General features: G+C 68.6%; 117 protein-coding genes, 1 tRNA gene and 6 pseudogenes (2 of these 124 cut by a window edge). 88 read left to right on the top strand and 36 right to left on the bottom strand.

The window, feature by feature from the left end; all coding sequences use genetic code 11:
- The 7 genes from rpmB to VC184_RS15500 all read left to right on the top strand — a co-directional run.
- Positions 1–213, top strand: the 3' portion of a protein-coding gene (rpmB, locus tag VC184_RS15530; protein WP_005051771.1) for a 50S ribosomal protein L28. Its footprint begins 24 nt before the window's first position; the window shows 213 of its 237 coding nt (coding positions 25–237); its start codon lies off the left edge, out of view; the stop codon is at positions 211–213.
- Positions 213–383: a 50S ribosomal protein L33 gene (rpmG, locus tag VC184_RS15525; RefSeq protein WP_005051772.1), complete on the top strand. Its 171-nt coding sequence runs from the start codon at positions 213–215 to the stop codon at positions 381–383. The genes rpmB and rpmG overlap by 1 nt, the downstream gene beginning before the upstream one ends.
- A 4-nt stretch (positions 384–387) precedes the next feature.
- On the top strand, positions 388–693 hold the full coding sequence (rpsN, locus tag VC184_RS15520; RefSeq protein ID WP_112617610.1) for a 30S ribosomal protein S14: 306 nt from the start codon (positions 388–390) through the stop codon (positions 691–693).
- Between the two features lie 171 nt (positions 694–864).
- On the top strand, positions 865–993 hold the full coding sequence (locus tag VC184_RS15515) for a hypothetical protein (RefSeq protein ID WP_258524735.1): 129 nt from the start codon (positions 865–867) through the stop codon (positions 991–993).
- A 2-nt stretch (positions 994–995) separates the two neighbouring features.
- Complete coding sequence (locus VC184_RS15510) at positions 996–2,147, top strand: alpha/beta hydrolase (protein WP_323986814.1); 1,152 nt, start codon at positions 996–998, stop codon at positions 2,145–2,147.
- 211 nt (positions 2,148–2,358) lie between these two features.
- Positions 2,359–2,646, top strand: a complete 288-nt coding sequence (locus tag VC184_RS15505; RefSeq protein ID WP_036304753.1) for an HU family DNA-binding protein — start codon at positions 2,359–2,361, stop codon at positions 2,644–2,646.
- Positions 2,647–2,766: 120 nt separating this feature from the next.
- Positions 2,767–4,743 (top strand): cytochrome c oxidase assembly protein, encoded by a 1,977-nt coding sequence (locus VC184_RS15500; RefSeq protein ID WP_112617617.1) that lies wholly within the window; start codon positions 2,767–2,769, stop codon positions 4,741–4,743.
- A gap of 6 nt (positions 4,744–4,749) precedes the next feature.
- Here the strand turns inward: VC184_RS15500 and VC184_RS15495 are convergent, their stop codons facing one another.
- Entirely contained in the window at positions 4,750–5,877 is a 1,128-nt protein-coding gene (locus tag VC184_RS15495) for a hypothetical protein (protein ID WP_323986813.1), read from the bottom strand.
- 42 nt (positions 5,878–5,919) lie between these two features.
- Here VC184_RS15495 and VC184_RS15490 point away from each other — a divergent pair, with 42 nt between their 5' ends.
- Complete coding sequence (locus tag VC184_RS15490) at positions 5,920–7,299, top strand: ATP-dependent DNA helicase (protein WP_323986812.1); 1,380 nt, start codon at positions 5,920–5,922, stop codon at positions 7,297–7,299.
- Positions 7,300–7,308: 9 nt separating this feature from the next.
- Here the strand turns inward: VC184_RS15490 and VC184_RS15485 are convergent, their stop codons facing one another.
- Positions 7,309–7,986, bottom strand: coding sequence for a biliverdin-producing heme oxygenase (locus tag VC184_RS15485; RefSeq protein WP_323986811.1), 678 nt, complete (start codon positions 7,984–7,986; stop codon positions 7,309–7,311).
- Positions 7,987–8,057: 71 nt separating this feature from the next.
- A complete protein-coding gene (locus tag VC184_RS15480) occupies positions 8,058–8,366 on the bottom strand; it encodes a DUF2470 domain-containing protein (RefSeq protein ID WP_323986810.1) in 309 nt (102 codons plus the stop codon).
- A 180-nt stretch (positions 8,367–8,546) separates the two neighbouring features.
- Between VC184_RS15480 and VC184_RS15475 the strand changes: the two genes are divergently transcribed.
- The 17 genes from VC184_RS15475 (at position 8,547) to VC184_RS15395 (ending at position 29,098) form a co-directional block, all read left to right on the top strand.
- The gene (locus tag VC184_RS15475; RefSeq protein WP_282501668.1) at positions 8,547–9,692 is read left to right on the top strand and encodes a serine hydrolase domain-containing protein; all 1,146 of its coding nucleotides are present in this window, start codon (positions 8,547–8,549) and stop codon (positions 9,690–9,692) included.
- A gap of 297 nt (positions 9,693–9,989) precedes the next feature.
- Positions 9,990–11,687 (top strand): ABC transporter substrate-binding protein, encoded by a 1,698-nt coding sequence (locus tag VC184_RS15470; RefSeq protein ID WP_323986809.1) that lies wholly within the window; start codon positions 9,990–9,992, stop codon positions 11,685–11,687.
- A 1-nt stretch (position 11,688) separates the two neighbouring features.
- On the top strand, positions 11,689–12,663 hold the full coding sequence (locus tag VC184_RS15465) for an ABC transporter permease (protein ID WP_274179472.1): 975 nt from the start codon (positions 11,689–11,691) through the stop codon (positions 12,661–12,663).
- The gene (locus VC184_RS15460) at positions 12,660–13,658 is read left to right on the top strand and encodes an ABC transporter permease (protein WP_323986808.1); all 999 of its coding nucleotides are present in this window, start codon (positions 12,660–12,662) and stop codon (positions 13,656–13,658) included. The genes VC184_RS15465 and VC184_RS15460 overlap by 4 nt, the downstream gene beginning before the upstream one ends.
- 17 nt (positions 13,659–13,675) lie before the next feature.
- Positions 13,676–14,539 carry an ABC transporter ATP-binding protein gene (locus VC184_RS15455; RefSeq protein ID WP_323986807.1) on the top strand — a complete coding sequence of 288 codons (864 nt, stop codon included), beginning with the start codon at positions 13,676–13,678 and terminating at the stop codon, positions 14,537–14,539.
- A complete protein-coding gene (locus VC184_RS15450; protein ID WP_112617626.1) occupies positions 14,536–15,426 on the top strand; it encodes an ATP-binding cassette domain-containing protein in 891 nt (296 codons plus the stop codon). Before VC184_RS15455 ends, VC184_RS15450 begins: the two co-directional genes overlap by 4 nt.
- On the top strand, positions 15,423–16,712 hold the full coding sequence (locus VC184_RS15445; protein WP_274179469.1) for an alpha/beta fold hydrolase: 1,290 nt from the start codon (positions 15,423–15,425) through the stop codon (positions 16,710–16,712). Before VC184_RS15450 ends, VC184_RS15445 begins: the two co-directional genes overlap by 4 nt.
- On the top strand, positions 16,709–18,151 hold the full coding sequence (locus VC184_RS15440) for an aminopeptidase P family protein (protein WP_323986806.1): 1,443 nt from the start codon (positions 16,709–16,711) through the stop codon (positions 18,149–18,151). The genes VC184_RS15445 and VC184_RS15440 overlap by 4 nt, the downstream gene beginning before the upstream one ends.
- On the top strand, positions 18,118–20,901 hold the full coding sequence (locus VC184_RS15435; RefSeq protein WP_323986805.1) for a beta-L-arabinofuranosidase domain-containing protein: 2,784 nt from the start codon (positions 18,118–18,120) through the stop codon (positions 20,899–20,901). Before VC184_RS15440 ends, VC184_RS15435 begins: the two co-directional genes overlap by 34 nt.
- Positions 20,898–21,800, top strand: a complete 903-nt coding sequence (locus VC184_RS15430; protein WP_112617629.1) for a dihydrodipicolinate synthase family protein — start codon at positions 20,898–20,900, stop codon at positions 21,798–21,800. The genes VC184_RS15435 and VC184_RS15430 overlap by 4 nt, the downstream gene beginning before the upstream one ends.
- 53 nt (positions 21,801–21,853) lie before the next feature.
- Positions 21,854–22,855, top strand: coding sequence for a proline racemase family protein (locus tag VC184_RS15425; protein WP_274179465.1), 1,002 nt, complete (start codon positions 21,854–21,856; stop codon positions 22,853–22,855).
- Positions 22,852–23,829: an ornithine cyclodeaminase family protein gene (locus VC184_RS15420; protein WP_323986804.1), complete on the top strand. Its 978-nt coding sequence runs from the start codon at positions 22,852–22,854 to the stop codon at positions 23,827–23,829. The genes VC184_RS15425 and VC184_RS15420 overlap by 4 nt, the downstream gene beginning before the upstream one ends.
- Entirely contained in the window at positions 23,826–24,536 is a 711-nt protein-coding gene (locus tag VC184_RS15415) for a GntR family transcriptional regulator (RefSeq protein ID WP_112617632.1), read from the top strand. Before VC184_RS15420 ends, VC184_RS15415 begins: the two co-directional genes overlap by 4 nt.
- A complete protein-coding gene (locus tag VC184_RS15410) occupies positions 24,533–25,699 on the top strand; it encodes an NAD(P)/FAD-dependent oxidoreductase (RefSeq protein WP_282501662.1) in 1,167 nt (388 codons plus the stop codon). Before VC184_RS15415 ends, VC184_RS15410 begins: the two co-directional genes overlap by 4 nt.
- Entirely contained in the window at positions 25,696–26,004 is a 309-nt protein-coding gene (locus tag VC184_RS15405; protein WP_274179462.1) for a (2Fe-2S)-binding protein, read from the top strand. The genes VC184_RS15410 and VC184_RS15405 overlap by 4 nt, the downstream gene beginning before the upstream one ends.
- Positions 26,001–27,608 carry an FAD-dependent oxidoreductase gene (locus VC184_RS15400; protein WP_282501660.1) on the top strand — a complete coding sequence of 536 codons (1,608 nt, stop codon included), beginning with the start codon at positions 26,001–26,003 and terminating at the stop codon, positions 27,606–27,608. Before VC184_RS15405 ends, VC184_RS15400 begins: the two co-directional genes overlap by 4 nt.
- On the top strand, positions 27,605–29,098 hold the full coding sequence (locus VC184_RS15395; protein ID WP_282501659.1) for an aldehyde dehydrogenase (NADP(+)): 1,494 nt from the start codon (positions 27,605–27,607) through the stop codon (positions 29,096–29,098). The genes VC184_RS15400 and VC184_RS15395 overlap by 4 nt, the downstream gene beginning before the upstream one ends.
- 96 nt (positions 29,099–29,194) lie before the next feature.
- On the opposite strand, the gene VC184_RS15390 is transcribed toward VC184_RS15395, so the two are convergent.
- Positions 29,195–30,064, bottom strand: a complete 870-nt coding sequence (locus tag VC184_RS15390; RefSeq protein ID WP_274179459.1) for a MurR/RpiR family transcriptional regulator — start codon at positions 30,062–30,064, stop codon at positions 29,195–29,197.
- A 126-nt stretch (positions 30,065–30,190) separates the two neighbouring features.
- Between VC184_RS15390 and murQ the strand changes: the two genes are divergently transcribed.
- From murQ to VC184_RS15370, 4 genes are all read left to right on the top strand, one after another.
- On the top strand, positions 30,191–31,096 hold the full coding sequence (gene murQ / locus VC184_RS15385) for an N-acetylmuramic acid 6-phosphate etherase (RefSeq protein WP_323986803.1): 906 nt from the start codon (positions 30,191–30,193) through the stop codon (positions 31,094–31,096).
- A 69-nt stretch (positions 31,097–31,165) separates the two neighbouring features.
- Positions 31,166–32,701, top strand: a complete 1,536-nt coding sequence (locus VC184_RS15380) for a PTS transporter subunit EIIC (RefSeq protein ID WP_323986801.1) — start codon at positions 31,166–31,168, stop codon at positions 32,699–32,701.
- 15 nt (positions 32,702–32,716) lie between these two features.
- The gene (locus VC184_RS15375) at positions 32,717–33,799 is read left to right on the top strand and encodes a MupG family TIM beta-alpha barrel fold protein (RefSeq protein WP_323986800.1); all 1,083 of its coding nucleotides are present in this window, start codon (positions 32,717–32,719) and stop codon (positions 33,797–33,799) included.
- Positions 33,800–33,920: 121 nt separating this feature from the next.
- Complete coding sequence (locus VC184_RS15370; RefSeq protein WP_112617644.1) at positions 33,921–34,919, top strand: LacI family DNA-binding transcriptional regulator; 999 nt, start codon at positions 33,921–33,923, stop codon at positions 34,917–34,919.
- A gap of 68 nt (positions 34,920–34,987) precedes the next feature.
- Here the strand turns inward: VC184_RS15370 and VC184_RS15365 are convergent, their stop codons facing one another.
- The 4 genes from VC184_RS15365 to VC184_RS15350 form a co-directional block, all read right to left on the bottom strand.
- Positions 34,988–36,142, bottom strand: coding sequence for a DUF4232 domain-containing protein (locus VC184_RS15365; RefSeq protein ID WP_323986799.1), 1,155 nt, complete (start codon positions 36,140–36,142; stop codon positions 34,988–34,990).
- Positions 36,139–36,597: an alanine:cation symporter family protein gene (locus VC184_RS15360; protein WP_323986798.1), complete on the bottom strand. Its 459-nt coding sequence runs from the start codon at positions 36,595–36,597 to the stop codon at positions 36,139–36,141. The genes VC184_RS15365 and VC184_RS15360 overlap by 4 nt, the downstream gene beginning before the upstream one ends.
- Before the next feature lie 70 nt (positions 36,598–36,667).
- Positions 36,668–37,075 carry a GNAT family N-acetyltransferase gene (locus VC184_RS15355; protein WP_323986797.1) on the bottom strand — a complete coding sequence of 136 codons (408 nt, stop codon included), beginning with the start codon at positions 37,073–37,075 and terminating at the stop codon, positions 36,668–36,670.
- Positions 37,072–37,635, bottom strand: coding sequence for a pyridoxamine 5'-phosphate oxidase family protein (locus VC184_RS15350; protein WP_323986796.1), 564 nt, complete (start codon positions 37,633–37,635; stop codon positions 37,072–37,074). Before VC184_RS15350 ends, VC184_RS15355 begins: the two co-directional genes overlap by 4 nt.
- A 152-nt stretch (positions 37,636–37,787) precedes the next feature.
- On the opposite strand from VC184_RS15350, the gene VC184_RS15345 reads away from it, so the two are divergent.
- Positions 37,788–38,189 (top strand): arsenate reductase ArsC, encoded by a 402-nt coding sequence (locus tag VC184_RS15345; RefSeq protein ID WP_274179451.1) that lies wholly within the window; start codon positions 37,788–37,790, stop codon positions 38,187–38,189.
- A 96-nt stretch (positions 38,190–38,285) separates the two neighbouring features.
- On the opposite strand, the gene VC184_RS15340 is transcribed toward VC184_RS15345, so the two are convergent.
- Both VC184_RS15340 and VC184_RS15335 read right to left on the bottom strand, forming a co-directional pair.
- On the bottom strand, positions 38,286–38,801 hold the full coding sequence (locus tag VC184_RS15340; protein ID WP_181574245.1) for a septum formation family protein: 516 nt from the start codon (positions 38,799–38,801) through the stop codon (positions 38,286–38,288).
- A gap of 86 nt (positions 38,802–38,887) precedes the next feature.
- Positions 38,888–39,187, bottom strand: a complete 300-nt coding sequence (locus tag VC184_RS15335) for a DUF4406 domain-containing protein (protein WP_323986795.1) — start codon at positions 39,185–39,187, stop codon at positions 38,888–38,890.
- Positions 39,188–39,274: 87 nt separating this feature from the next.
- On the opposite strand from VC184_RS15335, the gene VC184_RS15330 reads away from it, so the two are divergent.
- The 3 genes from VC184_RS15330 to VC184_RS15320 all read left to right on the top strand — a co-directional run bounded on the left by VC184_RS15330 (position 39,275) and on the right by VC184_RS15320 (position 41,545).
- Complete coding sequence (locus VC184_RS15330; RefSeq protein WP_323986794.1) at positions 39,275–39,940, top strand: DeoR/GlpR family DNA-binding transcription regulator; 666 nt, start codon at positions 39,275–39,277, stop codon at positions 39,938–39,940.
- Positions 39,941–40,056: 116 nt separating this feature from the next.
- Complete coding sequence (locus tag VC184_RS15325) at positions 40,057–40,941, top strand: SDR family oxidoreductase (RefSeq protein WP_323986793.1); 885 nt, start codon at positions 40,057–40,059, stop codon at positions 40,939–40,941.
- A 19-nt stretch (positions 40,942–40,960) separates the two neighbouring features.
- Positions 40,961–41,545, top strand: a complete 585-nt coding sequence (locus tag VC184_RS15320; RefSeq protein WP_323986792.1) for a DUF1269 domain-containing protein — start codon at positions 40,961–40,963, stop codon at positions 41,543–41,545.
- A 46-nt stretch (positions 41,546–41,591) separates the two neighbouring features.
- Here VC184_RS15320 and VC184_RS15315 read toward each other — a convergent pair whose 3' ends face one another.
- From VC184_RS15315 to VC184_RS15300, 4 genes are read right to left on the bottom strand one after another with little or no spacing between them, the layout of a single operon-like run.
- Complete coding sequence (locus tag VC184_RS15315) at positions 41,592–41,822, bottom strand: helix-turn-helix domain-containing protein (RefSeq protein ID WP_323986791.1); 231 nt, start codon at positions 41,820–41,822, stop codon at positions 41,592–41,594.
- Positions 41,819–42,433: a hypothetical protein gene (locus VC184_RS15310; protein WP_323986790.1), complete on the bottom strand. Its 615-nt coding sequence runs from the start codon at positions 42,431–42,433 to the stop codon at positions 41,819–41,821. The genes VC184_RS15315 and VC184_RS15310 overlap by 4 nt, the downstream gene beginning before the upstream one ends.
- Positions 42,433–43,083, bottom strand: a complete 651-nt coding sequence (locus VC184_RS15305; RefSeq protein WP_323986789.1) for a hypothetical protein — start codon at positions 43,081–43,083, stop codon at positions 42,433–42,435. Before VC184_RS15305 ends, VC184_RS15310 begins: the two co-directional genes overlap by 1 nt.
- Entirely contained in the window at positions 43,083–43,844 is a 762-nt protein-coding gene (locus VC184_RS15300; protein ID WP_323986788.1) for a hypothetical protein, read from the bottom strand. Before VC184_RS15300 ends, VC184_RS15305 begins: the two co-directional genes overlap by 1 nt.
- Positions 43,845–44,018: 174 nt before the next feature.
- On the opposite strand from VC184_RS15300, the gene VC184_RS15295 reads away from it, so the two are divergent.
- A complete protein-coding gene (locus VC184_RS15295) occupies positions 44,019–46,544 on the top strand; it encodes an ATP-dependent Clp protease ATP-binding subunit (RefSeq protein WP_112617660.1) in 2,526 nt (841 codons plus the stop codon).
- Positions 46,545–46,712: 168 nt separating this feature from the next.
- Complete coding sequence (locus VC184_RS15290; protein WP_274179443.1) at positions 46,713–47,462, top strand: gamma-glutamyl-gamma-aminobutyrate hydrolase family protein; 750 nt, start codon at positions 46,713–46,715, stop codon at positions 47,460–47,462.
- A 149-nt stretch (positions 47,463–47,611) separates the two neighbouring features.
- Here the strand turns inward: VC184_RS15290 and VC184_RS15285 are convergent, their stop codons facing one another.
- A complete protein-coding gene (locus tag VC184_RS15285) occupies positions 47,612–48,496 on the bottom strand; it encodes a transglutaminase family protein (RefSeq protein ID WP_323986787.1) in 885 nt (294 codons plus the stop codon).
- Positions 48,493–51,012: a circularly permuted type 2 ATP-grasp protein gene (locus tag VC184_RS15280; protein ID WP_323986786.1), complete on the bottom strand. Its 2,520-nt coding sequence runs from the start codon at positions 51,010–51,012 to the stop codon at positions 48,493–48,495. The genes VC184_RS15285 and VC184_RS15280 overlap by 4 nt, the downstream gene beginning before the upstream one ends.
- Before the next feature lie 137 nt (positions 51,013–51,149).
- On the opposite strand from VC184_RS15280, the gene VC184_RS15275 reads away from it, so the two are divergent.
- The 3 genes from VC184_RS15275 to VC184_RS15265 all read left to right on the top strand — a co-directional run bounded on the left by VC184_RS15275 (position 51,150) and on the right by VC184_RS15265 (position 52,952).
- A complete protein-coding gene (locus VC184_RS15275) occupies positions 51,150–51,593 on the top strand; it encodes an amino-acid N-acetyltransferase (RefSeq protein WP_323987781.1) in 444 nt (147 codons plus the stop codon).
- A 45-nt stretch (positions 51,594–51,638) separates the two neighbouring features.
- Positions 51,639–52,307, top strand: coding sequence for a hypothetical protein (locus tag VC184_RS15270; protein ID WP_269268249.1), 669 nt, complete (start codon positions 51,639–51,641; stop codon positions 52,305–52,307).
- 237 nt (positions 52,308–52,544) lie between these two features.
- Entirely contained in the window at positions 52,545–52,952 is a 408-nt protein-coding gene (locus VC184_RS15265; RefSeq protein ID WP_323986785.1) for a dehydrogenase, read from the top strand.
- A gap of 111 nt (positions 52,953–53,063) precedes the next feature.
- Here the strand turns inward: VC184_RS15265 and radA are convergent, their stop codons facing one another.
- From radA to VC184_RS15250, 3 genes are all read right to left on the bottom strand, one after another.
- Positions 53,064–54,428 (bottom strand): DNA repair protein RadA, encoded by a 1,365-nt coding sequence (gene radA, locus VC184_RS15260; RefSeq protein ID WP_323986784.1) that lies wholly within the window; start codon positions 54,426–54,428, stop codon positions 53,064–53,066.
- Between the two features lie 162 nt (positions 54,429–54,590).
- Entirely contained in the window at positions 54,591–55,547 is a 957-nt protein-coding gene (locus VC184_RS15255; RefSeq protein ID WP_114588768.1) for an L-lactate dehydrogenase, read from the bottom strand.
- Positions 55,548–55,579: 32 nt separating this feature from the next.
- Complete coding sequence (locus VC184_RS15250; RefSeq protein WP_323986783.1) at positions 55,580–56,359, bottom strand: SDR family oxidoreductase; 780 nt, start codon at positions 56,357–56,359, stop codon at positions 55,580–55,582.
- A 100-nt stretch (positions 56,360–56,459) separates the two neighbouring features.
- Here VC184_RS15250 and VC184_RS15245 point away from each other — a divergent pair, with 100 nt between their 5' ends.
- A complete protein-coding gene (locus VC184_RS15245) occupies positions 56,460–57,311 on the top strand; it encodes a helix-turn-helix transcriptional regulator (RefSeq protein WP_323986782.1) in 852 nt (283 codons plus the stop codon).
- Positions 57,312–57,314: 3 nt separating this feature from the next.
- Here VC184_RS15245 and VC184_RS15240 read toward each other — a convergent pair whose 3' ends face one another.
- The gene (locus tag VC184_RS15240; RefSeq protein ID WP_282501631.1) at positions 57,315–58,703 is read right to left on the bottom strand and encodes an MFS transporter; all 1,389 of its coding nucleotides are present in this window, start codon (positions 58,701–58,703) and stop codon (positions 57,315–57,317) included.
- A gap of 71 nt (positions 58,704–58,774) precedes the next feature.
- Between VC184_RS15240 and VC184_RS15235 the strand changes: the two genes are divergently transcribed.
- From VC184_RS15235 to VC184_RS15210, 6 genes are all read left to right on the top strand, one after another.
- Positions 58,775–58,865 (top strand) — tRNA-Ser (locus VC184_RS15235).
- Positions 58,866–59,023: 158 nt separating this feature from the next.
- Positions 59,024–59,938 (top strand): hypothetical protein, encoded by a 915-nt coding sequence (locus VC184_RS15230; RefSeq protein WP_323986781.1) that lies wholly within the window; start codon positions 59,024–59,026, stop codon positions 59,936–59,938.
- Positions 59,935–60,918 carry a M23 family metallopeptidase gene (locus VC184_RS15225; protein WP_114587658.1) on the top strand — a complete coding sequence of 328 codons (984 nt, stop codon included), beginning with the start codon at positions 59,935–59,937 and terminating at the stop codon, positions 60,916–60,918. Before VC184_RS15230 ends, VC184_RS15225 begins: the two co-directional genes overlap by 4 nt.
- A 22-nt stretch (positions 60,919–60,940) precedes the next feature.
- On the top strand, positions 60,941–61,327 hold the full coding sequence (locus tag VC184_RS15220) for a single-stranded DNA-binding protein (protein ID WP_114587657.1): 387 nt from the start codon (positions 60,941–60,943) through the stop codon (positions 61,325–61,327).
- A 24-nt stretch (positions 61,328–61,351) separates the two neighbouring features.
- A complete protein-coding gene (locus VC184_RS15215) occupies positions 61,352–61,651 on the top strand; it encodes a hypothetical protein (protein ID WP_162815384.1) in 300 nt (99 codons plus the stop codon).
- 119 nt (positions 61,652–61,770) lie between these two features.
- Positions 61,771–62,178 (top strand): thermonuclease family protein, encoded by a 408-nt coding sequence (locus VC184_RS15210; RefSeq protein ID WP_271175006.1) that lies wholly within the window; start codon positions 61,771–61,773, stop codon positions 62,176–62,178.
- 12 nt (positions 62,179–62,190) lie between these two features.
- Here the strand turns inward: VC184_RS15210 and VC184_RS15205 are convergent, their stop codons facing one another.
- Positions 62,191–62,478 (bottom strand): hypothetical protein, encoded by a 288-nt coding sequence (locus VC184_RS15205; protein WP_114587654.1) that lies wholly within the window; start codon positions 62,476–62,478, stop codon positions 62,191–62,193.
- Between the two features lie 86 nt (positions 62,479–62,564).
- On the opposite strand from VC184_RS15205, the gene VC184_RS15200 reads away from it, so the two are divergent.
- A complete protein-coding gene (locus VC184_RS15200) occupies positions 62,565–62,927 on the top strand; it encodes a hypothetical protein (protein WP_407667119.1) in 363 nt (120 codons plus the stop codon).
- Between the two features lie 24 nt (positions 62,928–62,951).
- Here VC184_RS15200 and VC184_RS16370 read toward each other — a convergent pair whose 3' ends face one another.
- From VC184_RS16370 to VC184_RS15185, 3 genes are read right to left on the bottom strand one after another with little or no spacing between them, the layout of a single operon-like run.
- A complete protein-coding gene (locus tag VC184_RS16370; RefSeq protein ID WP_404568994.1) occupies positions 62,952–63,152 on the bottom strand; it encodes a hypothetical protein in 201 nt (66 codons plus the stop codon).
- The gene (locus tag VC184_RS15190; protein ID WP_114587653.1) at positions 63,149–63,754 is read right to left on the bottom strand and encodes a cadmium resistance transporter; all 606 of its coding nucleotides are present in this window, start codon (positions 63,752–63,754) and stop codon (positions 63,149–63,151) included. Before VC184_RS15190 ends, VC184_RS16370 begins: the two co-directional genes overlap by 4 nt.
- Positions 63,751–64,077 carry an ArsR/SmtB family transcription factor gene (locus VC184_RS15185; RefSeq protein ID WP_205289221.1) on the bottom strand — a complete coding sequence of 109 codons (327 nt, stop codon included), beginning with the start codon at positions 64,075–64,077 and terminating at the stop codon, positions 63,751–63,753. The genes VC184_RS15190 and VC184_RS15185 overlap by 4 nt, the downstream gene beginning before the upstream one ends.
- A gap of 119 nt (positions 64,078–64,196) precedes the next feature.
- Between VC184_RS15185 and VC184_RS15180 the strand changes: the two are divergent.
- The 19 genes and pseudogenes from VC184_RS15180 to VC184_RS15090 form a co-directional block, all read left to right on the top strand.
- Positions 64,197–64,499, top strand: a pseudogene (locus tag VC184_RS15180) (Dyp-type peroxidase); the annotation flags it as partial.
- A 354-nt stretch (positions 64,500–64,853) separates the two neighbouring features.
- Positions 64,854–66,734 carry an alkaline phosphatase gene (phoA, locus tag VC184_RS15175; RefSeq protein WP_269268770.1) on the top strand — a complete coding sequence of 627 codons (1,881 nt, stop codon included), beginning with the start codon at positions 64,854–64,856 and terminating at the stop codon, positions 66,732–66,734.
- A gap of 208 nt (positions 66,735–66,942) precedes the next feature.
- Positions 66,943–67,389, top strand: a complete 447-nt coding sequence (locus tag VC184_RS15170) for a hypothetical protein (RefSeq protein WP_162815388.1) — start codon at positions 66,943–66,945, stop codon at positions 67,387–67,389.
- A gap of 88 nt (positions 67,390–67,477) precedes the next feature.
- Positions 67,478–68,146: a DsbA family protein gene (locus VC184_RS15165; protein WP_114587702.1), complete on the top strand. Its 669-nt coding sequence runs from the start codon at positions 67,478–67,480 to the stop codon at positions 68,144–68,146.
- Between the two features lie 26 nt (positions 68,147–68,172).
- Positions 68,173–69,165, top strand: a complete 993-nt coding sequence (locus VC184_RS15160; RefSeq protein ID WP_240309648.1) for a flavin-containing monooxygenase — start codon at positions 68,173–68,175, stop codon at positions 69,163–69,165.
- Between the two features lie 13 nt (positions 69,166–69,178).
- Entirely contained in the window at positions 69,179–69,895 is a 717-nt protein-coding gene (locus VC184_RS15155) for a copper resistance CopC family protein (RefSeq protein ID WP_114587700.1), read from the top strand.
- Positions 69,896–69,937: 42 nt separating this feature from the next.
- Positions 69,938–70,090: a TFIIB-type zinc ribbon-containing protein gene (locus tag VC184_RS15150; RefSeq protein ID WP_210006405.1), complete on the top strand. Its 153-nt coding sequence runs from the start codon at positions 69,938–69,940 to the stop codon at positions 70,088–70,090.
- 64 nt (positions 70,091–70,154) lie between these two features.
- A complete protein-coding gene (locus VC184_RS15145) occupies positions 70,155–70,637 on the top strand; it encodes a signal peptidase II (RefSeq protein ID WP_274220503.1) in 483 nt (160 codons plus the stop codon).
- 14 nt (positions 70,638–70,651) lie between these two features.
- The gene (locus tag VC184_RS15140) at positions 70,652–70,969 is read left to right on the top strand and encodes a DUF6804 family protein (RefSeq protein ID WP_114587711.1); all 318 of its coding nucleotides are present in this window, start codon (positions 70,652–70,654) and stop codon (positions 70,967–70,969) included.
- Positions 70,966–71,562: a TlpA family protein disulfide reductase gene (locus VC184_RS15135; RefSeq protein WP_114587699.1), complete on the top strand. Its 597-nt coding sequence runs from the start codon at positions 70,966–70,968 to the stop codon at positions 71,560–71,562. Before VC184_RS15140 ends, VC184_RS15135 begins: the two co-directional genes overlap by 4 nt.
- On the top strand, positions 71,559–72,332 hold the full coding sequence (locus VC184_RS15130; protein ID WP_114587698.1) for a cytochrome c biogenesis CcdA family protein: 774 nt from the start codon (positions 71,559–71,561) through the stop codon (positions 72,330–72,332). Before VC184_RS15135 ends, VC184_RS15130 begins: the two co-directional genes overlap by 4 nt.
- Complete coding sequence (resB, locus tag VC184_RS15125; protein ID WP_114587697.1) at positions 72,313–73,992, top strand: cytochrome c biogenesis protein ResB; 1,680 nt, start codon at positions 72,313–72,315, stop codon at positions 73,990–73,992. The genes VC184_RS15130 and resB overlap by 20 nt, the downstream gene beginning before the upstream one ends.
- The gene (locus tag VC184_RS15120) at positions 73,989–74,927 is read left to right on the top strand and encodes a cytochrome c oxidase assembly protein (RefSeq protein WP_323986780.1); all 939 of its coding nucleotides are present in this window, start codon (positions 73,989–73,991) and stop codon (positions 74,925–74,927) included. The genes resB and VC184_RS15120 overlap by 4 nt, the downstream gene beginning before the upstream one ends.
- Positions 74,928–74,981: 54 nt before the next feature.
- A complete protein-coding gene (gene lnt / locus VC184_RS15115; protein ID WP_269268796.1) occupies positions 74,982–76,589 on the top strand; it encodes an apolipoprotein N-acyltransferase in 1,608 nt (535 codons plus the stop codon).
- Positions 76,590–76,765: 176 nt separating this feature from the next.
- A complete protein-coding gene (gene ccsB / locus VC184_RS15110) occupies positions 76,766–77,767 on the top strand; it encodes a c-type cytochrome biogenesis protein CcsB (protein ID WP_323986779.1) in 1,002 nt (333 codons plus the stop codon).
- An 85-nt stretch (positions 77,768–77,852) separates the two neighbouring features.
- A complete protein-coding gene (locus tag VC184_RS15105; RefSeq protein WP_323987780.1) occupies positions 77,853–79,832 on the top strand; it encodes a cytochrome c oxidase assembly protein in 1,980 nt (659 codons plus the stop codon).
- Between the two features lie 118 nt (positions 79,833–79,950).
- Complete coding sequence (locus tag VC184_RS15100; protein ID WP_210006400.1) at positions 79,951–80,337, top strand: ArsR/SmtB family transcription factor; 387 nt, start codon at positions 79,951–79,953, stop codon at positions 80,335–80,337.
- The gene (locus VC184_RS15095) at positions 80,337–81,275 is read left to right on the top strand and encodes a cation diffusion facilitator family transporter (protein WP_114587694.1); all 939 of its coding nucleotides are present in this window, start codon (positions 80,337–80,339) and stop codon (positions 81,273–81,275) included. Before VC184_RS15100 ends, VC184_RS15095 begins: the two co-directional genes overlap by 1 nt.
- Before the next feature lie 105 nt (positions 81,276–81,380).
- Entirely contained in the window at positions 81,381–81,971 is a 591-nt protein-coding gene (locus tag VC184_RS15090; protein ID WP_323986778.1) for a vitamin K epoxide reductase family protein, read from the top strand.
- A gap of 182 nt (positions 81,972–82,153) precedes the next feature.
- Here the strand turns inward: VC184_RS15090 and VC184_RS15085 are convergent.
- Positions 82,154–82,381: pseudogene (locus VC184_RS15085) on the bottom strand (heavy metal translocating P-type ATPase); the annotation flags it as partial.
- Between VC184_RS15085 and ccsB (VC184_RS15080) the strand changes: the two are divergent.
- The 5 genes from ccsB (VC184_RS15080) to VC184_RS15060 all read left to right on the top strand — a co-directional run bounded on the left by ccsB (VC184_RS15080) (position 82,341) and on the right by VC184_RS15060 (position 86,674).
- Positions 82,341–83,135 (top strand): c-type cytochrome biogenesis protein CcsB, encoded by a 795-nt coding sequence (gene ccsB, locus VC184_RS15080; RefSeq protein WP_323986777.1) that lies wholly within the window; start codon positions 82,341–82,343, stop codon positions 83,133–83,135. The pseudogene VC184_RS15085 and the gene ccsB (VC184_RS15080) overlap by 41 nt on opposite strands.
- 123 nt (positions 83,136–83,258) lie before the next feature.
- The gene (gene cmtR, locus VC184_RS15075) at positions 83,259–83,618 is read left to right on the top strand and encodes a Cd(II)/Pb(II)-sensing metalloregulatory transcriptional regulator CmtR (protein ID WP_114587692.1); all 360 of its coding nucleotides are present in this window, start codon (positions 83,259–83,261) and stop codon (positions 83,616–83,618) included.
- Positions 83,615–85,534 (top strand): heavy metal translocating P-type ATPase, encoded by a 1,920-nt coding sequence (locus VC184_RS15070; protein WP_114587691.1) that lies wholly within the window; start codon positions 83,615–83,617, stop codon positions 85,532–85,534. Before cmtR ends, VC184_RS15070 begins: the two co-directional genes overlap by 4 nt.
- 61 nt (positions 85,535–85,595) lie before the next feature.
- Positions 85,596–86,069 carry a signal peptidase II gene (locus tag VC184_RS15065; protein ID WP_228176924.1) on the top strand — a complete coding sequence of 158 codons (474 nt, stop codon included), beginning with the start codon at positions 85,596–85,598 and terminating at the stop codon, positions 86,067–86,069.
- Positions 86,066–86,674: a cadmium resistance transporter gene (locus tag VC184_RS15060; RefSeq protein WP_114587689.1), complete on the top strand. Its 609-nt coding sequence runs from the start codon at positions 86,066–86,068 to the stop codon at positions 86,672–86,674. The genes VC184_RS15065 and VC184_RS15060 overlap by 4 nt, the downstream gene beginning before the upstream one ends.
- A 196-nt stretch (positions 86,675–86,870) precedes the next feature.
- Here VC184_RS15060 and VC184_RS15055 read toward each other — a convergent pair.
- Positions 86,871–87,313: pseudogene (locus tag VC184_RS15055) on the bottom strand (cobalt transporter); the annotation flags it as partial.
- Positions 87,310–87,629, bottom strand: a pseudogene (locus VC184_RS15050) (ArsR/SmtB family transcription factor). The pseudogenes VC184_RS15055 and VC184_RS15050, both read right to left, overlap by 4 nt.
- A 133-nt stretch (positions 87,630–87,762) precedes the next feature.
- Here VC184_RS15050 and VC184_RS15045 point away from each other — a divergent pair.
- The 8 genes from VC184_RS15045 (at position 87,763) to VC184_RS15010 (ending at position 95,949) form a co-directional block, all read left to right on the top strand.
- Positions 87,763–88,044, top strand: a complete 282-nt coding sequence (locus VC184_RS15045) for a metal-sensitive transcriptional regulator (protein ID WP_114587688.1) — start codon at positions 87,763–87,765, stop codon at positions 88,042–88,044.
- 30 nt (positions 88,045–88,074) lie between these two features.
- Entirely contained in the window at positions 88,075–88,398 is a 324-nt protein-coding gene (locus VC184_RS15040) for a heavy-metal-associated domain-containing protein (protein WP_114587687.1), read from the top strand.
- Positions 88,395–90,659: a heavy metal translocating P-type ATPase gene (locus VC184_RS15035; RefSeq protein WP_114587686.1), complete on the top strand. Its 2,265-nt coding sequence runs from the start codon at positions 88,395–88,397 to the stop codon at positions 90,657–90,659. Before VC184_RS15040 ends, VC184_RS15035 begins: the two co-directional genes overlap by 4 nt.
- A 41-nt stretch (positions 90,660–90,700) precedes the next feature.
- Positions 90,701–92,842, top strand: a complete 2,142-nt coding sequence (locus VC184_RS15030; RefSeq protein WP_407667118.1) for a heavy metal translocating P-type ATPase — start codon at positions 90,701–90,703, stop codon at positions 92,840–92,842.
- A 33-nt stretch (positions 92,843–92,875) separates the two neighbouring features.
- Entirely contained in the window at positions 92,876–93,307 is a 432-nt protein-coding gene (locus tag VC184_RS15025) for a DUF6153 family protein (RefSeq protein ID WP_114587685.1), read from the top strand.
- 94 nt (positions 93,308–93,401) lie between these two features.
- Entirely contained in the window at positions 93,402–94,016 is a 615-nt protein-coding gene (locus tag VC184_RS15020; protein ID WP_114587684.1) for a DUF305 domain-containing protein, read from the top strand.
- 400 nt (positions 94,017–94,416) lie between these two features.
- Complete coding sequence (locus VC184_RS15015) at positions 94,417–94,821, top strand: four-helix bundle copper-binding protein (protein WP_323986776.1); 405 nt, start codon at positions 94,417–94,419, stop codon at positions 94,819–94,821.
- 42 nt (positions 94,822–94,863) lie between these two features.
- Positions 94,864–95,949, top strand: coding sequence for a F510_1955 family glycosylhydrolase (locus VC184_RS15010; RefSeq protein ID WP_323986775.1), 1,086 nt, complete (start codon positions 94,864–94,866; stop codon positions 95,947–95,949).
- Positions 95,950–96,377: 428 nt separating this feature from the next.
- Here VC184_RS15010 and VC184_RS15005 read toward each other — a convergent pair whose 3' ends face one another.
- Complete coding sequence (locus tag VC184_RS15005) at positions 96,378–96,803, bottom strand: hypothetical protein (RefSeq protein WP_323986774.1); 426 nt, start codon at positions 96,801–96,803, stop codon at positions 96,378–96,380.
- 17 nt (positions 96,804–96,820) lie between these two features.
- Between VC184_RS15005 and VC184_RS15000 the strand changes: the two genes are divergently transcribed.
- Entirely contained in the window at positions 96,821–97,216 is a 396-nt protein-coding gene (locus tag VC184_RS15000) for a MarR family winged helix-turn-helix transcriptional regulator (protein WP_323986773.1), read from the top strand.
- A 156-nt stretch (positions 97,217–97,372) separates the two neighbouring features.
- Here VC184_RS15000 and VC184_RS14995 read toward each other — a convergent pair whose 3' ends face one another.
- Both VC184_RS14995 and VC184_RS14990 read right to left on the bottom strand, forming a co-directional pair.
- Entirely contained in the window at positions 97,373–97,768 is a 396-nt protein-coding gene (locus VC184_RS14995) for a hypothetical protein (protein ID WP_323986772.1), read from the bottom strand.
- A gap of 148 nt (positions 97,769–97,916) precedes the next feature.
- A complete protein-coding gene (locus VC184_RS14990) occupies positions 97,917–98,231 on the bottom strand; it encodes a DUF7882 family protein (RefSeq protein WP_323986771.1) in 315 nt (104 codons plus the stop codon).
- Between the two features lie 178 nt (positions 98,232–98,409).
- On the opposite strand from VC184_RS14990, the gene VC184_RS14985 reads away from it, so the two are divergent.
- The 3 genes from VC184_RS14985 to VC184_RS14975 all read left to right on the top strand — a co-directional run bounded on the left by VC184_RS14985 (position 98,410) and on the right by VC184_RS14975 (position 100,229).
- Positions 98,410–98,760 carry a hypothetical protein gene (locus tag VC184_RS14985; RefSeq protein WP_323986770.1) on the top strand — a complete coding sequence of 117 codons (351 nt, stop codon included), beginning with the start codon at positions 98,410–98,412 and terminating at the stop codon, positions 98,758–98,760.
- Positions 98,761–99,349: 589 nt separating this feature from the next.
- On the top strand, positions 99,350–99,481 hold the full coding sequence (locus tag VC184_RS14980; RefSeq protein WP_323986769.1) for a hypothetical protein: 132 nt from the start codon (positions 99,350–99,352) through the stop codon (positions 99,479–99,481).
- 103 nt (positions 99,482–99,584) lie between these two features.
- The gene (locus VC184_RS14975; RefSeq protein ID WP_323986768.1) at positions 99,585–100,229 is read left to right on the top strand and encodes a hypothetical protein; all 645 of its coding nucleotides are present in this window, start codon (positions 99,585–99,587) and stop codon (positions 100,227–100,229) included.
- Between the two features lie 385 nt (positions 100,230–100,614).
- Here VC184_RS14975 and VC184_RS14970 read toward each other — a convergent pair whose 3' ends face one another.
- Positions 100,615–101,874 carry a phospholipase D family protein gene (locus tag VC184_RS14970; RefSeq protein WP_323986767.1) on the bottom strand — a complete coding sequence of 420 codons (1,260 nt, stop codon included), beginning with the start codon at positions 101,872–101,874 and terminating at the stop codon, positions 100,615–100,617.
- A gap of 85 nt (positions 101,875–101,959) precedes the next feature.
- Here VC184_RS14970 and VC184_RS14965 point away from each other — a divergent pair, with 85 nt between their 5' ends.
- Positions 101,960–103,603, top strand: coding sequence for an Eco57I restriction-modification methylase domain-containing protein (locus tag VC184_RS14965; protein WP_323986766.1), 1,644 nt, complete (start codon positions 101,960–101,962; stop codon positions 103,601–103,603).
- Positions 103,604–103,625: 22 nt separating this feature from the next.
- Positions 103,626–104,357, top strand: coding sequence for a recombinase family protein (locus VC184_RS14960; RefSeq protein WP_323986765.1), 732 nt, complete (start codon positions 103,626–103,628; stop codon positions 104,355–104,357).
- 69 nt (positions 104,358–104,426) lie between these two features.
- On the opposite strand, the gene VC184_RS14955 is transcribed toward VC184_RS14960, so the two are convergent.
- From VC184_RS14955 to dld, 3 genes and pseudogenes are all read right to left on the bottom strand, one after another.
- Entirely contained in the window at positions 104,427–105,167 is a 741-nt protein-coding gene (locus VC184_RS14955) for a hypothetical protein (protein ID WP_114587679.1), read from the bottom strand.
- A gap of 92 nt (positions 105,168–105,259) precedes the next feature.
- A pseudogene (locus VC184_RS14950) lies at positions 105,260–105,706 on the bottom strand (IS5 family transposase); the annotation flags it as partial.
- 122 nt (positions 105,707–105,828) lie between these two features.
- Complete coding sequence (gene dld / locus VC184_RS14945) at positions 105,829–107,544, bottom strand: D-lactate dehydrogenase (RefSeq protein WP_013161533.1); 1,716 nt, start codon at positions 107,542–107,544, stop codon at positions 105,829–105,831.
- A gap of 424 nt (positions 107,545–107,968) precedes the next feature.
- On the opposite strand from dld, the pseudogene VC184_RS14940 reads away from it, so the two are divergent.
- The 3 genes and pseudogenes from VC184_RS14940 to VC184_RS14930 all read left to right on the top strand — a co-directional run.
- Positions 107,969–108,268 (top strand): annotated as a pseudogene (locus VC184_RS14940) (ISL3 family transposase); the annotation flags it as partial.
- A gap of 86 nt (positions 108,269–108,354) precedes the next feature.
- Complete coding sequence (locus VC184_RS14935; protein WP_114306374.1) at positions 108,355–109,005, top strand: GntR family transcriptional regulator; 651 nt, start codon at positions 108,355–108,357, stop codon at positions 109,003–109,005.
- On the top strand, positions 109,002–110,237 hold the full coding sequence (locus VC184_RS14930) for an MFS transporter (RefSeq protein ID WP_282502648.1): 1,236 nt from the start codon (positions 109,002–109,004) through the stop codon (positions 110,235–110,237). The genes VC184_RS14935 and VC184_RS14930 overlap by 4 nt, the downstream gene beginning before the upstream one ends.
- 93 nt (positions 110,238–110,330) lie before the next feature.
- On the opposite strand, the gene VC184_RS14925 is transcribed toward VC184_RS14930, so the two are convergent.
- Positions 110,331–111,113: an acetoin reductase gene (locus VC184_RS14925; RefSeq protein ID WP_155049184.1), complete on the bottom strand. Its 783-nt coding sequence runs from the start codon at positions 111,111–111,113 to the stop codon at positions 110,331–110,333.
- Positions 111,114–111,445: 332 nt separating this feature from the next.
- On the opposite strand from VC184_RS14925, the gene VC184_RS14920 reads away from it, so the two are divergent.
- On the top strand, positions 111,446–111,874 hold the full coding sequence (locus VC184_RS14920; protein ID WP_323986764.1) for a hypothetical protein: 429 nt from the start codon (positions 111,446–111,448) through the stop codon (positions 111,872–111,874).
- Here VC184_RS14920 and VC184_RS14915 read toward each other — a convergent pair.
- Positions 111,860–112,058: the 3' end of a DUF6226 family protein gene (locus VC184_RS14915; protein WP_282502649.1), read on the bottom strand. 476 nt of this gene lie beyond the right edge of the window; only the last 199 of its 675 coding nucleotides appear in the window; its start codon lies beyond the right edge, outside the window; the stop codon is at positions 111,860–111,862. The genes VC184_RS14920 and VC184_RS14915 overlap by 15 nt on opposite strands.

Here is a 112,058-nt window from a genome sequence, read left to right as displayed (position 1 = left end):
GGAGCAGTTCCCGGCTTCGGTCACAACATCTCGCACTCGCACCGCCGGACGAAGCGTCGCTTCGACCCGAACGTGCAGAAGAAGACCTACTACGTTCCTTCGCTCGGTCGCAAGATCACGCTGAACGTGTCGGCTAAGGGCATCAAGGTCATCGACGCCCGCGGCATCGAGTCGGTCGTCAAGGACCTCATCGCGAAGGGTGTGAAGCTCTAATGGCGAAGAAGGCTCAGGACGTACGTCCGATCATCAAGCTCCGTTCGACCGCCGGTACGGGGTACACCTACGTGACGCGTAAGAACCGTCGCAACAACCCCGACCGCATCGTGCTCAAGAAGTACGACCCGGTGATCCGCAAGCACGTCGAATTCCGAGAGGAGCGCTGATCTCATGGCTAAGAAGAGCAAGATCGCGCGCAACAACCAGCGTGAAGAGGTCGTCGCCCGCTACGCCGAGAAGCGTGCCGAGCTGAAGAAGACCCTCGTCGACCCGAACGCGACCGACGAGGCCCGCGAGGCTGCCCGCGTCGGCCTGCAGAAGCTCCCGCGCAACGCGTCGCCGGTCCGCATCCGCAAGCGTGACGCCATCGACGGTCGCCCCCGTGGCCACCTCTCGAAGTTCGGCATCTCGCGCGTTCGCTTCCGCGACATGGCGCACAAGGGCGAGCTGCCCGGTGTGACCAAGTCGAGCTGGTAAGCCAGCCCGCGTAAAGCACCTCGAGCTGGTAAGCCAACCCGCGTAGAGCACCGAAGCCCCCGTACCGATTCGTCGGGACGGGGGCTTCGTCGTTCCCGCGCGACGCCTCCTCGGGGAAGAGCCGTGCCGTCCACGGGAACGGGCGTCCGTGACAGCGGCTACGGTCGGAGGATGGACGTCAGCTCGATGATCATGGGTGGCGCGATCGCGTCGGTGATGTGGATCGTCTTCGTGCCGTGGTCGAAGCTCCGGCGGCTGCGCGAGCTCGACGAGCGCACCGGGCGAACGGACGGAGACTGACCATGCCGCTCGATCCGTTCTTCGCCGAGCGGCTGCGCACGCACCGGCGGTACCTCCTGCGTCAGGCCTGGCGGTCGGTCACGTCGGCGGTGGCCGAGCGGATGCCGCGGATGCCGCGGTCTCCCGCCGCCGAGGGCGTGCCGGGCACCGCGCCCGCGGCGACGTCCGCGGCGGCAGCATCCGCATCAGCGGCGCGCCCCGAGCCCGCGCCGACCCCCGCGCCGACCCCGGCTCCCGCCAAGCCCGCCGGCAAGCGCCCGCTCACCCTGCGCGAGCGTCACCGCAAGGCGGCGCTCGCCTGGGACCGCCAGGAGCTCCGCACGGTCGGTACACCGGGACCCGGGATCGCCACGTCCGAGCACGTCGTCCCCGTGGCCGGATACCCCGACGTGCGCGTCCGGGTCTACCGTCCGAGCACCGTGGCCGAGGGACAGCCTGCGCCGGCGTGCCTCGTCTTCGGCGGCGGGGCGTTCCGTATCGGCGGCATCGACTACCCGACGGCGGATGCCGCGTGCCGACGCCGTGCCGAGGCATCCGGGGTCGTGCTGATCGCGGTCGACTACTCGCTCGCGCCCGAGCATCGCTATCCGACCCAGATCGAGCAGGCGTACGCCGCGTGGGAGTGGCTGCACGACGAGGCGGCGACGCTCGGCATCGACCCGGACCGCGTCGGCATCTCGGGGTCGTCCGCGGGCGGGAACATCGCCGCCGTAGTGACGCTCATGAACCGCGACCGTGCGCGGCTGCCGGTCGCCGTGCAGATCCTCGAGGTGCCGGTGACCGACCTCACCGGGCGGTTCATCGATCTGCGCGCGACCTACGCGCTCGGCATCCCGGCCTTCATCGCGCTGCGCGAGCTCGTCTCGGTCGCCCGCACGTACCTCGGCGACCGCTCGCGCGCGCGCGAGTCGTACGCGTCGCCGATGCGCGCCGATTCGCTCGCCGACCTGCCGCCGGCGGTCATCCTCACGGCCGAGTACGACCCGTTGCGCGGCGACGGTGCGGCCTATGCCGCGAAGCTTCGCCGCGCCGGCGTGGCGGCGAGTGCGACCCGGTACCTGGGCGTCACGCACGACACCCCGATCTTCGTCGGAGCACTTCCCGCCGCGCGTCGCTGGGAGGCGGAGGTCGTCGCCGCCCTCCGGCGGATCTGACCCCCGCGAACGTCACATCCGTCCCACGCGCCCCGAAAACGGGCGACACGCCGGGTGAAAGCGGCCCCCGAAGCCGGTAAATCCGCGAAATTCCGCGGAATCCGCGTATATTCGGGACCGGTCGAACGACCAACCGTGGGACGCGAGTCCCCCGGGAACCACCCACGCTGTCGGCGGCGCGTCCGTCGTCCGCCGTCTGGAGGACAACCCTATGGCTGACAAGTCCATCACCAAGACCGAGCTCGTCGCGAGCATCGCCAGCGCCACCGGTCAGAGCCAGGCCGCCGTCTCGGGCGTGCTCGACTCGCTCTTCACGACCGTCTCCGAGGCCGTCGCCAAGGGCAGCAAGGTCTCGATCCCGGGCTGGATCGCCTTCGAGCAGGTCGACACCGCCGCTCGCACCGGCCGCAACCCGCAGACCGGCGAGGAGATCAAGATCGCCGCGGGCAAGCGCGTCAAGGTGACCGCCGGCTCGAAGCTGAAGGCCGCCGTCAAGTAATCGACGACGATTCACCGGAGGGGGATGCCGTACGGCGTCCCCCTCCGTCGTTCCCGCCCCGCCCGCCGGGGACCTCGCGCCTGCGAGGCTCAGACCTCCCGGCCGCCGTAGGCTGGTGGGGTGGAATCCCGAGCGCAGCGTCTCGCCGGACCGGCGATCCTCGCTGTGTCGGCTCTCATCGTCGTCCTCATCGGCCTCGCGGCCGGAGGCGGCGCCGCACCGCTGCAGCTGCTCGACCCGGGACCGGTCGTGCGCTGGGGCCTGCCGATCATCAAGCTCGTCGTCAATCTGGCGGCAGCCGGCATGGTCGGTTCCCTCGTCGTGGCGCTGTTCGCCCTGCGCGCAGGCGAGCGCCCGTTCGACACGGCCCTCGACACCGCGTCGATCTCGGCGGCGGTCTTCACCGTCGCGAGCGCCGGCACCGCGTTCTTCACCTTCCTGAACCTCCTGGGCGCAGCTCCGAGCGCGAGCGCGGAGTTCGGCCAGCAGCTCGGCCGGTTCCTCGTCGACACCGAGGCCGGCCGCGCCTGGCTGCTGACGACGATCGCGGGCGCGGTGCTGACGGTGCTGACGTTCGCCGTCCGCGGCTGGACCTCGACGCTGATCGTCGGCATCCTCGCCGCCGCATCCCTCATCCCGATGGCGACACAGGGGCATTCGGGCGAAGAGGCGAACCACAACATCGCGGTCACCGCGCTCGCCCTGCACATCGTCGCCGCCGCCGTCTGGCTCGGCGGTCTGCTGCTGCTCGTGATCATCCGGCCCGTCGTCGACCGTGCCGACATGGTCGCCGTCGTGTCCCGGTACTCCAGCATCGCTCTCGCGGCCTTCATCGTGGTCGCGGTCTCGGGAACGGTCCGCGCCGCCGTCGCGATCCTCTCGCCCGCCAACCTGTTCTCTCCCTACGGGGCGCTGCTGCTGCTCAAGGTCGTCGCGCTCATCGCCATGGGCGTGCTGGGCGCCTCGTACCGCGGGCGGCTCATCACCAAGCTCGCCTCGTCGGGCGCCGCCCGGGTGTTCTGGCTGCTCGTGACCGTCGAGATCGTCTTCATGGGCATCGCGAGCGGCGCGGCCGCGGCCCTCGCCCGCACCCCTCCGCCCGTCGACACGACCCTGCCCGAGCAGCAGACGCCCGCCCAGATCCTGACCGGCACCGTCCTGCCTCCCGAGCTGACGATCGACCGCTGGTTCACGATGTGGGATGTCGACCTGCTCTGGGTCTTCGCCGTCGGGTTCGGTCTCTTCTTCTACCTGGCCGGAGTGTGGCGCCTGCGCAAGCGCGGCGACCGCTGGCCGCTGTACCGCACCGTGCTGTGGGTGTTCGGATTGCTCCTGCTGGCATGGGTCACGAGCGGACCCATCAACGCCTACCAGGACTACCTGTTCAGCCTGCACATGATCGGGCACATGCTGCTCTCGATGGCCATCCCGCTGTGCCTCGTCGCGGGCGCTCCCGTGACCTTGGCCGCACGCGCGATCCGCAAGCGGGACGACGGGTCGCGCGGCGGTCGCGAGTGGATCCTCTGGGCCGTTCACACCCCGTTCTCGCGCGTCGTCACCCACCCCGCGTTCGCCGCGGTCATGTTCGTCGGCTCGCTCTGGGTCTTCTACTACACCGACCTGTTCCGCTGGACGCTGTACGACCACATCGGGCACGAGTGGATGGTCGCCCACTTCCTGATCTCGGGCTACCTGTTCGTGCTGTCGCTCATCGGCATCGACCCCGTGCCCTACCGTCTGCCCTACCCCTTCCGGCTCCTCACGCTCATCGCGGTCATGGCGACCCACGCCTTCTTCGGCATGGCGATCATGATGTCGTCCGGCCTGTTCGCCGCGGAGTGGTTCGGCTCGATGGGCCGCATGTGGGGGCCGACGCCGCTCGAGGACCAGTACATCGGCGGTGGTGTCGCCTGGTCGGTCGGTGAGATCCCGACGCTGATCCTCGCGATCACGGTCGCGATCCAGTGGAGCCGCTCGGACGACCGGATGCAGCGCCGCCGTGACCGGCAGGTCGAGCGAGCCGGCGACACCGAGCTCGACGAGTACAACGAGCGTCTCGCCGAGCTGGCCCGCCGAGACGCCGCGCGCAGCCGCTGACGCCGATCAGCCCTGGTCGGCCGACACCTGGATGGATGCCGTGCCGTCGGGGAGGATCGTGATCTTGCCGGTCAGGAAGAACTCGACGTCCTCCGAGACCTCGTTGAGTCGTCCGTCGTAGATGGAGCGGATGTCGACGTCGATGTGGGCGACCGCGCGGGTGCTCGGGATCGCCCACTGCGCGCCGTCGGGCACGACCTCGATCTCGGGATTCTGTGCGATCGACCACTGCGGGGCGCCCTCGACACGGTTGCGGACGAAGTAGCCGAACGGGCATCCCGTCGGCTGCAGCACCTGCTGGGTCGCGCAGGAGGCGAGGAACTCGTCGACGCGGTCTTGCACGACCTCGATGAACTCCGGCGTGGGCTCGGTCTGCAGATCGACCGGCACGGCTTTCTGCGGGGCATCCGAGAGCACGGCCACTCCGGGCGTCTGCGCCGTCGGGGTGTCGACCGAGATGGAGTAGGCGCCGGGAGAGAACACGAGCATCGACACGGGCACGAGCGGGTCGGCATCCACGCCCTCGGGCGCGACCTGCCGGGTATCGAGCTCGAAGCCGTTGACGGAGAACCGCGTGGCTCCTCGCACCGTGAGGTCGATCGCCGAGAGCGGGCTGTGCGCGAAGCGCCACGCCGGGGCGACGCCGATCCAGCCGTCCTGCTCGACGTCGAACTGGGTGCGGCCGCGATGACCGTTCGCGAGGTAGGTGACGGTGATCTCGGTCACGTCGCCGCGGACGCGCTCACCGATGACCGAGACCTCGGACAGCGGTGCGAGGGCAGCGCGGCGCAGCAGCACCTCGGATGTCGTCGACGGCAGCTCCGCCGCGGCGAGCTCGGCGGAGTCCATGGCGACGCCGGGCAGTCGCAGCGCATCGGCGGCGCTGCCGCTGCTCAGCAGCGACAGGTAGCGCTCGACGAAGGCCGCAGGGCTGTAGAGCGTGCGGTACACCGCGACACCGCCGACGCCGAGCGCGCCGAGGGCGAGCACCGAGAGGAGCCCGATCGCGGTGAGGTCGAAAGCAAGGCGTCGCCGGCCCCGTCGCCGGCCCTGTCCGGTTCGTCGCACGCTTTCGGGCGCGCTCGACTCATCGTCGCCGATCGCGGCGTCCGGAGTCGTCTGCGCCTCGTGCACAGCACAAGTCTAGGAAGGCTCACCTGTGGCTACCATGAATCGGTGACCTTGCCGCCTCTCTCCGCTGAGCAGGAGGCGCTGTTCCGACGCATCGAGACGACCCGAGACCACGTCTTCGTCACCGGACGCGCGGGCACCGGCAAGTCGACGCTGCTGCAGCACCTGGCGTGGAACACCGACAAGCAGATCGCGATCTGCGCGCCGACGGGGGTCGCCGCACTCAACGTCGAGGGTCAGACGATCCACTCCCTCTTCCGGTTGCCGATCGGTCTCGTCGCTGACAGCGAGCTGGAGCAGTCCGAGCCGACCCGCCGCATCCTGAACGCGATCGACACGCTCGTCATCGACGAGATCTCGATGGTCAACGCCGACGTGATGGATGCGATCGACCGGTCGCTCCGGCAGGCGCGCCGACGGCGCTCCGAGGCGTTCGGCGGTGTGCAGATCGTCATGTTCGGTGATCCGTATCAGCTGTCGCCGGTGCCGCCCCGCGGCGACGAGCTGAAATACATCCGCGACCACTACCGGTCGTTCTGGTTCTTCGACGCGCAGGTGTGGGCGGGGCCCAAGGCGGAGGCCGGCGCCATCCGCTCGGACGGACTGCTCGATCTCGGACGGGTCGGCGCCCCGCTGCACATCGCGGAGCTGGGGGAGATCCACCGTCAGGCCGACCCGGGCTTCAAGGAGATGCTGAACGCCGTGCGGTACGGCGTCGTCACGGCCGACATCGCCGCGGCGCTCAATGCGGCGGGAGCCCGCACGCCGCCGCCGCCCACCGGCGACGAGCCTCCCGTGATCACGCTCGCCACGCGCAACGACGCCGTCAACCGCATCAACCAGCGTCACCTCGACGCGCTCACCGGCCCGGTGCAGACGGCGAAGGCCGACGTGAGCGGCGACTTCGGCCGCGGCGAGACGTCGTACCCGGCCGACCCCGAGCTGCAGCTGAAGGTCGGTGCGCAGGTGATGTTCCTCCGCAACGACGTCGCGGGGTACGCCGGCGACGGCCCCCGCTGGGTGAACGGCTCGATCGGCACCGTCACCCGCATCGCGGGGTCGTCGGTGCGCGTCGAGCTCGACGGCGATGAGCACGACGTCGAGCCCGCGGTATGGGAGAGGTTCCGCTACGCCTACGATCCCGGCTCGCGCAAGCTGACGCGCGAGATCGTCGCGGAGTTCACGCAGTTCCCGCTGCGGCTGGCGTGGGCTGTGACGATCCACAAGTCTCAGGGCAAGACCTACGACCGCGCGATCGTCGACCTCGGATCGGGTGCCTTCGCGCCGGGGCAGACCTACGTGGCGCTCTCACGCCTCACCTCGCTCGACGGGCTCTACCTGTCGCGGCCGCTCCGGCCCAGCGACATCCTGGTCGATCACGACGTACGGCGGTTCATGGCCGCCGTCCGCGCGGCCGGCATGTGACCGGCAGGGTCACGCCATGACGGAGGCCCCGGATGCCGCTGCGGCCGCGTCCTTCGCCCGCGCGAGGTCGGTGAACAGGTCGGTGTTGAACTGGTAGGCGACGAGCACCTCGTCGATCACCCGCTGCTGCTCGGCCTCGTCCCACGGCGCGGCGTCGAGCTGCTCGCGATAGCGCTCTTTGAACGCGGCCGGATCGGCGATGTCGCCGAAGATGTAGAACCCGATGCCGTTGGTCTCGAACCCGAACTGGCGGGCCATGAGCTTGCCGATGAACAGCCCGCCCGACAGGTCGCCCAGGTACCGGGTGTAGTGATGCGCGACGAAGCCGCCGGCCCAGGTGGCCCCGACCTCGTCGATGCGGGCGACATACCGCTCGGTGGTCGGCAGCGGAGTGATCCGCTCGCGCCAGTCCGGGCCGATGAGGAACTCGAGGTCGGCCTCGAGGGCGGGAAGCCGGGTGAGCTTCTCGCTGATGAACGGAGCGGCGACCGGGTCGGCCGCCATGCGGGATGCCGCGCCCTCGAGCGCTGCGTAGATGAACCAGTGCTGCGCGACCAGGGCGACATAGTCGTCGCGCGTGCCCTTGCCGCGCATGAGGTCGGACATGAAGCCGGCGCCTTCGCTGCCGGAGTGCGCAGAGCTCGACCGCTCGCGCAGAGCGGTCGAGAACGGGATCGGTTCGAGCATGGCCCGACGATAGCACTTAGGTACAGCTAACCTGAAGGTTTTTCGTCGAGCTCTTAACGACTTCGTAACGCTCAGTCGTGCGGGCGCGGCTCCACACCGAGGCGCTCGCAGGCGGCGTCGTAGAGCGCGACGATCTCCCGGCGCACCTCGCGACGCTCCGTGATCGGGCCACCGGGCCAGGCCACTCGGAGCTCCCGGGTGCCGCCGTCGGCCCGAATCGCCTGCCAATCCCCGCCATCGCCGTCGAAGAACGTCATCGTCGCCGCCGCGGCATCCGGTTGGCCGAACGCGCGCACGATGAGGAGATTGTCGGCGCGGTGATCGTCGTTCATGTGACCGAGCACACCCGAGATGGCGTCGGCGTCGAAAGCGTGTGTCATGCGTCCACCCTAGGTTCGCAGGTTCCACAGGAGCGGTGTGCTTCACTGGAGGCATACATCTCGGGGGGTGGCTCAGGAATGCGTGCGACTCGACGCCGTCGAAGCGCAGGGATCGCCGTTGCGGTCGCGCTCGCGCTCGGTCTTTCGGCGTGCGCTCCGGCGAGCGTCAGCAGTGTCGAGATGCCCCCGCAGGTCGACGGCGAGATCGGTGGCGACACGCGGGCGCAGCTCACCGCCGCGGTCGAGCGCGCGATGGCGATGACCGGCTCGGCCGGCGCGATCGCCGGCGTCTGGGTGCCGTGGTCGGGCGAGTGGGTGGCTGGCTTCGGCACCAACCCCGACGGAACCGAGGTCACCGCAGACGACTCCTTCAAAGCCGGCCCGGTCACGCGCGCGATGACGTGCGACGTGCTCTACGGCATGGCCGCAGACGGCACCGTCGAGCTCGATGACCCCGTGACGGAGTGGATCGTCGGATTCCCCGCCACCCCGGTCGTGACCCTCGAGCAGCTCTGCGACAGCACATCGGGACTCGGGTCGTACCAGCCGCGTCTGCAGGCCCGGTGGGAAGCGAATCCCGCGCGTCCGTGGGCTCCGCATGAACTCCTCGCCTACGGGCTGGCCGCCTCGGGCCCGACGGGCGGCACGTCGTTCGCCAACTCGGACGCCGGATATGTCCTCCTCGGCATGGCTCTCGAGCGGGCCGCGAACAGCACCGCCGCGGAGCTGTTCCAGCGCTACGTCTTCGAGCCCCTCGGCATGGGCGGATCGTCGCTGCCGGATCGGCAGGCCGACGTCGGCCTGCACGGCACGCAGTCGGTGCTGACCCCCGAGGGTGCGCCCGATTGCGCGACGGCTGCCGACCTCACCGCGTGGTCTCCCTCGGCTGGATTCACGTCGTCGGGCGTCGTCACGACGGCCGCGGACCTGGGGCGGTACGCGCGCGCACTCGCAACCGGCCTGCGCTCGTTCGACGACGACCAGCGGTTCGGCTCGCCCATCCCGGTCGGAGAGGGCGTCCCGACCTGGTACACCGTCGACGGCGGCGCGTACCAGGCGGGCACCCTCATCGGCCAGTACGGCTCGATCCCCGGGTATCAGACCGCGGCTTTCGCCGACCGTGAGACGGGCCTGACCGTCGTCGCCGTGCTGAACAACTCCCGCGCCTCGGCCGAGGCGATCCGCGTGCTCGGATGGGAGCTCGCCGCGATCGCGTCGAAGGCGCCCGCCGCCTCGGGAGAGACCGCCCCACCGGCGGGTCTGCCTTGGACGCCCGAGCAGATGGACGGCGACCTCGCCTCGGTCGCGATCTGCCCGCTTCCCTGACCGCGGCCGCGCTGCCTCGCGAACGTCGGAGGATGTCGCCGGCGTCGGAGTGAAGCCGCGAAGGCATCCGATATCGCCGTGATTCTCCGAGTCTCGCGCGCCGCGACCGACGCCCGTCGTGTTTCGGGCGTGTGAAAAGACGGCCGGATCTCGTGACGATCGTGTCACACCGCCCTCCGCGACCCGCTCGACTCGGTAGAACGGATGCAGCGTGATCGTGCAATTGCACATTGCACCGTGATGTTGTTTTATGGACAGCACTCGACGCAATGGAGCAGAGAAAGGGAAGGTCCACCGATGACCACCACCAGGAGATTCGCCGGCATCCTCGCCGCGGGAACGGCCATGGCACTCGCCCTCACGGCGTGCGGCGCCGGCGGCGGCGGTTCGCCGCAGCAGACCGGCACCGACGGCACGCCGCAGGTCGGCGGAACCGTTCACATGCTCCAGAACGCCGACTTCTCGTACCTCGACCCGGCCCGCGGCTGGGACGGCGGCGTCAACGCGTTCTACCGTCTGCTCTACCGCGGCCTCACGATGCAGGCCGCCGGCGACTCGGATGACCCGAACGCCATCGTGCCCGACCTCGCGACAGGTCTCGGCGAGGTCTCCGACGACGGACTCACCTGGACCTACACGCTGAAGGACGACCTCTTCTTCGACAACGGCGACCCGATCACGTCCGCCGAGATGGAGTTCGGCATCTCTCGCGCGTGGGACCCGCAGATCGGCATCGGCTCGCCCTACCTGAAGTCCGTCATCGACGCGCCCGCGGACTACCAGGGCCCGTACGTCTCGGGCGACCTCCCGACGATCGAGACCCCGGATGAGAAGACGATCGTCTTCCACCTCAAGGCCCCGTTCCCCGAGTTCGACAACGTGCTCGCCCAGCCCAATGCCGTGCCCTTCCCGATCGGTTCCGGCGGCGGCGACGAGTTCATCAACGACGTCATCGCCTCGGGCCCCTACACGCTCGACGCTTACACCCCCGGCAGCACCATCAAGCTGGTGCGCAACGAGCACTGGGAGCCCGAGACCGACGACGTCCGCAAGGCGTACCCCGACCAGTGGCAGTTCGACATCGGCATCGACGGCGCGACGATCGACGAGCGCATGATCGCCGGTCAGGGCGCCGACCAGAACGCGATCGCGGGCAAGATCGCGGGCGCCACGCTGCCCCGCATCCAGACGCCGCAGCTGCAGGAGCGTGCCATCACCGCCCCCGCGTACTGCACGACCTACATGTCGCTCAACACGTCGAAGCCGCCGTTCGACGACGTCCGCGTGCGCCAGGCCGTGAACTGGGCGCTCGACCGTGCCAGCATCCAGAACGCCTCGGGCGGGAATCAGCTGGCGGATGTCGCGACGACGATCATTCCGCCCGCCGTCAGCGGTCACCTGGACTACGACCTGTACCCCTCCGACGACAACACCGGCGACGTCGACGAGGCCATGGCGCTGTTGGAGGAGGCCGGGCTCGGCGACGGGTTCGAGTTCACGCTCGACATCCGCTCGAACCCCGTCGCGCAGGCGCAGGCCGAGGCGGTGCAGCAGGGCCTCGAGCGCATCGGGGCGAACGTGAAGCTCAACGTCATCGACACCTCGATCTACTACGAGACGATCGCGACGCCGTCGCAGCAGAACAACGCTGCGATCACCGGGTGGTGCCCGGACTGGGCCTCGAGCGCCAGCACCTTCATCCCGCCGCTGTTCGACGGCGCGGGCATCACCGAGAAGGGCAACCAGAACCTCGCCCAGCTCAACGATGCGGCCGTCAACGACCGGATCGCCGAGATCCGCGCGATGACCGACGTGGACGCCGCCAACGAGGCGTGGGGCGAGCTCGACAAGCAGATCATGGAGCTCGCGCCGATCGCCCCGATGGTGTTCGAGAACGGCATCTTCCTGCCGGGGTCGAACATCGCCGGCTACATCCCCAACACCAACATGACCGACCTCACGATCGTCGGTCTGAAGGACCCCTCGAAGGGCTGACATGACCTTCAGTTCGGCCCCCCTCGAGGTCGAGGCCACGCCGGGCGGTGATCCCACTCTCGATGAGTCGGTGGAATCCCGTCCGGCGTCCGGCCGGAAACTCCTCCGAGGCTTCCTCACCGATGTGCCCGCGATGCTGTCGCTGGCCTACATCGTGCTCGTGCTGCTCATGGCGGTGTTCGCTCCCCTCATCGTCCAGATCAGCGGCTGGTCGCCCTACCAGTTCGACCAGAGCGCGATCGATCCCAACATGGGCGCGATCCCGATCGGGCCGCTCGGCGGCATCAGCGCCGAGCACTGGTTCGGCGTCGAGCCCGGCAACGGCCGCGACATCTTCGCCCGCATCGTCTACGGCGCCCAGGTCTCGATGACGGTCGCCCTCTCGGCGACGCTGCTGACGACGGTGCTCGGAGTCGTGTTCGGGATGCTGGCGGGTTACCTCGGCGGCTGGGTCGACACGGTCATCTCGCGGGTCATGGAGTTCCTCATGGCCTTCCCGGCGCTCATCTTCATGATCGCGATCCTCTCGGCGCTCCCCGCCGACAATCGCGTGCTGCTGCTCGTCGTCGTGATCTCGCTGTTCGGCTGGCCCTACCTCGCCCGCATCGTGCGCTCGCAGACGCTCTCGCTCAAGGAGCGCGAGTTCGTCGAGTCGGCTCGTGCGTCGGGTGCGTCGAGCGTGCAGATCATCTTCCGCGAGATCCTGCCGAACCTCTCGTCGACGATCATCGTCATGGCGACCCTCGCGGTGCCGGGCTACGTCGGCACCGAGGCGGGGCTCTCGTTCCTCGGCGTGGGCGTCGTGCCGCCGACCCCCAGCTGGGGTCAGATGATCGCTTCGGCGGCGCCCTGGTACGCCGTCGATCCCATGTACTTCCTCATCCCGGGCGCCTTCCTCTTCCTCCTGGTGCTCTCGTTCACGACCCTGGGCGACCGCATCCGCGCGCTCGTCGGCAGCGCGGAGGTGCGCGCGTGACCCGCTTCGTCCTCTCGCGCGCGACCGGCATGGTCGTGGTGCTGTTCCTCGTGACGCTGTTCACGTTCGTGATCTTCTTCGTGCTCTCGCCCGACCCGGCGGTGCAGATCTGCGGCAAGAACTGCACGCCCGAGCGCATCGACCAGATCCGGGCGAACCTCGGGCTCGACCAGCCCTTCCTCACGCAGTTCTTCACGTACCTCTCGGGCCTGTTCGTCGGCCGTGAGTACGAGATCGCGGGCGCGACGGTCGCGTGCGGCGCCCCGTGCCTCGGGTACTCGTTCCAGACCGGGCAGCTCGTGGGCGACATGATCGTGCAGCGCCTGCCGATCTCGGCGACGATCGCGATCGGGGCGGCGGTGCTCTGGCTCGTCGGCGGCGTCGTCGGGGGCGTCCTCAGCGCGGTGCGCGAGGGGAAGTTCACCGATCGGTTCATCGCCGGGCTGACGCTCGGGTCGATGTCGATCCCGAACTACGTGCTCGCTCTCGCGCTGCAGTTCGTCCTCGTCGTCTCGCTCGCCTGGCTGCCGTTTCCGCAGGCCGTTCCCGTCGCCGACGATCCGGTGCAGTGGTTCCTGAACTTCCTCATGCCGTGGATCGTGCTCGCGGTCGGATATGCCGCCGTCTACACGCGGCTCACGCGAGCGAACGTGATCGACACCCTGCAGGAGAACTTCGTGCGCACGGCGCACGCGAAGGGGCTGCGGCCGAGCCTGGTGTGGCGTCGCCACGCGCTGCGCCCGGCACTGACCCCCATCGTGACGATCTTCGGGATGGACGTCGCGGGCCTTCTCGGCGGTGCGGTGATCACCGAGACCGTGTTCGGCATCAACGGCGTGGGAAAGCTCACCGCCGACTCGATCTCGTCGAACGACCAGCCGGTCATCATGGCGGTGACGCTGCTCTCGGCGTTCTTCGTCATCGTCGGCAACCTCGTCGTCGACCTGCTCTACGCGGCGATCGATCCTCGCGTGCGAACGGCGGCGAAGGCATGAGCGACGAAAGGATGCCGATGACGGATGACCTCCTGCGCGTCGATGACCTGACGGTGCAGTTCCGCACCGCCGGCGGCACCGCCCGCGTCGTCGACGGCCTGAGCTTCGCGATCCCGCGCGGCGGGGCCGTCGGCATCGTCGGCGAGTCGGGCTCGGGCAAGTCGATGACGAGCCTCGCGATCATGGGGCTGCTCCCGAAGGGAGGCAGCGCTACGGGCTCGGTCACCTTCGACGGACGCGATCTGCTCACCCTTCCCGGCCGGGAGATGCGTCAGGTCCGCGGTGACCGGATCGCGATGATCTTCCAGGACCCCCTGTCGTCGCTGAACCCCTATTACACCGTCGGCACGCAGATCGCCGAGGCGTACCGCTCTCACCGGTCGGGCGTCTCGCGTCGCGAGGCCCGGCGGGTCGCGATCGAGGCGATGGAGCGGGTGCACATCCGGGATGCCGCGAAGCGTGTCGACCACTACCCGCACCAGTTCTCGGGCGGGATGCGGCAGCGCATCATGATCGCGATGGCTCTCAGCATGGAGCCCGAGCTGATCATCGCCGACGAGCCGACCACGGCCCTCGACGTGACGGTGCAGGCGCAGATCCTCGACCTGCTCGCGGAGATCCGTCGCGACACGGGCGCCGGTCTCATCCTCATCACCCACGACCTCGCGGTCGTCAGCGAGGTGACGGAGCAGATCGTCGTCATGCGAGCCGGTCGCATGGTCGAGAGGGGCAGCGTCGAAGAGGTCTTCAGCGACCCGCAGGAGGAGTACACGCGGCGACTGCTGGACGCCGTGCCGCGCATCGACGACGCGATCGGCGAGCTGCGCACGACCGACATCGCGATCGTGCCGGACAACGAGATCGAGGAGGAGACGGCATGACCGACCAGACCGCGCCGCTGTGCCGCGCGACGGGCCTCGTCAAGGAGTTCGCGAGCCCCGGCGCGACGATGTTCTCGCGCAGCAGTCGCTTCCGCGCTGTGGACGGCGTCGACCTCGACATCCGGCGGGGCGAGACCCTCGCGCTCGTCGGCGAGTCGGGCTCGGGCAAGTCGACCGCCGCGCGACTGATCGCCCGTCTCATGGACACCACGGCGGGGACGATCGAGTTCGAGGGACGGGATGTCACGCACCTGCAGGGGCGCGATCTCCTGGCGTTCCGCAGCGACGTGCAGGTGATCTTCCAGGACCCGTATTCGTCGCTCAACCCCAAGCACACCGTCGAGCGACTCGTGACGGCGCCGCTGCGGTATCAGAACCGGAAGATCCCGGGTGGGGCGCGCGCCTTCACACGGTCGCTCATGGACCGGGTGGGGCTCAATCCCGACCATTCCGACCGCTATCCGGCGCAGTTCTCGGGAGGTCAGGCGCAGCGCATCGGAATCGCCCGGGCGCTCGCGGTCGGCCCGAAGATGGTGATCTGCGATGAGGCCGTGTCGGCGCTCGACGTGTCGGTGCAGGCGCAGGTCATCAACCTGCTGACCGCGTTGCAGCGCGACGAGGGCTTCGCGTACCTCTTCATCGCGCACGACCTCGCCGTCGTGCGCCAGATCGCTACGCGCATCGCCGTGATGAGCCGCGGTTCCATCGTGGAGACGGGGGAGCGCGACCGCGTCTTCGAGAGCCCTCAGCACGAGTACACCCGTACGCTGCTCGCGGCGGTGCCCCGCATCAACCCCGAGTGGGACCGCCGCCGGCGCGCCGCCGAGAAGGCCCGCCGGGCCCGCGCGGCAGCCGCGGCATCCGATACCCAGACGGAGGCGTCATGACGAACGAGTACCACCTGCCCGGCATCCGCGTCGCGGAGCGTCGCATCGACGTCCCGCTCGACTGGAGCGGCGGCACAGCAGCGGCCGGCACGATCGAGCTGCTCGTCCGCGAGCTCGTCGATCCCGATCGCGCGCGCGACGACCTCCCGCTGCTCGCGTTCCTGCAGGGCGGGCCCGGCGGGGCGAACCCGCGGCCGCTGCGCCGAGACGGATGGATCGACGAGGCACTGCGGGACTATCGCGTGGTGCTCGTCGACCAGCGCGGAACCGGGGGCAGCACGCCCCTCGAAGCCGTCGACGTGGCGGGGCTCGACGCCGCGGCCGGCGCGGACCTCCTCGCCCTCCACCGGGCCGACTCGATCGTCCGCGACCTCGAGCACGTGCGCGAGACGCTCTTCGGCGGTCGGCGATGGGCCACTCTCGGACAGAGCTACGGCGGCTTCCTGACCCTCACCTATCTGTCGCTCGCGCCCCAGGCGCTGACGGCCTGTTACGTCTGCGGCGGCATCCCCGGCACCCCGCCGCGCGCGGCCGAGGTCTACGCGCGCACTTTCGACCGCGTCGCGGCGAAGACGGCTGAGCTGTACCGGCGATTCCCCGAGGACGCCACGGCGATCGCGCGCATCGCCGACCGGCTCGCCGAGGGCGACGTGAGGCTCCCGGACGGCGACGTGCTGACCGTGCGCCGCTTCCAGTCGCTCGGGATCGACCTCGGGATGAAGCCCGGCCACGAGCGCCTGCACTGGCTCGTCGAGAAGGCGTTCGCCCGGCCGGGGCGGCTGTCGGAGGCGTTCCTCGCCGACGTGCAGTCGCTCAGCTCCAGCGCCGGCAACCCGCTGTTCTGGACCCTGCAGGAATCGATTTACGGCGACCCGGCCAGCGGGCCGACCGCGTGGGCGGCGCAGGCCGAGCGCGACCGTCGTCCCGAGTTCGACGAGGACCGGCGGCCGCTGCTGTTCACGGGCGAGATGGCCTTCCCCTGGATGTTCGACGAGGTGCGTCTGCTGCGGGGATTCCGGGATGCTGTCCACGCGCTGGCCGGCCGTGCCTCCTGGACGCCGCTGTACGACCTCGACCGGCTCGCCGCGAACGACGTGCCGCTCGCGGCGGCGGTGTACTTCGACGACATGTACGTCGATGCCGGGCTGCAGCTCGACACGCTGTCGCGCATCGGCAACGCCCAGTCGTGGGTGACGAACGAGTTCGAGCACGACGGCATCGGCTCCGGTCGCACGTTCACGCGACTGCGCGAGCTGGTCCGAGACCGCGGAGGAGAGAAGCGATGACTGCTGCCGACACCACCCGTCCCCCCTACGCCGGCACACGATACCCGCGCCTCGCGCAGGTACCGGCGTTCACCGAGTTCGTCTCGCGCGACTGGGCCGACGTGCCGACCAGACCGCACCTGCCCGCGGGCGCCGCGGCCGCGGCATCCGCTCATCGCGATCGCCTCAGCGCCGCCCTTCCCGGGCACGTGATCGTCGCTGCGGCGGGGCACGCGCCTGTCCGCAACGACGACGCGCACTACGGCTTCCGCGCCGACAGCGGCTTCGTCTGGCTGACGGCGTGCCAGGTCGAGGGCGCCGTGATCGTGCTGTGGCCCGCCGCCGGCGGACACGACGCCGTGCTGTACCTGCCGCCGCCGTTCCGCCCCGGCGATGCCGGGTTCTTCTCGGATGCGAACCACGGCGAACTCTGGGTCGGCCCGTCTGCCGGTCTGCCGGAGTGGGCCGACGCGCTGGGGATGACCGTCGAGCCTCTCGCTGCGCTGGAGCGCCGCCACTCCGAGCTGCGGGGCGCCTCGGCCGCGCGTTCGGCCGCCGCGCTCGCCGCCGAGGTCGGCGCGGAGGTGTCGGCCGAGCTCGAACGTGCGCTCGCCCGCCTGCGCATGGTGAAGGACGAGTGGGAGATCGGGCAGCTCCGCGCGGCCGTCGACGCCACGGTCGCCGGGTTCGGTGCTGTCGTGGCCGAGGTGCCGCGAGCCATCGCCGACGGCCTCGGCGAGCGGTGGCTGCAGGGGACGTTCGACCGGCACGCCCGCACGTTCGGGAACGGGCCCGGCTACTCCACGATCGTCGGGTCGGGAGCGCACGCGCCGATCCTGCACTGGGTGCGATGCGACGGCGACGTCGTGCCGGATGCCGCGCTGCTGCTCGACATGGGCGTCGAGGCCCGGTCGCTCTACACCGCCGACGTGACCCGCACGGTTCCCGCGAGCGGTACGTTCTCGGAGACCCAGCGTGCGGTGCACGACCTGGTCGAGAAGGCGCACCGCGCGGGACTCGACCGCATCCGCCCGGGCGTGGCGTATCTCGATTTCCACTTCGCCGCGATGGAGGTCGTCGCGCAGGGCCTGCACGACTGGGGGCTGCTGCCGGTCTCGGTCGACGAGGCCCTGTCGCCCGAGGGCCAGCAGCACCGGCGATACCTCGCCTGCGGGATCGGCCATCACCTCGGTCTCGACGTGCACGACTGCAGTCAGGCGCACTACGAGGACTACATGGGCGCGGCGCTCGAGCCGGGCGTCGTCATGACCGTCGAGCCGGGCCTGTACTTCCACGCGCATGACCTCACGCTGCCGCCCGAGCTGCGCGGCATCGGCGTGCGCCTCGAAGACGACGTGCTCGTGACCGACTCGGGCTCGGAGGTGCTGTCGGTGGCGCTCCCGATCTCCGCCGCCGAGGTCGAGGCGTGGACGCGCGCGCAGTGGACGGGCGAGCGATGACGGATGCCGCACCCCGCGCGCTGCCGTTCCCCTACGGGGCGGTGCGACTGAAGCCGACGAGCGCGTTCGCGCCGGCCCGTGACCGCATGCTGCACCTCGCCCGGGTCTATCCGATCGACCGGCTCCTCGCGGTGTTCCGGGCAGGTGCCGGGCTCGACACCCGCGGCGCGGAGCCTCCGGGCGCGTGGGAAGGATTCGGTCACCCGGCGGAGGAGCCGTGGGGCGAGTACGACTATCCCGGTCGTGAGGCCGCGCAGACGGCGAACCTGCTGCGCGGCCATTACGCGGGCCATTTCCTCTCGATGCTCGCGCTGGCCGCCGCGGGCGAGGACGACGACGAGCTGCGCTCGCGGGTCGACGAGCTCGTGGGCGGTCTCGCCGAGGTGCAGCAGGCGCTCGCCGCCACCGGGCGATATTCGCACCCGGGGCTGCTCTTCGCCTCGGGGGAGTGGCAGTTCGCGCGGCTGGAGCACTTCGCCCCCTACGGCGAGATCTGGGCGCCGTACTACACGTGTCACAAGCTCATGGCGGGGCTGCTCGACGCGTACGAGCTCGCGGGCGACAAGCAGGCGCTCGAGGTCGTCACGGGCATGGCGCACTGGATCTCGGGGCGACTCGAGAAGCTCGATCACGACCACCGCCAGCGCATGTGGTCGCTCTACATCGCGGGCGAGTTCGGCGGCATGAACGAGACCCTCGCGCGGCTCAGCGCCATCGTCGACGAGCCGCGCTTCCTCGCGGCGGCGCGAGCGTTCGATCAGGGAGACCTGCTCGAGGCGGGGTCGTCGGGGCACGACATCCTCGACGGCATGCACGCCAACCAGCACCTGCCTCAGCTCGTCGGCTACGTGCGCGAGTACGAACTGACCGGCGAACGCCGGTATCTCGCTGCGGCGATCGGCGTCTTCGACCAGGTCGTGCCGGGGCGGATGTACGCGCACGGCGGCACCGGGGAGAACGAGCTCTGGGGTCCGCCGCGCACGGTCGCCGGCGACATCGGCCGGCGCAACGCCGAGACGTGCGCGACCTACAACCTCGTCAAGCTCGCCGAGACGCTGTTCACTCATACGCTCGCGCCGCGCTTCCTCGACTACGCCGAGCGGGCGCGGCAGAACCACATCCTCGGCTCGCGGCGCGCGGTCGACTCCGACGACAGCCCCGAGGTGACGTACATGTTCCCGGTGCACGCCGGGGCGCTGCCCGAGTACGACAACGTCGGCACGTGCTGCGGCGGAACCGGGCTCGAGAACCACGTGGGTCACCAGGCCGGTATCTTCTTCCGCGACACCGGCGCGGAGCCCGCGCTGTGGGTCGCCCGTTACACGCCCGCTGAGCTTCGCTGGGACGAGCGCGGCGTGAGCGTCGAGGTCGATCAGGAGCATCCCTTCGCCGATCGCGTGACCCTCCGGGTGCAGACGACGGCCGGCCGTCCGGTGCGGCTCGCGGTGCATCTTCGTGTCCCGGACTGGGTGGCTGGCGGGGCCGAGGTCGCCGTCGACGGACATCGGGTCGACGTCGATGCCGCGCCGGGCGGCTTCGTCACCATCGACCGGACCTGGCGGGGCGATGAGCTCATCGAGCTGACCCTGCCCGCCGCGCTTCGGTCCGAGCCGGCGATCGACGACCCGGCGCTGCGCAGCCTGAGGTACGGGCCGCATGCGCTAGTCGCCCGCGACGAGTCGACGACCCCGATCGAGCGAGCGTGGGATGCGCGTCGGATGCCGGGAGGCGCGATCCGAGCCGACCTCGACGATGTCTCCGCGGCGCTCGCCGCGACCGGCGCGGTATCGATCGCCGGGCTCCGCCACGAACCGGTCTGGAACGGCTCCGACGAGCGGTACCACCTGTACTCGCGAGCCGACGACCGCACGATCGGATTCGCCGGCGTCGAGACGGGGGTCCCTGCTCGGCGGCGCGCCGACGGGACCACACTGATCGACGCCCTGTGGGCCGAGCCCGCGCCGCAGGACGACGCCGAGCTGCTCGACCGCCTCGTCGCGGTGTGCCGCATCGGGATGGCGGACTCGCTCGTGAGTGCTTCCGAGGCGCGGGCCGTCATCGGCGCGGGGCTCGACGCCGGCCTCGGGATCGGCGGCGCGTCGGCCGGGACCGCGGATGCCGCGCGCCGCGCCCGGGACTTCGTCGGGGCGCTCACCACGACGCCGGATGCCGTCATGCCGCCGACCGTCGACATCGTGGTCTCACCCGCACCGGCGACCTCGGGCTGGTTCACCGCCCCGCCGACCGTCGAGGTGCGGGCCGCCGGCGTGACCAGCGACCGGTTGCGCCTCGAGCTGCGCATCGACGACGGCCCCTGGCGCGCGGTCGACGGTCCCGTCGTCGTCGATCGCGAGGGTGTGGTGCGCCTCGCGGCGCGCGCGGTCGATGCCGACGGGCGGTCGAGTGCCGTACGACGCGAACTCGCGATCGACACCGAGCCGCCGCGGAGCGAGGCTCGGGTGAAGCAGCTCGGCGCCGCCGTCGAGATCACCCTCATCGCGGCCGACGACGTCTCCGGCGTCGATGCCATCCGCTGGGAAGGCGAGGGCACCTTCTGGGCGACGTTCCAGGAGACCTTCGTGCGAGCGCTCACCGATCACGAGCAGGTGATCGAGTTCGCCGCGACCGACCGCGCCGGGAATGAGGAGGCCCGTCGCCGGATCACGCTTCCGCCCGCCTCGAAAATGGATACCATTGCAATTGCACTGACATCGGCGCCTGACATCGCCAGATCGGAGAACGACTCATGACCGACCGCAAGCCCTGGCACGGCGTCAACCTCGCGACCACGCTGCCGTTCCACGACGACCTGTCCGTCGACTACGACGCCTACGCCGAGCTCGTGCGCTTCACGACGCAGAACGGCGTGACCGGCATCATCCCCAACGGCTCGCTCGGCGAGTATCAGACGCTCACCGAGGAGGAGCGCAAGCGCGTCTTCCTCACCGCCGTCGAGGCCGCGCCCGACGCCGCCGTCATCCCGGGCGTCGGAGCCTACGGCGCGCTCGAGAGCGTGCGCTTCGCCGAGCACGCCGCCGAGAACGGCGCGCCGGCCGTCATGCTGCTGCCGCCCAACGCCTACCGGGCGAGCGACGACGAGGTCGTCGACCACTATCGCCGGGTCGCCGCGGTCGGCCTGCCGATCCTCGCGTACAACAACCCGATCGACACGAAGGTCGACCTGCGTCCCGACCTGCTCGCGCGGCTGTTCGCCGAGGGGCTCATCGTCTCGGTCAAGGAGTTCTCGGGCGACGTCCGTCACGCCTACGAGATCCGCGAGCTCGCGCCCGGCCTCGACATCTCGATCGGGTCGGATGACGTCGTGTTCGAGCTGGGCCTCAACGGCGCCGTGGGCTGGGTCGCCGGTTACCCCAACGCGATCCCCGCGTCGACGGTCGAGCTCTACACGCTCTCCACCTCCGACGATCCGCAGGACTGGGTGCGGGCGCGCGAGATCTACCGCGACCTGCACCCGCTGCTGCGCTGGGACTCGAAGACCTGGTTCGTCCAGGCGATCAAGCTCTCGCAGCAGGTCGCCGGCGTGCTGACGAGCACGACGACGCGTCCGCCGCGGCTGGCTCTGCCCGACGAGGTGGCCGCGCGTATCATCGCCGACACCGAGGCCGTGCTGAGCAAGGGCTACCGCTGACCCGCGGCATCCGCGCCCGCTGAACCCGCCGCCGACGATCGAAAGGCTCCTTCATGCGCACGAAGCGCGTCTTCCACGCCGTGGACTCCCATACCGAGGGGATGCCGACACGGGTGATCGTCGGCGGCGTCGGCACCCTGCCCGGCGCCACGATGGAGGAGCGGCGGCAGCGGTTCATGGCCGAGAACGACGGGCTGCGACGCCTGCTCATGAACGAGCCGCGGGGCCACAGCGCGATGAGCGGTGCGATCCTGCAGCCGCCCACCCGGCCGGATGCCGACTTCGGCGTGCTCTACATCGAGGTGTCGGGATGCCTGCCGATGTGCGGCCACGGCACGATCGGGGTCGCCACCGTGCTGGTGGAGACCGGCATGGTGCCCGTCGTCGAGCCCGTCACGACGATCCGGCTCGACACCCCCGCGGGACTCGTCGTCGCCGAGGTGGCGGTGTCGGACGGCCATGCCGAGCGGGTCACCATCCGCAACGTGCCCTCGTTCGCCGTCGGGCTCGGCCGCACGGTCGACGTCCCGGGGTTCGGTGCGGTGACCTATGACCTCGCGTTCGGCGGCAACTTCTACGCGATCGTGCGCCTCGACGACCTCGGTCTGCCGTTCGACCGGTCGCGCAAGGACGACCTGCTGCGCGCGGGGCTGGCGATCATGGCGGCGGTCGACGAGGCCGACAGCCCCGTTCATCCGGTCGACGGCACCATCCGCGGCTGCCATCACGTCTATCTCGAAGCGCCCGGATCGACCGCGCGGCACTCGCGGCACGCGATGGCCATCCACCCGGGCTGGTTCGACCGGTCGCCCTGCGGAACCGGCACCAGCGCGCGCATGGCGCAGCTCCACGCCCGCGGCGAGCTTCCGCTGCACACCGACTTCGTCAACGAGTCGTACATCGGCACCGCCTTCACGGGTCGCCTCGTCGAGCAGACCGAGGTCGCCGGCATCCCGGCGGTGATCCCGACGATCACCGGCCGCGCGTGGGTCACCGGCACGGCGCAGTACATGCTCGACCCGAGCGATCCGTTCCCCGAGGGGTTCGTCCTGTGAGCGCGGGATCGGTCGGCGTGCCCGTCGTCTCGGCGGCCGACATCGAGCGCGCGATGACGCCGGCCGCGGCCGTCGAGGCGATCGATGCGGCGCTGCGATCGGGGCTCGACGTCGAGGCCGACCACGAACGGATCTTCGCGCCGCTGACGGCGGGCGACTTCCTGCTGATGCCGTCGGAGTCACCGGATGCCGTCGGCATCAAGGTGGCGACGATCGCGCCCGGCAACACCCGGCTCGGGCTGCCGAAGATCAGTGCCTGGTACCTGGTGTTCGATCGCGAGACCTTGCAGCCTGCGGCGATCGTCGACGGCACGCGGCTGACGACGCTGCGGACGCCCGCGGTCACCGCCGTCGCCGTCCGCGACCTGCTCGCCGCCGACCCGCGCGGTGCCCGGCGGCGGATCGACCGTCTCGCGGTGCTGGGGTCGGGTCCCCAGGCGATCGAGCACGCGACGACGCTCGCGGCGATCCTGCCGGTCGGCGACGTGACGATCATCGGGCGGACGCCCGAACGGGTGGAGGATGCCGTCCTGACCCTTCGCGAGCGGGGTATCGATGCCCACGCCGGGACGCTCGCGGCTGCACGGGACGCGGATGTCGTCGTCACCGCGACCTCCTCGAGCACGCCGGTCGTCGATCTGGGAGACATCGCGCCGAGCGCCGTCGTCGCCGCCGTCGGGGCGCACGGGCTCGATCACCGTGAGCTCGGCGCCGACCTCGTGCGGGCCGCCGATGTCGTCGTCGAGGCCCGCGCCTCGGCCCGGCGCGAGAGCGGCAACCTCGCGGGCGCGGCTGGCGGCGCGCCGCTCGCCGAGCCCGCCAACCTCGCCGAGCTGGTCTCGGGCCGCGTCTCACGCCGGCCCGGAGCGCCCGCCGTGTACACCGGCGTCGGCATGGCCTGGGAAGACCTCGCCGTCGTGCAGGGGATCATGGAGGTCATGCGGCGGGGGTCCGCATCGGAGGAGACGACATGAGCACGCCCGAGTTCCGCAACGTGGTCCGGCTGGACAAGCAGCCCAGCATCCGCTCGACCGTCACGCGTGCGCTCCGCGCCGCTGTCATCAGCGGCGAGCTGCAGCCCGGCCGGGTGTACTCGGCGCCGAGCCTCGGTGAGCAGTTCGGCGTCTCGGCCACGCCCATCCGCGAGGCGATGCTTGACCTCGCCCGCGAGGGTCTCGTCGTCACGATCCCTAATCGCGGCTTCCAGATCACCGAAGTGTCCGAGCGCGACCTCCGCGAGGTGACCGAACTGCGCCTCATGCTCGAGCCGCCCGCCATGGAGCGCGCGACCCCGCTCATCCCGGCCTCGGCGCTGCCGGACCTCCGGCGCAAGGCCGCCGACATCGTCGCGGGCGCCCAGTCGGGCGACCTGGTGGAGTACCTCGCCGCCGACAGCGACTTCCACCTCGCGCTGCTGCAGTACGCCGGTAACGCCCGGCTCGTCGACCTCGTCGCGGGGCTCCGCTCGCAGACGCGCCTGTTCGGTCTGGCGAACCTGCACGAGCAGGGGCGGCTCGTCGCCTCGGCCCACGAGCACGACCTGATGCTCGACGCGATCGAGGCGGGCGATGCCGCGGGCGCTCGCGACCTCGTCCACCGCCACATCGAGCACGTGCTGACCGACTGGTCGGGCGAAGCCCCCGCACGCTCGGATGTCGCGGACGGCGGTGTCGGCACGTGACGGAACGCCCCGGGAATCCCGACGTCCTCGTCATCGGCGCGGGCATCGTCGGCGCGGCGGTCGCCCGTGCGGCGGCGGAGGCAGGGTTCTCGGTGACCGTCGTCGAGCGAGGAACGATCGCGGCCGGCACGACGAGCCGGTGCGAGGGCAACCTCCTCGTCTCGGACAAGGAGGTCGGACCCGAGCTCGAACTCGCTCTCCACTCGCAGCGCATCTGGCGCGGTGAGCTCGCCGAACACGCGGCGCGGTGGGAGTTCGAGGCCAAAGGCGGACTCGTCGTCGCGGCGAGCGAGGGCGGCAAGACGGCCCTCGACGCGCTCGCCGAACATCAGCGCTCGCTCGGCATCCGGGCCGAAGACGTCCCCGACATCGCGGCACTGCACGACATCGAGCCGTACCTGAACCCCGCGATGGCCGGTGGCGTCTACTACCCCGACGACGCCCAGGTGCAGCCCGTGCTCGCCGCGCATCATCTGCTGCGGCTCGCCCGCGACCGCGGCGCCCGATTGCTGACCGGCGTCACGGTCACCGGCATCCGCACCCGCGCCGGACGTGCGATCGGCATCGATTCCTCCGCGGGCGCGATGGACGCGGGCGTCGTCGTCAACTGCGCCGGGCCATGGGCGGGCGAGATCGCCACGCTCGCCGGGCTCGAGCTGCCCGTCCTGCCCCGGCGCGGCTTCGTGCTCGTGACCGAGCCCGTCCCGGTGACCGTGCGGCACAAGGTGTACGCGGCCGAGTACGTGCAGAACGTCGCGTCGTCGGATGCGGGGCTCCAGGTCTCTTCGGTCGTCGAGGGGACGCCGAGCGGCACGATCCTCATGGGGGCGAGCCGCGAACGCGTCGGCTTCGACACGTCGTTCTCGGCCGAAGCCGTCGGACGCGTCGCGCGCGCGGGCGCCGAGCTGTTCCCGGTGCTCGCCGACGTGCAGATCCTTCGCACCTACTCGGGTTTCCGGCCGTACTGCCCCGACCACCTGCCGGTCATCGGTCCCGACGCCCGGCTTCCGGGTCTCTGGCACGCCGCGGGGCACGAGGGCGCGGGCATCGGACTCTCCGTTGGCACGGCCGCCCTCATCGTGCAGGCGCTCCGCGGCGAGCCGACCGACCTGCCGCTCGACGCCTTCCGGCCCGAGCGCTTCGCGGAGCGGGTCGCGGCATGAGCGCGGACATCACGAGCGACGAGACCTTCCGCTTCGACGGGGCGCCGGTGCCGTTCCGCCCCGGCCAGACCGTGGGTGGCGCGCTCGCGGCATCCGGCGTCGTCTCGTGGCGGGCCACGCGGGGGAGCGGCGAGCCCCGCGGGCTCTTCTGCGGCATCGGCGTCTGCTACGACTGCCTGCTGAGCGTCGATGGACAGCGCTCGCAGCGCGCCTGCGTCACGCCCGCACGGGCCGGGCAGGACGTCCGCAGCGACAATCCGGACGCGCCCCTGCCGCTGCCCGCGCCGGAGGGGGCTGAGCCGTGAGCGTCGAGAATCGCGCCGACCTCGCCGTCGTCGGGGCCGGACCGGCGGGCCTGTCGGCGGCCGTCACTGCGGCCGAGGCCGGGTTGCGGGTCGTCCTCGTCGACGCGGGCACGCAAACGGGCGGCCAGTACTGGCGGCATCCCGACGAACGGCACCTCGGTGCTTTCGCCGATCCCGAGCACACGGGGCACCACCACTGGCAGCACTATCGCGGACTGCGCGATCGGCTGCGGCGTCAGATCGAGGCCGGAGGCGTCGTCCACCGCGCCGGCCGGCAGGTGTGGCGGATCGACCGCGAGGCGGCCGGCGGGTTCCTGCTGCGGACGACCGCCGTGACCGGGATGGATGCCGCGGCAGCGGTCGATCGCGCGATCCGCGCCGAGCGCGTGGTGCTCGCGCCCGGAGCCTACGACCGGCAGCTGCCCGTGCCGGGCTGGACGCTGCCCGGCGTCATGGCCGCCGGCGGCGTGCAGGCGATGCTGAAGGCGAACCAGGTCGCGGCCGGCCGTCGCGCCGTCGTCGCGGGAACCGGGCCGTTCCTCCTGTCGGTGGCGGCGGGACTCGCGCGAGCGGGCGTCGAGGTCGTGGCCGTCTGCGAGGCGAACGCGCTGTCGCGCTGGGCCGCGACGCCGCTGCGGGCGCTGCAGGAGCCGGGCAAGCTCATCGAAGGGGTCGGCTATGCGACGACCTTCGTCCGAGAACGCATCCCGCTCCGCACCCGCACGATCGTGACGTCCGTCGCGGGGGAGGGGCGAGTGACCGGCGCGACGATCGCCCGGGTGGATGCCGCCGGGCGCGTGCGTCCGGGGACGGAGCGCACCCTCGACATCGATCTCGTCGCCTTCGGCTGGGGCTTCACCCCGCAGATCGAGCTCGTGGTCGGTGCCGGGGCGGAGACCCGGATCGACGTCGACGGGTCGCTCGTCGCGGTCGTCGACGGCGACCAGCGCACGAGTGTTCCCGGTCTTTACGCAGCCGGCGAGGCGACCGGCATCGGCGGCGCCGTGCAGTCGTGCGCCGAGGGTGAGCTGGCAGCCCTCGCGGCGGCCGTCGACGCGGGTCTCGCGGTGCCGATGGCATCGGCCCGGCGTCTGCGGCGGCGGATCGCGCGCGGTCGGAGCTTCGCGGTCGGGATGCATCGGGCGAGCCCCGTGCCCGAGCAGTGGGCGACCTGGCTCCGCGACGACACCCTCGTCTGCCGGTGTGAGGAGGTGCCGGTCTCGGCCGTCCGCGACACGGTGACCGACCTCGCCGCCGACGACGCCCGGGATGTGCGCGTGACCGCGCGCCCCGGAATGGGGATGTGCCAGGGGCGCGTGTGCGGCTTCGCGCTCTCGTGCCTCGTCGGCCAGGAGACCGGACGTCCCCGGCGGGCCGCCGATGTCGAGCCCCTCGTGCGCCGGCCGATCGGTACGCCCCTCCGCGTCGCAGATCTCGCCGAGCTGGCCGAGCCCGCGGCGCAGGCCGAGCCCCCGGGTTCCGCCGACCTCGCGGGCTTCGCCGGTCCCGCCGGGTTCACCGCCGCCGCCGACCCCGCAGACGTCACCGACCCCGCAGACCTCCCCGACTCCGCAGACCTCTCTCCCCGGAAGGAACGCTCATGACCACCGCAGCATCCCCCGCCACGGCGACGCCCGTCGCCGACACCCCGATCGCCGAGGTCGACGCGTTCGTCGGGCTCGCCGCCGAGGCGTCATCGGCCTGGCGAGCGGCGTCGATCGCCGTCCGGGGCGAGGCGCTGCGCGCGGTGGCCGACGGGCTCGACGCGCGTGCCGACGACCTCGTGCTCCTCGCCGGCCGTGAGACGCATCTCGCCGAGGCGCGGCTGCGCGGCGAGCTGAAGCGCACGACGTTCCAGCTGCGCCTGTTCGCCGAGGTGCTCGCCGAGGGCTCCTGGCTCGATGCGCGCATCGACCACGCGGTCGCCGACTATCCGATGGGGGCACCGCGCCCCGACATCCGGCGTCAGCTCGAGGGCATCGGCACGGTGCTGGTGTTCGCGGCGAGCAACTTCCCCTTCGCGTTCTCCGTCGCCGGCGGCGACACCGCCAGCGCGCTCGCGGCGGGGAACGCCGTCGTGCTCAAGGCTCACCCGGGCCACCCGCACGTGTCGCAGCTGACCGGCGAGATCGTCACGGCGGCCCTCTCGGCGGCGGGCGCGCCCGCGGGTATCTTCACGGTCATCCACGGGACGGATGCCGGGGTGCACGCGCTGCGGCATCCCGAGGTCCGTGCCGCCGCCTTCACCGGGTCGATCGCCGGCGGCCGCGCGCTGTTCGACATCGCGATGTCGCGGCCCGAGCCGATCCCGTTCTACGGCGAGCTCGGCAGCGTGAACCCCGCGTTCGTCACGCGCGGTGCCGCCGAGTCGCGGCCGGCGGAGATCGCCGAGCAGTTCGTCGCCTCGGTCGTCGGCAGCGCGGGGCAGCTGTGTACGAAGCCCGGCCTGCTGCTCGTGCCCGCGGGGTCGGGAGTCGTCGACGCGCTCGCCTCGATCGTGCTGCCGGGGCCTGCGCCGCTGCTCAACGATTCGATCGCGTCGGGCTTCCGCCGGGCGTTCGACGGCGCCGCGCAGCACGACGGGGTCGACGTGCTCGTCGGGGCTCCCTCGTCGGACAGCGACACGCCGCCCGCGCCCGCCCTGCTGCGGACGACCGCCGCAGCGGTGATCGCCGACCCCGACGCCCTCGTGTCGGAGATGTTCGGGCCGGCGGCCCTCGTCGCCGAGTACGACGACGATGCCCAGCTCGTTGCGGTCGCGAAGCTGCTCGAGGGTCAGTTGACCGCGACGATCGTCGCCGAGGAGGGCGACGCGGTGGCGGCCGAGCTGCTGCCGGTGCTCGCGACGAAGGCCGGCCGCGTGCTGTGGAACCAGTGGCCGACCGGTGTCTCCGTGACGTGGGCGCAGCAGCACGGCGGCCCGTACCCCGCCACGACAGCGGTCGGGACGACGTCGGTCGGAACCGCCGCGATCACCCGCTTCCTGCGGCCGGTCGCGTATCAGAACGTGCCCGAGGCGCTGCTGCCCGCCGCCTTGCAGGAGGCCAACCCGCTCGGCATCCCCCGCCGCGTCGACGGCATCCTGCAGCCCTGAACCGCCCCTGCTCTTCCACGTCGAGTCGCCAGGGAATGCGGATGCTGGCATCCTCGCATCCGCACTCTTTGGCGACTCGACGGGGATGGGCCCGGGTCACCGGGTCAGGTGCTGGGTGCCGACGGCGGCGCGGGTGGCACTGAGGGCGGCGTCGAGGTCGGGGTAGCGCAGCTGGGCGACCCGGATGAAGACGAAGTCCGCGACGGCGAGCTGCGCCATCCGGCTCGCGAGCGCTGCAGCGCGCAGGGTCGCCTCTCGAGCGGGGGTGCGCAGGGTGGCGGATGCCGCAGCGGCGAGGGGCGAGTCGGTGTCGTTGGTGATCGCGACCGTGAACGCTCCGGCGTTCGAGGCGATCTCGACGGCGCGCAGTACATCGATCGTGCCGCCGCTGAACGAGAACGCGATCGCGGTGGTGCGTTCGTCGGCGAGCGCGGCGTGCACGAGCTGAACGTGCGTGTCGTGGGAGCTCAGGCACATGATGCCGATGCGCTGCAGCTTCTGCGCGAGGTCGGCCGCGGCGAGGCCCGACGCGCCGACGCCGAAGGTGACGACCCGCTCGCTGTCGGCGATCGCTCGGGCGATGCGTTCGAGGGCGTCGAGATCGAGCATCCGGCCGGTCTGCTCGATCGTCCGCGCCTCGTGGAACGCGACCTTCGCGACCATCTCGGCGGGGGAGTCCGACGGGTTCAGCTCGCCCTCAGCGATATTCGAGCGCTCGAGCTCGATCGCTCGCCGTGAGACCTCCTGGGCGAGCTCGACGCGGAACGAGGGGTACCCCGCGAATCCGAGGCTCTTCGCGAAGCGGACGACCGACGCCTGCGAGACCGACGCGCGCTCGGCGAGTGTCGTGACGGTCGCGGTCACGGCGAAAGCGGGGTCGTCGAGCACCGCGCGAGCCACCTGCACCTCGGCCGGGCGCAGACGGGGGATGATCGCGCGGGTCGCTTCGAGGACGTCGCCGTCCATGTGCCTCCTCGGGAAGTCGGTTCAGTCTTCCACAGATCTTGACAAAAGTTGCCGCCAAGAGCACTCTGTGTGAAACAAAGTGCCACGCGCCCATCGGCGTGCGCCGCACCCCGACGAGGAGCATCCGTGACCACCCCGCACCCGACCCCCGCCACCGAGACGCCCAACCCGCTGACGGGCGAGCTCGACGCGATGTCCGTCGATGAGATCCTCCGCGTCATGAACGACGAGGATGCCGGGGTGGCCGGGGCCGTCGCGGCCGCGATCCCCGCGATCGCCCGAGCCGTCGATCTCGCCGTCGCCGCGCTCTCGTCCGGCGGGCGCCTCGTCTACCAGGGGGCGGGCACGAGCGGCCGTCTCGGCGTCCTCGACGCGGCGGAGTGTCCGCCGACGTTCGGCACCGACCCCGCCCAGGTCGTCGGCCTGCTCGCCGGCGGTAACGAGGCGATGTTCCGCGCGATCGAAGGTGCGGAGGACTCCCGCGAGCTCGGCGCTGACGACCTGACCGGCATCGGACTCACCGAGCGCGACGTCGTCGTCGGCATCGCGGCATCCGGTCGCACGCCCTACGTCATCGGCGGACTCGACGAAGCCCGTCGAGTCGGCGCCGCGACCGTGGCGATCTCGTGCAGCCCGAACGCCGAGATCAGCGCCCACGCCGACGTCGCGATCGAGGTCGACAACGGTCCCGAGGTGCTCACCGGCTCGACCCGGCTCAAGGCGGGCACGAGTCAGAAGCTCGTCCTCAACATGATCTCGACGGCGACGATGGTGCGTCTCGGCAAGGTCTACGGCAACCTCATGGTCGACGTGCGCCCGAGCAACGAGAAGCTTGTCGCCCGCGCCGTCCGCATCGTCCAGGCCGCGACCGATTGCGATACCGCCACCGCCCGCCGCGCGCTCGACGAGGCCGATGGTCACGCCAAGACGGCGATCGTCGCGATCCTCTGCGACGTCGACGCGGCGACCGCCCGTGAGCGGCTCAGCGCGGGCGCGGGCTTCGTCCGCGAAGCCGTGCGCGACCGCGCCTGACGCGCCGCCCGCCCGTACCCCCGAACCCAGCACCCGACACCCGAACCCCGTCCGCCGGAAGGAATCACCGTGGATTACCCCGAACTCAGCGAGGAGATCCTGCCGCTCGTCGGCGGCTCGCAGAACATCGCCTCGTACACGAACTGCATGACGCGCCTGCGGCTCAATCTTCATGACCCGTCGAAGGCGGATGTCGCGGCGCTCCGGCGCCTCGACGGCGTCATGGGCGTCGTCGACGGCCCGCAGCTGCAGGTCGTCGTCGGTCCCGGTCACGCGCAGCGCCTGCGCGACGCCTTCGCCGAGGTCGTCGACGCTCCCGCCGAGGCTCCTGTCGACGATCCCGCGGACGAGGTCGCCGACATCGCGGTGGCCGCGGCGGGGAGCCGGGCCGCGGGCGCGCGAGCAGCCGGCGGCGGCGAGCCCGTCGACGCGGCGACCGACCTGCGCACGCTGCAGCAGCAGAACACGCAGAAGGTGAAGTCGCGGCACACCTCGCGGGTGCACGGGCTGTTCCGCCACATCGCGAACATCTTCGTGCCGATCATCCCCGGGTTCATCGCCTGCGGACTCGTCGTGGCGATCGGCAACATCTGGAAGCTCATCGACCCGAGCGTCACCGCCAACCCGTGGTTCCTGGTGTTCGCGGCCCTCGGCACGATCGTCGTCACCTCGCTCAACCTCATCGTGGGGCTCAACACGGCGAAGGAGTTCGGCGGCACCCCCGTGCTCGGCCTCATCGCCGGCGCCATCTCATACCTCCCCGCGCTCGCCGGCGTCGCCGCGACGACGGCCGCCGACGGCACGGTCACTCCGGCGCAGCCGCTCGTGCTCCCGCTGTTCGGCGAGCTCAAGCCCGCGCTCGGTGGCATCATCGGCGTCATGGTCACGGCGTGGCTGTTCACGGTCATCGAGAAGTGGATCCGCAAGCGCGTTCCCGCCTGGGCCGACCTCTTCGTCGTGCCGGTCGTGACGCTTCTCATCGGTGCCGTCATCTGCATCTTCGTGATCATGCCGATCTCGGGTCTGCTCATGCAGGGCATCAACTGGTTGCTCATCGACTTCGCCCTCGAGCGCGGCGGCGTCATCGGCGGATACCTGCTGTCGTCGCTTTTCCTCCCGCTCGTCATGCTCGGCATCCACCAGGGCCTGACGCCGATCCACGCGCAGCTCATCACCGACCACGGCTTCACGGAGTTGCTGCCGGTTCTGGCGATGGCGGGGGCGGGCGAGGTCGGCATGGCGATCGCGATCTTCCTGAAGACCAAGAGCACCCGGCTTAAGAACATCATCCGTGCGGCGCTGCCCATCGGCGTGCTCGGCGTCGGGGAACCGCTCATCTACGGCGTCTCGCTGCCCCTCTTCTACCCCCTCATCACGGCCTGCCTCGGCGGTGGCTTCGGCGGCGCGTTCGTGGCCTTCGGCATTCAGGCCAGCGGCGGGTTCGGCGCCGGTGCCCTCGGGCTCTCGGGCGTGCTCATGACCGCCGTCATCACCAACGGCGCGTGGCTCTGGTACGTCGGCGGCCTCGTGATCTCGTACATCATGGGCTTCGTGCTGACCTGGTTCTTCGGGTTCAAGGAGCACATGGTCGAGCGGCTCGGCTGAGACAGGAGCGCCCCGATGCTGTTCTCGATCTACCCCACGGATGCCGCCGAGACGCGGCGGACCGTCATCGATCAGGTGCTCGCGACGGCGCCGTCGTCCTCGCCGGCGCCCGGCGCGTCCGGCGGCTCCGGCGATGAGCGGATGCTGTTCACCTCGCTGCACATGGTCGACACCGGCGAGCTCGCCGCGTTCGGCGAGGTGCTGCGCGCGGCGCACGACGATGACGGCGTGACCTTCTGCGCCGACGTCTCGCCCGTCGCGCTCGAGTACGTCGTGGCCGGCGACGAGGGGTGGGGCTGGCTCGCGCGCCGCGGCATCACGATGCTGCGACTCGACTACGGCTTCGACGCCGATGAGATCGACCGGGTCGCCGAGGCGTCGGGATGCCGCATCGCCGTCAACGCCAGCACGGTCGACGTGGCGTTCCTCGACGAGCTGGCGGGGCTGCCCGTCGTGGGCTGGCACAACTTCTACCCGCGGCCCGAGACGGGCCTGACGGCGTCGTTCCTCGTGGCGCAGTCGCGGCTGTTCCTCGACCGGGGGATGCCGGTGCTCGCGTTCATCCCCGGCGAACGGGAGCTGCGTGCGCCGCTGCACCTCGGCCTGCCGACGCTCGAGGAGCAGCGGCACCACAACGCCTGGCGTTCGTACCTTCAGCTGCGGCGGCTCGTTCCCGAGGCGGTCGTCGTCTGCGCCGAGGGCGCTGTGGCCGATGACCACGCCGCCTGGATCGCGGAGTTCGAGGCGACCGGCACGGTCACGCTGCCGGTCGTGGGACTGGATGCCGCGGCATCCGTGCTGCTGGAGCGGCCCTGGCGGCTGCGGGTCGAGGAGGCGGCGGCATCCTTCCGGCTGGACGAGACGCGCGGCAGCATCCGCCCCTCCCGCATCCGCAACGCCGATGCGCGTGAGCGCGGCAGCCTGCAGGTCGACCTCGACGCCTACGGGCGGTATCGGGGCGAGGTGCACCTCATGCGGGCCGATCGCCCGCTCGATGCAGGCCAGGCGCGCATCGGCGAGGTCGCCGCGCCGTACCGCGGCATCGTCGACGACCTCCGCCCGGGGCAGACCGTCCGCCTGATCCCGCTGCCTGCCTGACCCCTGCGACGGGGGCGGGGAGAGGGACCGATTCTTGCTACGTACTACTAATACGTAGTATCAATCGCAGGAGGCCGTCCGTGGGGAAGGTCGGTAAAGTCACATGCCAAGAAAGGCAGTCATGGGGAAACGGCCCACGAGCCGCGACGTCGCCGCCCGCGCGGGGGTCTCGCAATCGACGGTCTCGCAGGTGTTCACGGGGCGCGCGGGTATCTCCGCGGCCACCCGGGAACGGGTCTTGGAGGCCGCGCGCGAGATCGATTACCGGCCGAACCTGGCCGCCCGCTCGATGCGCACGACGCGAACGGGCCGTCTCGCCGCAGTGCTGCCGATCACCGCGTTCCACTCGGCTCCGCTGATCGCCGGCACGATCGAACGGGCCCGTGCCGCCGGGTACGAGGTCGAGGTTCAGAGCATTCCCAACGCGCCGGACCAGCGTCGACCGCGACTGCTCGAGATGATCGATTCCCGTCAGTTCGAGGGCATCCTCTGTTACGCCCCCGTCCCCGGTGACGACCTCGCGCGGGTCGACCCGAACGTGCCGGTGCTGACGCTCGAGGAGTTCGACGACGACATGCGCGTCTCAGGCGAGATGCTCGACGTCCACCCACTCGAGAGCATGGTCGAGCGGCTCGCCGAGCTCGGGCACCGGAGGTTCCTGCACATCACCGGCGCGCGCAGCTACCCATCGGCGGATGCACGACGCCGTGCCTATGAAGCGACGGTCGCTCGCTTGGGCGTGCAGTCCGTCGGCGTCGTCGAGGGCGATTGGAGCGCGCAGTCGGGCCTCGACGCCATCCGTTCGCTCGATGGCGACTCACTGCCGCTCGCCGTCATCGCGGCGAACGACTTCATCGCGACGGGCGTCGTCCGGGGCGCGCTCGAGCGAGGCTGGACCGTGCCGGGGGATGTCAGCGTGACCGGGTGGGACGATTCGCCGACGAGTGCGTTCCAGGTGCCGTCGCTCACGAGCGTGTCGATGGACTACGTCGAGCTCGGCCGCCGCACCGCCGACCGGCTCATCGCCCTCATGCGGGGCGAGCAGGCGCCGTCTCCCACCGAGCCGCTGCAGCACGTGGTGTGGCGGGAGTCGACCGCCGCTCCCGCCTCCGCCTCCTGACGTCGAGTCGCCATGATCTGCGGGTCCCGGGCCCCGGCATCCGCGTTCCCTGGCGAGTCGACCGCCGGCTACTCCCGGCCGGTCGGGGTGGTATCCAGCTCCCAGGCGGTGACGGCCACGGTGGAGCCCTCGACGATGTCGAGGTCGATCGGCCACGAGCCGCGCGTCATGCCCGGGCTTGCAGCTGCGTAGACCCGCTTCGTGACGAGCGCTCCGTGGGTCGAGGCGGCGTCCCAGCCGAGGAACGCCACGGCGTACCCGCCCGCCGGCACCTCGATACGTTCCGGCCCCGGATCCTGCGCCATGAAGGAACTGCCGGGGGTGAGCTCGACCGTCAGCAGATGCTCGTTCTGATCGCCGAACGCGACGTCGGGGTATCCCTCGATCACGCACGATTCCTCTGAGAAGTTCATCAGCCGGATGGGCATCCCGCGGTGACCGGTGGCGGCATCCGGTTCGCCCTTCAGGACCATGGCCCGGTCTTCCGTGCACCATCGCGGATCGGTCGGCGCGGAGGTCCCGGATGTCTCGGGTACCGGCACCCCAGGCGCGGCGGGATCGGGCATCGCCCCGAACGTCACGGCGGCTTCCGCCTCTTGCTGAGCGGCGACTTCGTCGTTGACGGCGGCGGTTCGTGCAGCATCGCTTCCCGCGCCGAGGCCGGCCGCCGCAATGGTGGCGACCGCGGCGGCGGAGCCGATCCACAGCAGGGGCCGCGATCGCGGTGTTGCGACGTCTGCCGGCATGCGTGCGTCCGGCATGCGAGTGTCCCGAGTGCGGGCGACGAGGCCGGGCAGCCACCCGACCGCGAGCCCCCACAGAGCGCCGGATGCCGAGGCCGCGCCGAACTCGCCCACGACGAGCCCCCGCGGGCCGAACATCGCGAGCGAGCTCCACGCGGCACCGAGGTCGAGCGCGAGTCCGACCAGCGCCCCTGCCGCGACCGCCGCGAACCACGCCGCGAGGAGCAGGCTGCTGCGCGTGTGCATGAGGGTCGTGACCCAGAGGAACACGAGCCCGACGGCGACCGCGCCGATGGCGACGCTCAGGACCAGCCACGGACCGCTGTCGCCCCACATCAGACCCGCGGGCACGACGGGGGGCACGAGGTTCGCGAGTTGCGCGGCTCCGCTCGGGATTCGCGAGAAGCCCCAGCGGGTCAGCGCGACGGCCGCCCAGAGCGCCGCGGCGAGCCCGCCGGCGGCGACGAGTCGCCGGGTCATCGGCGGTCGTGCAGGTGGTCGCGGTGCTTGGCGGCCTGGCGTGCACGCGCCGGGCCACCGCGGAAACTGCCGCGGTCGCGCGTCTTGAACAGCTGCGCCAGCGACGACTCGATGAAGCTCGATGCTCCGCCGACGAACGCCATGACCCACATCCAGAACACCGCGCCCGGGCCGCCCACCGCGATGGCGGTGCCGACCCCGGCGATGTTCCCGACGCCCACGCGGGAGGCCGCGGAGATCGTGAAGGCCTGGAAGGCGGAGACCGACTGCGGCTTGCCGTCCGCAGTCTGCGGCGTCTTGTCGGTCAGCGTGCGGAACATCTCGGGGATCAGACGGAACTGCACGACGCCCGATCGGACGGTGAAGTAGAGCCCGAGGAGGACCACGACCGGGAGGACGATCCAGGTCCAGAGATGGTCGCCCCACGTGAGCAGCCAGTCGTTCACGGCATCCATGCCCGTCAGTATGGCGACTCCCGAGGCCTCGTGCGAGCCCGCCGCGGGCGGCGGATCGGCCCGAGTCGGGTCAGCCGCAGGCGACGACGTCCATGCCCGGGCCATCTGCCGGACGCGGCGCGAAGCCGTGGCGCTGGTAGAACCCCGCGCGGCCGCGCGCGGCGAAGAGCTGGATGTCGTCGACGCCGCGCCGCCGTGATTCGTCGACCAGCATGCGCAGGATCTCGCTCCCGATGCCGCCGCCCCTCGCCGATTCCGCGACGATCATCTCGGTGACGAACGCGTGCAGCGCACCGTCGCTGATGAGGCGCCCGATGCCGACGAGCCTGCCGTCGTCGTCACGCGCCGAGCACACGACCCAGCTGCCCGCGAGGGCCCGTTCGAAGGTCTCGGGTGACCACTCGGCCCAGCCCGTCTCGGCGTAGAGCGCGGCGAACTCGGCGGCCGTGGGCGGCGTGAGCGAGTAGTGGAGGGTCACGCTGCACCTCCGAGGAGCGTGTGCCGCCAGGTCGTCCCGTCGGGTTCGTAGACGACGCGGGTGTGGCGACGGTCGAGCGATCCCTGCCAGAACTCCACGCGGGTCGCCTCGATGCGCCAGAGCGCCCAGTCGCCTTCCGCGACGTCCCGGCGTGCCGCCTCCGACCGTGCCGCGAGGTCGGCTGCGGTGTCGTCCGCGCTCGCCTCACAGACCGACCCGCGCACGCGCACCGCCCGCATGACCGGCTGCCACCAGAACGCGAGGGCTGCTGCGGGCTGCGCTGCGAGCTGCCCGCCCTTCGCGGACGATCGTGTGCTCGCGAACGCCCAGCCGCGGTCGTCGACGTCTTTGACGATCAGCGTCCGGGCATCGGGGATGCCGTCGGCGTCGACCGTCGCGAGGGTCGCGGAGTGGGGCTCGGCGACACCCGCGGCCGCCGCCTGGTGGATCCACTCCTCGAACAGCGTCACCGGCGATGCGGGGAGCCGGTCGGTGTCGAACACCGGAGGTGCGCCCGTCAGCGAGGGCTGCGAGCGCAGCCACTCCCGCAACGCGCTCATGCCGCGAGCCACGCGACGTCGGCGAAGAGCTCGCGCAGGTCGGGATGCCGCCGGCGCGGCCAGGTGTCGAGGTCGATGGGGATGGCGTCGTCCATGACCTCATCCTCCCAAAGTGGCCTGTCGCGGCGCAGATGCGGGAGAGTAGGGGCATCATGACCGACGCCACGCCCTCCGTCCTCTTCGTCTGCGTGCACAACGCGGGACGCTCGCAGATGGCCGCGGGGTTCCTCCGCGACATCGCGGGTGATCGCATCGAGGTCCGCTCGGCCGGGTCCATGCCCGCCGATCGGATCAACCCGGTCGCGGTCGAGGCGATGGCCGAGCTCGGCATCGACATCACCGCCGAGCAGCCGAAGGTCCTCACGACAGAAGCCGTGCAGGCGTCCGACGTCGTCATCACGATGGGATGCGGGGATGCCTGCCCGTTCTTCCCCGGCAAGCGCTACGAGGACTGGAAGCTCGACGACCCCGCGGGGCAGGGGATCGATGCCGTCCGCCCGATCCGAGACGACATCCGCGAGCGCATCCGCCAGCTGGTCGACGAGCTCATCTGACGGCGCCCTCCCGCCGGAAACGACGATCGCCCGCCAGGGACGGATGTCCACAGCGGGCGATCGCGCCGGCCGCTTCGAGGGCGGTGGCGGAAAGCGTCAGCGCGCGGCGCCGGCGAGGGTGCCGGTCACCTGGCCCTGCGGGTCGCCGATGAGGCAGAGGATCTCGCGGTCGCCGGCGTCCCAGCTGCCCTGGGTGGGGACGTAGTAGTTGTACCCGAGGACCGACTCCTCGTACGAGATGCCGACGAACGGCGCGAACGCGTCGTAGCAGACCTGCTCGGCTTCGGTCTGCGCCGCCTCGATGCCGGGGAACTCGTCGGCCTCGATGTCCTGCGCGTGGTAGGCCTCGAGGTCGTGGGCCTCGCCGCAGGGGACGGTCGGGGTCTCGGTGACCTCGGTGTCGGCCGTGCCCGAGTCGAGCATGCAGTCGCCCACGCGGATCGCGAAGACATCGGTGCTCTCGTTCGACTCGGCGATCGCGCCCGACTCGTCGCGGACGGGGGCGGCGGCTCCGCCACCGGTGAAGGCGTTGAGCGTGGAGCAACCGGTCGCGAGCAGAGCGACGGTCAGTGCGGCGGCGGGCAGGACGAGGAGTCGACGAGTAGCGTTCACGTCGAACGACTCTAGCCAGTTTCGGATGTTTCTGGGAAACCCTGATGATTTTCCTGAGTGTTCATCCGGGGGATGCATGAAACGCTTCACGCCACGCCGGGCACATCGCGGAGGGCCGTGTAGACCGGGATGCCGCGCTCTCGGGCGATCGCGACATCCTGATCCGCGCCGCGCGACTCTCCGGGCAGGCGGAGAACCGCGTCGCAACGCTGCAGCAGGCGATGGGCGACCGGGTACATCACCTTCTCGGCGAGCGGGTCGGTGGGGCCCAAGGCTCCCGCGCTCGCGAGGACGGGCAGCGCGACCCACTCACCGATCATCGGGATGTGTCCGGCCTCGAAGAGCGGCCATGCCGCCTCTTCCAGGCGGTCGAGGTTGCGCCGCATCAGGGCGGGATCGCCGCCGGTGCCCGAGGCATAGGGTCCGGCGATGACGGCCGCATCGTCGCGAAGGAACTGGCAGCCGAACTAGGGGTGTCCGAAGACAGCATCCGCCGCGACCTTCGGGAGCTGGATGCTGCCGGCCTCGCCGTGCGCGTCTACGGGGGCGCAGTTCCGGCGTCGCCGGCCGTCGCCGACTACGCGTCTCGCCAGGCGGTCGCTACCGAGAGCAAGCAGCGCATCGCCCGCTTCGCTGCGAGCCTCATCGAACCGGGCAGCACCGTCATCGTCGACGGCGGCACGACCGCCCTCGCCACGGTGCGGGCGCTCGACCCGGCGCTGGCCTGCACCATCGTCACCCACAGTCCGACCGTGGCAGCGGCGCTCCTCGATCACGCAGCCGACGTCATCATCATCGGCGGGCGGCTCTTCAAGCACTCCGCGGTCGCGAGCGGCGCCGCGGCTGTCGAGGCCGCACGCATGGTGCGGGCCGACCGCTTCCTCCTCGGTGTTACCGGCATCCACGCCGACGCGGGCCTGACGACCGGCGACGCGGACGAAGCGGCGATGAAGCGCGTGCTCGCCGAACGCGCTGCCGAGACCTACGTCCTCGGCAGCGAGGAGAAGATCGGTGCGGTGTCGCCGTTCGCGGTGCTGCCGTTCGACGAGGTCACGGGGGTCATCGTCGATCTCGCGGCTCCGGCCACCAGCCTGGAGGCCCTCGACCGCCGCGGCGTTCCGTTGCTCCGCGCCGGGTGACACGCGCCGAGTGACGCCGTCGCGGCTGCTCGCTAGGCTGAGCCGCATGCAATGCCGGTGAACCGCTTCCGATCCCCATCCACGCGTCGAGGACGACGCGATCGAAAGGTTCACCCATGCACGCTTCTTCTTCTGCACGCGCTCTTCCACTGAGCGGTAAGACCGCCCTGGTCACGGGCGTCTCTCGCCGTCGGGGCATCGGCTTCGCCGTCGCCACGACTCTCGCCGGGCTCGGCGCGAACGTGATCGCGCACCATCACCGGCCTCACGACCTCGACCTGCCGTGGGGTGGCGACGACCTCGACGCCGTGCGCGCCGGCATCCGTTCCCACCTCGTGGGCGATGCTCGCTTCGCCGACGTCGCCGCGGATCTGAGCGTCGCGACGGCGGCGACCGACCTGATCGATGAGGCCGCCGCCGTGACGGGCGCGCTCGACATCCTCGTCTGCAACCACGCCAAGAGCGGCGACGACGGCAGCATCCTCGATATGACGCCGGAGCGTCTCGACGCGTTCTGGGACGTCAACGCCCGCGCCACCCTCCTCCTCACCGCGGCATTCGCGCGCCGCTTCGCGGAGACGCCCGCGACGCCGCGCCGGCCGGGTGACCGGATCACGGGCGCGAAGCCCTACGACGCGCCGCAGGGGCACGTCGTGTGGATGACGTCCGGACAGATCCACGGGCCGATGATCGGAGAGGTGGCGTACGCCACGAGCAAGGCAGCCCTCGCCGGCGTCACGAGAACGGTGGCCGCAGAGCTGCTCGAGCTCGGCATCATCCTGAACACCGTGAACCCCGGACCGGTGAATACCGGCTACCTCGATCCCGACACCACCGACCGCTCGCTCGGCGACTTCGACGCCTGGCTGAGCACGACGGCGTTCGGGCGCGTGGGCCGTCCGCAGGACCCCGCGGAGCTCATCGGGTGGCTGTGCAGCCCCGCAGGCGCGTGGATGGTCGGTCAGGTGCTCACGAGCGACGGCGGCTTCAGCCTGAGCTGACCGGCCACGGACGGCGGCGGTGTCCGCGGCCCCCTTTGTTGCTCCTCACGCGCCGGGATACCGTCGGCCTCGAGGGGACAGGCAACACGAAACGAGGGATTTCATGGCCGATTTGATCGTGATTGCATTCGACAGCGAAGCGGACGCCGAAGCCGCGTACAACGAAATCCAGGTGCTCCAGAATGACCTCGTGGTCGAGCTCGCCGGGCTGGCTCTGGTGAAGGTCGACGACGAGGGAAAGGCGAAGGTCGAATACCCCGGCGTCGTCGGCAAGGTTGGCGCGGGCGCGGCGGGCGGAGCGCTGTTCGGCCCTCTGATCGGCATCCTCTTCTTCGTCCCGATCGCGGGGCTCGTCTTCGGCGGGTTGTTCGGGGCCCTGTTCGCCGGCCTCGACAAGACGAACCTGGATGCCGAATTCCGCGACCGCGTGAAATCGGCGGTGTCCGCCGGAAAATCGGCGGTCGTGCTCTATGCCACCAAGATCACGACGGACAAGTTCGCATCGGCGCTCGCCGGTTACCACGGCACCGTCGTGCAGACCTCGCTCTCGGAGAAGGACGAGCGGGAGCTGATCCACGACCTCAGCGGCACGCGGCAACCGTGAGCAGAGGGCCGGGGTGCAGTTCGCCGCACCCCGGCCCTTTCGCTGCTCAGTCGGCGCGCACCAGCAGGTCGCCGATCTCGCAATCGAGCGCTCGGCAGATCGCCGACAGCGTCGAATAGCGGATGGCGCGGGCTCGGTCGTTCTTGAGCACCGAGAGGTTCACCACCGAGACTCCGACGATCTCGGAGAGGCGGGTCAGCGTCATCCCGCGCTCGGCGAGCAGCTCGTCGAGGCGGCAATGGACCCCGCTCGGTCCGTCATCGTCGGCCGCGCTCATACGAGTCCCTCGGTGTCGCGCTGCAGTCGTACGCCGCGGCGGAACGCGATCGCGATCAGGCCGACGGCCACGCCGATCGCCCAGGCCGGCGCGTAGGCCCAGAAGTCGAGGAAGTGCAGCGGCTCGACGTCATCGACCCCGAGAGCGGTGAGGATGCCGTTGCGCCCGATGTTCTCGAGGACCAGGATGACCAGCGCGCCCGAGACGATCGACCACCCGATGACGTCGAAGGCCCGTGCCGTGGCGGGAACGAAGAGCCGCCCGCGCAGGAAGCTCCGCGCGACGTACATCACCGCGGCGATCACGACGAGCGATGCGACGCCCCACGCGATGATCGAGCCGGCGAGCGCGACTGCCGTGCCGCCGTCGACCTCCGGTGCGATGACGAGCGCGTTCTCGACGATGCCGTCGACGTATCCCGCGCCCGACCCGACGGAGGCGGAGAACGGCTCGTCGTCGATGTCGATCCTCCAGGCGACGCCCGCTTCGCGGAAGACGTTCATAAAGCGCGCGATGACCGTGAGCACGACGGTGATCGCGGCGCCGAGGCCGAGCATCAGGACGGCGATGGCGTCGGCGGCATCCGAGCGGGGTCCGCGGGTGAGGGGCATCAGACCAGTCCTTCCGTGTCGCGCTCGAGACGTTCCATCCGTCGCAGCAGAAATCCCAGGCAGATCACGCTGACTCCCACGATGGGCAGCGCCATTCCCCAGGTCGAGGCGCTGAATCCCGGGAGGAGGAGGTCGTCGAAGGCCGGACCGAACTGGAACGCCGCCTCCATGGATGCGAAGCCGGCGAGCGACGTGCTCACGGCGGGGCCCAACAGCAGCGCGCACCCGGCGATCGTGCAGAAGCGGCGGAGGGCCGGGCGCAGTGGACGCTCGGCGCTGATCGAGAGGAGGAACCAGGAGAGCGCCGCCGCGACGAGGACCGCGGTGATCCCGAGGGCGATCGAACCCGCGGCGAAGAGGGCTCGCGTCGACGATGCGAGTTCGCTTGCCTGGAGTGTGGCGCTTGTGATGTTCGCCGTCGCGACGCCTCGGCCGGCGACCACCGGGAGCTCCTGCTGGGCGAGGAGGGTCAGCGTGACGTCGGGCGACCAGGCGTACGTCACGGCCGCACCGATCTGACCCGCCGCGAGTGCGACACCCATCAATCCGGCCAGCACCGCCATCGTCCGCGTCGCCCACCGATCGCCGCGCGGCATGTCGTACATCGACGTGGTCGGCGGCATGTTCCTCTTCCCGATGGTGCCTGCCATCAGACCAGTCCCTCCGTGTCGCGCTGCAGTCGTGAGCCGTATCGGAACACCGCGGCCAGCGCGGCGAGGCCGAGGCCGGCAGCGATCGGCCAGAACGGCAGAGTGACGTTGAGCGTCGCTTCCGGCCACCAGGCGAACGGATCGTCGACTCCGGGGATCTCGGTCCACCGCGCGCTTTCCCGGGCGAAGAGCTCCTGCGAGACCATGCTCCCGGCGATGTCCGAGAGCAGCTGTGCGGCCGTCCCGCCGGCAGCGACGATGACGGCGGTCGCCATCGTCATGCGAACGATGATCCGATCGAAGGTGCGCCCGGCGAGCAGCTGGAAGCAAGCCACGGCGATGAGCGCCGCGATCGCCGCGGGGATCAACGACCACAGCGCCTGCCCGGTCGTCCACAGCGCTCGCGCCAGCGGACTGACCCCCGCCACGTCCACCTCGGCGACCACGAAGCCGCCGCCGACGACCTCGGCCGTCGGACCGGTGTCGATCGTGACGCCCGGAAGCAGGTCCGGCCAGAACGGCGCGACCGGAACGCTCATGCGCGGGGCGTCCGCGGCGAGGTTCTGAATCACCGAGACGGCGGCGCCGAGCAGGCTGAATGCAGCCCAGGCGGCAGACAGCGAGAGCGCGAGGCTCACGACCGGCGACGCGTCCCCGCGACTGCGCGCGCGGCGCGTCGCTCTGATGAAGAGCACCGCGGCGACGACGAGCGCCACCGCAGCGATGATCACGATCTGACCGACCGCCCACGTGTTCGACATCGGCATCCTCTACTTATCGATAATCGTTGTTATCGACAAACGTTATGGTCTGGCCCTGCCGCGCGCAACCCCGCGTAACGCTATGCCGACGGCGAACACGGGCATACCCGTATCCGTGCCTGGTTACTCTCTTTCGTAAGCGCCCGGAGTCCCGGCGCTCAAAGGAGGCTGACGATGTTCGAGAGATTCACGGATCGTGCCCGTCGCGTGGTCGTGCTCGCCCAAGAAGAGGCGAAGATGCTCAACCACAACTACATCGGGACCGAGCACATCCTCCTGGGTCTGATCCACGAGGGTGAGGGCGTCGCGGCCAAGGCCCTCGAGAGCCTGGGCATCTCGCTCGACGCGGTGCGCGAGCAGGTGCAGGACATCATCGGTCAGGGGCAGCAGCAGCCGACCGGTCACATCCCGTTCACGCCGCGCGCGAAGAAGGTCCTCGAGCTGTCGCTGCGCGAAGCGCTGCAGCTCGGACACAACTACATCGGCACCGAGCACATCCTCCTCGGCCTCATCCGCGAGGGCGAGGGTGTGGCGGCTCAGGTGCTCGTCAAGCTCGGCGCCGACCTGAACAAGGTCCGCCAGCAGGTCATCCAGCTGCTCAGCGGCTACCAGGGCAAGGAGCCCGCCGGCGCGACCGTCGGCGCGGGCGAGCAGGCCCAGGCGCCGCAGGGCGGTTCGGCCGTGCTCGACCAGTTCGGGCGCAACCTCACGCAGGCCGCGCGCGACAACAAGCTCGACCCGGTGATCGGCCGCGAAAAGGAGATCGAGCGGGTCATGCAGATCCTCTCGCGTCGCTCCAAGAACAACCCGGTCCTGATCGGCGAGCCCGGCGTCGGCAAGACCGCCGTCGTCGAGGGTCTCGCCCAGGCGATCGTCAAGGGCGATGTGCCCGAGACGCTCAAGGACAAGCAGGTCTACTCGCTCGACCTCGGATCGCTCATCGCCGGTTCCCGCTACCGCGGTGACTTCGAGGAGCGCCTGAAGAAGGTCACGAAGGAGATCCGCACCCGCGGCGACATCATCGTCTTCATCGACGAGATCCACTCGCTCGTCGGTGCCGGTGCGGCCGAGGGCGCGATCGACGCCGCGTCGATCCTCAAGCCGCTGCTCGCCCGCGGCGAGCTCCAGACGATCGGTGCCACGACCCTCGACGAGTACCGCAAGCACTTCGAGAAGGATGCCGCCCTCGAGCGCCGGTTCCAGCCGATCCAGGTCGGCGAGCCCAGCATCCCTCACGCGATCAACATCCTGAAGGGTCTGCGCGACCGGTACGAGGCGCACCACAAGGTGCAGATCACCGACGGCGCGCTCGTCGCCGCGGCGAACCTCGCCGACCGGTACGTCAGCGACCGCTTCCTGCCCGACAAGGCCATCGACCTGATCGACGAGGCCGGCGCCCGCCTGCGCCTGTCGATCCTGTCGTCGCCGCCGGAGCTGCGCGAGTTCGACGAGAAGATCGCCAAGGTCCGCGAGGACAAGGAGCGCGCGAGCGAGGAGCAGGACTTCGAGAAGGCCGCGTCGCTCCGCGACGAGGAGAAGTCGCTGCTCGCCGAGCGCCTGCGTCTCGAGAAGCAGTGGCGCTCGGGTGACGTCGCGTCGCACGCGGTGGTCGACGAAGGCCTCATCGCCGAAGTGCTCGCCCAGGCCACCGGCATCCCGGTGTTCAAGCTCACCGAGGAGGAGACCAGCCGTCTCGTCTTCATGGAGAAGGCGCTGCACCAGCGCGTCGTCGGCCAGGAAGAAGCCATCGCGGCGCTCTCGCGCACGATCCGTCGTCAGCGCGCCGGTTTGAAGGACCCCAAGCGTCCCTCGGGCTCGTTCATCTTCGCCGGCCCCACCGGTGTCGGAAAGACCGAGCTGGCCAAGGCGCTCGCCGAGTTCCTGTTCGACGACGAGGGCGCGCTGATCTCCCTCGACATGTCGGAGTTCGGTGAGAAGCACACCGTCTCGCGTCTGTTCGGTGCCCCTCCCGGATTCGTCGGATTCGAAGAGGGCGGCCAGCTCACCGAGAAGGTGCGCCGCAAGCCGTTCTCGGTCGTGCTCTTCGACGAGATCGAGAAGGCCCACCCCGACATCTTCAACTCGCTGCTGCAGATCCTCGAAGAGGGTCGTCTGACCGACGGTCAGGGCCGCATCGTCGACTTCAAGAACACCGTGATCATCATGACGACGAACCTCGGTTCGTCGGCGATCGCCGGTGGTCCGGTCGGCTTCCAGGTCGAGGGCAACGCGCAGACGAGCTACGAGCGGATGAAGGGCAAGGTCGACGAGGAGCTCAAGCGGCACTTCAAGCCCGAGTTCCTCAACCGCGTCGACGACGTCATCGTCTTCCCGCAGCTGAACAAGGCCGAGCTTCGCCAGATCGTCGACCTGTTCACGAAGCGCCTGAGCGACCGGCTGCTCGACCGCGACATGACGGTCGAGCTGTCGGATGCCGCCAAGGACCGCCTCATCGAGATCGGGTTCGACCCGACGCTCGGCGCCCGGCCGCTGCGCCGTGCGATGCAGCGCGAGGTCGAGGACCAGCTCAGCGAGAAGATCCTGCACGGCGAGCTCAACGCGGGCGACCACGTGAAGGTCGACACCGAGGGCACGAAGTTCGTCTTCGAGACCGCTCCGCGTGAGGGCAAGGTCGCGGTCGGCGTCGGCGCTGCCGGCGAGATCGCCGCGACCCCCGACATCGCTGCGAGCGGCGACTGACTGGGATCGCGCGAGCGACGAGTCGTACGGAGGGGCGGATGCTGCGGCATCCGCCCCTCCGGCGTTTCCGGGGCCTGTCGGCGGGACACGCCGCACGACGCAGCCGGAGGGCTGTGGGCTGCTGCGGCGTGTGATCGGCGCGAAACACGACGGCTCTACGATCGGCGCGTGAGCAGCGAAGATGCGACGACGGCGCCCCGACCCGTCATCGGCTTGACGACCTATCTCGAGCGCGCGCAGCAGGGGGTGTGGGACGTGCGGGCGAGCTTCCTACCGCAGCAGTACTTCGACCGGGTCGCGTCCTCGGGCGGCGCGGCGGTGCTGCTGCCGCCGCAGCCCTCGCCGGGGCCCGCCGCCGACGTCGTGCTCGACCGGCTCGACGGGCTCGTGCTCACGGGCGGCCTCGACGTGCAGCCCGAGCTGTATGGGGCCGCGCGGCATCCTCTGACGGATCCGGCGCGGCCTGACCGCGACGACTGGGAGCTCGCTCTGCTGCGGGGTGCCCGCGAGCGCGGCATCCCGGTCCTCGGCATCTGCCGCGGATTGCAGCTCATCAACGTCGCCGCGGGGGGCACGCTCCATCAACACCTTCCGGACGTGCTGGGCACCGACCGGTACCAGCTCGGCGGCGGTGTCTTCGCGCGGAACGGGGTCTCGGTGTCGGCCGGCACGATGCTGTCGGAGCTCGTCGGCACGGGTTCGCTCACCGTGAGCAGCTACCACCACCAGGGCATCGACCGACTCGGCGACGACCTCGTGGTCTCGGCACGCAGCGGCGAGGGGCTGCCGCAGGCGATCGAGTCGCCGGGTTCGGACTTCCTCGTCGCCGTGCAGTGGCATCCCGAGGAGGAAGCCGCCGACCGACGGCTCTTCCTCGGCCTCGTCGCCGCCGCGACGGAGTACGCCGCACGCCGCTGATCCCGCCGGCATCCGTGGTCGGTCGGCGTCCGCCGGCGTGCCGGGATGCAAGCGATCGTGGCCGACACCCCGGAGATGGATGCCTCGACCCGGGGTGTCGCCGCTGATCCCTCGCATCCGCGCACGGCGCGCGCAGCTCACCCGGCGGGTCAGGGCTCGAGCGGGGCGACGTCGACCGAGACGCGGAGGGTCGAGGTCTTCGCCTCGGTGAAGATGATGCCCTTGACGGGCGAGACGTCGCCGTAGTCGCGGCCCCACGCGACCGTGACGTAACGGTCGTTGGCCCACTGGTCGTTCGTCGGATCGATCGCGAGCCACTGGTCGGTGCCCGGGAGCCAGACCGCGAGCCACGCGTGCGAGGCGTCGGCGCCGAAGACCCGCTCCTTGCCGGGCGGTGGCTGCGTCGCGAGGTAACCCGAGACGTAACGGGCCGCGACGCCGTGCGAGCGCAGGCACGCGAGGGCGACGTGGGCGAAGTCCTGGCAGACGCCGGCCCGCTTCTCGAGCGCATCGGCGACGGTGCTGGTGACGGTGGTCGCGGTGCTGTCGTAGTCGAAGTCGGTGTAGATGCGGTGCATCAGGTCGGTCGCGGCTTCGCCGATCGGGCGCCCCGGGGTGAGCGAGATCGCGCCGTAGGCGGCGGTGGCCTCCGACTGCGCGACCCGGGGCGAGGTCATCGCGAATTCCGCCGCGCGCCACGCTCCCTCCTGGTCGGGATGCCGCAGCGGCCGCGCCGTCTCCCAGGGAAGCGCGAGCGCAGCGGCGTCGTACTCGGGAGCGGTGACCGCGACCTCGCTCGACGCCTCGATCGACAGCGCCTCGTGCGCGTCGGTAACGTGGAAGTACGTCGACCAGTTGCCGAAGTAGTCGGAGTCGCGGCGCATGTCACCCGGGGCGGGGGAGACGACGACCTCCGCCTCGCGCACCCGCTGCCCGGGCAGCTCGCGAGGGATCAGGTGGAACTGCCCGACGCTGTCTTCGACGGGATCGCTGTAGGTGTAGGCGGTGCGATGCCAGACGCGGTACTGCTTCACGCGCGAGCCTCCATCAGTTCCTCGATGAGGGCGAGCGACGAGAGTGCCACCGGGGGCGGTCCGCTCTCGAAGTGCAGCTCGTCGATCGCGTCGCCCAGCTGTTCGAGCTGCGCCGTGAGGTCGTCGAGCAGCTCGGCGAGGGGCGAACGGATGCCGTCGACGGCATCCCCCAGTGCATCCGTGTCGATCGCACCGACGAGGTTCTCGAGGTCGTCGACCAGGCGCTCGGGGCGTGTCGACCCCGTCGACGCGGGGGCTGCGGCAAGGTGCGTGCGCAGCTCGGCGAGGCAGAACGCGAGCGAGCGAGGGTTGTCGGGGTCGCGCAGCAGCAGGTCGAGCACGTCGCCGAGGCGCACCGCGCCACGGAACCGGCGCCGGTGGGTGACGATGCTCTCCGACGCGGTGAGCAGCGCCTCGAGCACGGCCCGCTCGGTGCGAGCGTCGCGGCGGTCGACGACCACCCGCAAGATGTGGCACACCTGAAGCGCGCGCTCGAGGAAGCGTCCCGCCTCGATGAAGTGCCAGCCGGTGTCGCGCATCATGTTGGCGGTCACGCCCTGCAGCGACAGCACGACCGTGAGCATGCGTCCCGCCGACTCGGCCGTGCGGTGGGCGTGCGGCGACGCCCGCAGGGCGCGGGAGGCGCGTTCGATGCCGGCGAAGACGCGCCACGTGTCGCCGGACAGCTGGTCGCGGACACCGTCGAGCGCGTCGCGCAGTCGGCTGAGCGCGTGGGCGGTCGACCCGACCCGAGCCGCGTCGAGCAGCAGCGACCGGAAGTCGGCGTCAGCGGCATCCGGTCCGGGACCGGCGAGCCGGTGGATGGCGTCGCGCAGGACGCGGGCGCTCGTGTGGCTGGCGCGGCCGGCGCCGGCGAGGTCGAGCTGCTGCTGCGCCGTGAGCACGAGCCGCAGCAGGTCTTCGGCCCGTTCGGCGTATCGCCCCGACCAGAACATGTCGTCCAGGGCACGCGGTGCGATGCTCGGAGCACTGCGGCCGCCCGGGAGCGGACCGATCTCGACGAGGCCCTGGTCCGCGTCGCCCTCGGCGGCCTTCAGCACCCAGACGTCCTTCGTGGTCGGGGCTGCGTCGGGGCTCTCTCGCACCGTCGCGAGGCCGCCGAGAAGCGGGCGATAGGCCGAGCCGTGGCGCAGGGTGAACGCGCGGAAGATCAGAGCCCGGGCACGCGCGCCCTCGCCGGTCCAGACCGGGGCCTGCGAGAGGGGCAGCAGCTCCTGACCGACGTATCGGTGCGGGTTCGCCTCGATGCGGTCGGCGATGGCCGCGGCATCCAGCCCCGTGAGATCCCGGCGTGACCCGTCGAGCGTACGCACGAGCACGGAGTCATCGCCGGCGCGGACGCGTTCGAGCACGACGGCGCGCGCCGCCTCGTCGCCGCACCACCACGTCGGGACCGCCGAGAGGCGGAGCTGTTCCCCGAGCAGGGCTTCGCACGCGACCGGGAGGTAGGGCAGGAGCGCCGGGTTCTCGAGGACGCCCGCCCCGAGCCCGTTGACCAGTCGCACGGTTCCGCGGCGCACCGCCTCGGTGAGACCGGCGACACCCAGGCGCGATTCGGACCGCAGCTCGAGGGGGTCGCACCATTCCGCGTCGACGCGGCGCAGGATGACATCGACCTGCTCGGTCGGTTCGCGGCGGGGCCAGCCGGTGGGCTTCATCCACACCCGCCCCCCGCGCACGACGAGGTCGCTGCCCTGCACGAGCGACAGGCCCAGGCCCCGGGCGAGGAAGGCCTGGTCGAAGGCGGTCTCGGAGTGCGGCCCCGGCGTCAGGACGACCACGCGCGGCTCGGTGACGCCCTCGGGCGCCGACGCGGCGAGCGTCGCGTGCAGCGCCGAGAAGTAGGGCTCCATGCGGTGCGGATCGCTCTGCTGGTACAGGTCGGGCAGCACTTGCGAGATGACGCGGCGGTTCTCCATCGCGAACCCGAGCCCAGACGGGGCCTGCACGCGGTCGGCGAGCACCCGCCATTCGCCGTCGGCGTCGCGTCCGAGGTCGGTGCCCGACAGCAGCAGCGGATGCCGGTCGGCCGCGGTCGCTCGCGCGAGGGGGCGGAGGAATCCCGCGTGACCGAGCACCGCGGCGGCGGGGACGATCCCCGACGAGAGCAGGGTCTGCGGTCCGTAGAGGTCGGCGAGGACGGCGTTCAGCAGCTCGGCGCGCTGCGCGAGGCCCGTCTCGAGCGGGGCCCAGCTGGCCGCGTCGACGACGAGCGGAACGGGGTCGAGCTGCCAGGGCTGGGCGCCGCTGTCGGGCCGGACGTAGGTCACACCGTCGTCGGCGAGGAAGCGGGTGATCTCGCCCTCGACGCGCGAAAGTTCGGACGGCGTCAGGGCCAGCGCGAGGCCGGCGAGCGACTGCCACGCGGGGCGGAGGCCGCCGTCGGCATCGACCACCTCGTCGTACCGCGAGAGGTCGGCCGGGCCGTGGGGAAGCGACGACAGAGGCAGTGTCGGCTGGGACACTGCGGCGGCGTAATCACGGAGCACGCTCACGTCGGCACTCCAAGGCGGGAGGGATCTCGGGCTGAGGCAACCTTACCGGCGCGGACTATCGTTGAGGCGTGAGCTCAGACGACCCGGCCTTCGTCGTCCGCCCTGCGAAGGCGAGCGACGTCCGCGGCATCCGCGAGATGCTCGAGCCCTGGGTGCAGCGACGAATCCTGCTCGGCAAGGACCTCGTGGTGCTCTACGAGTCGGTGCAGGAGTTCGTCGTCGCCGAGGCCGACGGGCAGCTGGTCGGATGCGGCGCCCTCCACGTCATGTGGGAGGACCTCGGCGAGGTGCGCACCCTCATCGTCGTCGACGAGTGGCTGCACCGTGGGGTGGGCGGCGCCATCGTCGACCGGCTCGAGCAGGGCGCTCGCGAGCTCGGTCTCTCGCGCCTGTTCTGCCTCACCTTCGAGGTCGACTTCTTCGCGCGGCGCGGGTTCGAGGCGATCGGCGAGCAGATCGTCGACGCCGATGTGTACTCGCAGCTGCTGCGAAGCCCTGATGAGGGCATCGCCGAGTTCCTCGACCTCGCGCACGTCAAGCCGAACACCCTGGGCAACACCCGGATGCTCAAGCACCTGTAGGCGTGCCGCCGGGGCGGCGTCCGACCTGCGGCCTACCCTGGCTTCATGACCGACACGCCGCCCCGACGCCGTCATTCGCCCGCGGTCTACCGCCGGCGACGTCTCGTGCTGCTGCTCGTCGTGCTGGTGCTCATCGCCGCTGTCGTGCTCGCGTTCTGGCGACCGTGGGAGGGATCGGCAGCGGACAGCACTCCCGCTCCGGCTGCGTCGTCGGATGCCGGTGAGGCACCGGCGTCACCGCCCGCGGATCAGCCCACGCCCGCGGCATCCCCCAGTGCGCCGCAGCCGTCGTCGGACGCGACGCCGGCCGAGGTCGAGGCGTGCTCCGCTCGTTCGGTCCAGGTCTCGGCGGTCACCGACAAGGAGTCCTACGGAGCCGGCGAACTGCCGCAGCTGTCCATCTCGCTCACGAACTCCGGCTCGGCTCCCTGCCTGCTCAATGTGGGCACGGCGACGCAGAAGCTCACGGTCGCGAGCGGACCCGACGTCTGGTGGCGTTCGACGGACTGCCAGAGCGAGTCGAGCGATCAGGTCGTGCAGATCGACCCCGGCCAGACGGTGTCGAGCGTGACTCCGATCACCTGGGACCGCACCCGCTCGTCGGTCGACACGTGCGACGCGGAGCGCCCGGCAGCGCCCGCGGGCTACTTCAACCTGGCGGTCGAGATCGGTGGGCTCGCGGCGCAACAGGAACGACAGTTCGTGCTGCGCTGACGCGTTCACCGACGTGAGACTTTTCTCACCGGAGAGAGGGCGACAGGTGGCGAGCTCGGCCGTAACCTGGATGCAGTTCCCCGAGGACCCCCGCTGTCCCCAGCAGCGAGTAGTCGCGAAACCCCCCAGAATCGCGACGACGGATCCCCACCTCGGGTGAGCGATGGGCCCTCTCGATTTCCTCAGTCCCCAATGAAGAGTTCGAGAGGGCCCCTTCTCTCTCTCTAGGCTGAGGTGATGGCTGGAAAGAAGCGCGGCGCGAAGAAGCCGCTGCCCGAGTTCCGCAACCCGCAGCTCGCAGACGCCCTGCAGACGCAAGACATGGCTGCCCTCGCATTCGCGTTGCGGCACGGTCCGACGGTGGTGCCGCTCATGCGACCCGGGAACCGTGACGATCCGCGCGACGTCGGTGAGATCTGGACGTATCGCGATCCGAACACCGGCGATGTCGCGCTGCTGCTGTTCAGCGACGCGGCGCACAAGCCGGCGGCGCTTCCCGCCCACGTGGCGTTGCAGTCGCCCGGGGGCCTGCGCGCCTTCCTCGGCGTGCACGAGGCCGAGATCAGCACCGTGTTCTTCGACATCGCCGGCCCGCACCCGATGCAGGCTGCCCCCCAGGACGTGATCGCCGCCCTCGACGCCTAACCTCGGGCTCGTGGTTTGGGCTGGGGCTGGGGCTCCGAGTTCGGGTTGGCAGTTGGTGCCCCCTCGGCGCGTGGATAGGGGCGTGAACTGCCAGGTGAGTCGGGGGGCCGGTCAGAAGCCGGCGTCGACGGCGGATGCTGCGGGCTGGCGCACCTGTAGATCGCGCATGGCTCCGCCGATGGTGCGGGATGAGGCATCCACCACGGCGGTATAGCCCATGCGCTTCGCTTCGGACTGTCGCTGGCTCGACTGCGTGACCGGCCGGATCTCCCCGGCGAGGCTGAGCTCGCCGAAGGCCGCCACCTGTCGCGACACGGCCCTGCCGCCGACGGCGCCCGCGATGGCGATGGCGATGGCGAGGTCTGCGGCAGGCTCGACGAGGCGTACGCCTCCCACGGTGGAGACGTAGACGTCCTGGTCGCTCGTGACCGCGACGCCGCGCTTCTCGAGCACGGCGAGGATCATCGCGACGCGCGCGCTGTCCACTCCGCTGACGACACGTCGAGGGTTGGGTGCCCCGGTCTTGAGGGTCAGCGCCTGAACTTCGACCGGGAGTGCGCGACGCCCCTCGAGCGCGATCGTGACGCACGTGCCCGGCACGGGGTCGCCGTGCCCGAGGAACAGGGCGCTCGGGTCGGGCACCTCTGCGATGCCGTCGCCCGTCATGTCGAAGCATCCGACCTCGTCGGTCGGCCCGAAGCGGTTCTTCAGAGCCCGGACGAAGCGCAGCGAGGTCTGGCGGTCGCCCTCGAACTGGCAGACGACGTCGACGAGGTGCTCGAGCACCCGGGGGCCGGCGATGGACCCGTCCTTCGTGACGTGTCCGACGATGAGGACAGGGAGGTCACGCTCCTTAGCGACGCGGATGAGCGTCGACGCGACCTCTCGCACCTGGCTCGGCTGGCCCGCGACCCCGTCGGACAGCGACGACGACACCGTCTGCACCGAGTCGACGATGAGGAGGTCGGGGCGCACCTCGTCGACGTGACCCAGCACCGTGGCGAGGTCGGTCTCGCTCGCGAGGTAGAGGGCGTCGTGCAGCGCGCCGGTGCGCTCGGCCCGCAGGCGGACCTGGCCGAGCGATTCCTCCGCGCTGACGTACAGCACTCGCCGACCCGAGCGGGCGGACTGTGCGGCGACCTCGAGGAGCAGGGTCGACTTGCCGACGCCGGGCTCGCCCGACAGCAGGATCGCCGCGCCGGGGACGACGCCACCGCCGAGCACGCGGTCGAACTCGCCGACGCCGCTCGAACGTCGAGGCGCCTCGGTCGTGTCGATCTCGGTGATCGGACGAGCAGCGCGGGCAGCGCCGGGGCTCACCGCCGTCACGGTCGACGTGATGCCGGTCTGCGTCGCCGCCTCGACGACCGTGCCCCATTGCTGGCATTCACCGCAGCGGCCGACCCATTTGGCCGTCGTCCACCCGCATTCTGTGCACTTGAAGGCCGAGGTGGCGGCGGGACGTCGAGAGGCCATGCGTCCAGGGTAGGCGCGACCTCCGACATCCCTCGGTCACCGGCCCCCCGCGAGCCTCGTCCCGATACAACTGTCGGATCGGTGGTGCGGATGTCGTCTTCCCGGGGCTCCGGGACGACACCAGCACCACCGGTCCGACGGACGTATCGGCGTACCGACTGATCAGCCGCGCAGGGAGGTCGCGACCTCGCTGAGCGCCGCGGCCGAGTGCTGGAACAGCTCGAGCTCGCGCTCGGAGAACTCGATCTCCCGCACGGGGAACGCGCCCCGGCGGTTGACGACCGACGGCACGGACAGCGCCATGCCGTCGACTCCGTGGAAGTCGCGCAGCACCGTGGAGACGGGCAGCACGGCATCCTCGTCACGCAGGATCGCCTCGACGATGCGCGCGCTCGAGAGGCCGATGGCGTAGTTCGTCGCGCCCTTGCCCTGGATCACCTTGTAAGCGGCGTCGCGGACGTCGATGGCGATCTGGTCGAGCTCCTCCTTCGTGAACTTGGGCTGACCGTCGAGCGGCACCCAGTCGAGGATCGGCACCGTGCCGATGGTGGCGTGCGACCACAGCGGGAACTCGGTGTCGCCGTGCTCGCCGACGATGTACGCGTGCACGCTCGAGATCGAGACGCCGGCGCGACGCGCGATCTTCCAGCGCAGGCGCGAGGTGTCGAGCACGGTGCCCGAGGCGAAGATGCGCTCGGGCGGCAGGTCGGTGGCCTCGTGCGCCAGGACGGTGAGCACGTCGCAGGGGTTGGTCACGATGACGAAGGTCGCGTTGGGGGCGACGTCGAGCAGCTGCGGCATCATCGAGGCGATGATGCCCGCGTTCACGCCCGCCAGCTCGGTGCGCGTCTGCCCGGGCTTCTGCTTCGCTCCCGCGGTGATGACGACGACGTGCGAGCCCTCGGCGACCGAGATGTCGGAGCCGCCGATGATGTCGCTCGAACCCGTGAACTGTGCCCCGTGCGCGAGGTCGAGCACCTCTGCCTCGGTCTTCTCGGTCGCGATGTCGTAGAGGGCCACGTGACGGGCCGATCCCCGGATGAGGGCCGCGTAGGCCACGCTGGATCCGACGGCGCCCGCGCCGACGACGGTGAGTTTGGAGTTCTCGATCGCGCTCATGATCTCAGTCTGGCAGGGGCGAATGAGAGTCGCTACCGGCCCCCTCGCTGCCCCGCGTGCGGGTCGCTCGCGTTGAGTGCGCGCACGACGTCGGCGTAGTCGCCGCGTGCTTCGCCGTGGCGCAGGAACTCGACGCGCTCGACGAGCACCTCGCGCACGTCGGCATCCCGCTCGAGGATCGACATGACCTCGTCGACGAACTCGTCGAGCGGCTGCGCCTGCGGGTTCTCGGCGTGACCAGGCATGAGGTCGGTCTGCACGGCGGGCGGCACGAGCTCCACGATCGACACCGGCGATCCTGCGTACTGCAGTCGCAGTGATTCGCTCAGCATGTGGACGGCGGCCTTCGTCGCGTTGTAGCTGGGGGTGGCGGCGAGCGGAGCGAAGGCCAGGCCCGACGAGACGGTCATGATCGTGGCGGCGGGGCGTGTCAGCAGGTGCTCGATGAACGCGCCGATCAGCCGGATCGGTCCCAGCAGGTTCGTGGTGACGGTGCGTTCGGCGCTGTCGACGAAGCCCGCGGGAGAGGTCCAGTCCTCGGCGTTCATGATGCCCGCCATCGTGACGAGCACGTCGAGATCGGGATGCCGTTCCAGAACCTCGGCGGCGGCACGGCCGATGGATGCGGCATCCGATGTGTCGATCTCGACGCCGTCGAGGCCGGGGTAGGAAGAGCGCAGGTCGTCGATGAGCTCGCGACGGCGCCCGCCGACGATGACCGTGTTGCCGCGCTCGGCGAGGGCGATGGCGAGCGCCCGGCCGATGCCGCTCGTCGCGCCGGGGATGAAGATGGTGCGTCCGGTGATGTCCATGCCCCGACTCTCGTCGCGGCATCCTGATGCATCCAGGCACGCCCGAACGGGGGAGCGGCGGTCCCTGGCTCGGGCGGGTCGCCGCGTTCACAATGGATGCGTGGACCGTGCCGCTCTCGCCCGATTCCTCCGCGCGCGCCGCGAGCGACTGCGTCCGGAGGATGTCGGGCTGCCGTCCGGAGAGCGCCGCCGTGTGGCGGGGCTCCGACGCGAGGAGGTGGCGCAGCTCGCCCTGATGAGCGCCGACTACTACACGCGCCTCGAGCAGGAGCGCGGGCCGCAGCCGAGCCTGCAGATGCTCGCCTCGCTCACGCGGGCGCTGCGGCTTTCGCGTTCCGAGCGCGACCACCTGCACCGCCTCGCTGGGCACACGCCGTCCGAGCGTTCCGGAGCCGCCGATCACGTCGCGCCGGCGCTGCAGCGGGTGCTCGATCGGCTCGACGACATCCCGGCGCTCGTGATCACCGAGCTCGACGAGACTCTCGCGCAGAACGATCTCGCGCGTGCTCTGTTCGGCGCGCGGGAACGGCGCATCGGACCCGAACGCAGCGGTGCCTGGTGCTGGTTCGTGCATCCCGTCAGCGAGCGGGCGGTGTACCCGGCATCCGATCACGACCGGCAGAGCCGGGCGATCGTGGCGAACCTGCGCGCCGTCGCGGGCCGGGGTGGCGCAGGGTCGCGGGCCGCGCGTCTGGTCGATGACCTGCGCGAGCGGAGCGCCGAGTTCGCGCGGCTCTGGGACCTCGAGGAGGTCGCCGAGCGCTTCGCCGATCACAAGGTCGTCGTGCATCCGGCCGTCGGCGAGATCGAGGTCGACTGCCAGGTGCTGTTCACGGAGGACCGCTCGCAAGCCCTCCTCACCCTCACCCCGGAGCCCGGGTCGGAAGCGGCGGAGAAGCTGCGGATGCTGTCGGTGCTCGGGCCGCTCGCGGCGGAGCGCTCGCCGGCCTGAGCGTCAGTCAGCCGCGGACGGGGTTGCTGCAGCTGAGGGTGCGCTGTTCCGGATGCCGGTGAAGGCGATGAGCCCGCCCGCGGCCATGAGCGCGGCGGTGACGATCGCTGCTCGGTGGAATCCATCGAGGTCGAGCGCGCCGCCCACGATGGGTGCGAGGAAGGCGATGACCACGAGGCCCGCGACCCGCGCGACGGCGTTGTTGACCGCCGAGGCGATGCCCGAGCGCTCGGAGTCGATCGCGCCGAGGATCGTCGAGGTCAGCGGCGAGACGGTCACGCCGAGCCCGAGCCCGAACACGACGAGGCCGGGCAGCACCTGCCACCAGTAGTCGAAGCGCTCGCCGACGAGCAGCAGCATCAGTGCGCCGCCGGCCATGACGAGCGGGCCGACGGTCATGAACAGGCGTCCGCCGAGGCGTTCCGCGAGCGAGCCGGCCCACGGGCTCAGAACGATGAGCAGCACCGTCGTCGGCAGGCTCGCGAGGCCGGCCAGCGTCGCGCTGAGGCCGGCGCCCTCTTGCAGGTAAACGCCGACGACGAAGCCGTTGAGCGAAAGGGCGGCGTAGACGAACAGCGTCGCGAGGTTGCCGGTCCAGTAGTTGCGCGCCCGGAAGAGCCCGAGGGGCAGGATCGGATGCCGCGACGTGCGCTGCCGCAGCAGGAAGGCCGCGAACATCACGGCGCCGCCGGCCAGCGGCATCCAGATCGCGGGGGAGGCCCAGCCGAGGTTCGGCTGCTCGATCAGTGCGAAGACCATGCCGCCCAAGCCCGCCGTGCACAGGACCGCGCCGAACCAGTCGATGCCCGCATCGGCTCGGCGTTCGTCGTGCACGGGGAGTCGTGCGACGAGCCACAGCGTGACGGCCACCGGCAGGACGTTGATGAGGAACGCGTAGCGCCAGGACAGCAGGTCGACGAAGAGGCCGCCGAGCAGCGGCCCGACGAGCGAGGCACCGGTCGTGAAGGCCGTCCACAGGCCGATGGCGCGAGAGCGCTCGTGGCCCTGGAGGAGCGATGTGATGAGGGCGAGCGAGCTCGGCACGAGGAAGGCGCCCGCCGCGCCCTGGACGGCGCGCGCGGCGATCAGGAAGACCGGATCCTGCGCGAGTCCCACCGCGACCGAGGCGACACCGAAGCCGACCAGCCCGATGCGCAGCACGAGGAGGCGCCCGTAGGCGTCGCTCACGGAGCCCGCGAGCAGGATCAGCGACGACAGCGTCAGCAGGTACGCGTCGACCGCCCACTGCTGCGTCGCGAGACCGCCGCCGAGCTCGCGTTCGATCGCGGGGAGCGCGACGTTCACGATCGTGCTGTCGAGGAACGCGACGGATGACGCGAGCGACGCGATCGCGACGATGAGAGCTGTCTGCGGGGCCGATGATCGCGTCACAGACACACGCTACGCCCGGCCGGGGACGCCGTGGTTCGCAGCATCGCCTCGGATGTCGTAAGCTGGTCGGCGGTGACGTGTCCGAGCGGCCGAAGGTGCAACTCTCGAAAAGTTGTGTAGGGTAACCCCCTACCGTGGGTTCAAATCCCACCGTCACCGCCAGCGAAAACCCCCGGTTATCCGGGGGTTTTCTGCATGTTGCGGACGTGCGTGGTGCATTTTTGGTGCAAGTCTGGGTTCGTCGTTTCCACAGTGCAGACTGCCGACGGCTTACCTGACTGGCTTGTCACGGAAGCTGGTCGAGGGTCAGGTCGTCGGCGGTGCTAGACACCAAGGGTGGCTCAGGGGGGGGCGAGGCCCTCGACCCGCTGATCGTCTACCAGATCGGTTCCGCCGGCACGTACGGGCTGCTGCACGCGATCCTCCGTATCGCGCGAGACGGTGAGCGCATCGACGAATGGGAAGAGAAGGCAGCTCGATCGGCCCTCACGCGCGCTCTCGTGCAGTTCGAGGGCGGTCGTGCTCCCACGATGAGCGACCTCCTGCCGCTGCTGGGCGACGTCGACGCGGAGGAGCTGAACGGCAGCGAGTCGGCCCGTGACCGGCTGCACCAGGCGGGCCTCGGCGTCCGATTCACCCTCGAAGGGCTCTTGGAGGAGTACGGCGGCCTGCTCGACGGCGACACCAGCAAAGAGGTGGCGCTGACCGGCAAACTGACGAGCTTCGATATCTCTCAGCTCCCCGGGGAGGGCCCGTCCTCACACGTTGTCCGCGCGATCGGCAACCAGTGGATGCTCGGCCGGCTCCGTGCCGATCCGGGCTGGCAGACGACCTGCATCAACGAGGAAGGGTGGGACATGGTTCAAGGCCCCACCGCGCACCTGTTGAAGTCGAACCAGAAGCTCTCTCGTGGCCTCGGCCTAAGCAACGTCTTCGTGTTCCACAAGGGCGCCGATATCCCCGCTGATTCGCCCGGGCGAACCGTCATCAGCGAGGCGCAGAGCATCTACATCTTCCGGCAGGACCGCCAGGAGGATGCCGACTGGGCGGTTCAGACCTTCGGATTCGACCCGTCGACGGCCGAGACGTTGCAGAACCTCGCACCCGGTCACTTCGTGTTCAAGTACGGCAGCGTCCCCGAAACGCACGTGCAGCACGTGCGTTCATCTATCGAGGTCAGCCTGACTGACACCGACGAGGGGATGCGAGGCGACGGCGACCAGGACGCGGCATGAAAACCAAGCTGATCGCCGCCGTCGTGGCCGTCGCCGTGGCGCTCATGTTCGGGGCGACGTTCATCCTCTCCTCCGTGCAACGAGCCGACGCCGCCGGCATGTGCATGGCCGACACCGGCGCGCTGCCGGCAGAGGTGAACGGGTACAAGCGCGACCAGCTCACCAACGCCGCGGCGATCATCCGAGCCGGCATGGATCTCGGTATCAACCAGCACGGCCAGCTCCTCGCAGTCATGACCGCGATAGGCGAATCGTCACTGCGGAACATCACTTACGGCGATTGGGAGACCTCCGGCGTCACCAACCCCAACGGCACCCGCACGACTTCGATCGGACTGTTCCAGCAGCAGGACTCATGGGGGAGCGTTGAGGACCGGCTCAACCCCGCACGCTCCGCAGCGCTGTTCTACGACCGGCTGACCCAGGTGGACGGGTGGCAGGACATGCCTGCCACCCTCGCGATCCACAAGACCCAGGTCAACGACGACCCCGAGCATTACGCCCGGTTCGAGACGGACGCGAAAGCGATCGTGACGGCGCTGACCACTGCGTGCAGCGCAGGCACGGGGGAGTGGGTCGTTCCCGCACGCGGGACGGTCACCGACACGTTCGGTACCTGCACCATCGACCGTCCCGGCGATGAATGCCACAAGGGCACCGACCTGGCCACCGGCTCATGCGGGAGCCCGATCTGGGCGGCCGGCAGCGGCACCGTGACCTTCGCCGGCGTGCAGCCCTACCGGGGAAACGTCGTGTGGATCGACCACGGGAACGGCATCGAGTCCGGCTACTTCCACATGGAAGACGGCAGCCTGCGAGTGGCCAAGGGCGACCAGATCGCCGCAGGAACGCAGATCGGCACGATGGGCGAGACAGGGTTCTCGTTCGGGTGCCACCTCCACTTTGAGATCCACAACAACGGCAAGCCGATCAATCCCGAGCCGTTCATGCAGAACGCCCGCGCGCCATTGCCGCGCTGACCACCAAGAGAGAGGAACCCCCATGTCCGCACGATTCGTCACCGGCCGGCTCTCCGCTGACCCCGAGGTGCAGCAGGCAGGCCGCATCCAGGTCACCAAGTTCACGGTGCTCGAGAACACCTACGAGTACCGCGGCGACGAGCGAATCGAGGGGCACCAGCCCCTCGCTCACTACGTCGAGGCGAAGTTCGAGCTTGGCGCGAACGCCGCGAGCTCGCTGCGCAAGGGGCACGCGGTGATTGTCGCCGGCGTCGAACGGGATGCATCGTTCGAGGGCCGTGAAGGCACCGTGTACCGGCGCATCATCGATGCCTCCGCGATCGGCCCCGACCTCGCCCACGCGACTGCCGCCGTCGAGCCCGTCCGTCGTGCCCCTGCTACAGAAGAGCCGACGCCGGCGGGGAGCTGACCGACGATGTTCTCGCAGTCCGGCATGCCCGATATCAAGCCGCGGATCCCACCCATACCCGGGCTCATCGAAGCTGTCACTGGCTTCGCGACCGTCACCGCATGCGTTGCGTCTGTCGCAATCATCCTGGCCGCGCTGTTCGGTGCTCTCGACTACACGACCTGGGCGATTCGAGCTGGCATCACGGGGTTCACTACCGCCCTAATCACGATCCTGGCCGGCGCGACCGTCGATGAGTGGAGGCCCGCGATCGCGGTCGTTGCCAGCCTCGTTCTCGCTGTCGTCGTTGCCGTAGCGGTGACATTAAAGCGCAGCCGGGTTTGAACACGATGAGCCCGCGACGCCTGATGCTCGCTCCGATCCTGCTCGGGGTGAGCATCAGCGTCAGCGCGTGCGTGCCGCCCAGCAGTCCTAACGCAGCAAGCTCGTCGACGAGCGGTGTCGTGGTCGCAGTCGTCGACGGCGACACGATCGACGTCGACACCGGCGCCGGCGCGCAGCGGGTGCGGATCATCGGAATAGATACCCCCGAGATCGGCCGAGGTGGGAAGGCAGACGAGTGTTACGCGCAGGAGGCGCGCGAGATCCTCGACGAGCTGATCTACCGCAGCGACGTCGAGCTGATCGCGGACCCCACCCAAGCCGACGTCGACCGGTACGGCCGGCTACTGCGACACGTGCAGCACGAGGGCCACAGCGTCGCCCTGACTCTCATCGAGGCCGGCGCCGGGTATGAATACACCTACGACGCCGCTTATGACGGCCAGGACGCCCACAGGGCCGCCCAGGACGCCGCCGAGCGCGACCGCCGCGGCCTGTGGGCCGCGTGCGCGACGGGCGGCGGCAGGTGATCGCGTTCGTGCTCACCCAGCCGGCGGCTTCGCGCTGAGGGGCGTCACCGCAGATGCCCATACCCACGCGCGATGCTCGACCCCGCCTACGGAGAACCGAATAGCTACGGCATCCGGTGTCCACCGGCACGCCTCGGCGTCAACCCACACAGGTGTTGAGCCGAACCGCACCCACGCGCGAACCGGCTTCGGCTGCGGGTCGATCGTGACGGCCACCTTGTCGAGTTCCAGTTCGGCCGCGGTGAGCGATTGCAGCGGGCCGCCCTCGCGAGCTGCGCGTTCGAGGATCTTCGCGTCCATCCGGCGATCGACCGCCGGCGGTCGCGCGACGACACCGCATCGGTCGCGCGTTAGAACAGGTGATGGCGGGGGCGATGGTCCCGCTGATGATGGCGACGCTGGCCGTGGTCGTCGGATCGCAGATCGCCGCGGTCGGCTCCCAGGCGCTGACGCTGCTGCGAGTGGTGCCGCTCTACATAGCGTTCGTCGTAGTCGCTGTCGCGGCAGGCCTCCTCACTGCTCGATTCGCGCAGCTCGACGTTCCCCCCACTCGTGCCGTGATGTTCTCGGCGGCCACCCGGAACTCCCTTGTCGTGCTGCCACTCGCGCTAGCCCTGCCTGCCTCGTTGAGCATCGCGCCGCTTGCCGTCGTCACTCAGACGTTGGTGGAACTCGTCGCGATGGTCGTGCTCGTACGCTTGGTGCCCCGCATTGCTCGGCAGAGCGCTCCTACAGTGACGACCGACTGACCAGTACCGGCCCGGACGGCTCGATCAGTCTTGGAGAGCGGCCTCGAATCGCACGCGCTCCTCAGTTGTCGGGTCGGCGGCGAAGTCGCGGAACAGTGCCGCGTGTGACTCTTGTGCCTCGCCCCACTGTTCCTGTGTCTCGAACAGCCGGTGGTACATGTCTTCGAACTGGCCCTGCTGCGCGGCCGCTTCGGCGGCGACGGCCAGTCTGGCGACCTTGGTCATGACAGAACGTCGATGAGACGGAGGACTACGCCCGACTCGATCAGGATGTACAGGCCGAGCCCGATGAAAACGGCGGGCACGAGCCAATGCTCGATCTTCTCCAATGCCTCTGTGACGGTCTTGTTGGTGCCGACGAAGCGCGCGACGAGGCACCACACGGCGACGAGCACCAAGAAGACGATGATGGTGACGATGGTGTCCGGAACGGGGTTGGTGCGGAAGACCGGCGTGTAGAGGGAGATGTTGTCGGCGCCGTTGGCGATCGTGATGCCGGCGACTCCGAACAGTCCTCCTGCGCTGATCGCGCTGTCGTCGTCATCGTCGCCCCGGCGCCGGAGGGTTCGGATCAGGCCATAGACACCAATTGCGAGTGGGATCAGGCCCAAGAACCCGACCCATTCGTCCGGGACGATGGTGAGGCCGGCGGCGGCGATGACGCTGATCGCTACGAGAGCGATGAAGCCGAGGTATTGCCCTGCAACGACTTTCCATCCTGGAAGGGAGCCGCGCGTCGACGCGAGAAACAGCACCGTGAGGACAACGATGTCGTCGATGTTCGTGGCCGCGAACAGTCCGATGGCGGCCGCGATGGTTCCGATCATCGGGGATCACGCCCGTAGGTCTGGCACAGATCGACCTTGTAGCCGGTCGTGGCGAGGAGTCGCTCGGCGGCTTCCAGGATGTCGATGACTTCCGGAGTGGAAACGGAGTAAAAGTTCTGTCGACCTTCACTGCGGGCGACGACAAGTCCGCATTCGCGGAGGCATCCCACGTGCTCCGACACGGTTGACTGCGCCAACCCGAGCTCGTCGGTGAGGTCCCTCACCCGAGCCTCGCCCATCGACAGTCGCCGCAGTATCGACAAGCGACTGCGATCGGCAAGCGAGTGGAACAGCGATACAGCGGCGGTCATCTCAGTGGTCATCGTCACTCACCGATCATATCGGAGTTCGTCGATGAGATCTGAGCGTCCGGAAACGATCGTTCTTGGCATACCGTGCGCCGGTCGTTCGGAAGCGCTACCAGAAACGTGAGTCGATACCTGGGTTCCCGGTGATCCCGGAGTTCTCCCACATGCGCCGAGCCCGGTTCGAAGATGGCCGTCAACGGATCTTCCGCCGCGCATACAACTACGACATCCCACCTGGAAACGGGTCCGTGTCCGACTCGGGCCTGATTTTCGTGTCCTTCCAAGCCGACGTCGACACCCAGTTCACTCCGCTGCAGAAACGCCTCGACGAACTCGACCTCCTCAACGAGTGGACCGTCCCGATCGGTTCTGCGGTCTTCGCCATCCCACCTGGCTGCGCCGAAGGCGGATACATCGGGGACACACTTTTGAACTGAACCGGCAAACGCCGGGACGAAAAGCTGCCGCATCGCTTCTGAGGTGCAGGCAGGTGGGGCGTCACCTTTCCCTCCCGACGTCCCACGGTCGCCAGAGGTGGTGGTGCGCCGAAGGTGACCGGCCCGGGTGAGCGCGCACGGAAGTGCCGCCCACCCGGGCCACTCACACTCCGTCTTCTGTGGGTCTCACCCAGATGCTGCGTCCGACTCTTCGCCACGATCGAGTCTGCTGAGCTCGATGTTTCATCGGGTGTTCACTCACGAGCCAGCCCACGGCCCGACACGGCAGGTTTTCTGTATTGGTCCACGCGTCCCGTCCCATGCGGCGCGTTTTACTCGAGAGGCTTCCCCCGCATGAAATCGTTCATTCGCCGACGGCGCGTCATCGCTGCGTTGGGCGCCACTGTGACCATGGTTGGCTTCGTCTCGATGAGCGCGTTGCCCGCCTCAGCGATGGCTGATGACCTTACTGAGAACGGCGGAGCCACCCGCAACGACGGCGACATGACCCAGTTGCTGCGGGACTCCATTGTTGACGGCCCCGCAAAGAACGTCATCCTGCTCATCGGCGACGGGATGGGCGACAGCGAGATCACGATTGCCCGTAACTACGCCGAGGGCGCTGCAGGTGAGTTCGCTGGTATCGACGCTCTGCCGTTGACCGGCCAGTACACGACCTACGCCCTGACGGATACGGGTGCGCCGAACTATGCGCCCGAGTCGGCCTCGACCGCGAGTGCGTGGTCTACCGGCACCAAGACCGTCAACGGCCGCCTCAGCGTCGACGTCGCCAACGCGCCGCAGGCCACTCTCCTGGAGATCGCTCGCGCGAACGGAATGAAGACAGGGAACGTCTCCACCTCGGAGATCCAGGACGCCACCCCCGGCGCCCAGGTCGCGCACATCTCCGCGCGTGGTTGCTACGGTCCCAACGAGACCAGCCAGCGCTGCGCTTCCGAGGCGTTGGAGAACGGCGGCCTCGGGTCCATCAGCGAGCAGATGCTCAACGTGCGTCCCGACGTGACGCTCGGCGGCGGTTCGGCTTCCTTCGAGCAGACCGCCAAGGCCGGCCCGTGGGAGGGAAAGACCCTTTTCGAGCAGGCGGAAGCCCGCGGTTTCCAGCTAGTCGGTGACGCCGCGAGCCTCGATGCGGTCACCGTCGCCGATGCGGATCAGCCCCTGCTGGGACTCTTCACCGAAGGTAACTTCCCCGTCCGCTGGCAGGGTCCCGTGGCGACCGACCTCACCTCGGGTGGTTCCCTGCCCGCCGCAGTGGCCTGCACGGAGAACCCCGACCGTCTCGCGAGCGACCTCTCGCTCGGATCGCTGACGGAGAAGGCAATCTCCCTGCTGGACGGCGAGGACGGATTCTTCCTCCAGGTTGAGGGCGCGAGCATCGATAAGCAGGACCACGCCGCCAACGCGTGTGGGCAGATCGGCGAGACGGTCGACCTTGACGAAGCAGTGCAGGTCGCTCTCGCCTTCGCCCAGGAGCGCAAGGACACCCTCGTCGTCGTCACGGCAGACCACGCACACACCAGCCAGATCGTCGGCTCGCCGATTCCCGGCCTGAACACGCACCTGCTCACAGCAGATGGCCAGGAGATGATCGTCGCGTACGGCACCTCCGCCCAGGGCGGATCGCAGCAGCACACCGGAGCGCAGGTGCGGATCGCCGGCTACGGCCCCGGCGCTGCGAATGTGGTGGGGCTGACCGATCAAACCGACCTGTTCTTCACGGCGGCAAACGGCCTGGCCCTCGAGCGCAATCTTGCGTCGCTGTCGGCCAACGCCACGATCTCCGCGCCGGCAGAGGTGCAGCCGGGTGCCACCTTCTCGGTCACCGCGGCTGGGCTCAACGCGGACTGGCAGACCGACGCCACCTTGGCGTCTGAGCCTGTCGACCTTGGCGCGCGGGATGTTCTCAACGGCACCGTGACCTACGAAGTCACCGCGCCGATGGAGGCGGGTGCTCACTCCGTGACCCTCACCGGCGCCCAGACCGGGACGGTTCTTACCGCGCAGTTCGCCGTCACGGACGCCGCGCCGGCGAACCCGACGCCGGAGCCGCTGCCCACCGAGACCGGTGCCGCAGCAGCCGGTGGCAGCAGCAACACCAACAACCCCCTGGCCCGCACGGGCGGGGCGCTCCCGATCGGCTTCTTCGTCGCCGGCCTCCTGGCTGTCACCCTGGGTGCTCACCTGGCATCCCGCCGTCGCCGCCGCACGGTCTGATCCCTTCGCGATGCCGGGAACCTCATTGGGAGGTTCCCGGCATCGTCGTATCCGGGTGTGTGCCCCCGGCTGCGCCCCGGATCTTGTCCGCGATCTGGAGCTCTCCCGCACCAACGTCTCCAACCGCCTCCGCCGCCGTCGTTCGCACGCGCCGCTTCCGGCGCATACACCGCAACTGACATTCACGCGCGCGGGTAAGCTGTAAGAGATGGTCTCCTCGGCCCGGACTCCGCGATCCGTGATGCTGAGTGAGCGTCTGCTGATAATGCGTTTCATTACCAGTGTCGGTTTGGCATTGCTTCTGATGATGGGGATCGCGGCGGCTAGCCATCTTGAAGGTAAAGGAACCGCGCCGGTTCCCCTAGTGATCAGTGCTTTGGTGGATCCGCACATCGACCCCGCCGCGCCGGACTCGGAGGTCTCGGTGATTGCCGAGGTAACGCTCCAACCTGACGCGCTGGCAGGAGTCGCTCTGTGTGTTCTGGGCGTACTGTGTGGCCTCGTCTTTTTGGTGCTGGCGAGGTTGATGTGGCGCTCCCGTCCTCCTTCTGTGCCTGAGTGGCAGCCGCTTCACGCTTTGTCGCTTCTTGCTTCTCCTGCTCGCCCGCGTGTGAGCGCTCTGTCTCTTCCTCAGTTGGGTCTTTCCCGAACCTGAAATCCGGCACGCCGCCTGTCTGGGCGGCGCTCGTCCCGGGCTGTGCCCGGGTTCTGTCCTGTGCCGTGTGAAGTGTTCGGAGTACCCGATGAAAACCCCTGTCAAAGCGACGTTGATCGCCGTCGCGGTCGCCGCCCTGCTGGTGCTAGCCGCAATCATCTATGCCCTCGTCAACCGGAGTCCGGCCGCACCGCCGGAGGGAGGCGCCGGCCCGGGGACCCTGTCAGTGGTCCGGGAGAGCTCCCACGTCCTCGACGACGGCGGCCCGGAGGCGGTGACCGTGGTGGAATTTCTCGACTTCGAGTGCGAGGCGTGTGGCGCGTTCTACCCGATCGTCGAAGACCTGAGGGGACAGTACGCGGGGGAAATCACATACGTGGTCCGCTACTTCCCGCTGCCCGGGCACTTCAACTCGAAGAACGCGGCGATCGCGGCAGAGGCCGCTGCAGGTCAGGACCGTTTCGAGGACATGTATCACCGGCTTTTCGAGACGCAGGCGGAGTGGGGCGAGGCACAAGAGTCCCGCGCTGATCTGTTCCGCAGCTTCGCCGAAGAACTCGGGCTGGATATGGCAGCGTATGATGCCGCGGTCGCAGACCCGGCCACGGCAGAGCGAGTGGAGCTGGACTTCAACGAGGGCCGCGCGCTCGGGGTGGGCAGCACGCCAACTTTCTTCGTCGACGGCGAGTTGCAGGAGCTGCAGGAGTGGGGTGACCTGGAAGCCGCGATCCAGGCCGCGGTGAACGGCGAATCCTGATGCCCGCGGGGTTGTCGCACCGGCGAGTGATCATCGTCGGCGCCGGGCAGGCCGGTCTTGCCGTGGCCGCCGCGTTAAGCGCGAAAGGGCTGCGACCGCAACACGAGTTCGTGGTAATTGACGCTGCGCCGGAAGGTCAGCGGTCGTGGGCGTCCCGGTGGCATTCGATGATGCTGCTCAGCGATGCCCGGCACAGCAGCTTGCCGACGCGGCGATTGCCGGGGGATCAGCGGCGGCATCCCCGGGTCGACGAGATGATCGACTACCTCACGTTCGTCGAGGCGGGGCTTCGCGTAGAGACGGTCTGGGGCATCCGTGCGGTCGGCGTGGAGCATCGCGGCAACGGGTCCACGTTGCTGCTGACCACCACGGCGGGGGAGGTGCAGACCCGCAACGTGGTGTGCGCGACCGGCGCCGCTGCGCATCCGCGGGTGCCGAAGTGGGCGTCAGGACTGACCGTTCCCGGTGTCGTGTTGCACAGCAGCGACTATCTGTACCCGCGGCAGATTCCCACGAGTGATGTGCTGATCGTCGGCGGCGGCAACAGCGGGGTGCAGCTGGCCCGGGAGTTCTCCGCGTCGCACAGGGTGACGCTTGCAGTCCGGACACCCCGCCGTCTCCGGCCGACTGCCGGGTACACGGCAGCGGCGGGGGAGAGCGTGTCATGGCTGTCGCGTGAGCGGCGCGCCGAGCCGGTATTCGGCGATAGCTACGAGCAGCTGCGCCGCGACGGGGTGACCCTTCGCCCGGCGGTCACCTCCGCGGCCGGGACGACGGTGAGCTTCTCAGATAGCAGCCAGGCCCAGCCCGGTTCGGTGATCCTCGCCACCGGCTACCTGCCCGGCGACGGGTGGCTCCCGGATGCGGCGCGCAAGGACACATCCAGGCGCACCCTGACCGGGATGCCGGGACTGTTCGTCGCGGGCATGCCGCAGTACGGCGGCCGCGGCGCCGACACCATCGCCGGTGTCTGGCGGGACGCCACCACAATTGCTCACCACATCATCCACCGCCCCTGAAGGAGCACCGTCCATGAAGAGAACACCCACACCCTGGTCTCGCAGAACCGCTTCTCCCGTTATCGCCGGTCTGACGGCGCTGCTCGCGGCCAGCGGACTGCTGCTGGCCAGCGCGGTCCCCGCCGCCGCGCACGACAATCTGATCTCCTCGACTCCCGAATCCGGCTCGACGGTCGGCATCTCCCCGGCGGAGGTCTCCCTCGCTTTCAGTGGAGAGCTGCTTACCGCGACCAGCGCCGTGGTGATCGAGGTGACCTCCCCGGACGGGCGGAACATCGCTGAGGGTGAACCGGTCGTCGACGGAACCACCGTCACCCAGGAGCTTGAACCCGAGACCTCTGCGGGCGTGTTCACCGTGCTGTGGCGGGTGGTCTCCAGCGACGGGCACCCGATCAGCGACCAGTACACGTACACGGTGGAACCCGCCACCATCCCTACCAGCACACCGAACCCCACGGCAACGACGGAGCAGACCCCCGAACCGTCTCCGACCGCCACCACCGCCGGCACGGCCGGGTCGGATGTGCACACGGGCCCCTCCGGCGGTGGGGAATTCCTGCCAGTCATGGCTGTGATCGGCGGCGTGGTCGTCTTCGGAGGTGCGCTGGTGGTCGTGCTGATGGCGGGAAGGGAACGCCGCCGCCGCGACCGCGCTGCTGCTGCTGCGGCGGCCGCCGCAACGGGGAACCCAAATGAGACGGGGCAGGCACCCCGTCCCATCGACACGTGAACCTGGGCCGGGGCCGAGCCCCTGCATCCGAAGGAGAACATCATGAAATGCCCCGTCGACGCCACCGACCTGCTCATCACCGAGCGATCCGGCGTGGAGATCGACTACCGCCCGCACGGCAGGGAGCGGGATCAGCATGGCCGCACGAGCCGCCGCAAGCGGGAGGGATTCGTCGGTGAGTTCTTCGGCTTCTGACACGGCACCCCCCAGAAGACCCGCCCAGGCCCGCCGGTTCGCGGTCGCTAGCGTCACCGCGGGCGTGGTGGTGCTGATTGACCAGGCCAGCAAAGCGGCGGCCCTGTCCGAGCTGAGCGAGACCGATCGCATCCCGCTGTTGGGCGACGTGTTGGGGCTGCAATTGGCCTTCAACCCAGGCGCGATTCTCGGCCTAGGGTCCGGAGCCACCTGGCTGCTCACCCTGCTCGGCGTGGCCGCGACCGTGGTGCTGTTCATCGCTGCGCTGCGAGCCCGCACCGAATGGTGGGCCGCCGGCATCGGGTTCATCCTGGGCGGCGCACTCGGGAACGTGATCGACCGGCTGCTCGCCCCACCGGGCTTCGGACGCGGATACGTGACCGACTTCCTCGCCTATGGGAATTGGTTCATCGGCAACCTCGCCGACGTCGCCCTCGGAATCGGAGTGCTGATCCTGGCAATCGGGGTCTGGGGCAGCCACCGCGCCACCACCCGTAGCGACGCCAGCGCGCACCTGGGCTCGAACTCCTCGGTGGGTGGGCTGTGACCGACAACAAGCGGATGCCGTCCCTGTACCAGCGCAACGCTCTCGCACCAAGCCTGCTCGCAGCAGCGGTGCTATTCCTCGCACCGCTGCTGCAGGGCGGTGACTGGTACCTGGTGCCGCTGTTCGTGGCAGCGATCCTCGCCGTCATTGTCGGCTGGTTCGCGATCCAGGCGCGGCAGTGGTGGTGGGCGCCGGTATTCGCGTCGATCGCGGTGCTGTGGAACCCGGTATTCCCGTTCCCGTTCAACGGGCCGGTCTGGACCGCCGCGCAACCGGTCGCCGCGATCGTGTTCCTGGTCGCCGGGGCGATGATCAAGGTCAAACGCGCATGAGACGCCCCACGCCGTTCATCGCTGCGCTGCTGCTGACAGCCATCGCGCTCACCGGCTGCACCAGCAACGACACCCTGGCCGAGCAGTACCGGGACGGGAACGAGAAGGGCTACATCGCCGGCGACTTCCAGGTCGTCGAGATCCCGACCGCCGACCGGGGTGAGCCGGTGGTGTTCGAGGGCGTCACCGAGACCGGGGAGACGGTGTCCAGCGACGACTACCGGGGCGGGGTGCTGGTGGTGAACTTCTGGTACGCCGCGTGCGGACCATGCATCGTCGAGGCGCCCCTGCTCGAGGAAGTGTGGCAGGAGTACCAGGATCAGGGCGTCGCGTTCCTGGGCGTGAACACCTACGACCAGCCCGCCACCGCCCTGTCGTTCGCGCGGGACAACAACGTCACCTACCCGAGTGTGATCGACGTCAACGACGGGCGCGTCAAGCTTGCGTTCGCGCAGGTCACCCCCATCCAAGCCACCCCCACCACCCTCGTGCTCGACCGGGACGGGCGGGTTGCGGCACGGGTCATCGGGCAGCTGGCCAGCGCGTCCATCCTGTCCACTCTCGTTGACGACGCCCTGGCGGAGTCCTCATGAACCCCGGTTCGGTGGTCGTGGACGGCGCGCTATGGGTGGCGCTCCCTCTCGCCGTGCTCGCCGGGCTGGTCTCGTTCGTCTCCCCGTGCGTGCTACCGCTGGTTCCCGGCTACCTTGGCTACCTTGGCGGCGCCGCCAGCGCCCACAGCCCCACATCGACGTCGGCCGCTGGAGCGAGCACCACGGCGGGGGAGCGGAGGCGGCTGCTGGTGGGGGTGGCGTTGTTCATCGGCGGGTTCACGGTGGTGTTCGTCACCGTCACGATCCTCGGCGGCACGTTCGGGTTTCTGCTGCTGCAGTACGCGAACATCCTCACTCGCATCTTCGGGATCGTGATCATCCTGCTCGGGTTGGTGTTCATCGGGTTCTTCGGTATCTCCCAGCGCACCCTCCGCCCCCGCATCCGGGGTCGCGCCGGCCTGATCGGCGCGCCCCTGCTCGGGTTCGCGCTCGGCGTCGGCTGGACCCCCTGCATCGGCCCCACGCTTGCGGCGATCCTGTCGATGTCGTGGAACCTCGGCGACCCCGCCCGCGCCGGGCTGCTCGGCCTGGCGTACTCGCTCGGATTAGGCATCCCGTTCCTGCTGCTCGCCCTCGGCTGGGGGTGGGCGTCCCGCACGGTCGGGTTTCTCCGCCGCCACATCCGCGCCCTGAACATCATCGGCGGCAGCCTGCTCGTCCTCCTCGGACTCCTCATGGTGACCGGGTTATGGACGGCGCTGATGTCCGCCCTGCAACAGGTGGTGATCAATGTCCCCCTCCCGCTCTGACACCACCAGGGAGAACCCGATCGACCCGCTTCGTCCCGGAGACCACGCGGACTCCGACGGCCCCAAGATCATCCAGCCCGCGCTCGGTCTGGCGGGGTGGCTGCGGTGGGCGTGGCGGCAACTGACCAGCATGCGCACCGCCATCGTCCTGCTGCTGTTCCTCGCGATCGCCGCCGTCCCTGGCTCGCTGTTCCCGCAGCGCAGCGCCGACCCCAACGGTGTAATCCAGTGGGAACGCGACAACCCTGACGTCTTCGCCCTCGCGGACGCGGTCGGCCTGTTCGACGTGTACCTGTCGCCGTGGTTCTCCGCGATCTACCTCCTGCTGTTCACCTCCCTCATCGGCTGCGTCATCCCCCGCGCCCGCCACCACTACAAGGCGCTCCGCTCCCAGCCCCCGCGTACCCCCGCCCGCCTGTCCCGCCTCTCCGACTACCAGGAGGCGACCCTTCCCGCTGGCCAGGCTTCCGACCCTGTCGAACAGGCGATCGGGGTGGCTCAGCGGCAGCTGCGCCGGGCCGGCTACCGGGTGCAGCGGTACGACGGCCGCGGCTGGGTGTCGGTGTCGGCCGAACGCGGCTACCTCCGCGAGACCGGCAACCTGCTCTTCCACGTCGCCCTGGTCGGTGTGCTCGTCTCCGTCGCGGTCGGCGGGTCGTTCGCATACACCGGGCAGCGGGTCGTGGTGGAGGGCACCACGTTCGTCAACGCGCTCAGCGACTACTCCTCATTCAACCCCGGCCGATTCATCGACGGCACGGGCCTTGCTCCCTACTCGCTCACGCTCGATGACTTCCAGGTCTCCTACCGACTGCCCGGCACCCCCGGCGCGGGGCAGGCCGGCGACTTCGCCGCCGATGTCACGATCCGCCAGCCCGGACAAGACGACCAGGCGCAGAGCGTGGTGGTGAATTATCCGATCACCGTCCAAGGCGACCGCATCTATCTGCTCGGCAACGGGTATGCCCCCACCCTCACCGTCCGTGACGCGGCGGGGGAGGTGGTGTTCAGCGAGTCGCAACCGTTTCTGCCGCAGGACTCCAACATGACCTCGCTGGGGATCATCAAGATCCCGGACGGGCTGCCCGAGCAGCTCGGCCTGGTCGGGTTCTTCTACCCCACCCAAGGGGTGCTGCCCTCCGGGGCGTTCACCTCGATCTACCCCGACGTCATTAACCCAGTGATCACCTTCAACGTGTTCAGCGGGGACCTCGGCATCGACGACGGCACACCCCGGTCGGTGTACACGCTCGATGTCAACGGGCTCACCCAGCACACCGGCGGCGACACCGGCCTCGACTCCCTGGAACTGACCCTCGGCGACACGGTGGACCTGCCGAATGGATGGGGAACGGTCACGTGGGAGATCGCAGGCGACACCGATCCGGTGAAGCGGTTCGCGTCGCTGCAGATCCAGCGCGACCCCAGCAGCGGCTGGGTGCTCGCGTTCTCGATCCTCGCCACCCTCGGGCTGTTCGCCGGCCTTTTCGTGCCGCGCCGCCGGCTCTGGGTGAAGGCCCGGCTCAGCACGGAGGGTGTGCAGGTCGAGTACGCCGGACTTGCCCGCGGTGAGGATCCTGCCCTCTCCCGAGCCGTCACCGACTTCGCCGCGCAGCACGCGACCGCCTACGCGGTCGAGACCGCGGAGGGGGAGCGGTGAACGAGTGGATTCCTGACACTCCGCCGACCCTGCTCGGGTTCCTGACACCCGTGCCGCTGCCGTTCCCGGTCCTACCCACTCTCGCCGCGCTCCTGGCCGCCGGGTACCTGATCGGCGCGATCCGGCTGTGGACGCGGGGGCGTCGCTGGCCCGTGTGGCGCACCGTCAGTTTCCTGCTGGGGTGCCTCCTCCTGGCGGCGGTCACCGGGCTCGGAGTCGAAGCGTACGGGTATGCGCTGCTGTCGGTGTTCATGTTCCAGCAACTCTCCCTGATGATGGCGATCCCGCCGCTGCTCGTACTCGGTTCCCCCGGCACCCTGCTGCTGCGCGCCGCTCCGCACCACGGCGCCGGCCGGTTCGTCCTCCGCGCAGCCCACGCCGGCCTGCGCAGCCGGGCCGCGCGGTGGGCACTGAGCCCCTGGGTAGCGCTGCCGCTGTATCTGCTTGCGTTCTACGGGCTCTACCTCGCCGACTTCGCCGACCGCATCCTCGCCACCCCCCAAGGGCACATCACCCTCGAGATCGCGTTCGTGGTAGCGGGGATCCTGTTCACCATCCCGGTGCTCTCCGCCGACCCGCTGCCGGTCCGGCTCAGCCACGGCGGCCGCGCTCTCGACGTGTTCGCCGAAGCCGCGCTACACGCGTTCTTCGGCGTGTTCCTGATGATGGCCACCAGCCTGCTCGTGGACCACTTCGCCGCGCCTACGCTGGCGCTGGGGATTGACCCGATCGAAGACCAGCGGGTCGCGGGCGGGCTCGCCTGGTCCTACGGCGAGGCCCCCACCCTACTGATGCTGATGTTCGTCATGCACCGGTGGTTCCGCGACGACACTGCCCGAGACGCCGCCGCCGCCCGGTACGCCGACACCCACGGCGACCCCGAGTTGGACGCCTACAACACCTACCTCGCCACCCTCCGCCAGAAAGACACCTGACGGATGTCCCCCACCACGCCCCTCCTCACTGTCGCCGCCCCGGCACGTCCGTCGATGGACAACCCCAACTCGAGGCCGCTGCTGCCGTTGTGGGCGGCGACGCCGGTCGCCGCGGCCGCCGGGCTTGCGTTGGATCTCGCGTCGCCGCCGCTGGGGTGGTGGCCGCTCGCTTTCGTCAGCGTCGTCCTCGCCCTTGCCACCCTGATGGGCCGCAGCATCGGCGGCGCGCTGCTGGTGGGCACGATGTTCGGAGTCGTGTTCTACTTCACCCACCTGGTCTGGGTGGGCGAGTTCCTTGGCCCGGTGCCATGGATTGCGCTGGCAGGCCTGGAAGCGGTGCTGTTCGGACTCGGGGCTATCCCGATCACCCTCGCCTACCGGTGGACCGCGCGGTTCCGCGCCCGAGGGCCAGGGCAGCTGGTCGGGATTCCGCTGCTGGTCGCCGGGCTCTGGGCGACTCGCGAGGTCGGGATGGGGGCATGGCCGTACTCGGGATTCCCTTGGGCGCGGCTGGGCATGACCCAAGTCGAGGGGCCCCTGCCGCAACTTGCGTCATGGACTGGTGTCACCGGGCTATCCTTCTTCCTCGCGGCCGTTTGTGCCGCGCTCCTGCAGTGGCTCCGCGCAGGCGGCATTCGCTTTCCGCGCGGTGCCTTCTCGACCGCGGCTGGTGTGCTGCTCCTCGTCGCGGTTCCGCAGTTCCCCACTACGGATGCCGGCACGTTCACCGTCGGATGGGTGCAGGGTAACGGCCCCGCCGGCTACTTCGACGACCGCCTCCCCGGCGACATGCTCGCCGCGCAGACCACCACCACCGAGCCGCTGATGGGGCAGCCGATGGACCTCATTGTGTGGCCCGAGGGCTCCGTCGACTCCGATCCCCTCACAGCTTCCGCCACCGCCGCGGTGCTGGACCGGCTGGTGCGAGACGCGGGTGCGCCGCTGCTCGTGAACGCCGCCACCACACGAGGCGCGGACGTGTTCAACACCTCGCTGCTGTGGTCCGCGGATCCCGCGGACCGGCAATGGCACGACAAGGTCAACCCGGTCCCGTTCGGCGAGTACGTGCCCGACCGGTGGTTCTACGAGCTCCTTGCCCCCGACCTTGTCGGCCTCATCCAACGCGAATACACCCCCGGCACTAACCCGCCCTTGATGAAGGTCGGGAACGTCGGGGTGGGGCTGGCGATCTGCTTCGACGTGATCTACGACACCGTGATTTGGGACAGCGCCCGCGCCGGCGCGCAGCTGTATGTGTTCCAGACCAACAACGCCGACTTCCGCGGCACCGACGAGAACATTCAGCAGCTCGCCTTCGCGCGGATGCGGGCTATCGAGACCGGCCGCACCGTGGTCAATGTCTCCACAGTCGGCACCAGTCAGGTCATCGCACCAGACGGCGCCACCATCGACAGCATCGGCGTGGACATCGCCGCCAACCGGGTCACCACCGTTCCGCTGCGCAGCGGGCTCACCCCGGCCGTCGTGGTGGGCCCGTGGGTCACCGGGACGCTCCCTGTCTCGGTAATTGTCGCTCTGGGCGCGCTTGGCCTCCTACACCGGGGCCGTCTGCGTGGCACGGCGGACCACAGCGACCGGCGGCCGAAGCAGCGACGCGGCCCACAGGCCGCCCGAGCGATCGGAGATCGGGATGCGACATAGACCGGGGCGGCCTGATCGGCAGCCAAGCAACACCGGCAATGCGCTCGGCTGCAATCAGCCCTTCGAGGTGTACATCGACGGCACCGCCGTGGACTTGCTGGTCTAGTTGCAAGTGAACGCAGGCTGACCCTCCACACGACCGGACCGCCCCTGATGATGAAGAGGAAACCCCCGCCATGACCGGACCCGACCCGCTCTCCCTCGACGGTATCTCGCTGCTGCTGGTGTGGACGGCGATCGCCACCTACCTGCTCGCGTTCATCGCATACACCATCGACCTCGCCCAACGCTCCGTCCCCGCCAGAGCGCCTGCGCTGGTCGGCGTGGCCGCGGACTCCGAGGTGGGGGAACCTGTGCCCGTCCCGCCGGGGGATATCCGGGTTCCGCCGTCCCAGCGGTCACGCCTGCTGTGGGCGCGGATTGGGACGGTGCTGACGGTTCTCGCGTTCCTGTTCCACCTGGCCGGCACCATCCTGCGGGGAGTTTCCGCACAACGCGTGCCGTGGGCGAACATGTACGAGTTCGCGTTGACCGGCACGGTCCTGATCGTCGCCGTTTATCTCGTCGTCCTGCGCCGCTATGACCTCCGCTTCTTGGGCGCATTCCTGATCGGCATGGTGGTGCTGCTGCTGGGCGGGGCGACGATCACGTTCTACGTCGAGGTCGTCCCGTTGACGGATCCGCTCAAGAGTGTCTGGCTGGTCATCCACGTGTTCGTCGCGTCGCTGGCCACCGCGCTGTTCGCGATTGCCTGCGGCCTCGCCGTCACCCAGTTGCTGCAGGCCCGCCGGGAGCGCCGCACCACTGTGGCGTCCCGAGAGGACGCACGTGCGGCCGGCCCCCGGTTCCTGGCGACTCTGCCCACTGCGGAGGTACTTGAGTCCCTCGCGTATCGGTTCGTGATCGTCGGATTCGTGTTCTGGACCTTCACGCTGATCGCCGGCGCGATCTGGGCAAACGATTCCTGGGGACGCTATTGGGGGTTCGACACCAAGGAGGTGTGGACCTTTGTGATCTGGGTGCTCTACGCCGGGTATATCCACGCTCGCGCGACCCGGGGCTGGCGCGGCACCCGTTCGGCCTGGCTGTCCATAATCGGGTTCGTCACGGTGCTGTTCAACTTCACCATCGTCAACATGTTCTTCAAGGGACTCCACGCCTACTCCGGCCTGAGCTGACCCCCGTCCACCCCGCAAGAGCCGAAAGCCCGCCGTGACCCCGACAGCCACCCGTACCACCGACCAGGACGTGATCGTCCTCGGGTTGAGTCCGCGCGCCCTCCGCGCTGCGGGCCCCACGGTCCTGGCCGTGACCGCGCTGGTCGCACTAATTGCGGGGTTGGCGTTCGGCGGGGGCGCGGCAGGGCTTCAGCTGGGCGACGCTGGCCCCGTCGTGCGGTGGGGCCTGCCGGTCGCGAAACTAATTGTGAACCTCGCCGCGGCAGGCATGGTCGGTGTGCTCGTGACGGCCCTGTTCACTCTGCGGGCCGGGGAGCGGGAGATCGACGTCGCCCTAGACACTGCCTCGATCGCTGCCGCCGTGTTCACCGTGGCCTCCGGAGCGACGGGGTTCCTCACCTTCGTCAATGTGTTCAACCCCGCGCTGGACGCCGGACCGGTGTTCGGCGCGCAGATCGGCCGGTTCCTCGTTGAGACCGAGGTGGGCCGCACCTGGCTCATCACTACGGTCGCCGGCGCCTCGCTGACCGTGTTGACGTTCGCGGTGCGGTCCTGGCCGGGCACCCTCCTCGTAACCGTTTTCGCGGTCGCCGCTCTGGTGCCGATGGGCACGCAGGGGCACTCCGGCGACGATGCGTTCCACCATGAGGCAATGACAGCGCTCATCCTGCACGTCATCGGCGCCGCGGTGTGGCTCGGAGGGTTGCTGCTGCTCGTCATGGTTCGTCCTGTGCTCACACGGGTCCGCCTCGCCGATGTCGTGGCCCGCTATTCGAGCATCGCGCTGGCCGCGTTCGTGCTCGTGGCTGTGTCCGGCACCGTGCGCGCCGCGATCGGCCTGCGGGAGTGGACCGCGATGATGTCGCCCTACGGTGTGATCCTCGCCGTGAAAGTGATTGCGCTGGTCGCACTCGGTTTCTTCGGGGTCTGGTATCGCGCCCGCCTGGTCGGAACGATGCGTGACTCTGACCGTGGCAGCCGGTCCTTCTGGACGCTCATCGTGTTCGAGGTGGCGGTGATGGGCATGGCCAGCGGCGCCGCGGCTGCGCTCGCACGCACGCCCCCACCAAACCCCACACCGCTTCCGGTAAATCCGTCCCCAGCGGAACGACTCACTGGCGCCCCGCTGCCCTCCGAGCTCACCGTCGACCGGTGGTTCACCGCGTGGAACATCGACCTGCTCTGGGCGGTCATCGCCGGCTTCGCCGTGTTCTTCTACCTCGCCGGGGTGCGGCGGCTGCGCCGCCGTGGCGATGCGTGGCCGCCATATCGCACGATCATGTGGGTCGCTGGAATGGGCCTGCTGGTGTGGGTCACTGGCGGCGTCGTCAACGTCTACCAGGACTACCTGTTCAGCATGCACATGGTCGGGCACATGCTGCTCACGATGGCGATCCCGGTGCTGTTGGTCGCCGGGGCCCCAGTCACCCTCGCGGCCCGCGCGATTCGCAAGCGCGACGACGGCACACGCGGTGGCCGCGAATGGATCCTCTGGGCTGCGCACTCCCCAGTCGCCCGGATCCTCACCAACCCGTTCGTCGCCGCGGGGCTGTTCATCGGGTCGTTGTGGGTGTTCTACTACACCGACCTGTTCCGCTGGTCGCTCTACGACCACCTCGGGCATCAGTGGATGATCGCGCACTTCCTTATCACCGGGTATCTCTTCGTGCTGTCACTGGTAGGCGTGGACCCGGTGCCGTACCGACTGCCGTATGCAGGCCGGCTGCTGCTGCTGATCGGCATCATGGCAATGCACGCGTTCTTCGGCATCGCGATCATGGTGCAGTCGGGACTCATCGTCGCTGAGTGGTTCGGTGCGATGGGCCGCACCTGGGGCGCGAGCCCGCTCGAGGACCAGTACACCGGCGGGGGGATCGCCTGGTCGATCGGAGAGATCCCTACCCTCATCCTCGCGATCACGGTCGCGATCCAGTGGAGCCGTAGCGACGACCGCGAGACGAAGCGCCGCGACCGCCACGCGGACCGCATGGGGGAGACGGAACTGCAGCAGTACAACGCGCATTTGCAACAGCTCGCCGAGCGCGACGCTCGCACGCGCAGGTGACCGCGGCCGCAGGACTGTGCTTTTTCCAGACGGCGGGAACGTCCCGTGGCGAAACGATAACCCTTCCCGGTTCCGTGATTCAGAGGCAGGTGACCCCTATAGGCGATATCATCGCCGCATGACGATGAATATGGACGAGGTGATATTGGACGAAGGTGCTACCAGCGTGTATGCGCATTTGTTCGATGCGCTGGGGGACCCCACTCGGCTCGCCGTGCTGCAGCACCTTGCTTCCGGTGAGCATCGGGTGCGTGACTTGGTTGAGCACGTCGGCCTGGCACAGTCCACCGTGAGCAAGCATCTGGGCTTCCTGCTCGAGTGTCGCCTAATCACCGTCCGCCCAGAGGGGCGGTCATCCTGGTACGCCCTGACGGAGCCGAATGCGACGGCCGCGCTGATCAACGCGGCTCAGACCCTGCTGAGCGCCACAGGGACCCACGCCGAACTGCACGCACACCTGCGTCAACCGCACCACCTACACAGCGAGAGAACGGAGCTCCGGTAATGGGCGCTGGACACACTCACGGCCCCGCCCCGGAAGCCGGCCAGCCCGGCGATCACCGCAGGAAGCTGTGGATCGCTTTCGGTATCACCGCGGTCATTGTCGCGGCCCAGGCAGTCGGATCCGTGGTCACCGGCAGCCTCGCGCTTCTCACCGACACTGCGCATGCGATCACTGACGCATCCGGGCTATTGGTCGCCCTCATCGCCGCGACCCTCATGCTGCGTCCGGCCAACGCCAAACGCACCTGGGGCTTTCGGCGCATTGAGGTCATCGCCGCGCTCGGACAAGCAGCCCTGCTGCTGGTCGTCGGAACCTATACGGCCGTCGAAGGCGTTCGACGTCTGTTTGAACCACCGGAGGTCCCTGCCGCCGAGCTGCTAATTTTCGGCATCATCGGTCTCACGGCAAACATCATCGCGATCGTCCTGCTCTCTTCAAGCCGCGGCGTGAACTTCAACATGCGAGCCGCGTTCCTTGAAGTTCTTAACGACGCTCTCGGATCGCTTGGCGTCATCGTGGCGGCGATCGTTATCGCTACCACCGGTTTTCTTCAAGCTGATGCGATCGCCGGGCTGCTGATTGCGGCACTCATCGTTCCCCGGGCATTCAAACTTCTCCGGGAAACCACGAGTGTGCTGATGGAGTTCACCCCTCCCGGCCTAGACCTGGACGACGTCCGCGCGCACATTCTTGAACTCGATCACGTCAAGGACATCCATGACTTGCACGCTTCGACCGTCGCGACGGGGCTTCCCACCATCAGCGCGCACGTGGTAGTCGAAGACCAATGCTTCACTGACGGTCATGCCGCAAACGTACTGCTCGACGTGAAGAAGTGCGTCGCCGAGCACTTCGAAGTGTCCGTGCTGCATTCCACCTTCCAGATCGAAACGGATCACATCCAGGAAGAAGAACAAGCCTCTGTCACTCATGCGTGACGGCGCTAAAGCGGCAACATCACCCGACCTCAACTACCTCAACGCGATGATCAGAGGTAGCAGTACAGCCGCGTTTTAGCGGCGCTCGTTCACGGGGAGCTTCGAATGACCACACAACCTGTACGCGAGCCGTTGTTCGCTGGATTTCTGGCGAGCGTCGGCGTCATCGGCCTTACCGCTTCACTCGCGCTCTCCATAGAGAAGCTCGAGAAGCTGCAGAACCCGAACGCGAGCGTGGGCTGCGACCTGTCCGTTCTGGTGCAGTGTTCTGCAAACCTAGATAGCGCGCAAGGTGCTGTTCTTGGCTTCCCCAATCCCTTCCTGGGGTTGATCGGATTCTCACTCGTGCTTTGTGCTGGTGTAACCCTCTGGGCCGCACCCAAACTCGCCCGCTGGTACTGGGCCGTGTTCAATATCGGTGTCGCAGGCGCCTTCGCATTCGTGCTCTGGCTGATCGGCCAGAGCATCTATGTGCTTGGCACTCTCTGCCCGTGGTGCATGGTCGTTTGGGTCATCACCATTCCGCTATTTGTTTTCACCACGGGTAGGAACGCCCGGACCGGCATCTTCGGTGCTCGAACGGCACGGCTCGGACAGCGACTCTGGCCATGGTTAACACTGATCACCATCGTGGCGTATATGACTATCGCTGCCGTCGCGCAGGTCCGTCTGGACGTTCTAGCTACTCTTCTTTGAGCCGGGGCTTTGGTCCACTCGGCTTTGTCGACAGCCGGCACATGTCCTCGGAACGACCTTGCTGGGCCGGGACCGCGGCGCAGGTGTCTTCACGGCTCAGTGGTTGTGGTGCTCGTGCTCATTGTCGTGTTCGTCCTCATGGAGGCTCCAGATCGGTGACGTGGTTGTCGCCGAGGGGGGGGTCAGACGCGGGCGGGTTCGGGCGTTGCGGCGCGGGCGCGCAGAGCGGCAGGGCGTTGCGCGGCACGCACGCCGTTGAGAATCACAAACACCTCTGCGATCTCGTGCACGAGGACCACGCCGGCCAGCCCGAGCGCACCGAAGAGCGCGAGTGGGAAGAGGACGACGATGATCGCGAGGGCGAGCACGATGTTCGCGGTCATGATTCGGCGGCCGCGACGGGCGTGGGCGCGGATCGGGACGTCACTGACGGTCCTCGCGTTCCTGTTCCACCTGGCCGGCACAGTTCTGCGCGGGATCGCTGCTGGGCGGGTGCCGTGGGCGAACATGTACGAGTTCGCGCTGACGCGTGCCCTCCTAATCGTCGCCGTATACCTGCTGGTTCTGCGCCGTTACGACCTCCGCTTCCTGGGAGCGTTCCTCATCGGCATGATCGTATTGCTGCTGGGTGGGGCGACCATTGCGTTCTACGTTGAGGTCGTCCCGCTGATGGACCCGCTCAAGAGCATCTGGCTGGTCATCCACGTCTTCGTCGCCTCGCTCGCCACTGCCCTGTTCGCGATCGCCTGCGGCCTCGCAGTCACCCAGCTCATGCAAACCCGCCGGGAACGGCGGGCCGACACCACCTCAGCTCGAAATGGCGGCCCGCGGTTCCTGGCGACGCTGCCCACCGCAGACGCGCTCGAGTCCCTCGCGTACCGATTCGTGATCGTTGGGTTTGTGTTTTGGACCTTCACGCTGATCGCCGGCGCCATCTGGGCCAACGACTCCTGGGGACGCTATTGGGGGTTCGACACCAAGGAAGTGTGGACTTTTGTGATCTGGGTGCTGTACGCGGGGTACATTCACGCCCGCGCAACGAGAGGCTGGCGCGGCACCCGCTCCGCCTGGCTGTGCATCACCGGGTTCGCCACTGTGCTGTTCAATTTCACCGTCGTCAACATGTTCTTCAAAGGACTTCACGCATACTCCGGCCTTAGCTGACCATACCCAGCCATTCAGCCGACCGGCTCCAGTAAGGCGGATCCGATGCTGCTTCAACAGTCGACGATCGCCTGCCCGATTGTCCAGCTTGATTAGTTCATTGTGCAGTGTATTATTCATCGAATGCTGACTCATGCTGATCGACTCGACGTGATGAACCGGCTGGGGCGCGCCATGGCTGACCCGACCCGCTCTCGCATCCTTCTGACTCTCCTAGACGGACCGAACTACCCGGCGGTGTTGTCTCGCGAGCTGGGACTGACCCGCTCAAACGTGTCGAACCATCTGACGTGTCTGCGGGGGTGCGGGATCGTGGTTGCCGAGCCAGAGGGCCGGCAGACCCGCTACGAGGTCGCAGACCCGCACCTTGCCCGCGCCCTGACGGCGCTGGTGGATGTGACGCTAGCGGTCGACGAGAGCGTGCCGTGCATGGACCCGGACTGCGGGGTCGAGGGTTGCGTGGCGGGGAAGGTTCGGGCATGAGCGCGGTCACGGGTTCGCAAGTCGAGCACGTCGACCTCGACGACGACGATGATGACGATGACCGGCCGTGGTACCGGAGCCCGAGCGTTCTGATTCCGATCGCCTCCGGCGTCGCGTTCGCCGCCGGCCTGGTCTGCGAGTGGACCGGCGCGGAGACCGCGGGCCTGGTGTCGTTCTGGATCGGTCTGCTGCTGGGCGCGTACACGTTTGTGCCGGGCGCGCTGCGTAAGCTGTTCACCAAGGGCAAGCTAGGCATCGGCCTGCTGATGACAATCAGCGCCACTGGCGCCGTGATCCTCGGCTATGTCGAGGAGGCCGCCGCGCTGGCGTTCTTGTACTCCATCGCGGAGGCGTTGGAAGACAAGGCGATGGACCGCGCCCGCGCAGGATTGCGGGCACTGTTGAAGCTGGTGCCCGACACCGCACGGGTCCAGCGCGGCGACGCCACGGTCGAGGTGGAGGCGAAGGAACTGCGCGTCGGTGACGTGCTCGTGGTCCGGCCGGGCGAGCGGATTGCCACGGACGGCATCGTGCGCGCCGGGCGGAGCAGCCTGGACACGTCGGCGATCACAGGCGAGTCGATCCCGGTCGAGGTCGAGCCCGGCACCGACGTGTCGGCCGGGTCGATCAACACCACCGGCGTCCTCGAAGTCGAGGCCACCGCCGCCGGCACCGACAACTCGCTCACCACGATCGTGGAGCTGGTCGAGCAGGCCCAGGCCGAGAAGGGCGACCGCGCCCGCCTGGCCGACCGGATCGCCCGACCCCTCGTGCCCGGGGTGATGATCCTCGCCGTGCTGGTCGGCGCGCTCGGGTCGCTGCTGAGCGGCGACCCCGAGCTGTGGATCACCCGCGCCCTGGTCGTGCTGGTCGCAGCCTCGCCATGTGCTCTGGCGATCGCCGTCCCGGTCACCGTCGTCTCTGCGATCGGCGCAGCCTCCAAGTTCGGCGTGGTCGTAAAGTCCGGGGCCGCTTTCGAGCGATTCGGTGGCATCCGCCACCTCGCCGTCGACAAGACCGGCACCCTGACTCGCAATGAGCCCACCGTGACCCGTGTCGTCACCACCGGCGCGACCAAGGATGACGTGCTGGCATGGGCAGCGAGCCTGGAAGGTCACAGCACACATCCCCTCGCCGCAGCGATCACCAACAACGCGGTTCCCGGCGCTCCGGCTGCTACCGACGTCCGCGAGACCGCGGGCCACGGCATCGTCGGCACCCTCGACGGTGCTCGTCTCGCGGTAGGGAGTCCACGCTGGCTGGACGCTGGCACGCTGGCCGACGAGGTGCAGGCGATGGAGTCCGAGGGCATGACCGTTGTGATCGTCCACCGCAACGACCAGCCCGCCGGAGCGATCGGAGTGCGGGACGAGCTGCGCCCCGAGGTTCCCGAAGTCATTGACACACTGAACCGGCGTGGGATCGGCGTGACGATGCTCACCGGCGACAACGCCCGCACCGCCGCCGCCCTCGCCGCACAGGCCGGCATCAGCGACGTACGTGCCGAACTACGCCCCGAGGATAAGGCCACCGCTGTCGCGGAACTGTCGAAGTCGCAGCCCACCGCCATGATCGGGGACGGTATCAACGACGCCCCCGCTCTCGCAGCCGCCGACCTAGGGATCGCGATGGGAGCCAAGGGCGCCGATGCCGCCATCGAGTCCGCCGACGTCGCATTCACCGGCCACGACCTGCGCCTCATTCCGCAGGCCCTCGCCCATGCCCGCCGCGGCCGCAATATCATCAACCAGAACGTCATACTGTCCATCGCGATCATCGCTGTCCTCCTACCGCTGGCGATCACCGGAATCCTCGGACTTGCGGCCGTGGTGCTCGTCCACGAAATCGCGGAAGTCATCGTCATCCTCAACGGCCTCCGCGCGGCGCGGCGCACGCACCATGACCGGGCCCGCTGACAGCCGTGCGCCCGGGAGGGCGGGTGCCGTATTGAGTGCCGCCGGCCCAATTGGTGCGCGCGTGCGACCCCGACTGTTTCTGCTCGCGTTCGCCGTTGCCGCCAGTGCCGTGCTGATCGACCAAGGCACCAAAGCACTCGCCCTCGCACGGCTCAGCGAACAAGCCCGCATCCCGCTCCTCGGAGACTTGCTCGGCCTACAACTCGCGTTCAACCCCGGCACCGTCATGTCCCTCGGATCCGGCTCAACCTGGCTGATCACCCTCATCGCGGCCGCAGCATCCGTGGGTCTGCTCCTTGCCGCCACACGCGCCCGCACCGCGGGGTGGGCCGTCGTGATCGGGCTAATCTGGGGCGGCGCGGTCGGTAACCTCCTAGATCGGCTGTTTGCTCCACCCGGATTCGGAGTGGGTCATGTCACAGACTTTCTCGCCTACGGCAACCTGTTCATCGGTAACCTCGCCGACGTCATCATCGGCATCGGCGTCGGATTCGGCCTCCTGCTATACCTCCGTCAGGGAAAGACCCGAGCATGATCTTCTCCTCCGTTCTGCAGGCGATCGGGCTGTTCCTCGCGACGAACATCGACGACATCATCGTGCTCTCTCTGTTCTTCGCCCGCGGCGCCGGGCAACGGGGAACTACAGTTCGGATCCTCGTTGGTCAGTATGTGGGATTCGCAGGTATTCTCGGCGCCGCCGTGCTCGTATCCCTCGGCGCTGGGGCGTTTCTGCCTCTAGAGGTGGTTCCCTACTTCGGGCTCATTCCGCTAGGTCTAGGGCTGTGGGCGGCTTGGCAAGCCTGGCACCGCCGACACGACGACGATGACGATGACGATGAGAGCAAGATCGAAGGCAAGAAGGTCGCTGTCTGGGCCGTGGCTGGAGTCACCTTCGCTAACGGTGGGGACAACATCGGCGTCTACGTTCCCGTCTTCCTCAGCGTGGGGCCCGCTGCCGTCGTCGCATACTGCGTTGTGTTCCTCGTGTTCGTTGCAGTGCTGGTGGTCGTGGCCAAGTTCATTGCCACGCGACGTCCGATCGCGGAGATCCTGGAACGTTGGGAGCACATCTTGTTCCCTCTCGTTCTTATCGGGCTTGGCATCTTCATCCTGATCAGCGGGGGAGCATTCGGGCTCTGACACAACCGTCATGCAGGGCAATTTAGGCAGCTGCGCGTCTAGACGTCATGATTGTCGCCGCTCTGAGCTACTCGACGACGCCGAGCGATTGTTCCGCCGAACGCAATTGACAAGGCTGTCCTAGCTCACCCGTGATCGTTGTCGCGGCTATAGACCTCTTCCCGTCCGACGACCGCGCCGGCGATATGGCGTGTCGGGCCGTGGCCGATCCCAGCTCGCGACCGGCGCGACGCTCCGCGAGCGAGAGGAACGGCATGATGACGACGCTGAGGGCGGTGATGACGATACCGAGAGTGGAGTGCTTGACGTCCACTTGGTCGATGAGAGTGAGCACGGACGCGACGGTGACGTACGCGGCGAAGGCGAAAACGCGACCGCTATGACGCGGAGCGTGCCCTTTTCCCACCGCTCGGGGTCGCGACGGGTGAACTGCCAGGCGACCGCGGCTGCCGACAGAACCTCGATCGTCGAGTCCAGGCCGAACCCGATAAGCGCGGCCGAGGATGCGACCGTGCCGGCGGTGATCGCGACGACGGCCTCGATCAGGTTGTAGGCGATCGTCGCCGTGACAATCCACCGGATTCGGCGTTGCAGGACCTGTCGGCGGTTGTCAGCGAGGCGGGGAGCGGTGGTGGTCATGCGCAGGTGCAGCTCTCTCCGGCGCAGCAGCCGGGCTCGACGTAGAGGACAACGCGCAGCAGCTCGTCCAAGGCAGGGGCGAGGTGTGAGTCCGCGAGTCGATACCAGGTCCGTCGACCATCGGACGCAGGCCTCGACGAAGCCACAGCCGCGCAAGCACGCGAGCTGGTTCGACATGACCTGACGAGAGACGGCAAGGGCGTCGGCCAGGTCGGAGGGGTAGGCGGGTGCTTCGCGCAGCGCCAGGAGGACGCCCGCGCGCGTCGGGTCAGAGAGTGCGTGGCCGAGGCGGGGCGAGCGCCGCGGTGTGCGTCACGGTGCGGTAGCGGTCGGGGTGGACATGACACCGAAATACAGAGAGCGCTGAATAAACAGAACGCTGTACGCCGGGTGCGAGGTGATTACCCCGTCCTGTTGCTATCAATACCCTAGGGGGGTATGGTATATCTGTGAACGGATACGACGGCAACAAAGACGACCTGCAGAAGCGACTGCGTCGGGTCGAGGGTCAGGTGCGTGGGATCGCCCGAATGATCGACGAAGACAAGTACTGCATCGACATCCTCACGCAGGTGTCTGCCGCGACGAAGGCCCTGGAAACAGTGGCGCTGTCCCTGCTGGGCGACCACCTGAGCCACTGCGTCGCGGAAGCGAGCGCCGAAGGCGGCCAGGTAGCTGCGGAGAAGATCCGTGAGGCCAACGACGCCATCGCCCGACTCGTCCGTTCTTGATCACACCGAATCCCCTTGAAGGAGCACATCATGACTGACCGCATTGACCTCGTTCTGAAAGACACCAACGCCGGCTGCGCTTGCTGCACCACATCCGCAGCGACGGACGCTCCCGCGTCGACCTCCGCCGCCGTCACGAAAGACGTCCTGGTAGACGGGATGACGTGCTCGCACTGCGTGTCGAGCGTCACTGAGGAGCTGACCGCGATCGACGGTGTGGAGAACGTCACAGTTGACCTGAACGCCGGCGGTACGTCCCGCGTCACCATTCACAGCGCCGCGCCGATCGACTCTGACGCCGTGAAAGCCGCGGTCGAGGAGGCCGGCTACACCCTGGCAGGTAGCCCCGCATGAGCACGGTCGACGTCGAGCTCGATATCTCCGGGATGACGTGCGCGTCGTGCGCGACCCGGATCGAACGCAAGCTGAACAAGCTTCCCGGTGTGGAAGCGTCGGTGAATTACGCCACCGAGAAGGCGCGTGTTCGCGGGCGCGACGTCGACCCTGCCACCCTGATCGCCGCCGTCGCATCCGCCGGATACCAGGCAGCCCTTCCCGCACCGCCGACGAGCGATGACATCGATGAGAACACCCCGGACGGTGAGGACGGCGAGGTTGGGACGCTGCGGCGGCGCTTGCTGATCAGTACTGCACTGTCGTTGCCGGTGGCGGTGCTGTCGATGGTCCCGGCGTTGCAGTTCGAGTACTGGCAGTGGCTGGCCCTCACGCTCACCGCCCCGGTGGCAGTGTGGGGGGCGTGGCCCTTTCACCGGGCTGCGGCCGTGAACGCCCGTTACGGCGCGGCGACCATGGACACCCTCATCAGCGTCGGCGTGATTGCCGCGTTCGGGTGGTCCCTGTACGCCCTGTTCTTCGGCGGCGCGGGTATGCCCGGAATGACGATGACTTTCACCCTCGTGGGCGCGCCGCAGGCCGGCGGTCACGAGATCTATCTGGAAGTCGCGGCGCTGGTCACCGTCTTCATCCTGGCGGGCCGGTACGCCGAAGCGCGCGCGAAGAAATCATCGTCGGAGGCGCTGCGGGCACTGCTGGAGATGGGCGCGAAGCACGCCACAAAGCTCGTCGACGGTGTCGAACGGACGGTGCCGGTCGCGCAGCTCGCTGTCGGAGACACCGTCCTTGTCAGGCCGGGGGAGAAGGTTCCCTCTGACGGGCTGGTGATCGATGGTTCCTCCGCGATCGACGCCAGCATGCTCACCGGAGAATCGGTGCCCGTCGAAGTGACCGCCGGGTCCCGCGTGGTCGGCGCCACGGTGAACGTCGGTGGTCGCCTCATCGTCGAAATCACCCGGATCGGGGCGGACACCGAGCTTGCCCGCATGCGCCGGCTGATGGAGGAAGCCCAGACCGGCAAAGCCAAGGTGCAGCGCATCGCTGACCGCGTCTCTGCCGTCTTCGTTCCCATCGTCATCGGACTAGCCGTGGCCGCGTTCCTCGGCTGGACAATCGCTGGAGCCTCGCTCGAGCTAGCCTTCACCGCGGCGGTCGCCACCCTGATCATCGCGTGCCCCTGCGCCCTCGGTCTCGCCACCCCCACCGCGCTGCTGGTCGGGACCGGCCGCGGCTCCCAGCTGGGCATCCTGATCCGCGGACCGCAAGTGCTGGAGCAGACCCGCACAGTCGACACCATCGTGCTCGACAAGACCGGCACAGTCACCACCGGTCAGATGACCGTCACAAGCGTCCGCCCCGTCGCAGGTGTCACCCGGGACGAGCTGTTGCGCGTTGCGGCGGCGGTCGAGGCAGGATCCGAGCACCCGGTCGCCCGTGCCGTCGCTACTGCCGCCCCGGCGGTCGCGTACGCGGACAGCTTCGTGTCGCACGCCGGGTTCGGCGTCCAAGGGATCGTGGACGGGTCTGCCGTCGTTGCGGGCCGGGCGTCCTGGCTGGCCGAGCAGTGGGGCATCCACCCGCCGGCCGAAGCCGCCGCCGAGCTGAATGCTCTCGCGCGAACCGGTACCGCGATCGCGGTCGGTCGCGATGGGGAGTACCTCGGCGCGATCGGGGTGGCCGACACCGTGAAGCCGACCAGCGCCGCCGCGATCGCCCGCTTCCAGGCGCTCGGCTTGCGCCCGGTGCTGCTCACCGGCGACAACACCACCACCGCCGCACGAATCGCCGCGGAGGTCGGCATCCCCGACGTGCACGCCGAAGTCACTCCTGCTGGAAAGCTTGATGTGATCCGCCAGCTTCAGGACGACGGGCACGTGGTCGCGATGGTCGGTGACGGCGTCAACGACGCCGCCGCCCTCGCCGCCGCCGACCTCGGCCTGGCCATGGGCGGAGGCACGGACGCCGCGATTGCCGCCAGCGACATCACCATCGTCTCCGGCGACCTCACCGTCGTCGCTGACGCAATCCGCCTCTCCCGCCGCACCCTCGGCACCATCAAGGGCAACCTGTTCTGGGCGTTCGCGTACAACGTCGCCGCTATCCCGATTGCGATGGCCGGCCTGCTCAATCCTCTCGTCGCCGCAGCGGCGATGGCGTTGTCGTCGGTGTTCGTCGTGACCAACAGCCTCCGGCTGCGCCGGTTCCGACCCCACCCGGCACCCGCCCCTACGACCCCCGTTCCCGTGCCCCAACCGGCCTGACCCGTGCCGCCGCACCGGCGCACCCAGCGAAGGAGGCTTCAATGAGCCAGCACGACCACCACAACCACTCCGATCACCCAGACCACCACGCCCCGGCGACTGCCACCCAACACGATCACGCAGTGATGAGTCACCCGCGCAGCGAAGACGACCGGGCGCCCGCCGCGGGTCATTCCGGGCACGGTCATGCCGACCACGGCGGGCACGCCGGACACGGAGACCACGTTGCCCGGTTCCGACGGCTGTTCTGGATCATGCTGATCCTCGCGGTGCCCGTCGTGGGGTTCTCCACGATGTTCTCGATGCTGATCGGATACCCGCTGCCGGACGCGGCGTGGGTCGGATGGGTGTCCCCAATCCTCGGCACCGTCATGTACGTGTGGGGCGGCGCCCCGTTCCTTACCGGCGCCGTCAGCGAGCTGCGCGCCCGCAAACCCGGCATGATGCTCCTCATCGCCCTCGCGATCACCGTCGCGTTCCTCGCCTCATGGGGTGCAAGCATCGGGCTACTGCACCACGAGCTGGACTTCTGGTGGGAGCTGGCGCTGCTGATCGTCATCATGCTCCTCGGGCACTGGATCGAGATGCGATCCCTCGCCCAGACCACCTCCGCCCTGGACTCCCTCGCCGCGCTCCTGCCCGACGAGGCCGAGAAAGTCGAGGGGGACACCACCGTCACCGTCGCCCCCGCCGAGCTGCAGGTCGGAGACGTCGTCGTTGTCCGCCCCGGTGGACGGGTACCCGCAGATGGCCGGATCGTGCAGGGCTCGGCCAGCATGGACGAGTCCATGATCACCGGCGAATCCCGCCCGGTTCGCCGCAGCGACGGAGACCAGGTCATCGCCGGCACCGTCGCCACCGACTCCGGGGTCAGGGTGGAAATCACCGCGGTCGGACAGGACACCGCTCTCGCCGGCATCCAGAAGCTCGTCACCGAAGCGCAGAACTCCTCATCCCGCGCGCAACGCCTCGCGGACCGTGCCGCGGGGTGGTTGTTCTGGTTCGCTCTCGGGGCGGCCGCTGTCACCGCCGCAGTCTGGACCCTGGTCGGGTTCCCCGATCAAGCGGTCATCCGCACCATCACCGTGCTCGTCATCGCCTGCCCGCACGCCTTGGGTCTGGCCATCCCGCTGGTGGTGTCCATCGCCACTGAGCGCGCCGCCCGCGGCGGCGTGCTGATCAAGGACCGCCTCGCGCTGGAGAGCATGCGCACCGTCGACACGGTCCTGTTCGACAAGACCGGCACCCTCACCAAGGGCACACCCGCCGTCACCTCGGTCGCCCCGGCCGCCGGCATCGACGGAGACGAGCTTCTGGCGTGGGCCGCGGCCGCCGAAGCGGACTCGGAACACCCCCTGGCTCGGGCGATCGTGAACGCCGCGCAGGAGAAGCAGCTCACCGTCCCCACCGCCAGCGACTTCGAGTCCTCACCGGCCGTCGGTGTCCGTGCGCGGGTGACCGGCCGCACCATCCAGGTCGGCGGCCCCCACATGCTCGACCAGGAAGACGCAGCCGAACTGCCGGTCGCGGACGAGTGGCGCAAGGAGGGCGCGATCATCCTGCACGTGCTCGTCGACGGGCAGGTCGCGGGGGCGCTGCGCTTGGCGGACGAGATCCGTCCCGAGTCCCGCAACGCCGTCGACGCCCTGCATCAGCGGGGCGTGCAGGTGGTCATGATCACCGGAGACGCCGAAGCCGTCGCCGCATCGGTCGCCGCCGACCTCGGTATCGACCGGTTCTTCGCCGGGGTCCGCCCCGAAGACAAGGCGTCCAAGGTGAAGGAGCTTCAAAGCGAAGGCCGCAAGGTCGCCATGGTCGGTGACGGGGTCAACGACGCACCGGCCCTCGCGCAAGCCGACGTCGGCACCGCTATCGGCGCCGGCACCGATGTGGCGATCGCGTCCGCCGGTGTCATCCTCGCCAGCGACGACCCCCGCTCCGTGCTGTCGGTGATCGAACTGTCCCGAGCCAGCTACCGCAAGATGAAGCAGAACCTGTGGTGGGCCGCCGGGTACAACCTCATCTCCGTCCCGCTGGCCGCCGGGGTACTCGCTCCCATCGGGTTCGTCCTGCCCATGTCTGTCGGCGCGATCCTGATGTCGCTGTCCACCATCGTCGTGGCCCTCAACGCTCAACTGCTGCGGCGCCTCAACCTCAGCCCGGACGCGGTTACCGACCACTGACAGGAGTGTCGTACCGTGGAAGGAGGGAGTGACATGTCGCTGATCGCACTGACGGAACGGCTCCACGCCGGACGGTCGATGGCGCGCACCCTTCTGCTGCTCATCGCAGTGACCGCCGCGGTCATCGTCGGCCTGTTGGCCATGCACTCCCTCAACACCCACACCGCCGCCGACACCGGCCACCAAACCACCGTCGCCACCGCCAGTGCCACCCCTGAGGACCACCACTCCGGCAGCACCGCGACGGGCGAGCCGTGCGCGGACTGCGGTTCAGGCCACTCAGACATGCTCGCGATGACGTGTGTGCTGGCTCTCCTAGCCACCGTGCTGCTGCTGGGCCGACTCCGCCCGAGCAAAGTGTCGTTGTCGCTCCTGCCGCGCCCGCAGCCACTCAGCGCCGCGCTTCCCGGTGGGCCGAGACTGCGGCCGCCCTCTCTCACCGTTCTCTGCATCAGCCGTACGTGATACGGCCGAGCCGGCGCACCCTGCCGGCCGGACCTCACCCACCCGTCGATCTGACCGGTGCTCGTTCACGTACCCCTGTATTTGGAGAACTCTGATGAAAATTCGTACCGCAGCGGCCGCTGCGCTCACCCTCGCCGCCGCCCTCGCCCTTGCTGGCTGCGCCGACGGCTCCGGCTCGCAATCCATGCCCGGCATGGACCACGGCAGCAGCTCGTCCCCGTCCTCATCGTCCACGGTGACGGCGGACTTCAACGACGCGGATGTGATGTTCGCGCAGATGATGATCCCGCACCATCAGCAGGCCGTCGAGATGGCCGACATGATCCTGAACAAGGAAGGCATCGACCCGGGCGTGCTCACCCTGGCCTCCGACATCAAGGCCGCCCAGCAGCCCGAGATCGACCAGCTGCAGTCCTGGCTGGACGAGTGGGGCGCCGACATGCCCGATATGGACAGCATGGAGGGCATGGACCACGGCGGCGGCATGATGAGCGAGGACGACATGGCCGCGCTAGAAGCCGCCACCGGCGCCGAGGCGTCCCGGCTGTTCCTCGAGCAGATGACGATGCACCACGAAGGCGCGATCGAGATGGCCCAAGACGAAGTCGACAACGGCCAGAACCCTGACGCGGTCGAGATGGCGCAGACCATCGTCGACACCCAGACCGCTGAGATCGCCCAGATGCAGGAACTGCTCGCGCAGCTCTAAACGCACCCCACCGGTGAGGACGCCCCGGAAGGCGTCCTCACCGGTGGAATCGAAAGTGGTGCGGGATGCGTACCTACCTGCGCGCGACGGCGAGCTTTGTCGCGCCCACCGGCATGCCCCTCACCGGCTGCACCGCGGTCGAACCACCTTCGGTCGGCGGCGATCACGCTGACACAGCGATGCCGTACGCTCACGCGATCGTGCCCGCACCTGACGGTGACAGCTTCCTCCCTAGCCGCGACGGTGGCGCCACGTCTTCATCACCGACGACAGCAGGACTCAGCCTGCTGCCCTTCACCTAGCCCCCATTTACCGAGACCTCAATCCCCTACATCGACCCTTGACCTCGCTCTAGCGTGACCACACGCCGGGGAAGGTCCCTGAAGAAAGGAAAGCACCCATGACTGTTGCAGATCAGATGCTCGCCACCCACCCGAAGGTCGGCTTTGCCGAAGCACAGGAGACCCTTCTGCGCTGTATCGAGGCGTGCGTCGAATGCGCGCAGGCATGTACCGCCTGCGCAGACGCATGCCTCGGAGAAGGCATGGTCGCGGAGCTCGTTACATGCATTCGGAAGAACTTGGACTGCGCAGACATCTGCGCCACCACAGGTGCAGTGCTCTCCCGCCAAACCGCGCCGGATGTTGCGACGGTTCGCGCCCTGCTCGAAGCCTGCCGCACCGCCTGCGCGTCCTGTGCCGCCGAGTGCGAACAGCACGCAGACATGCACGAGCACTGCCGCGAGTGCGCCGAATCCTGCCGCCGCTGCGAGCAGGCATGCACCGACCTTCTCGCCGCTCTCTAAGTCGGCCCAGGTTCGCAAATCGCCCTGCAAGCACAACCCGCCATGGCGGTCGCTGACGGGACGGTCGATGCCGCAATCGACCGTCCCGTCACCTCGCCGCTCCCCCCCTCCAACAGGAGACGTCATGACCGCCATCTACATGGCCAAGGAAAGGTCGGCAACGGTCGGAACAGTGACGGCATCGCCCTGGCCAAACCATCATCTAGCGCAGACACCACGTTCCCGCTCACCTATACCCCGGCGGCAGCCCTTCATCGGGGTGTCCGCCCTCCCGCGACCCGGAAGATCATGAACCGTTTTCTGCCCCTGACCGTCACCACCCTCACCGCGATCGCGATCACCGGGTGCGCAGCTGAGCGACCTTCCCGCAGCGACGCATCGTTGCCAGTGATTCAACACATTCACGGCATAGTCGCCGACCCGCGAGGAGAGGACCTGTTCGTGGCCACCCACGGCGGCATCCTGACCCTCGCCCCCGACGGAGAAATGTCGGGCCCGATCGCGGGGGAGGACCTGGACGCGATGGGATTCACGCTCCGAGGCGAGACCTTCTTTGCCTCCGGCCATCCGGGAACGCAGACCCCGTCGGAACTCGGAGCACCAAACTTGGGAATCATCCGCAGCGACGACTTCGGCGAAACTTGGTCACCGGTCTCGCTCACCGGAAGCGCCGACTTCCATGTGCTTACCGCCGGGCCGGACGGGACGCTCTACGGACTCGCCTCAAGCAATGCGGATCTGCTCGTCAGCACCGACGACGGCCGGAACTGGTTCAGCGGCGCCGCGCTATCCGCCGTCGACCTCGCAGCTACGGAAGAAGGCATCTACGCCGCAGCAGAACAAGGCCTCCTTCGCAGTAGCGATCGCGGCGCAACGTTTGCCGCCGTCGAAGGAGCGCCACTGCTCTATAGCCTTGCCCCTCAGCCTGACGGCACCATCGCGGGAATTGGAACAGACGATGCTCTGTGGGTGCAAGCAGCAGATGGGGCCTGGGAGCGCCGGGCCACTCTCAGCGGTGCCGCCCAAGCGTTCACCATCACCGACGATGGCCGCTTCATAGTCGCCGACGAGCGCGGCATCGTCGAGATCACCCCGGAGACCACCACCATCATCGCCCCATCGCAATGAGCCGCTCCTCGCGACGGCCGCGACTCCGCTACCCTGCGCAGGTCAGGGTCATCATCGTCTTGGCTTCGACGCTGATCGTCATAATCCTGATCGCCTTAACCCTTCTGCGCGTCGATCGAGCTGACGACCACCCGGGACCGGCAGCGTCAATGTCGGCGGACCCGATCGACCAATAACGATCGTTTGTGGGACGGTCAATCCCCGCGCCGCGGAGGCCTGCCGAAACATATGGCCGTATCGAAACCCGGTTCGGTAGCCGGGTGCGGCAGAGGGGCTGGGTACGCGGCATGCGTTCCGCGTACCCAGCTGGCATCACAGTCGACGGACGACTGTGGGTGCCAGGACGAATGGAAGGACGTCCTCCAGGTAAGCTACCCGCCTGATCTGCCAGTGCGCACCACGAGCTGGCGTCCCGCAATGAGCGGCGGTCAGGCTGCTGATGGTGCGGAGTGTTCCTGTGGTCGCTGCGTGCGGGCGGGCGGTGTTTCGAGCTTTCGCCATAGCCCCCAGAATGCGAGGGCGGCCAGAGCAGAGCAGCCGGCGGCGAGGCTGTGGGCGCCGAGGTATGCGGTGTAATCGGTTGCGGGGTCTGCGACGGTGTAGTCGACGCCTCGGGTAGCGGGAACGATCCAGAGGAACGCGCCGAGAACGGTCGCACCTGCGCCGGCTCCGGCGAGCAGGACGGCGATGACGACCGGGGCTCTGCGAGGTGGGCTGCCGTAGCGGGCGACGGAGCCGCGGCGTGTGAGCCACCATGCCGCCAGGCTTGCGCAGAGAAACGCGACGGCGCCGGCGCCGAGGGTGTCGCTGAACCGGTGCCATTTCGCGGTGATCGTGTAGGCGCCGATTCCCACTGCCGACAACCATCGCCATGACCGTGCTATTCGCAGCGCTCATCGTGACCCCGTACCGGCTGCGTTGCCTGTCGTTGAGCGAGGACCGCGAAGTCCACATGAGCCGTCTTGCCGCCACGGCCAACGTCACGCCATCGCACCTGTCGCGGATCGTCGGCAGGCTGGAGAAGCAAGGTCTTCTGACTCGGAGCGCGGACCCGGAAGACGCGCGAAGGACGCTGGCGCGACTGACGCAGGCCGGAGCGCGTCTCGTGAATGAGGTGGAGCCCGGATATGCCGCGCAGATCCGCTCCCGCGTGTTCGACCTCCTGGAGGGCCAGCAGCTCGAACAGCTGGAGCGCGCCGCAGAAGCCATCCTCACGCCGTTGCGGGGTGACTGTGTCGACCTCCTCCCGCCTCGGTCTGGTCGCTAAGACGAAAGCACCCGATCGACCGTTGAGACCTCAGCCCGCAGGAGTCGAAACGATCGTTCAGGGCCTGAAGGGACCGTGGAGCCTCCGAAGGGAAGGGGAGCCCCACGCGCCGGCGGATGAAGCATACGAGCCGCGTGGTCCGGGCCTATCTGGCCATTACTCGGCGGCGGACGACTCCGGTTCTGATTGCGAGTCCGAGTCTGAGTCCGGCTCGTCGGCGGTTTCGAAGTTGCCGAGGGACTTCTCTTGCAAGAATGCGCACAACTCGGCGGCGACTTGAAGCTCATGGGTGAGAGCGTTCAGATCGAAGCTCGTCAGTTCGAGGGTGCCGTCGGTTCCTTCGATGATGACGTGCCAGCTGAGATCGTCGCCGGCTTCTCGGGGTTCGATCCAGACGGAGTAGGGGGCGTTCTCTAGCGGAACGACGACCAGGCCGGTGTCGGCGCCGTCAGAGCCGTCTTGCACTGCGACCTTGATCGCCTCGCCCGCGTTGCGCGCGTCGGTGAACTCCGCCACCCAGTGTTCGAGTGTTTCCTTGCTGTGGAAGGGCATCTGGGGTTCCTCAAGTCTCGATCGGTCGCCCGCGAATGCAGGCAACGGAGCATCTTTACACGCGGCCGGCGTGATGATGCCTATGGCGGCGAGGCAAACCGCCGCTCGAATGCTTGCGACGTCGCCCAAAGAACGATCGACTGTCGGGTCAGGCCTGCAACGGGTCCCGGACGACGGTGTTGTCTGGCTCGCGCACGATTTGGAGACCGTAGGAACTGTTCGCGGACTCCATAAGTGCTTCGATCCAGTCACGATTGATCGTGGCAGGTCGACTTCCAGCGAACGAGAGCGTTAGGGGCATGCTCGCGTCGATCCAGAGCGACCGGACCCCGCCCCCGTGCGGGAGGTGCAGCAAGAAGGACTCGTTGCGCCGCAGCTTGTTCATGATGACGAGCCGCAAGTGTGCAAGCGACCGCTCCTCGACCTCAAACGGCTCGACGCCGCCATACATCAACCGTCCCACCCCGCGAGCCTATCCGCCGTGGCACCGCGGACAACGTCCGCCGCGTGAGCGCTGGCGCGTTCCGCCTGGGACAGCGCTCGCCCTGCATCCACCGTCGATGCGCGCGCCGGAAACGATCGTTCGTGGTCCGGTCGAGCTCAGAGTTGGCTGCGTGGACTCGGGTTTTTAGGCTGAGCGGATGGAAGCGGATTGGATTGAACACCGGCGTTCGGGCGACGGTGAACTACTGGGATGGATGAAGCCCGTTGGGGACGGCTTCGTCGTTGTGGACTTACTCGGCCGAACCCGCACGCAGGCTGTGGACTGGTTGACCGCAGAAGAATCGCTCGACGCACTAGGGCTCTCTTACCTCGCCGATTCGTACGAGCTCCGTCTCGATGATGGTTCGTGGCTGAAGGTGCGCATCGCGGAAGTCTCACCGACCATGATCCGCCTCCAGAAGGATGACTGGGGAAACAGTTCTGCGACGGAGCTGTACTACTCAACGCACATTCCCGTCAGCCCTGACACCCTGCGACCACTCGCGTAGGGCGCTCTTGCACCGCAAACGATCGTTTTCGGGACGCCGGGTCGCGGCTCGGCGCAAGCCCACCGAAACCCAGGGCCGTTTCGAAACCGGATCTCGGGACAAGCGGTTCCGGTAGGGAGTTTCCGTGGGGCTCAGCCGCGCGCAGCACTCGATAAGGATTGGGTCGCGCCAGGACGGGCAGCGGTGTTCAACTCTTCGGCGCGGTGTCAAGGCGGATCCAGCATGGAGACTCAGCCATGTGAATAACTCGGGGCGTCCAACCCGGAAAACCTGGCGCTAGAGGGGCAAGGATGGGCCTCCTGGCGCCCCGACGATCACAAGTGACCACGAAACCTCAAGGCTGGCGCAATTTATCCCCATGGGCCCACTGTGCCCATGGGGCGGTGTCGGGGGTGCACCTTAGAATGAGCTATGTACGAAGAAGCCCCGATCGGCTTAGGCCGAGAAGGACTTCTCGTGCACAGCAGATCGGGGCTGAGGTGTCTTTGAGCGGACCTCTCAACTCTAGAGGCTCAGTAGCCTCTACGCGTTCGAGACCGGGTGGTCTTGACCGGGTGACCTGCTCCACCCAAGTCAGAGAGGAACCACCATGGCGAAGGCATCGTCGCGGTCGTCCAAGCCCTCGAAGGCCACGCTGAGCAAGGCAGGAAAGACGCTCGCGTCCAACTCGTCGAGCAAGTCGGCCAAGTCGCAGGCCGGCTCGACCCTCGGCAAGGGATAACAGCAGAAGGGGCTGACAAAGAGCGTCAGCCCCTTCGTCCCTCACCCTCCGCCGGTGATCCGTCTCTGCGCATCGTCCGAGTTCTGGGCGAGAAGGGGGCTCTATGCCTTCTGCAGATCACATTCCGTCGTTCAACCATCTCCGAGTCTTCGTCCGCGCGAAGTCTGCCGGTCGCGCTACCCGTGTGGCCTATGACCGCCAGCAGGTGGAGGCACCCGCGGACGGGCGGATCTTCGCCCACGTGTACGAGAAATTCATCACCGCCGTGCTCGCCTATGTCGCCCGCGGCTCTCGGGGAAGCGCGCTCGACGACGCCGTGCACAATGCCTCCGTTCGGATGCGTGCAAGCTATGACCAGGCCGCGCGCGGCATGAAGGCGATCCTGGATCGCCACCCGGCTCGCGAGGCAGTCCGACACCAGCGAAGCACCGTCGTGAAGGACGCAGACGGGTACGAGCTAGTCAGCATCCGCATGCACGTCGAACTCGCCCTCGTCGACGGACGTCACCTCATCACGTACATGCACTTCCCGAGCGATGCCCTTCTCGAGGCAGAGATCGCGGTGATGGAAACGACGGTCGCCCTGGCTGCTCGTCAGATGAATCCCTCCGCGATCCCCGCCATCGCGATGGTCAAGGCGGGCAAGCTCATCCTCGTCGACCCGACGCAGGCCCTTACGCCCGAACGGATCGCCTTCTTGCGGACGGCATCGGCCGCCTACCGGGCCGAGTGGGAGATCGCCGCCTAATCCTGATGGGAGGGGAGGTTCTTCCTCCCCTCCCATCGCTCTAGCTGGATGGTGAGCGCGCGAGCGTCGTGGAGCGGGCGCAAGCGTATGAGCGCTGACGCGTGGCTCGAGCGAAGCTGAGCCACTAACGATCGTTATCGGCTCCCACGCGATCGTGAGCCTGTAAGGGCTGTTCGGAAACGCTTGCCGGAACTTGGTTTGGGCGGACGTTCGTGGGTGGGATGCTCGCCCGAGGCGCGTGCCGGCATCACCGGAGCTGTGTGCTGTACCGGCTTCCGGCGTCACCTGGCCGCGGCCGCGAACGCGTTCGTGATGACGTCCACAAGAAGTCGGGCGTATGAGCCATCCGGGTCCAAATCGGGGTCGAACACGGTGATGGAAATGCTCAGATGAGGTAGTCGCCTCGCGGGTTTCGGGCGATCACGAGGTTGAACCGACCGGCCATCGTCTTCTCGAGCGTCACGTACTGACCGATGTAATTCGTTCGCTTGAGCACTTCCCCGAGGTCCCGCCCCCAGTGAATGACGGTGGGGACGTTGCCTTGCCCGGACACGCGTTCGGGGTCGTGGCTGAGTCGCAGGTCGACGGCGCCAAGGTCATGCCCGTCGATCCACACGTTGAACTCTGCGACCGCCTCCTGCTCGGTATTGTGGCCTTCGGTGGGGGTCCAGGGCAGCCCCTCAAAGAACTGTTCCCGGAAGTATGTCTTGTGGTTGATCGGAGCTGCTTCGCGGCTCAGCCGGAGGTTGCCGGTCGGGTTCGTCTTCGCACCCTTCGGCTGCTGCGCGGCGGTGTGGTCGAGCTCCTTCGACCAGCGTCGTTGGATATCGACATCGAGCAATGGGGCATCGGAGCCGGCGACGGGCTCCTGCACGTTCCGCGGCCGAGCCGCCCCTGCGTTACCCGTCGCTCCTGTCGGCAAGAGTCCGCCTATCGACGGCCTCGCCTTCGTGACGGTGAACTTTGCGTTCAGCTTCGGCAGCTTGCGAAGCTGGGCTTTAACGGTTGAGAACAAACCACTTACAGTGGCCGCCACTGCGCTGTCGGTGTCCTCCGGAGCGTCGGACTTTGTCTTCTGCACGCGCCGTGCGCGCCGTTCCGAACCGAGCACGATGTCCTTGCTCTTTTCGATGTCGTCGATGAGGGCAGAGGTGAGCGGGGCGCACGAGCCCGACTCGCTAATGAGCGCCTCGAACCATGCGGAAACCGCGTCGATGACGTCGTTATGTTCACCGGCACCCCAATCGACCCACAGAGACGCCTCGTGGTTCCAGCCGAGGCCCCCGGCGGTGAGGTTGCTCGATCCGACCATGAGCGAGCACACCCCAGAGGAGGTAGCGAGATAGACCTTCGGGTGAAAGGTTCGACCTGGGTCGTGGAAGACGAACGCCTCGTCGGCGGCCTCGAGTGCGATCTCGAGGCCCTCCCGTGTCGCACCGCCCTCGCTCACCCCGAGGATGATCACAACCCTTCCGCCTTGCGCGCGAAACGTGGCGAGCGAATCCCAGATGCGGCCGAGCCCCGACTTTTTCGCCCAGGCGACGGCGATCCGCAGCTCGTCGAACTGCCCGGTCGTCGCGTGCTCGATGAAGTCGAGGAGGTTCCGGTGCTCGGCGAACGGTTGGCCGACAAAGCGGATTCTCATGCGGTTCAGACTCCCATACCAGCGAGTCGACACCTGAAGCTTTCATAGATAGAATTCTGCTTCAGATACTGAAGCGGAGAGTTCGATGCGTACGAGAGATGAAGTCAGCGACGACAAGCTCCGTGGTGGCTTCTACTCTCCGGACATCCTCGTCGACCTCTGCCTCATGCGTTCGCGAGCGCTGCTGGGCAGTCGAACTGAATTGCGTGTACTCGAGCCGTGCGCCGGCGACGGCGCCTTCCTGCGCGGTCTCGAGCGCGCAGGGCTCGCCGACTCCCTGTCGCATGTCGAGGCCGTCGAACTGCTGGCGGGCGAGGCGCAGAAGGTGTCGCATACACTCGGCGCGCTCGACTTACCGGGCCGCTCCATCCACGCGAACGTGCTCCGCTGGGCCGAGGAGCACGGTGCGGATTTTGACCTCGTACTAGCTAACCCACCTTACGTACGGTTTCAGTTCATTTCGGACGAGGACAAGCAACGCGCCCGCTCGATCAGCGCCGAGCTGGGCACCGCGGGCAGCTCCGTTTCGAACCTCTGGATCCCTGTCTTCCTCCTCGCGATCGCCAAGCTGCGGGAGGGCGGCGCGTTCTCGGTGATCTTGCCAACCGAGTTCCTTACGGGTATCTCGGCGAACGCCGTGCGCAACTGGCTCCTGGGGAACACCACCGAGCTCACGATCGACCTCTTCAAGCCCGGCACTTTTCCGGCAGTGCTGCAGGAAGTGCTGATCCTGAGCGGCCGGGCATCGAAGCGCTCGGCTGGCGAGGCAGCGGTGATCGACTTTCACGACCACAACGGCAGGACAAAATCGTGGTCCCACACAGTCGCGCCTGGGTCCGGCACCTGGACAAACTACTTGCTGAGCCCGGAGCAGAACGACGCGATCAGCGCCACGCTGTCGATAAGCGCTATCCAGCCGCTCCGCCAGGTCGCGAGGTTCAGTGTCTCGACTGTGACCGGTGCAAACGGCTACTTCTGTGTGGATGCGTCCGAGATCGACGCCTTCGACCTCTGGCCGTGGGCGATCCCGCTCCTGCCACGATCCCGACACGCCAAGGGGCTGCTCTTCGAAGAACCCGAGCAGCGCGCGCTCTCGGATGCCGGTCAGGCAGCCTGGTTGCTGAGCTTCGCAGCTGGCAAACCCTCACCGGAGGAACATGCCGGGGCGCGCCGCTACCTTGCTCTCGGCACCGACCAGGCCATCGACAAGCGGTTCAAATGCCGTGTCCGCGAGCCCTGGTATCGCGTACCCGTGGTTCCAGCCGGAGAGCTTTTGTTGTCCAAGCGCTCGAACCGTTACCCCCGAGTGATTGCCAACCATGCGCGCGTGGTCACGACAGACACCATCTACAAGGGACAGATCCTCACCGGGGCGCCGGTGTCCGCCGACGACTTCACGGCGATGTTCCACAACTCTCTGACGATGCTTTCAGCAGAGGTCGAGGGTCGCAGCTTCGGCGGCGGCGTCCTCGAGCTGGTGCCCAGCGAAGTCAGCGCGCTCCGAGTTCCCGTCATCCGTGGCGCCGGCGCAGAGCTCGCGCGTCTCGACGAGCTCACGCGCACGTCGACGGATCCGGAGGCGCTCATTGAAGCGACGGACACGACGCTAGCGCGAATGCTCCCAGACCTCGGCGCTCAGACGCTTGCTGCGCTCAGCGAGGCTCGCCATGCGCTGATGGAGCGCCGCTTACAACGGACGCGACTGGGCTTCTACAACGCCGCCGCCTAGCGCGGTGGCGAGGCGATTGCCTTTGCTGATCGTCTTTGGAGGTTTCCTCAACCAACCGAAACTGATCGTTTCCGGCGGGCTCGTCGACGTCGACGAGCAGGCGCGCGACACGCCGAGGATCGATCCGCCGAAACCCCCTGCCGAAACCGAATCGCGCCGGAACCTCGGCAGTACCGTTTTCGGCATGGCACATGAAGTCGGCTACGCCCGAGTCTCGAAGCGGGAGCAGAACCCAGACGCTCAGGCCGCCGAACTCCGCGCCGCCGGCTGCGAGCGTGTCTTCGTCGACCACGGCGAATCGAGCCGCGTCACCGATCGCCCGCAGTGGGTTGCGTGCCTCGACTACTTGCGGCCGGGGGACACGTTAAAAGTGCGCCGGCTCGATCGTCTCGCCGGCAGTGAGCGCATCCTCATCGAGACGCTGCAGGACCTCGACGCGCGCCAGGTGAACATCGTCAGCCTCACAGAGCCGATGATCGACACGACGTCGCCCATGGGTCGCGCCCTGTTCGGGATCGTCGCGGTGTTCGCGCAGTTGCGTGTGGACACGATTCGCGAGAACACGCAACGCGGCCTCGAGTACGCGCGTGCGCAGGGGAGGGTTGGTGGCCGCCCGAGCGTCATGACCCCGGAGCGCATCGCCACAGCTCGGCAGCTGCGCGCCGAACTCCACAGCTGGGAGAGCATTGGCCGCGTGCTCGGAGTCGGGGCGTCGAGTGTACGACGAGCTCTGTCAAAACACTCGTTCCTGTAACCGCTTCGCCCTGATGCATCTGTCACGCCCTCGTGATGCCCCTCCGCTCTGTTCCCCAAGGGCGGCGGACTACTCTTCCATCTCTTGCCGAATCATCTGGAAACGGGGGGAGGCCTGACCACTCTCGACACTCGCAAGAGTGAGTGCAACCTGCGCATCAACCGTTCTGAGGAGATGCCACACGTCGCGCGTTTTTCCGTTCAGACTCGTTGTGAGCTGCAGAGGGAGCATGGGGGCTTCCATGAGTCGGGCGCGACCGTCAAGTTTGATTCGGAAGACGACATCGCCGTCGCTGATCGGCCCTGGGCGGTGAGGATACTCCGCAGTGCTCTCCACTTCGAAAATCACATCAGGTTCGTCTGATGTGAACGCGATGGGCATTTCTTGCGCGCTGCGTGCGAAGACACTGATCTCGAGTGACTCGTGATGCTTGTCCTCGATGTCCAGCTTATGGAGGACAGCAGCCACCGCGTTGGCTGGGTCTGGGAGGCGGTAGGGCTGTAGGTCGTGAAGCCGGTTTCGAATGAACTCCGGAAGCTGTCCGAACCACTGCTGCTTGTTGAGCTTCCTCCAATCGGAAGCTGACGTCGCGATCGGGAACTGAATCTGGACGGGGTTCGGGGGGTCTCGGTCGTCAAGGTGCGCGACTGCCCACGTTAGAGCGTCGAGAGACGCACGGTAGTTGTGGATGATGTCGCCGAATACGAGAGACCACTCATATGCCGGTGGGTGATGTGTAATCCGTGCGCGCACGGTCGCGTAACCGTCGTCGTCGTACGTGACAACTGTGGTGGGTCCGAGACTCTCCATGTACGTCAGATAGAGGTGGTACAGCGCGGCTGAGTGTTGCAGCGCACGCTCTCGCTTCAGAGCGGGCCATCTCGGATAGCTTGGCTCGGTTGCTAGGCCGTGTTGATCAAGTCTGATTTGATCCAGATGAGCGTCGCGGCGAGGCTGACGGCGGCTCGGTAGCTGCGGAGGAGCTTGTCGGAGCGCATCGCGATGCCGCGCCACTGCTTGAGCCGGTTGAAGCAGCGCTCGACGACGTTGCGGCCCTTGTAGCGTTCCTTCTGCTGTTCGCCGAAGTCGATCGGCCGGCCCGGCTTCTTGCGGCGGTGCGCGACCTGGTCATCACGCTCCGGGATGGTCGCCGCGATACCGCGGCCGCGGAGCCAAGCACGGTTCGCCTTCGACGGGTACCCCTTGTCGGCGAGCACCCGGTCCGGGCGGGTCCGTGGCCTGCCCTTCCCGTCGCGGGGGACGCGGATGTCCTCGAGTACTGCGGTCATCATCGTGGTGTCGTTGATGTTCCCGCCGGTGATCATCATCCCCAGCGGCCGGCCGCGACCGTCGCAGACCGCTTAAGACTCACCCAGCCGGGAGCGAAACCTCTTGATCAACACGGCCTAGGTCCACCCGAGATGGATAAGACATCGCTCAGGCTCTCACGGCGTCGCGCTACCTTGGGGACTTAGGCCCAGTCCTTGTGCGGCGACGTGCCGCCGATACCGGCGTTGAACGTATTCGTCGGATCGAGCTCCTTGAAGTGCTCTTCCATGGACTCCGGCAGCTTGTAGATGCGACCGTAGTTGTGCTCGGCGGGCAGCTTCGCGCCGCGCTCCTCCAGCAGGTGCTGGATGCGGTCGTGCAGCGCCTCGGGATCCACGCCCTGCTTGGCGACATAGTCCTGGTGCATCACATGGCAGAAGAAGTGCCCGTAATACGCCTTGACCTCAAGCTGGTCGTCGATCTCCTCCGGCAGCACCTCGAGCCAGTTCCAATCGTCGCGACGCAGGGCCACATCGATGGGGATGAGCCCTGCGATGTGCCGGCGCTTCAACGCGGCGTAGCGAGTGGCGGCACTGGCCGCGCCGAACCGGTTGAGCGACGCGCTCTTTTCTTCATCAGACGTGCAGATGAAGAACTCACCAGTGTGCTCGGGCTCTGCGAAGAACTCCTTGAGCATCTTCTCGCTCGCGGCCTTCTGCGACTCGCTGACGGTGAGCAGCAGGTGATGCTCGAAACGGTTGCGGTACTCCATCATGCGCTTGGGCAGCTGATTGGGCAGCACGCTGAACATGGCTTGCGATACCGTGTCGGCGAAGGTCGGACCAATGCCGGGAATCTTCGAGAACAAGCCGTTGGCCCACGTCTTGAACGAGAACATGCGCGTCTGCAGCGCTGGACTCATGAACTTCAGGAAGACGAAGGTGTCTTTGCCGTACTTCTCGGCCAAGTCGAAGGCACTGCGGCCCATGTACTCACCAGAGATAGGCAGCGGCATGTCGGCTTCGAGGAACAACCGACGGATCTCTTCGAGCTCGTGCGTGTTGTTCGTGCCGATGTAAAACACGGTCGGGTGCACTTCGCGAGGGAAGGTGCGGGTGCGCACCGCGAACACCATCAGCTTGCCGGCCGAGCCGGATGCCTCGAACAGGTACTCGGGGTTCGCATTGTAGCGAGCAGGCGAAGGCACGATCTTGCGCAAGTGCTCGGCGTACTCGGTCTCGTTCGAGTCTTCGGGAGCTGGGGTGACATCCTCGGGAGACCACTCGCCGCGCTGTAGACGGTCGAGTGCGACCTCAGGGTCGTCTCCGAGCGAGATGCCCAGGTGATTGACCAGCTCGACCTTGCCGTCGTCGTTGACGCGGGCGAAGATCGCTTCGCGCGTGAATGCCGGACCCTTGCGAATCTGGCTGCCGCCCGAGTTGTTCGCGATGCCGCCGATGACCGAGGCGCCGATTGATGTCGACCCGATCACCGAGTGCGGCTCGCGCTGGTGCTTGGCGAGCGCGTCGGTCAGGTGTGTCAGCGGGGTGCCCGCGAGCGAGATCGCCTCGCGCGCGTCGTTGATGAGGTGCACCTCATCGATGCGGTGAGTCGAGATGATCACAATGGGGCGATCGTAGTCTTGGAAGCCGGGGCCGGATCCACCAGTCAGGCCCGTGTTCGATGCCTGCGGGATGACGATGAGGTTGTTGTCGACGGATACCTGCAGCGCCCGCCACATCTCGACCAGCGTGCCGGGGCGCACCACGGCGAAGACTGGTCCTCCGCCGAATCGATAGCCTTTGCTGAATGGCATCGTGGCACGCTCAGAGGTCAGTACATGTTCGTCGCCGACGATTCTCTTGAACGCATCGATCGCTTCGTGCGAAGTCGTGGTGGTCTGTCCCGGTTGCGTCATCTCTAAGCTTCCTATATTCAGGTGCATCACAAGCGCGTCATGATGCTGAGGGGATGTCGCCTTGATCCGAGCTAGTCCGCGGTCGTTCATTTTTTGATGGGCGGGGAAACGAGCCAGGGGGACAACGTCTGCGACCGTCTGCCCGGAAGCTCGCTACGGCGTCCAAGGAGTGCGCGTGTGCGTATGCATGTGCATACGCGCATCCTCATTGTAGAAGATGCGCATCAGATAGTTTCGGACCGCGGTACTTTCGGACTCCGGTAGGTTCGGACCGCGATAGTTCGGACCGCGATAGTTCGGACCGCGATGTCGGCCACTGCCCTCACCCCATAGATCGACGCAGCAATCAGACTCGCCTAGCGCCGCTTGAACCGTCCCAGGTTTGGTGCCGCATCTTTTCGAGTTGAGAGGATGGCGTCATGCCGCGCAGCAACTGCGATCCGCCTACCACGCGAAGGATCTCGCCGAGGGCCGCCGAATCGCGGAGCGAGTCGCCGAGACATTCCACACCTGCCCGATCCCGGAGATCGCCCGCCTCGGTCGCACCCTGCGCCGGTGGCGGTCAGCGTTCCTCGCGTATTTCGCGACCGGGCGCGCGAACAACGGCGGCACCGAGGCGATCAACGGAATCATCGAGCTGCACCGGCGCCTCGCCCGCGGCTATCGCAACCGGCACAACTACCGCCTCCGCATGCTCCTCGCCGCCGGCGGCCTCACTCCATGACCCCCACCGAATGTCCGAAGAGCCACTTTGCACCGGGCTGAGATGCAACTAGTATCTATCTTGTTCATCAGCACGGGGACGGGGTCATGGAGCATCAGGAGACGGAGGCATCCGCCGCGGATGCCGCGTACGCGAAGGTCAAGGAGCGGATCCTCGACGGCGATCTCGCCGGCGGGACGATGGTCAGCGAGGGAACGATCGCCGACGAACTCGGGATGAGCCGCACCCCCGTCCGCGAGGCGTTCCTGCGCTTGCAGGTCGAGGGGTGGATGCGGCTGTACCCCAAGCGCGGTGCGCTGATCCGCGATGTGACGCCGGGAGAGCTCGACGACGTCGTCGAGGCGCGCATCCTCATCGAGACCGATGCCGTGCGGCGGCTCGTCCGTGACTCCGAACGGGTGCAGGACGTCGTCGACGAGCTCTCCGACATCCTCGACGAGCAACGCCGCGCGTACGAGGCATCCGACCTCGCGCGGCTCGCCGAGGCAGACACGGCCTTCCACGCCCGGATCGTCGCGGCCGGCGGGAACGCCCTGCTCGCAGAGTTCTTCGCGACGCTGCGCGATCGGCAGAGGCGGATGCTCGCGTGGTCGCTCTGGCGACGCGACGACCGAGCCGAGCAGGTGCTCGACGATCACGGATTGCTCGTCCGCCTCATCGGCGATGGCGAGACCGCGGCGTTCGAGGTGGCACTCGGCCGTCACATCAAGAAGACCCACCGGGAGCTGCTGTCATGAGTGAGATGTCCTCCGAGGGAGCCGCCGCCGGAGAGCGGATCGCGATCGTCCCCTGGATGCGCGTGAGCGCTGCCCTGTTCGCTGTCGCGTGGGGTGGAAACGAGTTCACACCGCTGCTCGTGATGTACCGCCAGATCGACCAGATGAGCGCCTTCAGCGTGAATGTACTGCTCGGGGCATATGTCCTGGGCATCGTGCCCGCGCTCCTTCTCGGCGGCCCGCTGTCCGACCGGTACGGCCGCCGACCGCTGTTCGTCCCCGCCCCGATCATCGCGATTGCGGGCAGCACGCTCCTCGCCGTCGGGGCTTCCTCGATGCCGCTCCTGTTCGCCGGGCGGGTGCTGTCGGGTATCGCGCTGGGGCTCGTGATGGCAGTCGGCACGAGCTGGGTGAAAGAGCTCTCCGAGCCTCCGTTCACGACCCGCGCCGTCGACGGCCGTGGCGCCTCACGCGCTGCACTCGCACTGACGTCCGGGTTCGCGCTGGGCGCCGGATTCGCTGCGGCGCTCGGGCAGTTCGGCCCGATCCCCACCGCGTCGCCCTACCTCCTGCACATCGCTCTCACCCTCGTCGCGCTCGTGCTGCTGTGGGCGGCGCCGGAGAGCCGGCCGCGCCCAGACACCTCTGGGCCGCTCCTCGCCGACCTGCGCATCCCCACCGCGATGCACCGCCGGTTCCTCCTCGTCGTCGTCCCGATGGCGCCGTGGGTCTTCGGCACCGCCGCAAGCGCGTACGCGATCCTGCCGGGCCTCATGATGTCGCAGGCGCCGGGACTGCAGATCGGTGTGTCGGGTCTGCTGTGCGTCGTCGCGCTCGGCTGCGGTGTCGCGGTGCAGCGGTTCGCCGCGAAGGTCGACACCCCGCTGTCGGCCCGCGGCATCGGGATCGCGCTGACGGTCACCGTTCCCGCCATGATCCTGGCCGCCGTCGCGGTGAGCCTCAACTCGCTAGCCTGGGCGTTCGTGGCCGCCGCGGCACTCGGCGCGGCCTACGGCATGCTGCTCGTCGGGGGACTGCGCGAGATTCAGCGGATCGCCGGTCCGCGCGATCTTGCCGGACTCACCGCGGTGTACTACTCACTGACGTATCTCGGGTTCTTCATCCCGGCGATCCTCGCCGCGCTCGGCGCGTGGATCCCGTACACGACGATGTTCCTCGCCGGCGCGGTCCTGGCGGCGGTCAGCGTCGGGATCGTCGCGCTCAGCTGGCGCCGGCACCTGCCGGCGGCCTGATGAGGAACCGGCCGGGCGCGGCGTCCTCGCGAAGACTTCGCAAAAAAGGGGGCGCGGGAAGGACATGTCCTCCCCGCGCCCCCTTCGGATGCATCAGTTGTAGAGCATTCCGCCGTCCACGAGCAGCACCTGGCCGGTCACGTAGTCGGCTTTCTCGCTTGCGAGGAACGACACGACGTTCGCGACGTCTTCGGGCGTCTCGATGCGGCCGAGGGCGATGCTCTCGACGTTCTCCTTGAGGTTCTGGCCCCGCGGCTTGCCGTTGATCTCCGACAGCTTCTCGTCGATGAGGTCCCACATGCCCGTGCCGACGATGCCGGGAGCGTACGCGTTGACGGTGATGCCCTTCGGGGCGAGCTCCTGCGCCGCGACCTGCGTGAGGCCGCGCACGGCGAACTTCGACGCCGAGTACGCGCCGAGGATCGGGAAGCCCTTGATCGACGCGATCGAGGCGGCGGAGATGATCTTGCCCTTCACACCGAGCTCGATGAACTTGTCGGCAGCGGCCTGGATGCCGAAGACCACGCTGTTCACGTTGATGGAGAAGATCTTGTCGAGCTCTTCCGCCGTCACGTCGAGGATCGGCTTGACCTGCGCGATGCCCGCGTTGTTCACGATGACGTCGAACCCACCGAGCTGCGTGGCGGCTGCGTCCACAGCGGCGACGACGTCTTCCTTCTTCGACACGTCGGCAGCCACGAAGATCGCACGGCGGCCCAGCGCCTCGATCTCCGCGACGACGCCGCGCGCCTTCTCCTCCTGGAACGTGAGGTCTGCGACGGCGACGTCGAAGCCGTCCTTCGCGAGCTGGAGCGCGATTCCGCGACCGATTCCCTGACCTGCGCCCGAGACGAGAGCGACCTTGGCAGTGGACATTCCGACTACTCCTTCATGGTTCGATGAAGCGCTGTCGCGCTCCGAGATAAGGTCGCCCGAAGGCACGTTGCTCGGCGCCGCACGACCCTCGACATCCTCGCAAAACTCATCGAGTCGGACGGAGATGGCAAGTATGCTCGCGAAGACCGCGTCCACGAGCTGCTTTTCCCCATGCGCAAGGACTCGAACGATGTCTGGGTCGATGCGTCGAACCTGTGGAATCTGGACGAGCGGCTCGTCTTCCACACTACCTCGCGTCCGACAAGACTCTCAAGAGCATGCCCGTCACGGACGACGCCTCGACGAACCGACCGGACATACTGGCGACACGCGTGCTCGAGGCGGACTCGCCCGTGCTCGCGACCGCGGGGCAGAAGTTGCCGCTGCAGTCGATCGTCGTCGAGCTCAAGCGCCCCATGCGCAACGACGCGACGACGGAGGACAAGAACCCCATCGCGCAGTGCCTTGACTACGTCGCGCGGGTTCGCGAGGGCAAAGTAACGACGGCAACCGGGCGGCTGATTCCGTCGAGCGCGCAGGAGCCGCCGGCCTTCTGCTACGTCATCGCCGACCTGACGCCAACGATGGAGCGCATGTGCAAGCTGTCGAACTTGATCAAGACGCATGACGGGCTCGGGTACTTCGGCTACGTCGAGCCGTACAAGGCGTATGTCGAGGTCATCAGTTTCGACGGCCTCGTCAACGCGGCCACGGAGCAGAACAGGGCGTTCTTCGACAGGCTCGGCCTACCGTCGAGCTAGGCCGTGTTGATCGAGAGGCGGGGCCGGGCGCGGCCAGTGATTCCATCCGTCGGGAAGGTCGCGGAGGACGGGCTTGGCGTCTTTGAGGCGCTGGGCAGGAAGATCTTGGGAGCGGGATTTCCCGGAGCTCGCGCCGTCGGGATAGGTGAAGGCGTAATCGACCCAGGGGCGAAGTCCGCTTTCG

The sequence above is a fragment of the Microbacterium plantarum genome (genome assembly GCF_035231185.1).
GTDB classification, from domain to species: Bacteria; Actinomycetota; Actinomycetes; order Actinomycetales; family Microbacteriaceae; genus Microbacterium; species Microbacterium plantarum.
The sequence above is the reverse complement of the archived record's forward strand: the minus strand, read 5'-3'. Positions and strand labels throughout refer to the sequence as shown.

Coding starts and splice junctions, on each gene's coding strand:
- rpmG (WP_005051772.1), top strand. CDS start 213: ATGGCGAAGAAGGCTCAGGACGTACGTCCGATCATCAAGCTCCGTTCG.
- rpsN (WP_112617610.1), top strand. CDS start 388: ATGGCTAAGAAGAGCAAGATCGCGCGCAACAACCAGCGTGAAGAGGTC.
- VC184_RS15515 (WP_258524735.1), top strand. CDS start 865: ATGGACGTCAGCTCGATGATCATGGGTGGCGCGATCGCGTCGGTGATG.
- VC184_RS15510 (WP_323986814.1), top strand. CDS start 996: ATGCCGCTCGATCCGTTCTTCGCCGAGCGGCTGCGCACGCACCGGCGG.
- VC184_RS15505 (WP_036304753.1), top strand. CDS start 2,359: ATGGCTGACAAGTCCATCACCAAGACCGAGCTCGTCGCGAGCATCGCC.
- VC184_RS15485 (WP_323986811.1), bottom strand. CDS start 7,986: ATGCTCGAACCGATCCCGTTCTCGACCGCTCTGCGCGAGCGGTCGAGC.
- VC184_RS15480 (WP_323986810.1), bottom strand. CDS start 8,366: ATGACACACGCTTTCGACGCCGACGCCATCTCGGGTGTGCTCGGTCAC.
- VC184_RS15475 (WP_282501668.1), top strand. CDS start 8,547: ATGCCCCCGCAGGTCGACGGCGAGATCGGTGGCGACACGCGGGCGCAG.
- VC184_RS15470 (WP_323986809.1), top strand. CDS start 9,990: ATGACCACCACCAGGAGATTCGCCGGCATCCTCGCCGCGGGAACGGCC.
- VC184_RS15465 (WP_274179472.1), top strand. CDS start 11,689: ATGACCTTCAGTTCGGCCCCCCTCGAGGTCGAGGCCACGCCGGGCGGT.
- VC184_RS15455 (WP_323986807.1), top strand. CDS start 13,676: ATGACGGATGACCTCCTGCGCGTCGATGACCTGACGGTGCAGTTCCGC.
- VC184_RS15450 (WP_112617626.1), top strand. CDS start 14,536: ATGACCGACCAGACCGCGCCGCTGTGCCGCGCGACGGGCCTCGTCAAG.
- VC184_RS15445 (WP_274179469.1), top strand. CDS start 15,423: ATGACGAACGAGTACCACCTGCCCGGCATCCGCGTCGCGGAGCGTCGC.
- VC184_RS15440 (WP_323986806.1), top strand. CDS start 16,709: ATGACTGCTGCCGACACCACCCGTCCCCCCTACGCCGGCACACGATAC.
- VC184_RS15430 (WP_112617629.1), top strand. CDS start 20,898: ATGACCGACCGCAAGCCCTGGCACGGCGTCAACCTCGCGACCACGCTG.
- VC184_RS15425 (WP_274179465.1), top strand. CDS start 21,854: ATGCGCACGAAGCGCGTCTTCCACGCCGTGGACTCCCATACCGAGGGG.
- VC184_RS15415 (WP_112617632.1), top strand. CDS start 23,826: ATGAGCACGCCCGAGTTCCGCAACGTGGTCCGGCTGGACAAGCAGCCC.
- VC184_RS15405 (WP_274179462.1), top strand. CDS start 25,696: ATGAGCGCGGACATCACGAGCGACGAGACCTTCCGCTTCGACGGGGCG.
- VC184_RS15395 (WP_282501659.1), top strand. CDS start 27,605: ATGACCACCGCAGCATCCCCCGCCACGGCGACGCCCGTCGCCGACACC.
- VC184_RS15390 (WP_274179459.1), bottom strand. CDS start 30,064: ATGGACGGCGACGTCCTCGAAGCGACCCGCGCGATCATCCCCCGTCTG.
- VC184_RS15375 (WP_323986800.1), top strand. CDS start 32,717: ATGCTGTTCTCGATCTACCCCACGGATGCCGCCGAGACGCGGCGGACC.
- VC184_RS15370 (WP_112617644.1), top strand. CDS start 33,921: ATGGGGAAACGGCCCACGAGCCGCGACGTCGCCGCCCGCGCGGGGGTC.
- VC184_RS15365 (WP_323986799.1), bottom strand. CDS start 36,142: ATGACCCGGCGACTCGTCGCCGCCGGCGGGCTCGCCGCGGCGCTCTGG.
- VC184_RS15360 (WP_323986798.1), bottom strand. CDS start 36,597: ATGGATGCCGTGAACGACTGGCTGCTCACGTGGGGCGACCATCTCTGG.
- VC184_RS15350 (WP_323986796.1), bottom strand. CDS start 37,635: ATGAGCGCGTTGCGGGAGTGGCTGCGCTCGCAGCCCTCGCTGACGGGC.
- VC184_RS15345 (WP_274179451.1), top strand. CDS start 37,788: ATGACCGACGCCACGCCCTCCGTCCTCTTCGTCTGCGTGCACAACGCG.
- VC184_RS15335 (WP_323986795.1), bottom strand. CDS start 39,187: ATGCGGCGCAACCTCGACCGCCTGGAAGAGGCGGCATGGCCGCTCTTC.
- VC184_RS15325 (WP_323986793.1), top strand. CDS start 40,057: ATGCACGCTTCTTCTTCTGCACGCGCTCTTCCACTGAGCGGTAAGACC.
- VC184_RS15315 (WP_323986791.1), bottom strand. CDS start 41,822: ATGAGCGCGGCCGACGATGACGGACCGAGCGGGGTCCATTGCCGCCTC.
- VC184_RS15310 (WP_323986790.1), bottom strand. CDS start 42,433: ATGCCCCTCACCCGCGGACCCCGCTCGGATGCCGCCGACGCCATCGCC.
- VC184_RS15305 (WP_323986789.1), bottom strand. CDS start 43,083: ATGGCAGGCACCATCGGGAAGAGGAACATGCCGCCGACCACGTCGATG.
- VC184_RS15300 (WP_323986788.1), bottom strand. CDS start 43,844: ATGTCGAACACGTGGGCGGTCGGTCAGATCGTGATCATCGCTGCGGTG.
- VC184_RS15295 (WP_112617660.1), top strand. CDS start 44,019: ATGTTCGAGAGATTCACGGATCGTGCCCGTCGCGTGGTCGTGCTCGCC.
- VC184_RS15275 (WP_323987781.1), top strand. CDS start 51,150: ATGCTCGAGCCCTGGGTGCAGCGACGAATCCTGCTCGGCAAGGACCTC.
- VC184_RS15270 (WP_269268249.1), top strand. CDS start 51,639: ATGACCGACACGCCGCCCCGACGCCGTCATTCGCCCGCGGTCTACCGC.
- VC184_RS15265 (WP_323986785.1), top strand. CDS start 52,545: ATGGCTGGAAAGAAGCGCGGCGCGAAGAAGCCGCTGCCCGAGTTCCGC.
- radA (WP_323986784.1), bottom strand. CDS start 54,428: ATGGCCTCTCGACGTCCCGCCGCCACCTCGGCCTTCAAGTGCACAGAA.
- VC184_RS15255 (WP_114588768.1), bottom strand. CDS start 55,547: ATGAGCGCGATCGAGAACTCCAAACTCACCGTCGTCGGCGCGGGCGCC.
- VC184_RS15250 (WP_323986783.1), bottom strand. CDS start 56,359: ATGGACATCACCGGACGCACCATCTTCATCCCCGGCGCGACGAGCGGC.
- VC184_RS15225 (WP_114587658.1), top strand. CDS start 59,935: ATGAAAACCAAGCTGATCGCCGCCGTCGTGGCCGTCGCCGTGGCGCTC.
- VC184_RS15220 (WP_114587657.1), top strand. CDS start 60,941: ATGTCCGCACGATTCGTCACCGGCCGGCTCTCCGCTGACCCCGAGGTG.
- VC184_RS15215 (WP_162815384.1), top strand. CDS start 61,352: ATGCCCGATATCAAGCCGCGGATCCCACCCATACCCGGGCTCATCGAA.
- VC184_RS15205 (WP_114587654.1), bottom strand. CDS start 62,478: ATGGACGCGAAGATCCTCGAACGCGCAGCTCGCGAGGGCGGCCCGCTG.
- VC184_RS15200 (WP_407667119.1), top strand. CDS start 62,565: ATGATGGCGACGCTGGCCGTGGTCGTCGGATCGCAGATCGCCGCGGTC.
- VC184_RS16370 (WP_404568994.1), bottom strand. CDS start 63,152: ATGACCAAGGTCGCCAGACTGGCCGTCGCCGCCGAAGCGGCCGCGCAG.
- VC184_RS15190 (WP_114587653.1), bottom strand. CDS start 63,754: ATGATCGGAACCATCGCGGCCGCCATCGGACTGTTCGCGGCCACGAAC.
- VC184_RS15185 (WP_205289221.1), bottom strand. CDS start 64,077: ATGACCACTGAGATGACCGCCGCTGTATCGCTGTTCCACTCGCTTGCC.
- phoA (WP_269268770.1), top strand. CDS start 64,854: ATGAAATCGTTCATTCGCCGACGGCGCGTCATCGCTGCGTTGGGCGCC.
- VC184_RS15170 (WP_162815388.1), top strand. CDS start 66,943: ATGGTCTCCTCGGCCCGGACTCCGCGATCCGTGATGCTGAGTGAGCGT.
- VC184_RS15165 (WP_114587702.1), top strand. CDS start 67,478: ATGAAAACCCCTGTCAAAGCGACGTTGATCGCCGTCGCGGTCGCCGCC.
- VC184_RS15155 (WP_114587700.1), top strand. CDS start 69,179: ATGAAGAGAACACCCACACCCTGGTCTCGCAGAACCGCTTCTCCCGTT.
- VC184_RS15150 (WP_210006405.1), top strand. CDS start 69,938: ATGAAATGCCCCGTCGACGCCACCGACCTGCTCATCACCGAGCGATCC.
- VC184_RS15140 (WP_114587711.1), top strand. CDS start 70,652: ATGCCGTCCCTGTACCAGCGCAACGCTCTCGCACCAAGCCTGCTCGCA.
- VC184_RS15135 (WP_114587699.1), top strand. CDS start 70,966: ATGAGACGCCCCACGCCGTTCATCGCTGCGCTGCTGCTGACAGCCATC.
- VC184_RS15130 (WP_114587698.1), top strand. CDS start 71,559: ATGAACCCCGGTTCGGTGGTCGTGGACGGCGCGCTATGGGTGGCGCTC.
- resB (WP_114587697.1), top strand. CDS start 72,313: ATGTCCCCCTCCCGCTCTGACACCACCAGGGAGAACCCGATCGACCCG.
- lnt (WP_269268796.1), top strand. CDS start 74,982: ATGGACAACCCCAACTCGAGGCCGCTGCTGCCGTTGTGGGCGGCGACG.
- ccsB (WP_323986779.1), top strand. CDS start 76,766: ATGACCGGACCCGACCCGCTCTCCCTCGACGGTATCTCGCTGCTGCTG.
- VC184_RS15100 (WP_210006400.1), top strand. CDS start 79,951: ATGACGATGAATATGGACGAGGTGATATTGGACGAAGGTGCTACCAGC.
- VC184_RS15095 (WP_114587694.1), top strand. CDS start 80,337: ATGGGCGCTGGACACACTCACGGCCCCGCCCCGGAAGCCGGCCAGCCC.
- VC184_RS15090 (WP_323986778.1), top strand. CDS start 81,381: ATGACCACACAACCTGTACGCGAGCCGTTGTTCGCTGGATTTCTGGCG.
- ccsB (WP_323986777.1), top strand. CDS start 82,341: ATGTTCGCGGTCATGATTCGGCGGCCGCGACGGGCGTGGGCGCGGATC.
- cmtR (WP_114587692.1), top strand. CDS start 83,259: ATGCTGACTCATGCTGATCGACTCGACGTGATGAACCGGCTGGGGCGC.
- VC184_RS15070 (WP_114587691.1), top strand. CDS start 83,615: ATGAGCGCGGTCACGGGTTCGCAAGTCGAGCACGTCGACCTCGACGAC.
- VC184_RS15060 (WP_114587689.1), top strand. CDS start 86,066: ATGATCTTCTCCTCCGTTCTGCAGGCGATCGGGCTGTTCCTCGCGACG.
- VC184_RS15040 (WP_114587687.1), top strand. CDS start 88,075: ATGACTGACCGCATTGACCTCGTTCTGAAAGACACCAACGCCGGCTGC.
- VC184_RS15035 (WP_114587686.1), top strand. CDS start 88,395: ATGAGCACGGTCGACGTCGAGCTCGATATCTCCGGGATGACGTGCGCG.
- VC184_RS15030 (WP_407667118.1), top strand. CDS start 90,701: ATGAGCCAGCACGACCACCACAACCACTCCGATCACCCAGACCACCAC.
- VC184_RS15025 (WP_114587685.1), top strand. CDS start 92,876: ATGTCGCTGATCGCACTGACGGAACGGCTCCACGCCGGACGGTCGATG.
- VC184_RS15020 (WP_114587684.1), top strand. CDS start 93,402: ATGAAAATTCGTACCGCAGCGGCCGCTGCGCTCACCCTCGCCGCCGCC.
- VC184_RS15015 (WP_323986776.1), top strand. CDS start 94,417: ATGACTGTTGCAGATCAGATGCTCGCCACCCACCCGAAGGTCGGCTTT.
- VC184_RS15010 (WP_323986775.1), top strand. CDS start 94,864: ATGGCGGTCGCTGACGGGACGGTCGATGCCGCAATCGACCGTCCCGTC.
- VC184_RS15000 (WP_323986773.1), top strand. CDS start 96,821: ATGACCGTGCTATTCGCAGCGCTCATCGTGACCCCGTACCGGCTGCGT.
- VC184_RS14995 (WP_323986772.1), bottom strand. CDS start 97,768: ATGCCCTTCCACAGCAAGGAAACACTCGAACACTGGGTGGCGGAGTTC.
- VC184_RS14985 (WP_323986770.1), top strand. CDS start 98,410: ATGGAAGCGGATTGGATTGAACACCGGCGTTCGGGCGACGGTGAACTA.
- VC184_RS14980 (WP_323986769.1), top strand. CDS start 99,350: ATGGCGAAGGCATCGTCGCGGTCGTCCAAGCCCTCGAAGGCCACGCTG.
- VC184_RS14975 (WP_323986768.1), top strand. CDS start 99,585: ATGCCTTCTGCAGATCACATTCCGTCGTTCAACCATCTCCGAGTCTTC.
- VC184_RS14970 (WP_323986767.1), bottom strand. CDS start 101,874: ATGAGAATCCGCTTTGTCGGCCAACCGTTCGCCGAGCACCGGAACCTC.
- VC184_RS14965 (WP_323986766.1), top strand. CDS start 101,960: ATGCGTACGAGAGATGAAGTCAGCGACGACAAGCTCCGTGGTGGCTTC.
- VC184_RS14955 (WP_114587679.1), bottom strand. CDS start 105,167: ATGGAGAGTCTCGGACCCACCACAGTTGTCACGTACGACGACGACGGT.
- dld (WP_013161533.1), bottom strand. CDS start 107,544: ATGACGCAACCGGGACAGACCACCACGACTTCGCACGAAGCGATCGAT.
- VC184_RS14935 (WP_114306374.1), top strand. CDS start 108,355: ATGGAGCATCAGGAGACGGAGGCATCCGCCGCGGATGCCGCGTACGCG.
- VC184_RS14930 (WP_282502648.1), top strand. CDS start 109,002: ATGAGTGAGATGTCCTCCGAGGGAGCCGCCGCCGGAGAGCGGATCGCG.
- VC184_RS14925 (WP_155049184.1), bottom strand. CDS start 111,113: ATGTCCACTGCCAAGGTCGCTCTCGTCTCGGGCGCAGGTCAGGGAATC.